This is a genomic window from Enterobacter sp. 01-M-02-SI-ECC, from assembly GCF_047530595.1.
GTDB lineage: Bacteria > Pseudomonadota > Gammaproteobacteria > Enterobacterales > Enterobacteriaceae > Enterobacter > Enterobacter cloacae_M.
The window spans coordinates 113,869-229,211 of sequence record NZ_JBLKCZ010000005.1 but is presented as its reverse complement, the minus strand read 5'-3'; the positions used below and the strand labels follow the sequence as shown (position 1 = coordinate 229,211).

Annotated in this window: 99 protein-coding genes and 1 riboswitch (2 of these 100 only partly in view); of the genes, 47 read left to right on the top strand and 52 right to left on the bottom strand. The window is 56.4% G+C overall.

Going from position 1 to position 115,343, the window contains the following annotated elements:
- Both degP and dgt read right to left on the bottom strand, forming a co-directional pair.
- Window positions 1-261, bottom strand: the start of a protein-coding gene (gene degP / locus ACMWLG_RS09990; protein WP_023310451.1) for a serine endoprotease DegP. 1,176 nt of this gene lie to the left of the window's left edge; only the first 261 of its 1,437 coding nucleotides appear in the window; it begins with the start codon at window positions 259-261; its stop codon lies off the left edge, out of view.
- Between the two features lie 131 nt (window positions 262-392).
- Entirely contained in the window at window positions 393-1,907 is a 1,515-nt protein-coding gene (gene dgt, locus ACMWLG_RS09985; RefSeq protein ID WP_045401099.1) for a dGTPase, read from the bottom strand.
- Window positions 1,908-1,989: 82 nt separating this feature from the next.
- Between dgt and mtnN the strand changes: the two genes are divergently transcribed.
- Genes mtnN through ACMWLG_RS09970 form a run of 3 tightly spaced genes read left to right on the top strand, consistent with a single transcriptional unit; the run spans window position 1,990 to window position 4,132 of the window.
- On the top strand, window positions 1,990-2,688 hold the full coding sequence (gene mtnN / locus ACMWLG_RS09980; RefSeq protein ID WP_014882620.1) for a 5'-methylthioadenosine/S-adenosylhomocysteine nucleosidase: 699 nt from the start codon (window positions 1,990-1,992) through the stop codon (window positions 2,686-2,688).
- Window positions 2,681-3,481 (top strand): vitamin B12 ABC transporter substrate-binding protein BtuF, encoded by an 801-nt coding sequence (btuF, locus tag ACMWLG_RS09975; protein WP_045355180.1) that lies wholly within the window; start codon window positions 2,681-2,683, stop codon window positions 3,479-3,481. The genes mtnN and btuF overlap by 8 nt, the downstream gene beginning before the upstream one ends.
- A gap of 27 nt (window positions 3,482-3,508) precedes the next feature.
- Entirely contained in the window at window positions 3,509-4,132 is a 624-nt protein-coding gene (locus tag ACMWLG_RS09970) for a TRIC cation channel family protein (RefSeq protein WP_023310447.1), read from the top strand.
- Window positions 4,133-4,225: 93 nt separating this feature from the next.
- On the opposite strand, the gene erpA is transcribed toward ACMWLG_RS09970, so the two are convergent.
- A complete protein-coding gene (erpA, locus tag ACMWLG_RS09965) occupies window positions 4,226-4,573 on the bottom strand; it encodes an iron-sulfur cluster insertion protein ErpA (protein ID WP_023310446.1) in 348 nt (115 codons plus the stop codon).
- 79 nt (window positions 4,574-4,652) lie between these two features.
- Window positions 4,653-6,053: a H(+)/Cl(-) exchange transporter ClcA gene (gene clcA / locus ACMWLG_RS09960; RefSeq protein ID WP_039260615.1), complete on the bottom strand. Its 1,401-nt coding sequence runs from the start codon at window positions 6,051-6,053 to the stop codon at window positions 4,653-4,655.
- Window positions 6,054-6,230: 177 nt separating this feature from the next.
- Here clcA and hemL point away from each other — a divergent pair, with 177 nt between their 5' ends.
- The gene (hemL, locus tag ACMWLG_RS09955) at window positions 6,231-7,511 is read left to right on the top strand and encodes a glutamate-1-semialdehyde 2,1-aminomutase (protein ID WP_023310444.1); all 1,281 of its coding nucleotides are present in this window, start codon (window positions 6,231-6,233) and stop codon (window positions 7,509-7,511) included.
- Between the two features lie 93 nt (window positions 7,512-7,604).
- Here the strand turns inward: hemL and fhuB are convergent, their stop codons facing one another.
- From fhuB to hrpB, 6 genes are all read right to left on the bottom strand, one after another.
- Window positions 7,605-9,587 carry a Fe(3+)-hydroxamate ABC transporter permease FhuB gene (gene fhuB, locus ACMWLG_RS09950; RefSeq protein WP_045401095.1) on the bottom strand — a complete coding sequence of 661 codons (1,983 nt, stop codon included), beginning with the start codon at window positions 9,585-9,587 and terminating at the stop codon, window positions 7,605-7,607.
- On the bottom strand, window positions 9,584-10,474 hold the full coding sequence (gene fhuD, locus ACMWLG_RS09945) for a Fe(3+)-hydroxamate ABC transporter substrate-binding protein FhuD (protein WP_033144664.1): 891 nt from the start codon (window positions 10,472-10,474) through the stop codon (window positions 9,584-9,586). Before fhuD ends, fhuB begins: the two co-directional genes overlap by 4 nt.
- A complete protein-coding gene (gene fhuC, locus ACMWLG_RS09940) occupies window positions 10,474-11,271 on the bottom strand; it encodes a Fe3+-hydroxamate ABC transporter ATP-binding protein FhuC (RefSeq protein ID WP_045401093.1) in 798 nt (265 codons plus the stop codon). Before fhuC ends, fhuD begins: the two co-directional genes overlap by 1 nt.
- A 50-nt stretch (window positions 11,272-11,321) precedes the next feature.
- On the bottom strand, window positions 11,322-13,571 hold the full coding sequence (fhuA, locus tag ACMWLG_RS09935; protein WP_045401090.1) for a ferrichrome porin FhuA: 2,250 nt from the start codon (window positions 13,569-13,571) through the stop codon (window positions 11,322-11,324).
- Window positions 13,572-13,806: 235 nt separating this feature from the next.
- Window positions 13,807-16,332, bottom strand: a complete 2,526-nt coding sequence (mrcB, locus tag ACMWLG_RS09930; RefSeq protein ID WP_045401088.1) for a bifunctional glycosyl transferase/transpeptidase — start codon at window positions 16,330-16,332, stop codon at window positions 13,807-13,809.
- Window positions 16,333-16,476: 144 nt separating this feature from the next.
- Entirely contained in the window at window positions 16,477-18,906 is a 2,430-nt protein-coding gene (gene hrpB / locus ACMWLG_RS09925; protein WP_045401085.1) for an ATP-dependent helicase HrpB, read from the bottom strand.
- 73 nt (window positions 18,907-18,979) lie between these two features.
- On the opposite strand from hrpB, the gene thpR reads away from it, so the two are divergent.
- The 9 genes from thpR to panD all read left to right on the top strand — a co-directional run bounded on the left by thpR (window position 18,980) and on the right by panD (window position 25,917).
- Window positions 18,980-19,534: an RNA 2',3'-cyclic phosphodiesterase gene (thpR, locus tag ACMWLG_RS09920; RefSeq protein WP_045401083.1), complete on the top strand. Its 555-nt coding sequence runs from the start codon at window positions 18,980-18,982 to the stop codon at window positions 19,532-19,534.
- Window positions 19,524-20,228 carry a DNA/RNA nuclease SfsA gene (sfsA, locus tag ACMWLG_RS09915; RefSeq protein WP_045401080.1) on the top strand — a complete coding sequence of 235 codons (705 nt, stop codon included), beginning with the start codon at window positions 19,524-19,526 and terminating at the stop codon, window positions 20,226-20,228. Before thpR ends, sfsA begins: the two co-directional genes overlap by 11 nt.
- A 176-nt stretch (window positions 20,229-20,404) precedes the next feature.
- Complete coding sequence (gene dksA / locus ACMWLG_RS09910) at window positions 20,405-20,860, top strand: RNA polymerase-binding protein DksA (RefSeq protein WP_001155232.1); 456 nt, start codon at window positions 20,405-20,407, stop codon at window positions 20,858-20,860.
- A gap of 59 nt (window positions 20,861-20,919) precedes the next feature.
- A complete protein-coding gene (gluQRS, locus tag ACMWLG_RS09905; protein ID WP_045401077.1) occupies window positions 20,920-21,810 on the top strand; it encodes a tRNA glutamyl-Q(34) synthetase GluQRS in 891 nt (296 codons plus the stop codon).
- A gap of 42 nt (window positions 21,811-21,852) precedes the next feature.
- Complete coding sequence (gene pcnB / locus ACMWLG_RS09900; protein WP_072254544.1) at window positions 21,853-23,250, top strand: polynucleotide adenylyltransferase PcnB; 1,398 nt, start codon at window positions 21,853-21,855, stop codon at window positions 23,248-23,250.
- Complete coding sequence (gene folK, locus ACMWLG_RS09895; RefSeq protein WP_045401073.1) at window positions 23,247-23,726, top strand: 2-amino-4-hydroxy-6-hydroxymethyldihydropteridine diphosphokinase; 480 nt, start codon at window positions 23,247-23,249, stop codon at window positions 23,724-23,726. The genes pcnB and folK overlap by 4 nt, the downstream gene beginning before the upstream one ends.
- 122 nt (window positions 23,727-23,848) lie before the next feature.
- Window positions 23,849-24,640 carry a 3-methyl-2-oxobutanoate hydroxymethyltransferase gene (panB, locus tag ACMWLG_RS09890; protein ID WP_045401071.1) on the top strand — a complete coding sequence of 264 codons (792 nt, stop codon included), beginning with the start codon at window positions 23,849-23,851 and terminating at the stop codon, window positions 24,638-24,640.
- Window positions 24,641-24,651: 11 nt separating this feature from the next.
- A complete protein-coding gene (gene panC / locus ACMWLG_RS09885; protein ID WP_045401069.1) occupies window positions 24,652-25,503 on the top strand; it encodes a pantoate--beta-alanine ligase in 852 nt (283 codons plus the stop codon).
- Window positions 25,504-25,536: 33 nt separating this feature from the next.
- Window positions 25,537-25,917, top strand: a complete 381-nt coding sequence (gene panD, locus ACMWLG_RS09880; RefSeq protein ID WP_006810068.1) for an aspartate 1-decarboxylase — start codon at window positions 25,537-25,539, stop codon at window positions 25,915-25,917.
- A gap of 3 nt (window positions 25,918-25,920) precedes the next feature.
- On the opposite strand, the gene ACMWLG_RS09875 is transcribed toward panD, so the two are convergent.
- From ACMWLG_RS09875 to ACMWLG_RS09860, 4 genes are all read right to left on the bottom strand, one after another.
- A complete protein-coding gene (locus tag ACMWLG_RS09875; RefSeq protein ID WP_045355167.1) occupies window positions 25,921-27,168 on the bottom strand; it encodes a polysaccharide deacetylase family protein in 1,248 nt (415 codons plus the stop codon).
- A gap of 62 nt (window positions 27,169-27,230) precedes the next feature.
- The gene (locus tag ACMWLG_RS09870) at window positions 27,231-27,671 is read right to left on the bottom strand and encodes a PTS sugar transporter subunit IIA (RefSeq protein ID WP_033144654.1); all 441 of its coding nucleotides are present in this window, start codon (window positions 27,669-27,671) and stop codon (window positions 27,231-27,233) included.
- A gap of 104 nt (window positions 27,672-27,775) precedes the next feature.
- Window positions 27,776-28,546 (bottom strand): ABC transporter permease, encoded by a 771-nt coding sequence (locus tag ACMWLG_RS09865; protein WP_023310428.1) that lies wholly within the window; start codon window positions 28,544-28,546, stop codon window positions 27,776-27,778.
- Window positions 28,543-29,469, bottom strand: a complete 927-nt coding sequence (locus tag ACMWLG_RS09860) for an ABC transporter ATP-binding protein (RefSeq protein WP_045401067.1) — start codon at window positions 29,467-29,469, stop codon at window positions 28,543-28,545. The genes ACMWLG_RS09865 and ACMWLG_RS09860 overlap by 4 nt, the downstream gene beginning before the upstream one ends.
- Before the next feature lie 107 nt (window positions 29,470-29,576).
- Here ACMWLG_RS09860 and can point away from each other — a divergent pair, with 107 nt between their 5' ends.
- Complete coding sequence (gene can / locus ACMWLG_RS09855; protein WP_008501947.1) at window positions 29,577-30,239, top strand: carbonate dehydratase; 663 nt, start codon at window positions 29,577-29,579, stop codon at window positions 30,237-30,239.
- Between the two features lie 91 nt (window positions 30,240-30,330).
- Here the strand turns inward: can and hpt are convergent, their stop codons facing one another.
- A complete protein-coding gene (hpt, locus tag ACMWLG_RS09850) occupies window positions 30,331-30,867 on the bottom strand; it encodes a hypoxanthine phosphoribosyltransferase (RefSeq protein ID WP_008501948.1) in 537 nt (178 codons plus the stop codon).
- Window positions 30,868-31,075: 208 nt separating this feature from the next.
- Between hpt and ACMWLG_RS09845 the strand changes: the two genes are divergently transcribed.
- Window positions 31,076-33,466 (top strand): glucose/quinate/shikimate family membrane-bound PQQ-dependent dehydrogenase, encoded by a 2,391-nt coding sequence (locus ACMWLG_RS09845; RefSeq protein WP_045401065.1) that lies wholly within the window; start codon window positions 31,076-31,078, stop codon window positions 33,464-33,466.
- Window positions 33,467-33,598: 132 nt separating this feature from the next.
- On the opposite strand, the gene cueO is transcribed toward ACMWLG_RS09845, so the two are convergent.
- On the bottom strand, window positions 33,599-35,167 hold the full coding sequence (gene cueO, locus ACMWLG_RS09840; protein ID WP_414762980.1) for a multicopper oxidase CueO: 1,569 nt from the start codon (window positions 35,165-35,167) through the stop codon (window positions 33,599-33,601).
- Window positions 35,168-35,312: 145 nt separating this feature from the next.
- Here cueO and ACMWLG_RS09835 point away from each other — a divergent pair, with 145 nt between their 5' ends.
- The 3 genes from ACMWLG_RS09835 to speD all read left to right on the top strand — a co-directional run bounded on the left by ACMWLG_RS09835 (window position 35,313) and on the right by speD (window position 37,440).
- Window positions 35,313-35,660, top strand: a complete 348-nt coding sequence (locus ACMWLG_RS09835) for a YacC family pilotin-like protein (protein ID WP_014882582.1) — start codon at window positions 35,313-35,315, stop codon at window positions 35,658-35,660.
- 115 nt (window positions 35,661-35,775) lie between these two features.
- Window positions 35,776-36,645 carry a polyamine aminopropyltransferase gene (speE, locus tag ACMWLG_RS09830; protein ID WP_023310424.1) on the top strand — a complete coding sequence of 290 codons (870 nt, stop codon included), beginning with the start codon at window positions 35,776-35,778 and terminating at the stop codon, window positions 36,643-36,645.
- Window positions 36,646-37,440, top strand: coding sequence for an adenosylmethionine decarboxylase (gene speD, locus ACMWLG_RS09825; RefSeq protein ID WP_008501953.1), 795 nt, complete (start codon window positions 36,646-36,648; stop codon window positions 37,438-37,440).
- A gap of 31 nt (window positions 37,441-37,471) precedes the next feature.
- Here speD and yacL read toward each other — a convergent pair whose 3' ends face one another.
- Both yacL and acnB read right to left on the bottom strand, forming a co-directional pair.
- The gene (gene yacL, locus ACMWLG_RS09820; RefSeq protein WP_023310423.1) at window positions 37,472-37,834 is read right to left on the bottom strand and encodes a protein YacL; all 363 of its coding nucleotides are present in this window, start codon (window positions 37,832-37,834) and stop codon (window positions 37,472-37,474) included.
- Between the two features lie 207 nt (window positions 37,835-38,041).
- Complete coding sequence (gene acnB / locus ACMWLG_RS09815; protein ID WP_045355163.1) at window positions 38,042-40,639, bottom strand: bifunctional aconitate hydratase 2/2-methylisocitrate dehydratase; 2,598 nt, start codon at window positions 40,637-40,639, stop codon at window positions 38,042-38,044.
- Window positions 40,640-41,038: 399 nt separating this feature from the next.
- On the opposite strand from acnB, the gene ACMWLG_RS09810 reads away from it, so the two are divergent.
- Both ACMWLG_RS09810 and ACMWLG_RS09805 read left to right on the top strand, forming a co-directional pair.
- Entirely contained in the window at window positions 41,039-42,592 is a 1,554-nt protein-coding gene (locus ACMWLG_RS09810) for a DUF3300 domain-containing protein (RefSeq protein WP_045401063.1), read from the top strand.
- A 10-nt stretch (window positions 42,593-42,602) separates the two neighbouring features.
- Window positions 42,603-43,394, top strand: a complete 792-nt coding sequence (locus ACMWLG_RS09805) for a DUF2950 family protein (protein ID WP_045401139.1) — start codon at window positions 42,603-42,605, stop codon at window positions 43,392-43,394.
- A 52-nt stretch (window positions 43,395-43,446) separates the two neighbouring features.
- Here ACMWLG_RS09805 and lpdA read toward each other — a convergent pair whose 3' ends face one another.
- The 4 genes from lpdA to pdhR form a co-directional block, all read right to left on the bottom strand.
- Window positions 43,447-44,871: a dihydrolipoyl dehydrogenase gene (gene lpdA / locus ACMWLG_RS09800; RefSeq protein WP_003856313.1), complete on the bottom strand. Its 1,425-nt coding sequence runs from the start codon at window positions 44,869-44,871 to the stop codon at window positions 43,447-43,449.
- Window positions 44,872-45,046: 175 nt separating this feature from the next.
- On the bottom strand, window positions 45,047-46,942 hold the full coding sequence (aceF, locus tag ACMWLG_RS09795; protein ID WP_023310419.1) for a pyruvate dehydrogenase complex dihydrolipoyllysine-residue acetyltransferase: 1,896 nt from the start codon (window positions 46,940-46,942) through the stop codon (window positions 45,047-45,049).
- Between the two features lie 14 nt (window positions 46,943-46,956).
- Window positions 46,957-49,620 carry a pyruvate dehydrogenase (acetyl-transferring), homodimeric type gene (aceE, locus tag ACMWLG_RS09790; protein ID WP_023310418.1) on the bottom strand — a complete coding sequence of 888 codons (2,664 nt, stop codon included), beginning with the start codon at window positions 49,618-49,620 and terminating at the stop codon, window positions 46,957-46,959.
- A 123-nt stretch (window positions 49,621-49,743) separates the two neighbouring features.
- Complete coding sequence (pdhR, locus tag ACMWLG_RS09785) at window positions 49,744-50,508, bottom strand: pyruvate dehydrogenase complex transcriptional repressor PdhR (protein WP_008501960.1); 765 nt, start codon at window positions 50,506-50,508, stop codon at window positions 49,744-49,746.
- 263 nt (window positions 50,509-50,771) lie between these two features.
- Between pdhR and ACMWLG_RS09780 the strand changes: the two genes are divergently transcribed.
- The 4 genes from ACMWLG_RS09780 to ACMWLG_RS09765 all read left to right on the top strand — a co-directional run bounded on the left by ACMWLG_RS09780 (window position 50,772) and on the right by ACMWLG_RS09765 (window position 54,939).
- Complete coding sequence (locus tag ACMWLG_RS09780) at window positions 50,772-50,999, top strand: hypothetical protein (RefSeq protein ID WP_080298637.1); 228 nt, start codon at window positions 50,772-50,774, stop codon at window positions 50,997-50,999.
- A 46-nt stretch (window positions 51,000-51,045) separates the two neighbouring features.
- On the top strand, window positions 51,046-52,416 hold the full coding sequence (gene aroP / locus ACMWLG_RS09775; RefSeq protein WP_045355157.1) for an aromatic amino acid transporter AroP: 1,371 nt from the start codon (window positions 51,046-51,048) through the stop codon (window positions 52,414-52,416).
- A 164-nt stretch (window positions 52,417-52,580) separates the two neighbouring features.
- Window positions 52,581-53,978 carry a glycoside-pentoside-hexuronide (GPH):cation symporter gene (locus ACMWLG_RS09770; protein ID WP_045401059.1) on the top strand — a complete coding sequence of 466 codons (1,398 nt, stop codon included), beginning with the start codon at window positions 52,581-52,583 and terminating at the stop codon, window positions 53,976-53,978.
- A 10-nt stretch (window positions 53,979-53,988) separates the two neighbouring features.
- Complete coding sequence (locus ACMWLG_RS09765) at window positions 53,989-54,939, top strand: family 43 glycosylhydrolase (protein ID WP_045401057.1); 951 nt, start codon at window positions 53,989-53,991, stop codon at window positions 54,937-54,939.
- Window positions 54,940-54,957: 18 nt separating this feature from the next.
- Here the strand turns inward: ACMWLG_RS09765 and ampE are convergent, their stop codons facing one another.
- Window positions 54,958-55,812 (bottom strand): beta-lactamase regulator AmpE, encoded by an 855-nt coding sequence (ampE, locus tag ACMWLG_RS09760; RefSeq protein WP_023310413.1) that lies wholly within the window; start codon window positions 55,810-55,812, stop codon window positions 54,958-54,960.
- Window positions 55,813-55,821: 9 nt separating this feature from the next.
- Window positions 55,822-56,373, bottom strand: coding sequence for a 1,6-anhydro-N-acetylmuramyl-L-alanine amidase AmpD (gene ampD, locus ACMWLG_RS09755; protein WP_047063877.1), 552 nt, complete (start codon window positions 56,371-56,373; stop codon window positions 55,822-55,824).
- Between the two features lie 87 nt (window positions 56,374-56,460).
- Between ampD and nadC the strand changes: the two genes are divergently transcribed.
- The 4 genes from nadC (at window position 56,461) to hofC (ending at window position 60,533) form a co-directional block, all read left to right on the top strand.
- The gene (nadC, locus tag ACMWLG_RS09750; protein WP_045401051.1) at window positions 56,461-57,354 is read left to right on the top strand and encodes a carboxylating nicotinate-nucleotide diphosphorylase; all 894 of its coding nucleotides are present in this window, start codon (window positions 56,461-56,463) and stop codon (window positions 57,352-57,354) included.
- A gap of 174 nt (window positions 57,355-57,528) precedes the next feature.
- Window positions 57,529-57,966 carry a prepilin peptidase-dependent pilin gene (ppdD, locus tag ACMWLG_RS09745; protein ID WP_045401049.1) on the top strand — a complete coding sequence of 146 codons (438 nt, stop codon included), beginning with the start codon at window positions 57,529-57,531 and terminating at the stop codon, window positions 57,964-57,966.
- Window positions 57,967-57,976: 10 nt separating this feature from the next.
- Window positions 57,977-59,359 carry a type II secretion system protein GspE gene (gene gspE / locus ACMWLG_RS09740; protein ID WP_023310409.1) on the top strand — a complete coding sequence of 461 codons (1,383 nt, stop codon included), beginning with the start codon at window positions 57,977-57,979 and terminating at the stop codon, window positions 59,357-59,359.
- The gene (hofC, locus tag ACMWLG_RS09735) at window positions 59,349-60,533 is read left to right on the top strand and encodes a protein transport protein HofC (RefSeq protein ID WP_045401045.1); all 1,185 of its coding nucleotides are present in this window, start codon (window positions 59,349-59,351) and stop codon (window positions 60,531-60,533) included. Before gspE ends, hofC begins: the two co-directional genes overlap by 11 nt.
- A 43-nt stretch (window positions 60,534-60,576) precedes the next feature.
- Here hofC and ACMWLG_RS09730 read toward each other — a convergent pair whose 3' ends face one another.
- On the bottom strand, window positions 60,577-61,620 hold the full coding sequence (locus ACMWLG_RS09730; RefSeq protein ID WP_023310407.1) for a GMP reductase: 1,044 nt from the start codon (window positions 61,618-61,620) through the stop codon (window positions 60,577-60,579).
- Window positions 61,621-61,848: 228 nt separating this feature from the next.
- On the opposite strand from ACMWLG_RS09730, the gene coaE reads away from it, so the two are divergent.
- From coaE to yacG, 3 genes are read left to right on the top strand one after another with little or no spacing between them, the layout of a single operon-like run.
- On the top strand, window positions 61,849-62,469 hold the full coding sequence (coaE, locus tag ACMWLG_RS09725; protein ID WP_045401040.1) for a dephospho-CoA kinase: 621 nt from the start codon (window positions 61,849-61,851) through the stop codon (window positions 62,467-62,469).
- Window positions 62,469-63,212, top strand: coding sequence for a cell division protein ZapD (gene zapD, locus ACMWLG_RS09720; protein WP_045401037.1), 744 nt, complete (start codon window positions 62,469-62,471; stop codon window positions 63,210-63,212). The genes coaE and zapD overlap by 1 nt, the downstream gene beginning before the upstream one ends.
- Window positions 63,213-63,221: 9 nt before the next feature.
- The gene (gene yacG / locus ACMWLG_RS09715; RefSeq protein ID WP_045401034.1) at window positions 63,222-63,416 is read left to right on the top strand and encodes a DNA gyrase inhibitor YacG; all 195 of its coding nucleotides are present in this window, start codon (window positions 63,222-63,224) and stop codon (window positions 63,414-63,416) included.
- 34 nt (window positions 63,417-63,450) lie between these two features.
- Here yacG and mutT read toward each other — a convergent pair whose 3' ends face one another.
- The 23 genes from mutT to leuO form a co-directional block, all read right to left on the bottom strand.
- Entirely contained in the window at window positions 63,451-63,843 is a 393-nt protein-coding gene (gene mutT, locus ACMWLG_RS09710) for an 8-oxo-dGTP diphosphatase MutT (RefSeq protein ID WP_045401031.1), read from the bottom strand.
- 57 nt (window positions 63,844-63,900) lie between these two features.
- Complete coding sequence (secA, locus tag ACMWLG_RS09705) at window positions 63,901-66,606, bottom strand: preprotein translocase subunit SecA (RefSeq protein WP_045401028.1); 2,706 nt, start codon at window positions 66,604-66,606, stop codon at window positions 63,901-63,903.
- 58 nt (window positions 66,607-66,664) lie between these two features.
- Window positions 66,665-67,168 carry a secA translation cis-regulator SecM gene (gene secM, locus ACMWLG_RS09700; RefSeq protein WP_072254514.1) on the bottom strand — a complete coding sequence of 168 codons (504 nt, stop codon included), beginning with the start codon at window positions 67,166-67,168 and terminating at the stop codon, window positions 66,665-66,667.
- 278 nt (window positions 67,169-67,446) lie between these two features.
- Window positions 67,447-68,364, bottom strand: coding sequence for a UDP-3-O-acyl-N-acetylglucosamine deacetylase (gene lpxC / locus ACMWLG_RS09695; RefSeq protein WP_010426966.1), 918 nt, complete (start codon window positions 68,362-68,364; stop codon window positions 67,447-67,449).
- A gap of 101 nt (window positions 68,365-68,465) precedes the next feature.
- Window positions 68,466-69,617, bottom strand: a complete 1,152-nt coding sequence (ftsZ, locus tag ACMWLG_RS09690; RefSeq protein WP_008501978.1) for a cell division protein FtsZ — start codon at window positions 69,615-69,617, stop codon at window positions 68,466-68,468.
- 63 nt (window positions 69,618-69,680) lie between these two features.
- Window positions 69,681-70,937 (bottom strand): cell division protein FtsA, encoded by a 1,257-nt coding sequence (ftsA, locus tag ACMWLG_RS09685; protein ID WP_023334508.1) that lies wholly within the window; start codon window positions 70,935-70,937, stop codon window positions 69,681-69,683.
- Entirely contained in the window at window positions 70,934-71,776 is an 843-nt protein-coding gene (ftsQ, locus tag ACMWLG_RS09680; RefSeq protein ID WP_023310399.1) for a cell division protein FtsQ, read from the bottom strand. The genes ftsA and ftsQ overlap by 4 nt, the downstream gene beginning before the upstream one ends.
- Before the next feature lies 1 nt (window position 71,777).
- Window positions 71,778-72,698, bottom strand: a complete 921-nt coding sequence (locus ACMWLG_RS09675) for a D-alanine--D-alanine ligase (protein ID WP_045401022.1) — start codon at window positions 72,696-72,698, stop codon at window positions 71,778-71,780.
- Window positions 72,691-74,166, bottom strand: a complete 1,476-nt coding sequence (gene murC / locus ACMWLG_RS09670; RefSeq protein WP_023310397.1) for a UDP-N-acetylmuramate--L-alanine ligase — start codon at window positions 74,164-74,166, stop codon at window positions 72,691-72,693. Before murC ends, ACMWLG_RS09675 begins: the two co-directional genes overlap by 8 nt.
- A gap of 56 nt (window positions 74,167-74,222) precedes the next feature.
- Window positions 74,223-75,287, bottom strand: coding sequence for an undecaprenyldiphospho-muramoylpentapeptide beta-N-acetylglucosaminyltransferase (murG, locus tag ACMWLG_RS09665; protein ID WP_039260813.1), 1,065 nt, complete (start codon window positions 75,285-75,287; stop codon window positions 74,223-74,225).
- On the bottom strand, window positions 75,284-76,528 hold the full coding sequence (ftsW, locus tag ACMWLG_RS09660; RefSeq protein ID WP_023310395.1) for a cell division protein FtsW: 1,245 nt from the start codon (window positions 76,526-76,528) through the stop codon (window positions 75,284-75,286). The genes murG and ftsW overlap by 4 nt, the downstream gene beginning before the upstream one ends.
- Window positions 76,528-77,844 (bottom strand): UDP-N-acetylmuramoyl-L-alanine--D-glutamate ligase, encoded by a 1,317-nt coding sequence (gene murD, locus ACMWLG_RS09655; protein WP_045355138.1) that lies wholly within the window; start codon window positions 77,842-77,844, stop codon window positions 76,528-76,530. Before murD ends, ftsW begins: the two co-directional genes overlap by 1 nt.
- A gap of 2 nt (window positions 77,845-77,846) precedes the next feature.
- A complete protein-coding gene (gene mraY / locus ACMWLG_RS09650; protein ID WP_008501985.1) occupies window positions 77,847-78,929 on the bottom strand; it encodes a phospho-N-acetylmuramoyl-pentapeptide-transferase in 1,083 nt (360 codons plus the stop codon).
- Window positions 78,923-80,281, bottom strand: coding sequence for a UDP-N-acetylmuramoyl-tripeptide--D-alanyl-D-alanine ligase (gene murF / locus ACMWLG_RS09645; RefSeq protein ID WP_045401018.1), 1,359 nt, complete (start codon window positions 80,279-80,281; stop codon window positions 78,923-78,925). The genes mraY and murF overlap by 7 nt, the downstream gene beginning before the upstream one ends.
- Entirely contained in the window at window positions 80,278-81,765 is a 1,488-nt protein-coding gene (gene murE / locus ACMWLG_RS09640) for a UDP-N-acetylmuramoyl-L-alanyl-D-glutamate--2,6-diaminopimelate ligase (protein ID WP_045401014.1), read from the bottom strand. The genes murF and murE overlap by 4 nt, the downstream gene beginning before the upstream one ends.
- The gene (locus ACMWLG_RS09635; RefSeq protein WP_045401011.1) at window positions 81,752-83,518 is read right to left on the bottom strand and encodes a peptidoglycan glycosyltransferase FtsI; all 1,767 of its coding nucleotides are present in this window, start codon (window positions 83,516-83,518) and stop codon (window positions 81,752-81,754) included. The genes murE and ACMWLG_RS09635 overlap by 14 nt, the downstream gene beginning before the upstream one ends.
- Window positions 83,519-83,533: 15 nt before the next feature.
- Window positions 83,534-83,899 carry a cell division protein FtsL gene (gene ftsL / locus ACMWLG_RS09630; protein ID WP_008501989.1) on the bottom strand — a complete coding sequence of 122 codons (366 nt, stop codon included), beginning with the start codon at window positions 83,897-83,899 and terminating at the stop codon, window positions 83,534-83,536.
- Window positions 83,896-84,837 carry a 16S rRNA (cytosine(1402)-N(4))-methyltransferase RsmH gene (gene rsmH, locus ACMWLG_RS09625; protein ID WP_021240527.1) on the bottom strand — a complete coding sequence of 314 codons (942 nt, stop codon included), beginning with the start codon at window positions 84,835-84,837 and terminating at the stop codon, window positions 83,896-83,898. The genes ftsL and rsmH overlap by 4 nt, the downstream gene beginning before the upstream one ends.
- Before the next feature lie 2 nt (window positions 84,838-84,839).
- Window positions 84,840-85,298 (bottom strand): division/cell wall cluster transcriptional repressor MraZ, encoded by a 459-nt coding sequence (gene mraZ, locus ACMWLG_RS09620; protein WP_021240528.1) that lies wholly within the window; start codon window positions 85,296-85,298, stop codon window positions 84,840-84,842.
- Window positions 85,299-85,897: 599 nt separating this feature from the next.
- A complete protein-coding gene (gene cra / locus ACMWLG_RS09615) occupies window positions 85,898-86,905 on the bottom strand; it encodes a catabolite repressor/activator (RefSeq protein WP_008501993.1) in 1,008 nt (335 codons plus the stop codon).
- Between the two features lie 179 nt (window positions 86,906-87,084).
- Window positions 87,085-87,576, bottom strand: a complete 492-nt coding sequence (gene ilvN, locus ACMWLG_RS09610) for an acetolactate synthase small subunit (protein WP_023310389.1) — start codon at window positions 87,574-87,576, stop codon at window positions 87,085-87,087.
- 1 nt (window position 87,577) lies between these two features.
- Window positions 87,578-89,302 (bottom strand): acetolactate synthase 3 large subunit, encoded by a 1,725-nt coding sequence (ilvI, locus tag ACMWLG_RS09605; RefSeq protein ID WP_045401005.1) that lies wholly within the window; start codon window positions 89,300-89,302, stop codon window positions 87,578-87,580.
- A 380-nt stretch (window positions 89,303-89,682) separates the two neighbouring features.
- Complete coding sequence (gene leuO, locus ACMWLG_RS09600; protein WP_045401136.1) at window positions 89,683-90,627, bottom strand: transcriptional regulator LeuO; 945 nt, start codon at window positions 90,625-90,627, stop codon at window positions 89,683-89,685.
- 606 nt (window positions 90,628-91,233) lie between these two features.
- On the opposite strand from leuO, the gene leuL reads away from it, so the two are divergent.
- The 7 genes from leuL to ACMWLG_RS09565 all read left to right on the top strand — a co-directional run bounded on the left by leuL (window position 91,234) and on the right by ACMWLG_RS09565 (window position 97,834).
- Entirely contained in the window at window positions 91,234-91,320 is an 87-nt protein-coding gene (gene leuL / locus ACMWLG_RS09595) for a leu operon leader peptide (protein ID WP_071786497.1), read from the top strand.
- Window positions 91,321-91,411: 91 nt separating this feature from the next.
- Window positions 91,412-92,983 carry a 2-isopropylmalate synthase gene (gene leuA / locus ACMWLG_RS09590; RefSeq protein ID WP_029741222.1) on the top strand — a complete coding sequence of 524 codons (1,572 nt, stop codon included), beginning with the start codon at window positions 91,412-91,414 and terminating at the stop codon, window positions 92,981-92,983.
- Entirely contained in the window at window positions 92,983-94,074 is a 1,092-nt protein-coding gene (leuB, locus tag ACMWLG_RS09585) for a 3-isopropylmalate dehydrogenase (RefSeq protein ID WP_023310385.1), read from the top strand. Before leuA ends, leuB begins: the two co-directional genes overlap by 1 nt.
- A gap of 2 nt (window positions 94,075-94,076) precedes the next feature.
- A complete protein-coding gene (gene leuC / locus ACMWLG_RS09580; RefSeq protein WP_045401003.1) occupies window positions 94,077-95,477 on the top strand; it encodes a 3-isopropylmalate dehydratase large subunit in 1,401 nt (466 codons plus the stop codon).
- Window positions 95,478-95,487: 10 nt separating this feature from the next.
- Window positions 95,488-96,093: a 3-isopropylmalate dehydratase small subunit gene (leuD, locus tag ACMWLG_RS09575; protein ID WP_039260825.1), complete on the top strand. Its 606-nt coding sequence runs from the start codon at window positions 95,488-95,490 to the stop codon at window positions 96,091-96,093.
- A 162-nt stretch (window positions 96,094-96,255) separates the two neighbouring features.
- Complete coding sequence (locus tag ACMWLG_RS09570; RefSeq protein WP_045401000.1) at window positions 96,256-97,146, top strand: cation diffusion facilitator family transporter; 891 nt, start codon at window positions 96,256-96,258, stop codon at window positions 97,144-97,146.
- Between the two features lie 106 nt (window positions 97,147-97,252).
- Window positions 97,253-97,834, top strand: coding sequence for a cytochrome b/b6 domain-containing protein (locus tag ACMWLG_RS09565; protein ID WP_045400998.1), 582 nt, complete (start codon window positions 97,253-97,255; stop codon window positions 97,832-97,834).
- A gap of 48 nt (window positions 97,835-97,882) precedes the next feature.
- Here the strand turns inward: ACMWLG_RS09565 and ACMWLG_RS09560 are convergent, their stop codons facing one another.
- Together ACMWLG_RS09560 and sgrT are read right to left on the bottom strand one after the other, a co-directional pair.
- A complete protein-coding gene (locus ACMWLG_RS09560; RefSeq protein WP_045400996.1) occupies window positions 97,883-99,061 on the bottom strand; it encodes a sugar efflux transporter in 1,179 nt (392 codons plus the stop codon).
- Window positions 99,062-99,180: 119 nt separating this feature from the next.
- Window positions 99,181-99,333 (bottom strand): glucose uptake inhibitor SgrT, encoded by a 153-nt coding sequence (sgrT, locus tag ACMWLG_RS09555; protein WP_032665133.1) that lies wholly within the window; start codon window positions 99,331-99,333, stop codon window positions 99,181-99,183.
- An 88-nt stretch (window positions 99,334-99,421) separates the two neighbouring features.
- On the opposite strand from sgrT, the gene sgrR reads away from it, so the two are divergent.
- The 4 genes from sgrR to thiQ all read left to right on the top strand — a co-directional run bounded on the left by sgrR (window position 99,422) and on the right by thiQ (window position 104,500).
- Window positions 99,422-101,077, top strand: a complete 1,656-nt coding sequence (gene sgrR, locus ACMWLG_RS09550; protein ID WP_045619416.1) for an HTH-type transcriptional regulator SgrR — start codon at window positions 99,422-99,424, stop codon at window positions 101,075-101,077.
- A gap of 36 nt (window positions 101,078-101,113) precedes the next feature.
- Window positions 101,114-101,214: riboswitch (TPP riboswitch) on the top strand.
- A 31-nt stretch (window positions 101,215-101,245) separates the two neighbouring features.
- The gene (gene thiB, locus ACMWLG_RS09545) at window positions 101,246-102,229 is read left to right on the top strand and encodes a thiamine ABC transporter substrate binding subunit (RefSeq protein ID WP_045400991.1); all 984 of its coding nucleotides are present in this window, start codon (window positions 101,246-101,248) and stop codon (window positions 102,227-102,229) included.
- Window positions 102,205-103,815 (top strand): thiamine/thiamine pyrophosphate ABC transporter permease ThiP, encoded by a 1,611-nt coding sequence (gene thiP / locus ACMWLG_RS09540; protein WP_045400990.1) that lies wholly within the window; start codon window positions 102,205-102,207, stop codon window positions 103,813-103,815. Before thiB ends, thiP begins: the two co-directional genes overlap by 25 nt.
- Window positions 103,799-104,500, top strand: coding sequence for a thiamine ABC transporter ATP-binding protein ThiQ (thiQ, locus tag ACMWLG_RS09535; protein WP_033144617.1), 702 nt, complete (start codon window positions 103,799-103,801; stop codon window positions 104,498-104,500). Before thiP ends, thiQ begins: the two co-directional genes overlap by 17 nt.
- 32 nt (window positions 104,501-104,532) lie before the next feature.
- Here thiQ and ACMWLG_RS09530 read toward each other — a convergent pair whose 3' ends face one another.
- On the bottom strand, window positions 104,533-105,300 hold the full coding sequence (locus ACMWLG_RS09530) for a DedA family protein (protein ID WP_023310374.1): 768 nt from the start codon (window positions 105,298-105,300) through the stop codon (window positions 104,533-104,535).
- A gap of 128 nt (window positions 105,301-105,428) precedes the next feature.
- On the bottom strand, window positions 105,429-106,274 hold the full coding sequence (gene araC, locus ACMWLG_RS09525) for an arabinose operon transcriptional regulator AraC (RefSeq protein WP_023293301.1): 846 nt from the start codon (window positions 106,272-106,274) through the stop codon (window positions 105,429-105,431).
- Window positions 106,275-106,611: 337 nt separating this feature from the next.
- On the opposite strand from araC, the gene araB reads away from it, so the two are divergent.
- From araB to rapA, 5 genes are all read left to right on the top strand, one after another.
- Window positions 106,612-108,321 (top strand): ribulokinase, encoded by a 1,710-nt coding sequence (gene araB, locus ACMWLG_RS09520; RefSeq protein ID WP_045400987.1) that lies wholly within the window; start codon window positions 106,612-106,614, stop codon window positions 108,319-108,321.
- A gap of 10 nt (window positions 108,322-108,331) precedes the next feature.
- A complete protein-coding gene (araA, locus tag ACMWLG_RS09515) occupies window positions 108,332-109,834 on the top strand; it encodes an L-arabinose isomerase (protein WP_023310371.1) in 1,503 nt (500 codons plus the stop codon).
- Window positions 109,835-109,881: 47 nt separating this feature from the next.
- Window positions 109,882-110,577, top strand: a complete 696-nt coding sequence (araD, locus tag ACMWLG_RS09510; protein WP_045400984.1) for an L-ribulose-5-phosphate 4-epimerase — start codon at window positions 109,882-109,884, stop codon at window positions 110,575-110,577.
- Between the two features lie 116 nt (window positions 110,578-110,693).
- Window positions 110,694-113,051, top strand: a complete 2,358-nt coding sequence (gene polB, locus ACMWLG_RS09505) for a DNA polymerase II (RefSeq protein ID WP_045400981.1) — start codon at window positions 110,694-110,696, stop codon at window positions 113,049-113,051.
- A gap of 128 nt (window positions 113,052-113,179) precedes the next feature.
- Window positions 113,180-115,343, top strand: the 5' portion of a protein-coding gene (gene rapA, locus ACMWLG_RS09500) for an RNA polymerase-associated protein RapA (RefSeq protein WP_045400978.1). Its footprint extends 743 nt past the window's final position; the window shows 2,164 of its 2,907 coding nt (coding positions 1-2,164); its start codon is at window positions 113,180-113,182; its stop codon lies off the right edge, out of view.

Here is a 115,343-nt window from a genome sequence, read left to right as displayed (position 1 = left end):
ACCGTCCTGGCAGAACGGCGAGTTGTCGCCGAAGAACTGCTGGAAGTTACGCGGCATACGCGGCGTATTGACGGTCGTGCTGCCCTCAACGTTAATACTCACCACCGATGGCATCACTTTTTCGAGCATCGGTGCCAGGCTTGGCATCTGCTGCGCGGTTGCTGCCGACGACGCGGTCTCGGCTGCAGTAGCAGTCAGAGGAGACAGCGCTAAACCTAAACTCAGAGCCAGTGCACTCATTGCTAATGTGGTTTTTTTCATGTTTCTCAATCTCGATTTACAGGTAACGCAAAATTGCTGTGTAACTCAGATTCGTTTTATACCGCTTAGTTCCGGCGATAAGTTTATGGAAAAGGTAAAAATTTATTGGCCGTCTTTACAAAACTCCGGAATTATTCCACCGCCATCAGCTTGCGGTATTCATCCCAGGCATACAAATCCGTCATGCCGCTGATATAGTCCTGGATAAGACGGCAGCGATAATAATATTCCATCACCGGCCATTCGGGAGAGTTGCGTTCCAGCTTACCAATCGCTTCGACATACGCCAGACGATGCCGGGTAGAGAGTTTTTGATAAAGCCGCGATTCGATGGGTATTCTGCGCACGCGCTCGTGTTCCACCAGTTCGCTGAATTCATTGACCGACAGCTGAAGCAACGGGGAATAAATTTCCAGTAACCCACTGATTACCCGATAGCCCTGCAGCTCCAGCTGCTCGACATCCGGATGGCTGAATACATGCCGCATCGCCACATGTTTATAAAGCTCAAGGAGTTGACTGAAACTGCTGTCATCTTCCAGCAGCGCGTGGTTGAATTCCCCGCTGAAAATGAGCGGCAAATTATCAATAAAACGCGACGCCGCATACGGCACCAGTTTATTTAATGTATTGACCCGCAAATACATAAAGAACTGGTCTTCCGTACTGCGGCTTAATGTATTTGAGCGCGATTTTTCCCAGGCATTTTCGACAACCTGCGCAAACAGCGAACCTTTTTCATGGGTGCCCCAGGCCGCATAAAGATGCTGATAAAGCTCCTCGACGCTGAAGATTCTTTTCTCCACGGCATCTTCCAGATCGGCCACGCAATAGGAAATATCATCCGCGGCTTCCATAATCCAGGTCAATGGAAAGCGGCCGTTTGGCGTCAATGAAAGTTCTTTACGTAACCGTTCAATATAGGCCTCTTCGGAAAGGTAATAGCCCGGTTTTTTCATTAAATAGCTGTGGGACGCGGGCGTATCCCCCATCCACCACGCGGGGCGCGTATATTTCAGAATGCAGCCGACCTGTGCCCAAGTCAGGTTCATGCGCATCAGGGAATGGACCAGCCGGATCCCCTGCGCGTTGCCCTCGAAGTGACACAAATCCTGGCGCACTTTGCGGCGCAGGTCGTTCAGCCGCTCTTCACCTTCACGCAGGCGTAAATCGCGTACGATGCAGCGGTCATCGCTGAGGGGCTGGCTTACCGCATCCGAAGGATAAAGCCGCTGCTTAAACCAGTCATTGATCGCCGCCTCACCAAAGTGGCCGAAAGGCGGGTTGCCGATGTCATGCATCAGGCAGGCCATCTCAACGATGCTCTCGAAGGGCCCCGTCAGCTCGTCCAGACCATAGGCTTCCAGTAAACGCTGCTCTTTGAGACGGCTCAAAATCTCTTTGGCAATGTAGCGCCCGACCTGCTGCACTTCCATCGAGTGGGTTAAGCGCGTGCGCACCGCGGCGTTACGCTCCAGCGGGAACACCTGAGTTTTTTGCTGCAGACGGCGGATGGCAGGCGAGTTAACGATCCGCCCGCGATCGCTCTCGAAGATACGCAGGATCTCATGTTCGCTCTTGTCGCCCTGCGGCGAACGGAAACGTCGGTGCCAGTTAATTTTGGTTCGAAAATCGATTGGTGACATGTGCTCCCCCGCGTGAGAATGCGTTTCCCCTTAACCGCATGATAGACTATGCATCTTAACAAGGCACATCGCGAGTAAATCTATGAAAATCGGCATTATTGGTGCAATGGAAGAAGAAGTTACGCTGCTGCGTGACAAAATTGAGAACCGTCAGACCCTCTCTCTGGGAGGTTGTGAGATCTACACCGGCCAGCTGAACGGTGTTGACGTGGCTCTGCTGAAATCAGGCATCGGTAAAGTGGCTGCTGCGCTGGGTGCAACCCTGCTGCTTGAGCGCTGCAAGCCGGACGTGATCGTGAATACCGGCTCTGCGGGCGGCCTGGCGCCGACGCTGAAGGTGGGCGATATCGTTGTCTCCGACGAAGCGCGTTACCACGATGCCGACGTCACCGCGTTCGGTTACGAGTACGGCCAGCTCCCGGGCTGCCCTGCTGGTTTTAAAGCTGACGACAAGCTGATTGCGGCGGCAGAGACCTGCATCGCAGAACTCAACCTCAACGCGGTACGCGGTCTGATTGTCAGCGGTGATGCCTTCATCAACGGCTCCGTTGGGCTGGCGAAAATTCGTCATAACTTCCCTCAGGCGGTTGCCGTTGAGATGGAAGCGACCGCGATCGCTCATGTCTGCCATAACTTCAGCGTACCCTTCGTGGTGGTTCGCGCCATCTCTGACGTGGCAGACCAGCAGTCCCACATCAGCTTCGACGAGTTCCTGACCGTTGCGGCAAAACAGTCCACCGTGATGGTGGAGCGCCTGGTGCAGAATCTGGCACGTGGCTAAACATACCGTCAGGGCGCTGGCCGCCCTGCTTCTTCTCGCACCGCTGTGGCTCTATGCGTTACCGCGCGTGATTACCCTCTCTCCCGCAAATACTGAACTGGCATTTGCCGCCGGGATCACGCCCGTTGGCGTGAGTAGCTTTTCGGATTACCCACCGCAGGCCGCGGGTATTGAACAGGTGGCAACCTGGCAGGGGATGAACCTTGAGCGCATCGTGGCGCTTAAACCGGATCTCGTGCTGGCCTGGCGCGGCGGCAACGCCGAGCGGCAGGTCAACCAGCTCACCTCGCTTGGCATAAAGGTCATGTGGATTGATGCCGTCAGCATTGAGCAGGTCGCTCAGGCGCTACGCGCCCTGGCCCCCTATAGCCCTACGCCCAAAAAAGCCGAGGCTGCGGCGAAACAGATGCTGAGCGATTATGCCGCGCTGAAATCCCGATACGATACCCCTGTTAAAAAGCGCATCTTCCTGCAGTTTGGCAGCCAGCCGCTGTTTACCACCGGAAAAGGGTCGATTCAGAACCAGGTGCTGGAAGTCTGCGGCGGTGAAAACATCTTTGCTGCCAGCCGGGTACCCTGGCCGCAGGTGAGCCGCGAGCAGGTTCTGGCGCGCCAGCCGCAGGCCATCGTCGTGGTCGGAAATGCGAGCGAGATTCCTAAAATTGAACAATTCTGGCAAAGGCAGCTAAAAATTCCGGTGATCCCGCTCAACAGCGACTGGTTTGAACGCGCCAGCCCGCGTATTATCCTCGCCGCAAAACAGCTCTGTGCCGCGCTGGCAGAGAGTCACTAACATAAGACCCTTTTCGAGGATTTAACGATGCTCGTTTATTGGCTGGATATTCTTGGCACAGCCGTTTTTGCTATCTCCGGCGTCCTGCTAGCCGGAAAACTACGCATGGATCCGTTTGGCGTGCTGGTGCTCGGCGTGGTGACCGCAGTGGGAGGCGGGACAATCCGCGATATGGCGCTGGCGAATGGGCCGGTGTTTTGGGTGAAAGATCCTACCGATCTGGTGGTCGCGATGGTCACCTGTCTGTTAACCATTGTGCTGGTTCGCCAGCCCCGCCGCTTACCCAAGTGGATATTGCCGGTACTGGATGCCGTGGGTCTGGCCGTGTTTGTCGGTATTGGCGTCAACAAGGCGTTTAATGCGGGAACCGGTCCGATGGTGGCAATCTGCATGGGCGTATTAACCGGCGTGGGCGGTGGGATCATTCGCGACATTCTGGCGCGTGAAGTGCCGATGATCCTGCGTACTGAAATTTACGCAACGGCCTGCATCGTGGGCGGGATTGTTCACGCTACCGCGTACTACACCTTTGCCCTCCCGCTGGAAAATGCCGCGATGCTGGGGATGGTCGTGACGCTGGTGATACGCTTAGCGGCGATACGCTGGCACCTGAAGCTGCCGACGTTTGCGCTGGATGATAATGGCAGGTAAAAGCAAAACGGTAACCGCAAGGTTACCGTTTTGAGTATTTACGCCCTATCCCTGTGAGAAAGGGACGGAGTAACGGCATCAGCCCGCACTCTCTTAGATGCTGAACGAAGATCCACACCCGCAGGTGCTTGTCGCATTCGGGTTAGTGACCACAAAGCGCGAACCTTCCAGACCCTCGGTGTAATCCACCGAACCACCCACCAGATATTGCAGACTCATCGGGTCAACCACCAGCGCGACGCCCTGTTTCTCGATAGTCATATCGCCATCGTTAACCTGATCGTCAAAGGTAAAACCATACTGGAAGCCGCTGCAGCCGCCACCGGTAATATAGACACGCAGTTTCAGATCCGGATTGTCTTCGTCGGCAATCAGGACTTTCACTTTGTTGGCTGCTGCTTCGGTAAATTCGAGCGGTACAGCTACTACGTCATCACTCATCTTATGCTCCCATGAATACTGCTATTGGGTAAAATTCACCCAATTCTTTGTCTCATTATCTAATACCCTGGTAATTCATTCAAGTATTCTGCGTGGCGGCCCGTTCAGCCTCTTGTTTCGCCAGGGTACGCGCGAGGATGGTGGAGTATAACGGTTTTCCACCCAGGAACTGGGCTAATAGTGTCGCGCCGAGGCAGGTAATGATCATTGGCAAAATGAGCTGGTAATTGTCCGTCATCTCCAGCACCAGCACGATCCCGGTCAAGGGCGCACGCAGGGACGCGGCCAGCAGCGCCCCCATTCCGGCCACCGCAAAGGTCCCGGCTTCAAGGTGATAGGCGGGAAAACCCACTTCAGCCGCCATACCAAATGCGGTCCCGAGCAGCGTACCCAGCGCCAGCATCGGGGCAAAAATCCCGCCGGGCGCGCCGGAAGAGAAGCACAGTACCGTCGTGATAACCCGGGAAATAAACATAAACAGCAGCAGACCCACGCTGAAATTCCCCGCCGCCGCAATGGGAATCAGCCCGAACCCGCCGCCTGCGGCATTCGGCTCGATAAACCCGAGTACGCCGCACATTCCGCCCAGCAGACCGCCCATCAGCACCCATTTCGTGGTGTTCCCGCCGTGAATGCGCTGGAACATATCCTGAGCGCGCAGGATAAAGGTGTTAAACAGCGGCCCCACCACGCCAAAAATCATGCCGAGGATCAGGTAAAGCCACAGGGTATTGACCGGCGCGTTGGTGAGTTTACCCACCTCAATGACCGCGCCCTCGCCATTAAAGATGCGAAACACGATGCTCGACATAATGACGCCGGTAAACACCGCTTTAATCGAGATCAGGTTGTAGCGGAACTGCGCGCGCATCTCTTCAATAATAAACAAAATGCCCGCCAGCGGCGCGTTAAACGCGGCGGAAAGCCCCGCCGCCGCGCCGGTTGCCAGCAGCGTATGGCGCGCTTCGGCGCTTCGCATCCGAAACAGATCGCCCACCATGCGGCCGACGTTCCCCCCCAGCTGTACCGTGGGTCCTTCCCGTCCAAGCACCATTCCCGCGCCCAGAGTCCCCATGCCGCCGATGAACTTAACCGGAATCACCCGCCACCAGCGCACCGGACGCAGCTCCTCGAGCGCGCCCTCAATTTCCGGGATGCCCGATCCCCCCGCCTCCGGCGCGAATTTACGCACCAGAAAATACCCCACCATGGCAAACAGCGCGGACAGCCCGAATGCCCACACCCAGACCAGCCATTCGCTGTCGGCGAAACCGGCCACGGTGCCCACTCGCCAGTTGAGTACGGCATTAACCGCTTTTTCAAACGCCACGCCAACCAGGCCCGCGAGAGTACCCACCACGGCAGCGGCCAGCAGGATCGCCAGCGGCGTTTTATCGCGATTGAGCAGCCGCCGAATGCTGATTCGGTGCTGGGCGCGCGTAAACTGTTGTTCTTCAAAAGACGGAGAATCTGATTTCATGTCCTGTTCTTATTTGTCACACAAAAAGCCGCGAGGATTTTACCAGAGACGGCCCCACCGTCTCCTGAAAATTACTTAACAAATCTTAAAGCATTGCCCGGCTAAAAATTTCATAACCTTCCCCGAATCACATAGAATAGTGGGCTTAACCATTTTATTCGAACCAGGAACGACGCCATGAGCAAGTCTGAAAACCTCTACAGTGCAGCCCGCGAGCTTATTCCGGGTGGCGTGAACTCACCTGTGCGCGCCTTCACCGGCGTGGGCGGTACGCCGCTGTTTATCGAACGTGCTGACGGCGCGTATCTGTATGATGTCGATGGCAAAGCCTATATCGATTATGTAGGTTCCTGGGGACCGATGGTGCTGGGTCACAACCACCCTGCCATTCGTAACGCGGTGATTGAAGCCGCCCAGCGCGGCCTGAGCTTCGGTGCGCCAACCGAAATGGAAGTGAAAATGGCGGAGCTGGTGACCGAGCTGGTGCCTACCATGGACATGGTGCGTATGGTGAACTCCGGTACCGAAGCCACCATGAGCGCCATCCGCCTGGCGCGCGGTTTTACCGGTCGCGATAAAATCATCAAGTTCGAAGGCTGCTACCACGGTCATGCGGACTGCCTGCTGGTGAAAGCCGGTTCCGGCGCGCTGACGCTCGGCCAGCCGAACTCGCCTGGCGTACCGGCAGATTTCGCGAAGCACACCCTGACCTGCACCTACAACGATCTTGCTACCGTTCGCGCGGCGTTCGAGCAGTATCCGCAGGAGATCGCCTGCATCATCGTTGAGCCGGTTGCCGGCAACATGAACTGCATCCCACCGCAGCCTGACTTCCTGCCGGGCCTGCGCGCCCTGTGCGATGAGTTCGGCGCGTTGCTGATCATCGATGAAGTCATGACCGGCTTCCGCGTCGCGCTGGCGGGTGCCCAGTCTTACTACGACGTCGTGCCGGACCTGACCTGCCTCGGCAAAATCATCGGCGGCGGCATGCCGGTCGGCGCTTTCGGTGGTCGTAAGGACGTGATGGAAGCCCTGGCGCCAACCGGTCCGGTTTACCAGGCGGGCACGCTCTCCGGTAACCCCATCGCCATGGCGGCGGGCTTTGCCTGCCTGACCGAAGTGGCACAGCCGGGTATTCACGAAACCCTGACCGACCTGACCACGCAGCTGGCAAACGGTCTGCTGGAAGCCGCAGAAGAGGCCGGTATCCCTCTGGTGGTCAACCATGTGGGCGGCATGTTCGGGATTTTCTTCACCGATGCGAAAACCGTGACCTGCTATCAGGACGTGGTGAAGTGCGACGTTGAACGCTTCAAGCGCTTCTTCCACCTGATGCTGGAAGAAGGCGTGTACCTGGCGCCGTCCGCGTTCGAAGCGGGCTTTATGTCCGTGGCGCACAGCGAAGAAGATATCAATAACACCATCGACGCGGCGCGCAAGGTGTTTGCGAAGCTGTAAGATGTGCGGCTTGATGCCCTCACCCCACCCCTCTCCCACGGGGAGAGGGAGCAAACACAAAAACGGCAATCTAAGGATTGCCGTTTACTTTTATTACCGGCTCTGCTTTCTCAACAGATAAATAAAGTACGGCGCACCGATAAAGGTCGACAGCAGACCCGCCGGGATCTGATACGGGAACAGCACCATTCTTCCGCACCAGTCCGCAAACACCAGCATCATCCCGCCCGTCAGTGCCGACATCACAATATGCGGCATCGTCCGGCGGAACCCCATCATTCTGGCAATGTGCGGCGCCATTAATCCGACAAAACTCAGCGGTCCAATCGTCAGGGTTGCCACAGCCGTCAGGCACGCCGCCAGCAGCAGCAGGGCCACGCGCGCTGGCGTCAGCGCCATTCCCACCGCGCGCGCGGTTTCGCCGCCGAGCGGCAGAATGGTCATCCAGCGGCGGCACAGCGGCACCATCGCCAGCAGCACGAGCATCGCGATCCCGGACCAGACCACCTGGCTGCCGGTGGCGTTGTAGGTTGAGCCGGAAATCCAGGTCAGGATCTTCGCCATACGCGGATCGCCGCTGGCCTGCAGCATCATCAGCAGCATGGTAAACGCGGTGCTGAGCGCCATCCCGGCCAGCAGCATGCGGTGCGGTGAAAATCCGCCGCGACCGGCGGCAATAAGGATAATCATCAGCGTGACTGCCGCACCGATACTGCCGGCAGGCATCAGCCAGCCAAACGCATTCCCCGGCACAAAGAACAGCATCAGCACCACGCCAAAGGCGGCGCCAGAGCTGATCCCGAGCACTTCCGGGCTTGCCATCGGGTTGCCGGTCAGACGCTGAATAATGCACCCCGCCACCGCCAGCATTACCCCTGCGATCAGCGCAGCGAAGATACGCGGCCAGCGCCACTGCACCAGTTCATTGAGTAAATCCCCCGTCGCCCAGTGCCAGCCCACGGCATCGCGTCCAAATGAGAGCGCCGCAAACGAAGCGATAATCAGCACAGCCAGACCGGCAAGGCTAAACGACAGCACCGACCGACGTTCAGCGTAAACTTTATCGCCGGCGTCCATCGCCGGTGCGCTCATGCTGCGCAGGCGCGGGAGCAGCCACAGCAGCAGCGGCGCCCCGATAAGCGCGGTCACCGAGCCGGTGGACACTTCCCTCCAGACCTGCGCCAGCCAGAGAACAAGCTGATCGGAAAGCCAGAGGATCAGGGCCCCAATCAGCGGCGCCAGCATCAGACGCGCCAGCAGGCGACGCGCCCCGAGCATTTTCGCCAGCAGCGGCGCAAACAGGCCGATAAACCCGATGATGCCAACCGCGTTGACCAGCAGGGCGCTTAATACAATCGCCAGCGTCAGCGCCGCCAGACGAGCCAGCGACAGCGCCAGCCCCAGGTTACGCGCCACGCCATCATCCAGCCCCATGAGCGTCAGAGGGCGCAGGAGCAGCAGCGTCAGCACGACGCCGCCAGCCAGCTGCGGCCACAGGTGCAGGACAACGCTCCAGTCGGTTTGGGTGAGCGTGCCGGTACTCCACAGGAACATGCTTTGCAGCCGATCGTGATGGAACAGCACCAGCAGCTGGTTAATCGCCCCGCAGTACAGGCTCACCACCAGCCCGGCCAGAATAAGCGTTACAGGAGAAAGGCGCTTGCCCCAGGCCACGCCAAAGACCAGCGCGCCCACCACGCACGCCCCCGCGAGTGCCGCAAACTGCGAGGTTAACGCTCCCGGCAGCGCCCACAGCGTGGTGATGGTGATCCCAAGCTGCGCGCCGGTCGCGACGCCGAGCGTGGTTGGCTCTGCCAGCGGGTTACGTAAAACCTGCTGGAACAGCACGCCCACCAGCCCTAAGCCGGCCCCGACCAAAAGGGAGATCGCCAGACGCGGCAGCAGGCTGTAGTGGAACAGCATCTGCTGAATATTGTCGATATCCGGCGAGGCCAGAGCGGCCCCCCACTGCGCGCGTGGTAAGGCCGCGGAGAGGTTGAATCCGGTTAATACCAGCGCAACCAGAAAAAGCAGGGATAACAGCAGCGCCGGGAAGCGGGCGATACGCGTACTCATGCTTTACCTCCCAGGGCGTTATCCAGCACGCGGGCAAAATGCATGGCCGACAGCGTCGCACCGTAGAACCAGACCGCCGGGGCGCGCTGGAAGCGCTTCTCGCGTACAAACGGCATCGCCTGCCAGAGCGGGGTCGCCATCAGGGTTTGCATGTCGCGTTCGTTACCATGGTCGAAACAGAGCACGTCCACATCGCGAAACGCCGCCAGACGATCGATACCCACGGCGGTACTGCCCCAGAAGGTCATCTCCCCTTCCCAGGCATTGCGAATGCCGAAGCTGTCCAGCACCTCCTGGAACAGACAGTTTTTACCGAAAACCAGCATATGGCGGGCATCCAGCAGCGTCACCATCAGCAGCGGACGATCGCCCCGGTGAGCAAAGCGCGGCTTCAGCGAGTCTATCAGGGCATCAAATTCGTCGAGATGCTTTTTGGCCTCCGCTTCGCGGTTGAGGAAATGCGCCATCTCGTTAATCGAGTTTTTCGCCACGGCCAGCGGTTTTTTACCGTCGCTGAAAGCAAATCCACGTCCTGGCGCAATGCGCGCCATAGTCTCCTCTGACGGGCCGTAGCCCGCTGACCAGAACAGGAACGAGGGTTTCATCTGGGTGAGCAGCTCAAGGTTTGGCTCCGTTCGCAGACCGACGTCGATTACCGAGTCCGGCAGCTTTGGCTCGTTCACCCAGAGGTTATAGTTAGGAATGTCCGCCACGCCATAGGGCGTGACGCCGAGCGCCATCATCAGTTCGACCGGCAGCCACTCCAGGGCCACAATACGGTGCGGATCGACGGCGGCGGCACGCGCCGTATTCATTTTTAACAGCAGCGGCGAGAGCGCCATCGCCGTCAGCAGGCGACGGCGGCTAATGCGTGTGTTATTCAGCATCAGTAGACAAAGCTCACCGGTGCAGCCCCGGCCGGGTGAGGCAGAATACCCATCGGAATACCGTAAATATGTTCCAGCGTTTCGCTGCGCATCAGCTCGGCCGGTGTCCCCTGGGCAATCATCTCGCCCCCGCGCAGCGCGACGAGGTAGTCACAATAGCGCGCGGCCATGTTGATATCGTGCAGGACCGCAATGACCGTCAGGCCACGCTGCTGGCTCAGGCGATGCACCAGCGCCAGGACGTCGACCTGATGGGCGATATCCAGCGCAGAGGTCGGTTCATCCAACAGCAGACAGCGGCTGTCCTGCGCCACCAGCATCGCGATCCACGCGCGCTGACGTTCGCCGCCGGACAGGCTATCCACCAGACGGTGCGCCAGCGGTTTTAGCCCGACCAGCGCAATCGCCTCTTCCACCTTCTCTCTGTCGGCGACGCCGAAGCGCCCAAGCACACCGTGCCACGGATAACGCCCAATCGCCACCAGCTCACGCACCGTCATCCCTTCCGCCTGCGGCAGCTGCTGCGGCAGATAGGCCACTTTGCGGGCAAAGGCTTTACTGCTCCAGCTCTCCAGCGGTTGGTCATCCAGCAGAATATCGCCTTCTGAAGGCGGCTGATGGCGCCCCAGCATCTTGAGCAGCGTGGATTTACCGGAACCGTTGTGACCAATCAGTCCCGTCACTTTACCGGCCGGAAACGTCAGAGAGAGCGGATGCAGCAGCGTGCGCCCGGGTACGCGAAAGGAGAGATGGTTGAGCGTAAAGGTGGTGTCGGGTTGCGTTTGAATGTCCTGCATATCAGCCAACTTAAATAAAAAGGGCACGGCGAACCGTGCCCGAAGAGAGATTAGAAGCGGAAGGTCGCGGTGGCAACAACCTGACGTTCAGCACCCCAGAAGCAGCCGTAGGTATTGAAGCAGCTGGCAACGTACTCACGATCGAACAGGTTGTTCACGTGCAGCGCCACGTTTGAGCCAGCCAGTCCAACGCGTGCCAGATCGTATCTGACCAGCGCATCGACAACGGTGTAGCTGCCCACCTTGAAGGAGTTCGCCGGATCGCCATAGCTTGAGCCCGTGTAACGCACGCCGGAACCCAGCGTCAGACCAGACAGCGCACCGTCAAACAGGGTGTAATCGCCCCACAACGATGCCATGTGTTTTGGCACCTGAGCAGGCGTGTTGCCTTTGTAGGTGGTGTCCGTGGTGTATTCCGCATCGGTGTAGGTATAAGACCCCACCAGGTTGACGCTCGCAGACAGGGCCGCTTTCGCTTCCAGTTCTACGCCACGCGCGCGGATTTCACCGCCCTGAACCGAGAAGAAGGAGCCCGCCGGGTCCGCCATCAGGTTGTTGGTTTTGGTCAGCTGGTACAACGCGCCGGTGACGACGATCGGACGATCGTTCGGCACGTATTTCACGCCCGCTTCGTACTGTTTGCCTTTAGACGGCGAGAACAGCTTGCCCTGGGCATCGGTCTGCGAAGCCGGTTCAAACGATTCGCTGTAGCTAAAGTACGGAGTTACGCCGTTATCAAACAGATAGTTAACGCCACCGCGCCAGGTGAACTGGGTATCATCACGTTTGGAGGTGGTGTTCGTCACGCGGTTGTAGGATTCCTGATCGGCCCAGTCATAACGGCCGCCCAGGGTTACCAGCACTTTATCCCACTGCGCCTGATCCTGAACGTACAGCCCCGTCTGTTTCTGACGGTTGAGGATCTGATATGGACCGGAGGTCGCGGGATCTTTTGAGCCGAAATCAAAATCGCTGTTCACCGGATTGTAGAGATCCAGCAGCGGAACAGAGTCGTCGTAACCGAACCAGGAGTTGATGTCATTTCGCATGCGCATAAAGTCAACGCCGGTCAGCAGGACGTGGTCCACCTCGCCGGTTGAGAATTTGCTCTGCAGCTGGGTATCAACGGTAAAGTTCTGCAGCTTTTCGTTATCGACAACGTATTTACGCGCAAGATAATGGCCTTTGTCCGATGGCGCTAGCGCGGCACACTGTTTGTTGCCGCTGTTTGCCGGGTCGGTACAGACGCCATAACCGTATACGCTGTTTTGCGAGGTTTTGTTCTCGGCAAAGCGCAGGTTCTGACGCACGGTAAAGGTATCGTTGAACTCGTGGTCGAAGCTGTATCCCACCATTTTCTGGTTACGGGAATAGGTATTGTTCTTCGCGCCTTCGTTGAAGTTCGTCGGCAGACGATCGCCGTTCGGCAGCGGCTCAACCGTTCCCTCTTTTGGCAGCCAGCCGTAGTAGCCCGTTTCAGGCTCGTTCTGGAAGTAGGAGAGGAACGTGAAGGTGGTTTTATCATCCGGACGCCAGGAGAACGATGGCGCGATGGCGTAACGCTGCTCTTCCGCACGCTCCTGCTGGGCGTTATTAGAACGCGCAACGCCCGTTAAGCGATAAGAGTAAACGCCGTCGTCGTCGATCGCATCGCTAAAGTCAAACCCGGTCTGGAACAGGCTATCCGTGCCGACTTTGAACTGGATCTCTTTCAGCGGCTCGGTTGTTGGGCGCTTACTGACCATGTTCAGCAAGCCGCCCGGGCTGCTTTTGCCGTACAGAACGGAAACCGGACCGCGCATGATCTCGGCGCGCTCCAGCATATAAGGATCAATCACCGCGTCGTTATAGAAGTTCCCCTGCATTTTCATGCCGTCGAGGTAGTTATTCTGCGTCTGACCATCGGCCGCGAAGCCGCGAATGATCAAATAGTCATAGGTGTTAGACGCGCCGCGCGTGCCTACCGCAACGCCCGGCGTATAGCTCAGGGCTTCTTTCACCGAGCGCGGCTGATGCAGCGCCATCTCTTCGGCCGTGACCACAGAAATAGACTGCGGAACCTTTTGAATAGGGGTATCCGTTTTGGTTCCGGTCGCGGATTGCCGTGCGGCGATGGTCGCAGCAGGCCCCCAGGCACTTTCCTGTGCCGCAGGTGCTGCGGTTACCGTAATGGTTTCTTCTTTTTTCGGGGTTTCGGCCGCGTGAGCATAAGCAGACATGCCGGCAACCGCTGTGGCGACGACGACCGCGAGCTTACGCAGCGACGTATTCATTGGCTGAGCAGTATTGGAAAGCGCCATGTTGAATCTCTGATGTGAAAGTGAATGATAACGTAAACGAGAATTATTATTATGAGCGCCAGAATAATATGCGAAACGCTGGTTGCATAGCAAGCAGTAAGCGGCCCTATGAGAATTAAGGGTTTAAGAAATCATCAAGAGAAAACGAAGGGTTAATCAGAATTAAAGCGAGGGTTAACGAAATGAGGTTTACGGGTAAAAAAAGCCCCCTTCCAGGGAAGAGGGCTTTGAAAGCTTAGTTACCGCCGAACATGTCTTTAATCCAGCCCGCGACACCGTCGCTGTCTTTCTTCTCATTCTGCTGCTGCGGCTGTTGCTGCTGCGGCTGCTGTGGTTGAGAAGAATGGTCGAACGGGTTACCCGTTGGCTGTTCTGGCTGGCTTTGCTGGCACAGCGAGTCCGGGTTTGCGGTCCAGACAGGCAGCGTACGCATTCCACCGCCGCAGACGAAGTTACCGGAGCTGTCCACGCCCATATCAACGATATCTTCCGGCGCGACCAGATTCAGCGGCACAGGAGACTGATTCGCCAGATAGCGCTGGTAAATCGACATCGCCCCGCTCGCGCCGTACAGCTTGGTCGGCTGGTTGTTGTCGCGGCCTACCCAGGTGATCACCACTTCGCGGCCATCAATACCGGCAAACCAGGTATCGACGTTGTTGTTGGTGGTTCCGGTTTTACCCGCCAGATGCAGACCCGGATACTTCGCGCCAAGCTGACGCCCGGTACCGCGCTGCACGACCTGCTGCATCGTCCACAGCGTCATATAGGCGGCCTGAGCAGGAACGGCACGCTCCGCCTGCGGGAAGCTCTGATACAGCACGGAACCATCTTCGGCAATCACCGAACGTAGGGCAGACAGCGGCGCGCGGTTGCCCCCGCTGGCAATGGTCTGGAACGCCTGCGCCACTTCGATCGGCGTCAGGTTAAGCGCGCCGAGGATCATCGCCGGCACCGGGTGCAGCTGATCTTTCGACACGCCCAGTTTTTGCCAGGTATCGACAATCGCCGGCAGTCCCAGCGACATGCCCAGGTTCACCGTTGGCACGTTCATGGAACGGGTCAACGCATCCACCAGCATGACCTGGCCGCTGAACTGTTTATCATCGTTCTGCGGTGACCAGACCTGGCCGTTAGGCTGGCGCAGGGAGATCGGCGCATCCGCAATCCAGGTATTCAGGCGATACTGATTTGGCTGGCTCAGGGCTGTGAGGTAGGTTGCCGGTTTTGCCAGAGAGCCGATTGAGCGACGCGCCTGCATGGCGCGGTTGTAGCCTGCAAACTGCGGCTCGGCACCGCCCACCATGGCGCGAACTTCACCGGAGTTACGGTCAACCACCACCATCGCGGTTTCCAGATCGCTCAGCTTGCGCTGTTTCTTCAGCGCCGGAATGCCCTCAACGGCCGCTTTTTCGGCCGCATCCTGTGCCACGGAGTCAAAGGTGGTGAAGATCTTCACGCCGGAGAGATCTTTGACCTTATCACCGAGCTTGCTTTGCAGCTCCTGACGCACCAGCTGCATAAACGCAGGCTGAGGCGAAATCACGCCACCGCGCGGCTGAACGCCTAGCGGACGCGCGCTCAGCATGTCGTACAGCTCCTGGTCAATCACCTGCTGCTGTTGCAGCAGACGCAGAACGAGGTTACGACGCTCCAGCGCCAGTTTCGGGTTACGCCACGGGTTATAGATGGACGCCCCTTTCACCATGCCCACCAGCAGCGCCTGCTGGTCCAGGCTCAGCTCTTCCACCGGACGGCCAAAGTAGTACAGGCTCGCCAGCGGGAAGCCGCGGATTTCGTTATCGCCGCTCTGACCGAGGTACACCTCGTTCATGTACAGCTCAAGGATACGATCCTTGCTATAGCGCGCATCCATCAGCACGGCCATGTAGGCTTCGTTCGCTTTACGCCAGTAAGAGCGTTCGCTGGAGAGGAACAGGTTTTTCACCAGCTGCTGGGTCAGCGTACTCGCTCCCTGCACGGTACGACCGGCAGTCAGGTTAGCCAGCACCGCACGACCAATCGAGTAGAGGCTAATGCCATCGTGCTCGTAGAAGTGACGGTCTTCGGTTGCCAGCAGGGTATCAACCAGCAGATCCGGGAAGCCGTTACGCGCCACGAACAGGCGCTGCTCGCCGTTTGCTGACGAAAGCATGGTGATCAGACGCGGATCGAGGCGGAAGAAACCGAACTGACGGTTGTTATCCATGTTCTCGATGGTGTCCAGACGATCGCCGTCAAAGGTCAGACGCGCGCGCACCTGCCCCTCTTTGCTGTCCGGGAAATCAAACGGACGACGGATCATCTCAATGCTGTTGGACTGCACGGTAAATTCGCCAGGACGGGTCATTTTAGACACCTGACGATACTGGGTGGCTTCCAGCAGTTTGACCATCTCGTTCTTCGTGATGGACATATCTGGCTCAAGGTTCACCATACGGCCATACACTGCCGCAGGTAGCTGCCAGACTTTACCGTCGATACGGCTGCGGATCTTCTGATCCAGATACACGCCGTAAATCGCCATCAGCACGACAAAAACAATAAACAGCTTCAGCAGCAGCCAGAACCAGCCGCGTTTGCCCCGAGGCTTACGCCCTTTGCCTTTTCCATTACGCGGCATCGGTTCTTCATCCTCATAATCGTCTTCATAGTCATCGTCATAGTCCTCATCTCTGAGGCGACGACGGCTTACCTTTTCTTTCGCCGGACGCGTTGGTTTTCCCTTACGTCCTATTGGCTCGCGGTCATTCCCCGCCATGCTTTTTCTCCGCAACTTTCAGGCGCAAAGGCCAGATTTTCTTTTCTTTCACAGGCCTGTGAAAGAAGAAATCTCTCAAAATTTGTTTTCTCCCTCTCCCCGTGGGAGAGGGCCGGGGTGAGGGCATCAGGCCGCACTCCCCTTTTACGAATATTTCTTCGTTCGCCGCGTCGGCGCCGTATTCGCCGGATCGTCCGGCCAGACATGTTTGGGATATCGCCCCTTCATCTCTTTCTGCACTTCACGGTAGCTTCCCGCCCAGAACGCCCCCAGATCTCGGGTGATTTGTAATGGACGATGCGCAGGCGACAGCAGCTCAAGCACTAACGGCACACGCCCTTCCGCAATGGACGGCGTGGTGGCTTCACCAAACATCTCCTGCATCCGAACCGCCAGCGCCGGCGGATTATCCTCATGATAACGGATGGCAATCCTGCTTCCGGTCGGCACAGTGTAATGCCCTGGCAGTTCACTATCCAGACGTTGACGTAATGACCAGTCCAGTAAATTCTGTAACGCGGTCTTAACATCAAGCGCCTTAAGGGCTCGCAGAGTGTGTACGCCGCTCATTTGCGGCAGTAGCCAGCGCTCAAGCGTAGCGAGCAGCGTCTCGTCATCCACCGCAGGCCAACCGTATTCCGGTAGCCACTTCGCGGCACAGTGCAGACGAATGCGGTACTGCTCCGCTTCCGGCGTCCAGTTCAGGGCGCTCAGCCCTTTTTCCCGAATTCCGTTCAGCATCGCCTGGTGAAGCTCGTCTTCCGACGGCTTCGCCAGCGGCTTCGTTCCTAACGTCAGCTTGCCAATCTGGCTGCGACGAAAGGCCTTCAGCGTGCCCTGGGCGTCATCCCATTCCACGGTATCAGATTGCTGAAGCAGCTGCGGACAGGCACGCGTCAGGGCGTCAATCTCTACGGCAATCGCCTGCAGGATACGCGCATCCGGAGAATGGCTGCCCTGCAGCAGCAGCGGGGCGATCAGCCATTCGTGACGCGTCAGCGCATCATCGCTGTCCAGCATCGCCCCCATGCCGTTTGCCAGCTGGTAGCGACCGTCCAGCCCGCGCCGACGCGCGATCCTGTCCGGGAAGGCTTGGGCCAGCAGGAAGGCAATTTTATCGCTGTCAGGCGCACCTCCCCGGCTATTCAGGCGTTTACACAGCTGCTGCGCACGCTGCTGCCAGTTCCCCTGGCTGCGCGAAAACGCCTGCCCCAGATCGCTGCTGCCACCGCGAGGCGGCTCCTCAAGAATAGCCGCCAGTTTTGCCGCCGTGGCAATTTCATCATCCCCTTGCGCGGCCACCAGCATCGCGGCCAGACGCGGATCGTTGCCCAGCGCCGCCATTTTCTGACCGCGCGCCGTCAGACGCTCGCCTTCCAGCGCGCCGAGCTGAGTCAGCAGGGTGCGCGCAGCGGTGAGGTTTACGACAGGAGGAGGATTAAGCCAGGTGAGCAGCTCAGGGTTCGGGCAGCCCCACTGGAGCAGATCCATCACCAGACCAGACAAATCGCTTTGTAAAATTTCCGGCGTGCTTTGCTGTGCGGCGCGTTCAGCCTGTTCCGCGCTGGTCAAATGCAGGCATATGCCCGGCTCAAGACGCCCCGCGCGGCCCGCGCGCTGCACCATCGACGCCTGGCTGATGCGCTGCGTCAGGAGTTTAGTCAGCCCGGTACGCGGATCAAAGCTTGCCACCCTCTCCTGCGCGCTATCCACCACCAGGCGAATCCCTTCAATGGTCAAACTGGTCTCAGCAATGTTGGTTGCCAGCACCACCTTGCGCTGCCCCGCCGGGGCCGGAAGGATGGCTTTACGCTGATCCTGTAGCGACAACGCGCCGTAGAGCGGGCAAAGCAGCACGTCGCCGCCTACGCGGGTAGAAAGCTGCTCCTGCACGCGCTGGATTTCGCCCACGCCGGGCAAAAACAGCAGCAGGGAACCCGCTTCCTGGCGCAGCAGCTCAGCGGTGGCAATGGCGACGGCCTCGTCTAAACGCTGATGGGAGGGAAGCGGCTGATAGCGGCGTTCAACCGGAAACGCCCGCCCTTCCGAGCTGATGACCGGCGCATCGGGTAATGCCTGTCGTAGCCGCTCGTTATCCAGCGTGGCCGACATAATAAGCAGCCGGAGATCGTCGCGCAGCCCCTGCTGCACGTCCAGCAACAGCGCGAGGGCCAGATCCGCCTGCAGGCTGCGCTCGTGGAATTCATCGAGGATCACCAGCCCGACGCCGGTCAGCTCAGGATCGTTTTGCAGCATGCGGGTGAGAATACCCTCGGTGACCACTTCAAGACGCGTGGTCGGGCCAACGCAGGTCTCGGCACGCATCCTGTAACCTACCGTTTCGCCCGGTTTTTCATTCAGCAGTTCCGCCAGACGCTGCGCCACGTTGCGCGCGGCCAGCCTACGCGGCTCCAGCAGGATAATTTTCCCGCTGATGTTTCCGTCTTTCAGAATCTGCAGCGGCAGCCAGGTGGACTTGCCCGCGCCCGTAGGAGCATTCAGCAAAACCTGCGGGGCATGGTGTAAGGCAGCGAGAAGCTCAGGAAGAATGACGGCGACCGGCAATGAGGACACTAACAGCTCCAGAGGGTTAACATTAGTCGGCGTACATTGTAGCATCGGCGCATATCATTACCGAGTCCTCCGTATGCCTGAGTCGAAACGGCTGTTTTTTGCCATTGAATTGCCCACCTCCATACAGCGTCAAATTGTTCGCTGGCGTGCCGATTGCTTTCCGCCGGAAGCAGGCCGCCCTGTCGCTGCGGCCAACCTGCACCTGACGCTGGCCTTTTTGGGCGACGTCAGTGCCGAAAAACAGCGGGCGTTAGCCGCAATGGCCGGGCGTATTGCCCAGCCGGAATTTACGCTGCACCTCGACGACGCGGGCCAGTGGCCGCGTTCGCGCGTGGTGTGGCTGGGAACGCGCCAGCCGCCGCGCGGATTATTGCAGCTGGCGAGTATGCTGCGCGCCCAGGCGGCGCGCAGCGGCTGTTATCAGAGCCCACAGCCGTTTCATCCACATATCACGCTGCTGCGCGATGCCGGTCAGGCCGTTGCCATCCCGCCGCCGGGTTTTCACTGGGCCTTTCCGGTCAACGCATTCGCGCTTTACGAATCCGTCTTTGCACAGGGACGCACCCGCTATACGCCGCTACAGCGCTGGACGCTGGGCAACACCGAAAGGAATTCCGATGAAGTTTAGTCCTCCCCTGCAGCACGCCACGCTTATCCAACGCTACAAACGCTTCCTCGCCGACGTGATTACCCCCGAAGGGGTTCAGCTCACCCTGCACTGCCCCAATACCGGCGCCATGACGGGGTGCGCGACGCCGGGTGACAGAGTCTGGTATTCCACATCAGAAAATAGTAAACGCAAATATGCCCATACCTGGGAAGTGACCGAAACGCAAAACGGGGCATTTATTTGCGTCAATACCCAGCGCGCAAATCAGCTGGTTAAGGAAGCGCTGACCCTTGGCACCATTCCCGAACTGGTAGGATATGGCACCCATAAAAGTGAAGTGAAATATGGCGATGAAGGCAGCAGAATTGACTTCATGTTACAGGCGGAAGACAGGCCCGAGTGCTATATTGAAGTAAAATCAGTGACGTTAGCGGAACAGGAAAATGGCTACTTCCCGGATGCGGTAACGCTACGTGGCCAGAAGCATCTGCGAGAGCTAATGAGTGTTGCGGCGGCGGGCAAACGCGCCGTATTGCTGTTTGCGGTGTTGCATTCAGCCATTGAACGTTTCTCCCCTGCCCGCCATATTGATCCTAAATACGCGCAATTGTTGAATGAGGCACAAAAGCAGGGGGTAGAGGTTTTCGCTTATAAAGCGGAACTTTCTGCCGATAATATGACTCTGAGATCCTCTCTTCCCATTGTCTTATAAGGGATTAGACGATTGTCGAATAAGTGTTCTGGCCGCGTGCGCAAATACGCTTTTCCTCACAGGCTTGTCAAGTGTTACGTTTAGATAATTGCCATACGGAAAAGCATCTGCTATTTATAGCGACCTGATTTTTCCCCCAACACGGGGATCGATAGTGCGTGTTAAGGAGAAGCAACATGCAAGAAGGGCAAAACCGTAAAACATCGTCCCTGAGTATTCTCGCCATCGCTGGGGTGGAGCCGTATCAAGAGAAGCCGGGCGAAGAGTATATGAACGAAGCCCAGCTGTCGCACTTCAAGCGTATTCTTGAAGCATGGCGTAATCAACTCAGGGATGAAGTCGATCGCACCGTTACTCATATGCAGGATGAAGCTGCTAACTTCCCGGATCCGGTAGACCGTGCCGCTCAGGAAGAAGAGTTCAGCCTCGAACTGCGTAACCGTGACCGCGAACGCAAACTGATCAAAAAGATCGAGAAAACGCTGAAAAAAGTCGAAGACGAAGATTTTGGCTACTGCGAATCCTGCGGTGTTGAAATCGGTATTCGTCGCCTGGAAGCGCGTCCAACCGCCGATCTGTGCATCGACTGTAAAACGCTGGCCGAAATCCGCGAAAAACAGATGGCCGGTTAATACCAGCGCTGTTTACACACTCTAAAGGCGGGAGTCTCTCCCGCCTTGTTACTGTTGATATGTCTGAATCACACTATATTGGGCGCTTCGCGCCATCTCCTTCCGGTGAATTACACTTCGGCTCATTAATTGCCGCGCTCGGCAGCTACCTGCAGGCTCGCGCCCGCCTGGGAAAATGGCTTGTCCGCATTGAAGATATTGACCCCCCGCGTGAAGTTCCCGGTGCTGCAGAGACGATTCTGCGTCAGCTGGAACATTACGGTCTTCACTGGGATGACGAGGTGCTCTGGCAGTCAAAACGTCACGATGCCTATCGGGAACGTCTGGCCTGGCTTCGCGATCGGGGACTTTCCTATAACTGCACCTGCACCCGCGCGCGTATCCAGAGCGTGGGTGGCGTCTATGACGGCCACTGCCGCACGCTTAATCTTCCCCCGGAAAATGCCGCCGTACGTATAAAGCAGCGCTCCCCGGTGACGCGCTTTACCGATCTCCTCTCCGGTGAGATTCATGCCGATGAACGCCTGGCGCGTGAGGATTTTATTATTCACCGCCGTGACGGCCTGTTTGCCTATAACCTGGCGGTGGTCGTCGACGATCGTTTTCAGGGCGTGACGGAAATTGTGCGCGGGGCGGATCTGGTCGAACCGACGGTGCGACAAATATCGCTGTATCACCAGTTTGGCTGGACGGCACCGGACTACATTCATCTGCCGCTGGCGGTCAATGCGCAGGGCTTTAAATTGTCAAAGCAGAACCACGCCCCGGCCCTGCCAGACGGCGATCCGCGTCCTGTTTTGATCGACGCGCTGCGATTTCTCAACCAGAATGTAACCAACGAATGGCAGGATCTGCGTATTGACGAACTGCTGAAAATGGCCGTTGCCAACTGGACGCTCGCGGCAGTGCCAAAAATCCAGCATTCTCAAATGCGTTGCGCTGAGCTATGATTAGCCGCTTTTTTCATAACAAAACACACTACGAGGTGTACCATTTTTACCCGAGTCGCTAATTTTTGCCGTAAAGTGCTAAGCCGCGAAGAGAGCATGGCGAACGATGCTATTGCACAGCCACACATGTCGGTTATTCCGCGTGAGCAGCACACTATTTCCCGCAAAGATATCAGTGAAAATGCCCTCAAGGTGCTCTATCGTCTGAATAAAGCGGGCTACGAGGCCTATCTCGTGGGCGGTGGAGTACGTGATTTACTGCTGGGCAAAAAACCAAAAGATTTCGACGTGACGACCAGCGCCACGCCTGAGCAGGTGCGCAAATTATTCCGCAACTGCCGTCTCGTTGGCCGCCGTTTCCGTCTGGCTCACGTGATGTTTGGCCCGGAAATTATCGAAGTGGCGACCTTCCGCGGCCACCACGAAGCCGGCGCATCCGATCGCACCACGTCACAGCGCGGCCAGAACGGCATGCTGCTGCGTGACAATATCTTCGGCTCTATCGAAGAAGATGCCCAGCGTCGCGACTTCACCATCAACAGCCTTTATTACAGCGTGGCGGATTTCACCGTGCGCGATTACGTCGGCGGCATGCAGGACCTGAAAGAAGGTCTGATCCGTCTGATCGGCACGCCGGAAACGCGCTATCGCGAAGATCCCGTGCGTATGCTGCGCGCCGTGCGTTTCGCCGCCAAGCTTAATATGCGCATCAGCCCGGAAACGGCAGAGCCGATTCCGCGCCTGGCGACGTTGATTAACGACGTGCCGCCTGCCCGCCTGTTTGAAGAGGCGTTGAAGCTGCTGCAGGCCGGCCACGGCTTTGAAACCTACAATCTGCTGCGTGAATACAACCTGTTCCAGCCGCTGTTCCCGACCATTACCCGCTACTTCACCGAAAACGGTGACAGCCCAATGGAGCGGATGATTGCGCAGGTGCTGAAAAATACCGATACCCGCATTCGCAACGACATGCGCGTGAACCCGGCATTCCTGTTTGCCGCGATGTTCTGGTATCCCCTGCTGGAAACGGCCCAGCGCATTACCCAGGAGAGCGGACTCGCCTATTACGATGCGTTCGCGCTGGCCGCCAACGACGTGCTCGACGAAGGCTGCCGCACGCTCGCCATTCCGAAACGTATTACCACTCTGGTGCGCGACATCTGGCAGCTTCAGCTGCGCATGTCCCGTCGTCAGGGCAAACGCGCCTGGAAGCTGATGGAGCATCCTAAATTCCGCGCAGCCTTCGATCTCCTGTCGCTGCGCGCGGAAATTGAACGCAACCAGGAGCTGCAGCGTCTGGCGCAGTGGTGGGCTGAATTCCAGGTCTCCGCCCCGCCAGAGCAGAAAGATATGTTGACCGGGCTGGATGAAGAGCCGGAACCGCGTCGCCGTCATCGTCGCCCGCGCAAACGCGCGCCGCGTCGTGAAGGGACAGCATGACCCTTGCGTATATCGCCATCGGCAGCAATTTAGCCTCTCCGCTGGAGCAGGTGAATGCTGCCGTACAGGCGCTGGGTGAGATCCCGCAAAGCAAGATTGTGGCTGTCTCCTCGTTCTACCGCACTCCGCCGTTGGGTCCGCAGGATCAGCCTGATTATCTGAACGCCGCCGTGATCCTTGAGACTGAACTGGGCCCAGAAGAGCTGCTGGACAATACCCAGCGCATCGAACTGCAGCAGGGCCGCGTTCGCAAAGCCGAGCGCTGGGGACCGCGCACGCTGGACCTCGACATTATGCTGTTTGGTCACGAGACCATTAACACTGAACGTCTCACCGTTCCGCATTACGACATGAAAAATCGCGGGTTTATGCTCTGGCCGCTGTTTGAAGTCGCCCCCGATCTTATCTTCCCGGATGGCACCCCACTTAAGTCCATTCTGGACAACCTCAACGCGGAAAGACCCGCTCGCTGGTGATCGGATTCCCCTGCTGATTAGCCTCAAAATAATTGTGGCTAATCGGTTACCTAAAATCATTGTTCCCTCGAATGTTACTGTTAGAATGCGCAAAGATTCGCTTTGGGCTATCAGGAAACAGTATGAAACCAACCACCATCTCCTTACTGCAGAAATGCAAACAGGAAAAAAAACGCTTCGCCACCATCACCGCGTATGACTACAGCTTCGCCAAACTGTTTGCCGAAGAGGGGATCAACGTCATGCTGGTCGGAGATTCGTTAGGGATGACGGTACAAGGACATGATTCCACCCTGCCGGTGACGGTTGAGGATATCGCTTACCATACCCGCGCCGTGCGCCGTGGCGCCCCAGCCTGCCTGCTGCTTTCCGATCTGCCGTTTATGGCCTACGCCACGCCGGAGCAGGCATTTGAAAACGCGGCAGCGGTGATGCGTGCGGGCGCTAATATGGTCAAAGTTGAAGGCGGCGCCTGGCTGGTGGATACGGTGAAGATGCTCACCGAGCGTGCCGTGCCGGTGTGCGGCCATTTGGGTTTGACGCCGCAGTCCGTCAACATCTTTGGTGGATATAAAGTGCAGGGCCGCGGTGACGCCGCCCAGACGCTGCTGGATGATGCCCTGGCGCTGGAAGCCGCAGGTGCCCAACTGCTGGTGCTGGAGTGCGTGCCGGTTGAGCTGGCGAAGCGCATTACTGAAGCTCTGTCGATTCCGGTGATTGGTATTGGTGCGGGCAACGTGACCGACGGTCAGATTCTGGTGATGCACGACGCCTTTGGCATCACCGGCGGGCATATTCCGAAGTTTGCCAAAAATTTCCTCACCGAAGCGGGCGACATGCGCGCTGCGGTCAGGCAGTATATTGCCGACGTTGAATCCGGTGTTTACCCGGGTGAAGAACACAGTTTCCATTAAGGAGTCTCGTTGTGCTAATCATTGAAACCCTGCCGCTGCTTCGCCAGCATATCCGCCGCGCGCGTCAGGAAGGTAAACGTATCGCACTGGTCCCGACCATGGGCAACCTGCATGACGGCCATATGAAGCTGGTTGACGAAGCAAGAGCCCGTGCAGATATCGTGGTGGTCAGTATCTTCGTTAACCCAATGCAGTTTGACCGCGCCGACGATCTGGCACGCTATCCGCGCACCCTGCAGGAAGATTGCGAGAAGCTCAAAAAACGCCATGCGGATATTGTCTTCTCTCCGGCACCGGCGGATGTCTATCCTCAGGGTACCGATGAGGCCACTTACGTTGACGTACCGGGCATTTCCACCATGCTGGAAGGCGCAAGCCGCCCGGGTCATTTCCGCGGCGTATCGACCATCGTCAGCAAGCTGTTCAACCTTGTGCAGCCGGACGTTGCCTGCTTCGGTGAGAAAGATTTCCAACAGCTGGCGCTGATCCGCAAGATGGTTGCGGATATGGGTTACGATATCGAGATTGTCGGCGTACCGATTGTACGCGCCAAAGACGGTCTGGCGCTCAGCTCGCGAAATGGCTACCTGACCGCCGACCAGCGTAAAATCGCGCCGGGCTTAAGCAAGGCCATGAACACCATGGCAGAACAGCTTCTGGCGAAAGAGTTAACGGCCGAAGAGATTATTGCTCTGGCTGAACAGGCGCTGAACGATAAAGGCTTCCGCGCTGATGATATTCAAATTCGCGATGCCGACACGCTTCTGGAGCTTACACAGACCAGCAAACGTGCGGTCATTCTGGTGGCGGCATGGCTTGGTCAGGCCCGCCTAATCGACAACAAAGTGGTTGAACTGGCGTAGGTTTCTCTACCCGGAAGATGAAAGGTAAACGTAATGATTCGCAAAATGCTGCAAGGTAAGCTTCACCGTGTGAAAGTCACCCAGGCCGACCTGCACTATGAAGGCTCCTGCGCCATCGACCAGGATTTCCTTGATGCTGCGGGCATCCTTGAAAACGAAGCGATTGATATCTGGAACGTTAACAACGGCAAACGTTTCTCAACCTACGCCATCGCCGCCGAGCGCGGGTCTAAAATCATCTCCGTTAACGGCGCGGCAGCGCACTGCGCGGACGTGGGCGATATTGTGATTATCGCCAGCTTCGTGATGATGTCTGATGAAGAAGCACGCCGCTGGCAGCCGAAAGTTGCCTACTTTGAAGGCGACAACGACATGAAACGTACCGCGAAGGCGATTCCGGTTCAGGTTGCTTAAGCACTATCCCTGCGGCTGATTGCTGATCAGCCGCGACATTGTCTCCAGCGAATCCGTTCTTAAGATGTACAGGCGTTTCAGTAAGAACGGATTATCCCCCGGCTTCACCTTCCCTTTCACCGTCGTCACCGCCAGATGAAAACCGGCATCATTCGCCGCCTTTATCGCTTTATTGTCGTAGCCGCCAAACGGATAGGAAAGATAGAGCACGCGTGGATTAAACTGCGCCAGCGCGCGACGCGAGCGTTCAAAATCAAACAAAATCACGTGATAGCTGCGGCTCAGTAAAATCGGGTGTTTATACCCATCCACGCGGTGCAGGAAGTGGGTGTGAGACTGAATATCGAACACATCCTGAATCCCCTTAATCTCCTGCACGCTCATAAACTGCAGCGATTTTGGATCCCACTTCTGCGGATGGCCTTTTATGCGGGAAGAGATAATAAACGCGGTAGCCTTGAAGCCGTACTCTTTCAACACTGGATAGGCATAGCGGCTGACGGATTTCAGGCCATCGTCAAAGGTAATCACCACCGATTTTGCAGGCAGGTTCATTTTGTTACGCACGTACCCTTCAAGCTGGTACATCGTCAGGGTGGTATAACCCTGATCGCGTAGCCAGGCCATCTGGTTGTTGAACGCGCGTACGCTGGTGGTCGTGGACGTATGTCGAAAACGGGTGTTCTCTTCATCACGCAGAATATGATGGTAGGTCAGAACCGGAAGTCCGTTATCTTCCTGCGCGTCCAGGCTGCTGATCCACGCCAGACGATTGCCAATGCGGATCTGGAACCAGGTCTGATTCAGACGGTCCTTCAGTTTATTCAGTATCGGATAGCGCAGATTGGCGCTTAACGTGCCGAAAGGCGCGCTGCCGCTCGACGGCGCGTTATACACCGGCGTGTCTTTCCAGGTAATCAGGTTCTGATTGCTGAGGGGTTTATTGAGATCCCCGAGGCTGTCCTCGACGCGCTGTTTCCCCTGAACCGGCTCCAGGTGTCCCTTGTCGATAAACCCCGTGCCAAAACCAAAGCGAAATTCGTAGTAGTCCGCCGCCGCGGGCACAACGGCCAGGATCTGCCCGGCGCGGACGTTACCGACGTTGATCACGCTGTTCCCCACCTGCGCCCAGATCGCCGCGTCTTCGGTGGTTTGCATGTACTGGGCAGGCAGCGTGTGCTGACTGAGTAAACTGGCTGAGCTGACGCCGGAAATGAGCATCAATAGCAAGAAAAGAATGCGCGGTAGCATGGTGTCTTAATCGGTGCGGAAAACTGCCGCTATTGTAACAAATGAGACATCAATACCAACGTTTAATTCTTATACAAATCGTGGAGCAGGACGAAGGGAGGATTTTTTTGCTGCTGATGCCACAAGCTGCTGACGCCCGGAACGCCCTGCGCCACGATGGCCTGGCGAAACTCTGCGCTGCTTAAGGATCCACGCTGCGGATACATTAACGCCAGCAGGGAGAAGTTAATACCCGAGATCACTTCACAGCACGCGTGCTTATGGCTCAGCAACGCGGCTGCGCGGTAAGGCGCCGCGCCCGATTTATCGGTAAGAAAAATCACGCCATCGCCGGTGTCCGTTTCATGCAGGGCATCGCACATCATGCGGCTCAGCATGTTGGTGCTCAACCCGCGCCAGTAGTTTACCGCCCGGCACTGCACCAGCGGGCCAAATCTGGCTTCAAGCTTATCCAGCATTTCCTGCGCCTGTTCATCGTGGCAGGTGATAACCCATCCCAGCATAACTCCCTCCTTAGCAGGCAAGTAGTTTAGCGGAGTGAAGGTTAGCTTACGGTGATAACTGTCAAAGAAAGTGCCCGGCAAACAGAACGTCGCCGGGCAAAAGATTAGCTGCGCAGCCCGCGTCCGCGCTGGATCAGCGACCAGCAGAGCAGGTAGAAGGCGATGATAAACACCACCAGCACCGCCACCGTGGTAAACAGCGGCACATCGGTGATACCGAGGAAGCCAAAGCGGAACCCGCTGATCATGTAGACAATCGGGTTCAGGTGCGACAGCGCCTGCCAGAACGGTGGCAGCAGCGTCAGGGAGTAGAACACCCCGCCGAGATAGGTCAGCGGCGTCAGCACGAAGGTCGGGATCAGGCTGATGTCGTCAAACGTTTTGGCGAACACGGCGTTCAGCAGACCGGCCAGCGAGAACAGGATCGCCGTCAGGAGCAGCGTGAGCGCGACAAACAGCCACGAGTGTACCTGGAACGGGACAAAGAACAGAGAAATCGCCGTGACCAGGATCCCCACGCACAGCCCGCGCGCTACGCCGCCGCCAACATAGCCCGCGATAATGACGTGCGTCGGCACAGGCGCAACCAGCAGCTCTTCAATATTGCGCTGGAACTTAGCGCTGAAGAATGACGACGCTACGTTGGCGTAGGCGTTAGTAATCACTGCCATCATAATCAGGCCCGGCACGATAAACTGCATATAGGTAAAGCCGTGCATTTCACCAATCCGGGAACCAATCAGGTTACCGAAGATGATGAAATAGAGCGTCATCGTGATGACCGGTGGCACCAGGGTTTGCACCCAGATACGCATAAAGCGGTTAATCTCTTTCGCCCAGATGCTTTTCAGCGCGACCCAGTAAAGATGCGTCATGCCTTGTCTCCTTGTTTCTCATGAACCAGAGAGACAAACAGCTCTTCCAGTCGGTTCGCTTTGTTACGCATACTTAAGACCTGAATCCCCTGCGCGCTCAGCTGCGAGAACACGCTGTTAATCCCCTGCTCGCGCAGCACTTCCACTTCCAGCGTCGAGGTATCCACCAGACGATAGTTGTAACCTTCAAGTTTTGGCAGCGCGCTTTTCGCCGCCAGATCGAGGATGAAGGTTTCTGATTTCAGCTTGGAAAGCAGATTCTTCATCGAGGTGTTCTCCACCAGCTCACCGTGCTGGATGATGCCGATGTTGCGGCAGAGCATTTCAGCCTCTTCAAGGTAGTGGGTCGTCAGAATAATGGTGGTGCCTTTGTCGTTGAGATCCTTCAGGAAGCCCCACATGGAACGACGAAGTTCGATATCGACACCCGCAGTCGGCTCATCGAGGATCAGCAGCTTTGGCTCGTGCATCAGCGCGCGGGCAATCATCAGACGGCGCTTCATCCCGCCGGATAACATCCGTGCGCGTTCGTTTCGCTTTTCCCACAGGTCGAGCTGCTTGAGGTATTTTTCGCTCCGTTCCAGGGCCTCTTTACGCTCGACGCCGTAATAGCCCGCCTGATTAACGACGATCTGCTGCACCGTCTCGAACGGGTTGAAGTTGAACTCCTGTGGTACCAGACCCAGCTGGCGCTTGGCGTTCACCACATCTTTTTGCAGGTCGTAACCAAAGACGCTCACCCGGCCGGACGTTTTGTTGACCAGCGAGCTGATAATCCCAATGGTGGTCGATTTACCCGCGCCGTTCGGCCCCAGAAGCGCGTAAAAATCACCGGCCTCTACTTTAAGATCTATTCCGCGAAGCGCCTGAACGCCGCCCGGATAGGTTTTTTTAAGCTGCTCAAGCTCCAGTGCAATTGCCATGAAATTAACTTACCTTCAGTTCTGACACACGTTGTGTGGTTTCATTAAAAGTCGGGTTACCCTATAGTAGCGCAACGCAATTACTCGGTTACAGGTCGCTAACCTCCATGAACAACATAGATACACTCATCAGCAACAATGCACTATGGTCAAAAATGCTGGTGGAGGAAGACCCCGGATTTTTTGGAAAACTCGCGCAGGCGCAAAACCCACGCTTTCTCTGGATTGGATGCTCCGACAGCCGCGTACCGGCGGAGCGCCTGACCGGCCTTGAGCCCGGAGAACTGTTCGTTCACCGCAACGTTGCCAACCTGGTGATTCACACCGATCTCAACTGTCTTTCTGTTGTTCAGTATGCCGTTGACGTTCTGCAAGTCGAGCACATCATCATTTGCGGCCATTACGGCTGCGGCGGCGTGCAGGCGGCGGTTGAAAACACGGAACTGGGACTCATTGATAACTGGCTACTGCACATCCGCGATATCTGGTTCAAACATAGCTCACTGCTGGGTGAAATGCCGCAGGAGCGTCGCATGGATACCCTCTGCGAACTCAACGTGATGGAGCAGGTGTATAACCTGGGCCACTCAACGATCATGCAATCAGCGTGGAAACGCGGGCAGAAGGTCTCTATCCACGGCTGGGCGTACGGTATTCACGACGGTCTGCTGCGCAATCTGGAAGTGACCGCCACCAACCGCGAAACGCTGGAGCAGCGTTACCGTTCGGGGATTGCCAACCTTCAGCTTAAGCACGTAAACCATAAATAAACAAAGCCGGGTGGCGGCTGCGCCTTACCCGGCCTACATGTGCCCATTCGTAGGCCCGGTAAGCGCAGCGCCACCGGGCAACAAAGCGCAATTACTCGTCCAGCAACACCACTTTTCCTACATACGGCAGATGACGATAACGCTGTGCGTAGTCAATGCCGTAACCGACGACGAACTCGTCAGGAATTGAGAAACCCACAAACTCTACCGGCACCTGCACTTCACGGCGGTCAGGCTTATCCAGCAGGGTGCAAATCGCCAGCGATTTTGGCTCACGCAGGCTCAGGATCTCGCGCACTTTTGACAGCGTATTGCCGGAGTCGATAATGTCCTCAACGATCAGCACATCTTTGCCACGAATATCTTCATCCAGGTCTTTCAGGATTTTCACATCACGGGTGGTGGACATGCCGCTGCCGTAGCTGGAGGCGGTCATAAAATCGACTTCGTGGGGCACATGCACTTCACGGCACAGGTCTGCCATGAACATGAAAGAGCCACGCAACAGACCGACCAGCACCATTTCGCTGCCGCTGTCCTTGTAATGTTCGGTGATTTGACGACCCAGTTCGGCGATACGCGCTTTGATCTCGGCTTCCGGGATCATCACTTCAACAGTATGTTTCATATTACTAACCAAATGATTTTAATGAAAATCTCTCAATACGGATGAGTTAATATCCAGCACTGATACGCAAGCCCCTCATTATATCAGCAAATGGATAAGCCTGGCGTATGAGTTATAAAAAGCAAATATTGTGATTCCGATCACACTTGTTAATACCTATAATTAGTTGCTAGCAAATTATTAACAAAAACTGACGAGTACACTTTCTATGGCTGAAACAAACTCTAAACAGCCGCGTCTACTGGTGACATTAACAGCAGCGTTCGCAGCCTTCTGCGCGCTGTATCTGTTAATCGGTGGCGTCTGGCTGGTCGCTTTAGGCGGCTCCTGGTACTACCCGATTGCGGGCCTGGTGATGGTTGCCGTAACCGTCCTGCTGTTGCGTAGAAAACAATCCGCACTGTGGCTGTATGCCGCATTCCTTCTTGCCACCATGATCTGGGGCGTCTGGGAAGTCGGCTTTGACTTCTGGGCGCTGACGCCGCGCAGCGACATCCTGGTCTTCTTCGGCATCTGGCTGATCCTGCCGTTTGTCTGGCGTCGCCTGATCGTGCCGTCCAGCGGTGCGGTTGCGGCGCTGGTAGTAGCCCTGCTGATCAGCGGCGGTATCCTGACCTGGGCCGGCTTTAACGACCCGCAGGAGATCAACGGTACGCTGAACGCAGAATCGACGCCTGCGGCGGCGATCTCTCAGGTCGCTGACGGCGACTGGCCTGCCTATGGTCGTAACCAGGAAGGCCAGCGTTACTCCCCGCTGAAGCAGATCAACGCGGACAACGTTAAAAACCTGAAAGAAGCCTGGGTATTCCGTACCGGCGACCTGAAGATGCCGAACGATCCGGGTGAACTGACCAACGAAGTGACGCCAATTAAAGTCGGCGATATGCTTTATCTGTGTACGGCGCACCAGCGTCTGTTCGCGCTCGACGCGGCTACCGGTAAAGAGAAATGGCACTTCGATCCGCAGCTGAACTCGAACCCGTCCTTCCAGCACGTGACCTGCCGTGGCGTCTCTTACCACGAAGCGCGCCCGGATAATGCGAGCCCGGAAGTCATTGCCGACTGTCCTCGCCGCATCATGCTGCCGGTCAACGATGGTCGCCTGTTCGCCATCAATGCCGAAACGGGCAAGCTGTGCGAAACCTTTGCCAACAAAGGTATCCTGAATCTGCAGACCAACATGCCTGACACCACGCCGGGTCTGTATGAGCCAACCTCACCGCCAATCATCACCGATAAAACCATCGTGATTGCCGGTTCGGTAACGGATAACTTCTCCACGCGTGAAACCTCCGGCGTTATCCGCGGTTTCGACGTGAATACCGGTAAGCTGCTGTGGGCCTTCGACCCGGGCGCGAAAGATCCAAACGCGATCCCGTCGGACGAGCACACCTTTACCTTTAACTCGCCAAACTCCTGGGCGCCAGCGGCGTATGACGCGAAGCTGGACCTGGTCTACCTGCCGATGGGTGTTACTACGCCAGATATCTGGGGCGGTAACCGCACGCCGGAGCAGGAACGTTATGCCAGCGCTATCGTGGCGTTGAACGCAACCACCGGTAAGCTGGCCTGGAGCTATCAGACCGTACACCACGATCTGTGGGATATGGATATGCCGTCCCAGCCGACGCTGGCGGACATTACCGTTGATGGTAAAACCGTACCGGTGATTTACGCTCCGGCGAAAACCGGCAACATCTTCGTACTGGATCGCAGCAACGGCAAGCTGGTTGTGCCTGCCCCGGAAAAACCGGTTCCGCAGGGTGCGGCGAAAGGCGACTACGTCAGCAAAACCCAGCCGTTCTCCGACCTGAGCTTCCGTCCGAAGAAAGACCTCAGCGGGGCAGACATGTGGGGTGCCACGATGTTTGACCAGCTGGTGTGCCGCGTGATGTTCCATCAGCTGCGCTATGAAGGCATCTTCACGCCGCCTTCTGAGCAGGGCACGCTGGTCTTCCCGGGTAACCTGGGGATGTTCGAGTGGGGCGGGATCTCCGTTGACCCTAACCGTCAGGTGGCAATTGCCAACCCGATGGCGCTGCCGTTCGTTTCCCGTCTGATCCCACGCGGTCCGGGCAACCCAATGGAACAGCCGAAAGACGCGAAAGGCAGCGGTACCGAAGCCGGCATTCAGCCGCAGTACGGCGTACCGTTCGGCGTAACGCTGAACCCGTTCCTGTCGCCGTTTGGTCTGCCGTGTAAACAGCCAGCCTGGGGTTACATCTCCGGTCTGGATCTGAAAACTAACCAGATCGTGTGGAAAAAACGTATTGGTACCCCGCAGGACAGCATGCCGTTCCCGATGCCGGTTCCTGTGCCGTTTAATATGGGTATGCCAATGCTGGGTGGCCCAATTTCCACCGCCGGTAACGTGCTGTTCATCGCAGCAACCGCAGATAACTACCTGCGCGCGTACAACATGACCAACGGTGAGAAACTGTGGCAAGGCCGTCTGCCGGCTGGCGGGCAGGCTACGCCGATGACCTATGAAGTGAATGGCAAGCAGTACGTTGTCATCTCTGCCGGCGGTCACGGTTCGTTTGGCACCAAGATGGGCGACTACATCGTCGCATATGCGTTGCCTGACGAAGGCAAATAAAAGCAAAACGGCAACTTCGGTTGCCGTTTTTGTGTTTGTTCCCTCTCCCTGTGGGAGAGGGTCAGGGTGAGGGCATCAGGCCGCACCTGCGAAATCCAGTCCGGGTAAGGTGAAGCCGCCACCCGGCTTTTTTTATACGGTAAAGCCGAGCATCATCCCCGTATCTTCATGCTCCAGCAGGTGGCAGTGCGCCATATAGGCAAACTCCTTCGGCGCCTCGTGGTCAAACTTCACCAGCACCTCGCTGACGCCGCCCTCCACTCTCACCGTATCTTTCCAGCCCGCGCGATGCGCATCCGGCGCTTTGCCGTTCTCTGTAAGAATACGGAACTGGGTGCCGTGGATATGGAACGGATGTAGCATCATGTCCCCTTCGCCTGAAATCACCCAGCGCTCAAGCTGACCCTTTGTCGCAGTAAAAATCGGCGTATTCATGTCGAACGCTTTGCCGTTGATCATGTTGGCGTTGTGGAAATCAAAGCCATGGTCGCCGTGATTCATATTCCCCATGCCGCCCATTTTGCCGTGGTCCATATTCATGTGGCCCATCATCTGGCCGTGATGCATCCCCGCCATCGCCTTATCGCCATATTTCGCCATCAGCGCCTGCATGCCCATCATATCGAGCATCGGGTTCATGGAGAGCTGCAGCTTGCGCTGCGTAAGTCCCTCCAGCGATGGGAGGGCTGGCAGGGTGGTTAACGTATCAGGCAGCGTGCCGGAAGCGGCCACCAGCAGCGGCTGAATACGCAGCACCGGATGCGGCTTATCAAACGGTGCGACCGCCATCCCCATCTGGCTCACCGGCAGCGTCACGAGGTCAAACGGCTTGCCGTCGCTGATATCCACCAGCACCTCAAAGCGTTCGCCCATGAGCATCGGCAGCTCGCTCACCTTCACCGGCTCCGGCAGCAGGCCGCCGTCGCTGGCTACCACATACAGCGGGCGTTTATCGCTGGCGGCGAAATTCAGCGAGCGCGCGTTACAGCCGTTGAGCAGGCGCAGGCGCAGCCAGCCTTTCGGCGCGGCGTGCTGAGGGTAAATGGCGCCGTTGGTCAGCAGCGTGTCGCCAAACCAGCCTACCGCCGCGCTCATCACGTCCAGCTGATAGTCAATTTGCCCGTCAGCGTTGAATTTCTTGTCCTGCACAATCACCGGTACGTCGTCGATGCCCCACTGTTTCGGCAGGCGCAGCAGGCGGCTTTCGTCGTCTTCAATCAGCACCAGTCCCGCCAACCCCATCGCCACCTGATGGCCCGTTTTGCCATGCTGATGCGGATGGAACCAGCAGGTCGCCGCGCGCTGATCGGGCGTAAAGGTGACGCTGCGCGTACCACCCGCTTTGATGATGCCCTGCGGCCCGCCGTCCACCTCGCCCGGCACTTCCAGCCCGTGCCAGTGCAGCGTCGTCTCTTCGGCGAGCGTGTTGTGGATATCCACCGTCACCGTTTTCCCTTTACGTAGCTGAAGCGCCGGACCGAGCAAATTGCCGTTATAGCCCCACGTCGTGGCGTGGTGCTCGCCGAACGTCGTTTTACCGGCCTGAACCACAAGCTGGATACGGCTGCGGGCGTCAGCGGTCAGTAAGTCAGGAATGGGTAAGGCAGGCCTGTCGGCCGCGAAAACCGCGCGGCTCCAGAGTGGTAATGCGCTGGCAGCCCCCAGCACAGCGGAATATTTTAAAAAATCACGACGTTGCATGTTCATTTCCTTATTTCCAGCAGGCGATCTTTTGAGCATAAACCCTCCCCTTACCGGAAGGTCAAGTAAAGCGGCAATAATAAAGATCGTCGCACCGGCATCAAGTATGCTAACGTTAATTTTCCGTGAAGAAGTGGTAGAAGCAATGAAGACGTTTTTCAGGACAATTTTGTTCGGAAGCCTGATGGCAATGTGTGCGAACAGCTATGCGCTAAGTGAAAATGAAGCGGAAGATATGGCCGATTTAACGGCGGTTTTTGTATTCCTGAAAAATGATTGTGGCTACCAGAATTTACCCAACGGGCAGATTCGCCGCGCGCTGGTCTTTTTTGCCCAGCAAAACCAGTGGGATCTCAGCAACTACGACAGCTTCGACATGAAGGCGCTCGGCGAAGACAGCTACCGTGACTTGAGCGGTATTGGTATTCCCACTGCCAAAAAATGCAAAGCGCTGGCTCGCGACTCACTCAGCCTGCTCGCCTACGTCAAATAACCTTCCCGACGCCCCCTGTTGAACCTATAGCCGTGCAACCACGGTTATAGTTAGCTATCATGTTTCGCTCATTTTTTATGAGCGTAACGGATGTTAACAAAGGAGGAGTCCGCGTATGGCCGACCACACGTTGTGGCATGAAACACTGCATGACCAGTTTGGTCAGTACTTTGCCGTTGATAACGTGCTCTATCATGAGAAAACCGATCACCAGGATCTCATCATCTTCGAAAACGCCGCCTTTGGCCGCGTGATGGCGCTGGACGGCGTGGTGCAAACCACCGAGCGCGACGAGTTTATCTATCACGAAATGATGACCCACGTTCCGCTGCTGGCGCACGGTCACGCGAAGCATGTCCTGATTATCGGCGGCGGCGACGGCGCAATGCTGCGTGAAGTGTCCCGCCATCGTTCCATTGAAACCATCACCATGGTGGAAATCGATGCGGGCGTCGTCTCTTTCTGCCGCCAGTACCTGCCCAACCACAATGCCGGCAGCTATGACGATCCGCGCTTTAGCCTGGTGATTGACGACGGCGTTAACTTTGTTAACCAGACCTCGCAGACCTTTGACGTTATTATCTCCGACTGCACCGACCCAATCGGCCCCGGCGCGTCGCTGTTTACATCCTCCTTCTACGAAGGCTGCAAGCGCTGCCTGAACCCGGGCGGGATCTTCGTCGCACAAAATGGCGTCTGCTTCCTGCAGCAGGATGAAGCGCTCGACAGCCATCGTAAGCTAAGCACCTATTTCGATGACGTCAGCTTCTATCAGGCGGCCATTCCGACGTACTACGGCGGGATCATGACCTTTGCCTGGGCGACAGATAACGACGTATTACGCCATCTCTCCACCGAAATTATTCAGGCCCGCTTCCATCAGGCCGGTCTTCAGTGCCGATACTACAATCCGGCAATTCATACCGCAGCGTTTGCTCTGCCGCAGTACCTGCAAGACGCATTATCCACTAAGGGGGTGAGCTAATTGAAAAAGCTTAAACTGCATGGCTTTAACAACCTGACGAAAAGCCTGAGTTTTTGTATTTACGATATCTGCTATGCCAAAACAGCGGAAGAACGCGATGGTTACATCGCCTATATCGACGAACTCTACAACGCCAACCGTCTGACCGAGATCCTGTCAGAAACCTGTTCCATTATCGGCGCAAACATCCTGAACATCGCCCGACAGGATTATGAACCTCAGGGCGCCAGCGTGACCATTCTGGTCAGCGAAGAGCCGGTCGACCCGAAGCTTATCGACAAAACTGAACATCCGGGCCCGCTGCCGGAAGTGGTCGTGGCCCACCTGGATAAAAGCCATATCTGCGTGCACACCTACCCGGAGAGTCACCCTGAAGGCGGGCTGTGCACGTTCCGCGCCGATATTGAAGTGTCGACCTGCGGCGTGATTTCCCCGCTGAACGCGCTGAACTATTTAATCCACCAGCTGGAATCGGACATCGTCACCATTGATTACCGCGTGCGCGGTTTTACCCGTGACGTCAACGGCATGAAGCACTTCATCGACCACGAGATCAACTCTATTCAGAACTTCATGTCCGAGGACATGAAATCGCTGTATGACATGATGGACGTGAACGTGTATCAGGAAAACATCTTCCATACCAAGATGTTACTTAAGGAATTTGACCTTAAGCACTATATGTTCCACACGAAGCCGGAAGATTTGAGCGAAGAAGAGCGTAAGGCGATTACTGACCTGCTCTGGAAAGAGATGCGCGAGATTTACTACGGCCGTAATATTCCGGCCGTGTAAGAGCAAGCCGGAGCAGGGATGCTCCGGTCTTTTATTTCTGTTTCATAAAGTCGCGGTAGGCATTTACCACCTGAAGGAAATCCTCTACGCCGCACATCGACAGGCTCTCTTCGTCGTAGTAGCTCATCCCCTCTTCCATCTCGTCACCTGAAAACTCGAGCTGGTTGGCACGCACCATGACCTCTTCACCATCCATCCACAGCGTATATTCATGCCCGGCGCGCTGCCAGGATCGTTCACTGCCTTTCACCGTATTTGCCGCCTGTTCAACTTCATCAAGAAGTGCGAGATTTTCTTTCACCTCTTCGTTAAACCAGTGTCCAACGGCTTCGTGGCCCATCGACATACGCACTTTCACCACTCCGGTGATGTCGCGCAGAAATTCGTAATCCATAGTGTTTTCCTCTGCAAAGCCATTACGGTAATTATCGCAGCAGCGAGGAAGAAAAAAAGCGGGAGAGGTGGGAGGAATGAAAATAAAAAACCCACCGTAGTTGCGACGGGTTTTGTAGGCCCGGTTAGCGTAGCGCCACCGGGCAATGGGTCAGGTGCGGTCTGGTGCCCTCACCCCCAGCCCCTCTCCCACGGGAGAGGGTAGCATTTATACTGCCGTCTGGAAGATAACCCCGTCGGCCTTCTCGGTGTACTGAGAAAGCTGGTCGAAGTTCAGATAGCGATAGGTATCCACCGCCGTCTTATCCACCTGAGCCACAAAGGTCTGGTACTCTTCCGGCGTTGGCAGTTTGCCAATCAGCGCCGCAACCGCCGCCAGCTCCGCAGAGGCCAGGAAGACGTTAGCTCCGGTACCTAAACGGTTAGGGAAGTTACGGGTAGAGGTGGAAACCACCGTCGCACCGTCGGCTACGCGCGCCTGGTTGCCCATACACAGGGAACAGCCAGGGATTTCGATACGCGCACCGCTCTTACCAAACACGCTGTAATAGCCCTCTTCGGTCAGCTGAGCCGCGTCCATACGGGTTGGCGGCGCCACCCACAGACGGGTTGGCAGCTGGCCTTTGTGGGTATCCAGCAGCTTACCGGCAGCACGGAAGTGACCGATGTTGGTCATACAGGATCCAATGAACACTTCGTCGATCTTCTCGCCCTGAACCTCAGACAGCGGACGCGCGTCGTCAGGATCGTTCGGTGCACACAGGATTGGCTCTTTGATATCCGCCAGATCGATGTCGATCACCGCCGCGTACTCTGCGTCAGCATCGGCTTCCAGCAGCTGCGGATCGGCCAGCCATTTTTCCATGCCCTGGATACGACGCTCCAGCGTACGACGGTCGCCGTAGCCTTCTGCAATCATCCACTTCAGCAGCACGATGTTAGAGTTCAGATACTCAATAATCGGCTCTTTGTTCAGCTTGATGGTACAGCCCGCCGCAGAACGCTCGGCGGAAGCATCGGTCAGCTCGAACGCCTGCTCCACTTTCAGATCCGGCAGACCTTCAATTTCCAGAATGCGGCCAGAGAAGATGTTTTTCTTCCCTTTCTTCTCAACGGTCAGCAGGCCCTGTTTAATCGCATACAGCGGGATCGCGTGAACCAGGTCGCGCAGGGTGATACCCGGCTGCATTTTACCTTTGAAGCGCACCAGCACCGATTCCGGCATATCCAGCGGCATCACGCCCGTCGCAGCAGCAAACGCCACCAGACCGGAGCCCGCCGGGAAGGAGATACCGATTGGGAAACGGGTATGGGAGTCACCGCCGGTACCGACGGTATCCGGCAGCAGCATGCGGTTCAGCCAGGAGTGGATGACGCCGTCACCCGGACGCAGGGAAACGCCGCCGCGGTTCATGATGAAGTCTGGCAGCGTGTGGTGCGTGGTCACGTCAACCGGCTTCGGATAGGCCGCCGTGTGGCAGAAGGACTGCATCACCAGGTCAGAAGAGAAGCCCAGGCACGCCAGGTCTTTCAGTTCGTCACGGGTCATTGGACCGGTGGTGTCCTGAGAGCCCACGGAGGTCATCTTAGGCTCGCAGTACGCGCCAGGACGAATACCGGCTACGCCGCACGCGCGGCCCACCATTTTCTGTGCCAGAGAATAACCGCGGTTGCTTTCAGCAACGTCTTTCGCCTGACGGAAAACGTCAGAGTGCGGCAGACCCAGCGCTTCGCGCGCTTTGGTAGTCAGGCCACGACCAATGATCAGCGGGATACGGCCACCGGCGCGCACTTCGTCGATCAGCACGTCGGTTTTCAGCTCGAAGCTTGCCAGCAGCTCGTTGGTTTCGTGGTTACGCACTTCGCCTTTGTACGGGTAAACGTCAATCACGTCACCCATGTTCAGGTTAGAAACATCCACTTCGATCGGCAGTGCGCCCGCATCTTCCATGGTGTTGAAGAAGATTGGCGCAATTTTGCCGCCGAGGCACAGGCCGCCGCCGCGCTTGTTTGGCACGTGCGGAATGTCGTCGCCCATGAACCACAGCACGGAGTTGGTTGCGGACTTACGGGAAGAACCGGTACCCACAACGTCACCCACATAGGCCAGCGGGAATCCTTTTTTCTGCAGGGCTTCGATCTGTTTGATCGGGCCAACGCTGCCCGGCTGATCCGGCTCAATACCTTCACGGGCGTTTTTCAGCATCGCCAGGGCGTGCAGAGGGATATCCGGGCGAGACCACGCGTCCGGTGCCGGAGAGAGGTCATCGGTGTTGGTTTCACCGGTCACTTTAAAGACGGTAACGGTGATTTTTTCAGCCAGCGCTGGGCGGTTCAGGAACCATTCGGCATCAGCCCAGGACTGCATCACCTGCTTCGCATAGACGTTGCCCGCTTTGGCTTTTTCTTCTACGTCGTAGAAGTTATCGAACATCAGCAGCGTGGAAGAGAGCGCTTTAGCGGCAATCGGTGCCAGCTTGTCGTTATCCAGCGCGTCAATCAGCGGATGAATGTTGTAACCACCCTGCATGGTGCCGAGCAGTTCAATGGCTTTTTCAGGAGTAACCAGTGGGGAGGTGGCTTCGCCTTTGGCGATAGCAGCAAGGAATCCGGCTTTTACGTAGGCAGCTTCATCTACGCCAGGCGGTACGCGGTTGATCAGCAGATCTAACAGGAATTCTTCTTCGCCCTTAGGCGGGTTCTTCAGCAGCTCGACGAGCGCGGCCATTTGGGTTGCATCTAAAGGTTTGGGTACAATTCCCTCGGCGGCACGTTCTGCTACGTGCTTACGGTATTCTTCTAGCACGACGGTTCTCCTCGCTCTCATTGTCATATGCGGCGGGCGTTCTCTTCACGCTCCTGTGAGACAGCAGTTTGTAGGGTAAATGCCCGATACCGCGTCGGGCAGCATAGCAGGATTTCTGCACAGTGTTAATCCGTTTACAAAAAAGCAACATTAAAAAATTTGCTGAATCGTTAAGCATGGTGTAGCGGGGATTCAGGGCATCTTTTTGCGGTATCTTCTGCACCGTGACGCTTCAGTTTTTTCTTCATCAGATATAATTGTGTAATAAATACTCACACTCTTTATCCGGACGTCCCGGACGCTTCCCAATAAAAGTCAAAACAGTAAAAGACGGGTGAATAATACTCACGCCAACCGTAACGCCTCACGGCACAACGCTTGTCTCGTTGGAGTCATTTTATGAAGTTGCCCTTTAAGCCACATCTGCTCGTCCTTGTGTGCAGTGCCGGGCTGTTTGCCGCCTCGGGCGTCATGTTTGTCAAAGGCCGCGCCACGGAGCCCGCTGCGCCAGCCGCCGTCAAACAACAACCGGCTCCACCGGCAGCGCCTGCCGCAGCCCAGTCCGCCCCTGCTGTCGCGCCAGCCTACACTGCCGCGCAAATCGATCAGTGGGTCGCCCCTGTTGCGCTCTACCCCGATGCCCTGCTCTCACAAATCCTGATGGCCTCGACCTATCCGGCCAACGTGATCCAGGCGGCGCAGTGGTCGAAAGACAATCCTAAAATGGAAGGGGACGCGGCGATTCAGGCCGTTGCCAGCCAGCCCTGGGATCCCAGCGTAAAATCGCTGGTCGCGTTTCCTCAGCTTATGTCCCTGATGGGTGAAAACCCGCCGTGGGTACAAAATCTGGGTGATGCGTTTCTCGCGCAGCCGAAGGACGTGATGGATTCCGTTCAGCGCCTGCGCGCGCTGGCGCAGAAGACCGGCGCGTTACAATCCACGCCTCAGCAGACGGTCACCACCGTGACAAAACCGGCGCCAGCGAAAACCAGCACCGCCGAAACCACGACCACGACGACGTCCGCGCCTACGGTAATCAAAATTGAATCTGCCGACCCGCAGGTTGTTTACGTCCCGACCTATAACCCCAATACGGTTTACGGGACCTGGCCAAACGCCGCCTATCCGCCCACCTATCTCCCGCCCACGCCCGGGGAGCAGTTTGGCAACAGCTTCGTAAACGGTTTAGGCTTCAGCCTGGGCGTCGCCACAACCTATGCCATCTTCAGCAGCATCGACTGGGATGATGACGATGACTGGGATCATCACCATGACGACTGGGATAATCACGGCGGCTATAACCGCAACGGTGATAACAATATCAATATCAACGTTGAGAACTTCAATAAAATCAGCGGACAGCGCCTGACGGACGCCAACCGCACCTGGCAGCACAACCCGGCCTATCGGGAAGGCGTGCCCTATCCGACTAACCAGCTCAACACTCGCTTCCACGCCACCAACACAGCCACAGGGCTCAGTTCAACGCAGCAAAAACCGGTAAATCGCGACAGCCAGCGTCAGGCCGCGCTGAGCCAGATGGAGAAATCCACGGGCAAAACCTTCCCGCAAACGGCGCGCACCGGAACGAAAGACGTGCAGCGTCAGGCCTCAGGTGAACAGCTGAAGCAGATTTCGCAGCGCAACAACTACCGCGGCTACGACACCAAACCGCAGACGGCGAAGCGGAGTACCGCGCAGCAGCGAGAAAACCGCCAGACCACCGCCCAGAGACATGAGAAGCGGGTTTCGCAGCCCGCGCAGCAACGCTCTCTCCAGCAGCGAAACAGTCAGCCCCGGGCCAATGCGCTGAGCGGCAACGACAGCCGCTCCGCGAGCTGGCAGGCGCAGCAGCAGCGCGGTGCGCAAAGCAGACAGTTCGCTGCGCGCCAGCAGCAGCAGCGTCAGGCGTCTGGTGGACGCGCTGAACGCCGTGAAATTCGACATCGCTAAGGGAACCGACATGAAAAGTAAACTACTCAGCGGAATGGTGTTGTTCATGCTTTCGGCCCCGGTAATGGCGCAGCAGTCCTTCAGCACGCCCGATCGGGCGACCGATGCGCTGGCCAACGCCATCAGTGAGCAAAATGAGAGCGCGATGAGCAATCTGCTTGGAGAGAACTGGCGCGATTTTCTGCCCCCTGAAGGCGTTGATCCTGATGCCGTCGATCGCTTCCTGCGCGACTGGAAAGTCCGTCATAAGACCGTTATCGAAGGGGATACGGCGCATCTGGTTGTCGGAGACAGCGGCTGGCAGCTTCCCATCCCGGTGATCAAAACCACTGCAGGCTGGCAGTTCGATATTAAAGAAGGGGCTGAAGAAATCCTGACCCGCGAAATTGGGCGTAACGAACTCGCCGCCATTGAAGCCTTACATGCCTATGTTGATGCGCAGCAAAGCTACTTTGCAATGAACCAGAAATACGCGCAGAAGATTGTCAGCTCGAAGGGGAAAAAAGACGGTTTGTACTGGCCCGCCTCCCCCGGCGAAGCGCCCAGTCCGCTCGGACCGGCATTTAGCCCAAAAGAGCCAGGTACCGGCTATCACGGCTATCGCTTCCGCATCCTGCCGGATAATAACGGTTTCGCGATGGTGGCCTGGCCAGTCAGCTACGGCCAGACGGGCGTCATGAGCTTTTTGATAAACCAGGACGACAAGGTGTACCAGTCCGATCTCGGCAGCGATTCAGAGCAGAAAGCCCGTGCGCTAGCCGCCTATAGCCCTGATAAAACCTGGCAGCCTGTAGCACCCTGAACGCAGCGCATAAAAAAAGCGGCCATTGGCCGCTTTTTTCATCTGAAGAAACTTATTTCTTCTTCGCTTTCGCGTTTGGCAGGTCGGTGATGCTGCCTTCAAACACTTCTGCCGCCAGGCCCACGGACTCGTGCAGAGTCGGGTGAGCGTGGATGGTCAGCGCGATGTCTTCAGCGTCACAGCCCATTTCGATAGCCAGACCGATTTCACCCAGCAGCTCGCCGCCGTTGGTACCGACAATCGCACCACCGATCACACGGTGAGTCTCTTTGTCGAAGATCAGTTTGGTCATACCGTCTGCGCAGTCGGATGCGATAGCACGGCCAGAAGCAGCCCACGGGAAGGTGGCGGTTTCGTAGCTGATGCCTTTCTCTTTCGCTTCTTTCTCAGTCAGACCGACCCATGCAACTTCTGGCTCGGTGTACGCGATAGATGGAATGACTTTCGGATCGAAGTAGTGCTTCATGCCGGCGATAACTTCAGCGGCAACGTGACCTTCGTGAACACCTTTGTGTGCCAGCATTGGCTGACCGACGATATCGCCGATAGCAAAGATGTGCGGCACGTTAGTGCGCAGCTGCTTGTCAACGCGGATAAAGCCACGGTCGTCCACTTCCACGCCAGCTTTGCCCGCGTCGAGGTTTTTACCGTTCGGCACACGGCCGATAGCCACCAGCACGGCGTCGTAACGCTGCGGTTCGGATGGGGCTTTTTTGCCTTCCATGGAAACGTAAATACCGTCTTCTTTCGCTTCAACGGCAGTCACTTTGGTTTCCAGCATCAGATTGAATTTCTTGCTGATGCGTTTGGTGAAGACTTTAACGATGTCTTTGTCGGCAGCCGGGATAACCTGGTCGAACATTTCAACCACGTCGATCTCTGAACCCAGCGCATGGTACACGGTACCCATTTCCAGACCGATGATACCGCCGCCCATGACCAGCAGACGCTTAGGAACGGTTTTCAGCTCCAGCGCATCGGTGGAATCCCACACGCGTGGATCTTCATGCGGAATGAATGGCAGTTCGATTGGGCGAGAGCCTGCCGCGATGATCGCGTTGTCGAAGTTGATCACGGTTTTGCCGTTTTCGCCTTCCACTTCCAGGGTGTTCGCACCGGTGAATTTACCCAGACCGTTTACCACTTTCACTTTACGGCCTTTGGCCATACCCGCCAGACCGCCGGTCAGCTGAGTGATAACTTTCTCTTTCCAGGTACGAATTTTGTCGATATCGGTTTTCGGCTCGCCGAAGACGATACCGTGTTCAGCCAGCGCTTTGGCTTCTTCGATAACTTTCGCTACGTGCAGCAGCGCTTTAGAAGGGATACAGCCGACGTTCAGACAAACACCGCCGAGGGTGCTGTAACGTTCTACGATGACGGTTTCCAGACCTAAATCCGCTGCACGGAATGCTGCGGAGTAACCTGCCGGGCCTGCCCCAAGTACTACGACCTGAGTTTTGATTTCTGTGCTCATCATGACCTCTTAATTTATACCCGTCGTCCACCGGGTCGTTCTATCCGCCCGCAGTTTACAAAATTGTTAACAATTTTGAAACAACAAACGGCTCACGAATTGTCGCTTTCGCCAATAACCTCACAAACACCATGAGATTATCAGAAAAAAGCCGGCCGACTGGCCGGCTTTTCGATTACATCACCAGGCGGCGAATGTCGCTCAGCATGTTGTTGATGATGGTGATGAAGCGCGCACCATCAGCACCGTCGATCACGCGGTGGTCGAAGGACAGAGAGATTGGCATCATCAGACGCGGCACGAACTCTTTGCCGTTCCACACCGGCTCCATCGCGGACTTGGACACACCGAGGATAGCCACTTCCGGCGCGTTAACAATCGGTGCGAAGTGGGTGGTACCCAGGCCGCCGATGCTGGAGATAGTGAAGCAGCCGCCCTGCATTTCGCCGGCAGTCAGCTTACCATCACGCGCTTTCTTGGAGATAACGGTCAGTTCACGGGACAGCTCAGTGATGCTCTTCTTGTTCACGTCTTTGAAGACCGGAACAACCAGACCATTTGGCGTATCAACCGCAACACCGATGTTGATGTATTTCTTCAGCGTCAGCTTCTGGCCGTCTTCGGACAGGGAGCTGTTGAAGCGTGGCATCTGCTCAAGGGCAGCGGCAACGGCTTTCATGATGAAGACTACTGGGGTGAATTTCACGTCCAGTTTGCGCTTCTCAGCTTCAGCGTTCTGCTGTTTACGGAACGCTTCCAGATCGGTGATATCGGTTTTGTCGAAGTGCGTAACGTGCGGGATCATCACCCAGTTACGGCTCAGGTTAGCACCAGAGATTTTCTGGATGCGGCCCAGCTCCACTTCTTCGATTTCGCCGAACTTGCTGAAGTCCACTTTCGGCCATGGCAGCATGCCCGGGATACCGCCACCGGCGGCTGCAGCAGGTGCAGCTTCGGCGCGTTTCACCGCGTCTTTCACGTAGGTCTGAACGTCTTCGCGCAGGATACGACCCTTACGGCCGGTTCCTTTCACTTTCGCCAGGTTCACACCGAACTCGCGCGCCAGGCGACGAATCAGCGGGGTAGCGTGGACGTAAGCGTCGTTTTCAGCGAACTCAGATTTTTCTGCTTTAGCAGCAGGGGCAGCGGCTGGTTTAGCAGCCTGAGCCGGTGCAGCAGCAGGGGCTGGAGCAGCCGCGGCAGCCGGAGCTGCGGCAGGCGCAGCGCCTTCCACTTCGAAGACCATGATCAGAGAGCCGGTAGACACTTTGTCGCCGGTGCTGATCTTGATCTCTTTGACGGTACCCGCGAACGGTGCCGGCACTTCCATAGAAGCTTTGTCGCCTTCGACGGTGATCAGTGACTGTTCAGCGGCAACTTTGTCGCCCACTTTAACCATCACTTCGGTCACTTCAACTTCGTCACCGCCGATGTCCGGTACGTTAACGTCTTTCGCGCCGCCAGCAGCTGCTGGTGCAGCAGCCGGAGCCGGAGCAGCGGCCTGCGCAGGCGCGGCAGCGCCTTCTGCACCCGCCACTTCGAAGATCATGATAAGCGACCCGGTAGACACTTTGTCGCCGGTGTTGATCTTGATCTCTTTAACGGTACCCGCGAACGGAGCCGGCACTTCCATAGAGGCTTTGTCGCCTTCTACGGTGATCAGTGACTGCTCAGCCGCAACGGTGTCGCCCACTTTCACCAGAATTTCAGTGACTTCAACTTCGTCACCGCCGATGTCAGGCACGTTCACTTCTTTTGCTGCTGCGGCAGCTGCTGGAGCAGCGGCGGCCGGAGCGGCTTTCTTCTCTTCCTGCGCAGGTGCAGCAGCTGCTGCACCGTCGGCGGAATCGAAAATCATGATCAGTTTGCCAGTCTCGGTTTTATCGCCAACAGAGACTTTGATCTCTTTAACGATGCCAGCCTGAGGAGACGGGACTTCCATAGAGGCTTTGTCGCCTTCTACGGTGATCAGCGACTGTTCAGCTTCAACCTTGTCGCCTACTTTGACCAGGATCTCGGTGATTTCAACTTCATCAGCCCCGATGTCCGGTACATTGATTTCGATAGCCATTATTCTTTTACCTCTTACGCCAGACGCGGGTTAACTTTTTCTGCATCGATGTTGAATTTGGTGATTGCGTCCGCAACCACTTTCTTATCGATTTCGCCACGTTTAGCCAGTTCGCCCAGTGCTGCTACAACCACGTAAGAAGCATCAACTTCGAAGTGGTGACGCAGGTTTTCGCGGCTGTCAGAACGACCGAAGCCGTCAGTACCCAGTACGCGATAATCATCAGCTGGAACGTAAGTACGAACCTGCTCGGCGAACAGTTTCATATAGTCAGTAGACGCCACCGCTGGCGCGTCGTTCATCACCTGAGCGATGTACGGAACGCGTGGAGTTTCCAGTGGGTGCAGCATGTTCCAGCGCTCACAATCCTGGCCATCACGCGCCAGTTCAGTGAAGGAGGTCACAGAGTACACGTCGGAACCCACGCCGTAGTCTTTCGCCAGGATCTGCGCTGCTTCACGTACGTGACGCAGGATAGAGCCGGAGCCCAGCAGCTGAACCTTACCTTTGCTACCTTCGATGGTTTCGAGTTTGTAGATACCTTTACGGATACCTTCCTCGGCACCTGCTGGCATTGCCGGCATGTGGTAGTTTTCGTTCAGGGTGGTGATGTAGTAGTAAATGTTCTCTTGCGCTTCACCGTACATGCGCTGCAGACCGTCATGCATGATGACTGCCACTTCGTACGCGTAAGACGGGTCGTAAGAGATACAGTTAGGGATAGTCAGAGACTGAATGTGGCTGTGGCCATCTTCGTGCTGCAGACCTTCACCGTTCAGAGTCGTACGACCGGAGGTACCGCCTACCAGGAAGCCGCGAGCCTGCTGGTCGCCTGCCTGCCAGCACAGGTCACCGATACGCTGGAACCCGAACATGGAGTAGTAGATGTAGAACGGGATCATCGGCAGGTTGTTGGTGCTGTAAGAGGTCGCAGCAGCCAGCCAGGATGCGCCTGCGCCCAGCTCGTTGATACCTTCCTGCAGGATCTGACCTTTCTCGTCTTCTTTGTAGTATGCAACCTGTTCACGGTCCTGCGGGGTGTACTGCTGGCCGTTCGGGCTGTAGATACCGATCTGACGGAACAGACCTTCCATACCGAAAGTACGCGCTTCGTCGGCGATGATTGGAACCAGACGATCTTTGATCGACTTGTTCTTCAGCATCACGTTCAGGGCACGAACGAAAGCGATAGTGGTGGAGATCTCTTTGTTCTGCTCTTCCAGCAGCTGGGAGAAGTCTTCCAGCGCTGGCAGTTCCAGCTTCTCGGTGAAGTTTGGCTGACGAGCTGGCAGGTAGCCTTTCAGCGCCTGACGACGTTCGTGCAGGTACTTGTGCTCTTCAGACCCTTCCGGGAAGGTGATGTAAGACAGGTTTTCTACCTGCTCATCGGTCACTGGAACGTTGAAACGGTCGCGGATATAACGCACGCCGTCCATGTTCATTTTCTTAACCTGGTGAGCGATGTTTTTACCTTCTGCGGTATCACCCATGCCGTAACCTTTGATGGTATGGGCCAGGATTACAGTCGCTTTACCTTTGGTTTCACGCGCTTTTTTCAGTGCAGCGTAGACTTTCTTCGGATCGTGACCACCGCGGTTCAGAGCCCAGATCTGCTCATCAGTCCAGTCTGCAACCAGTGCTGCGGTTTCAGGATATTTGCCGAAGAAGTGCTCACGAACGTAGGCACCGTCTTTGGATTTGAAGGTCTGGTAGTCACCGTCAACGGTTTCGTTCATCAGCTGGATCAGTTTACCGCTGGTGTCTTTACGCAGCAGCTCATCCCAACGACCGCCCCACATGACTTTGATCACGTTCCAGCCAGCACCAGCGAAGATGCCTTCCAGTTCGTTGATGATCTTGCCGTTACCGGTTACCGGACCATCCAGACGCTGCAGGTTACAGTTGATGATGAAGCACAGGTTGTCCAGCTTCTCACGGGTAGCGATGGTGATCGCACCTTTGGATTCTGGCTCATCCATTTCACCGTCGCCCAGGAAGGCGTAAACGGTCTGCTCAGAGGTGTCTTTCAGACCACGGTGTTCCAGGTATTTCAGGAATTTAGCCTGATAGATCGCACCGATTGGGCCCAGACCCATAGATACGGTCGGGAACTGCCAGAATTCAGGCATCAGTTTAGGGTGCGGGTAAGAAGACAGACCTTTACCGTGTACTTCCTGGCGGAAGTTGTTCATCTGCTCTTCAGTCAGACGACCTTCCAGGAATGCACGTGCATAGATGCCCGGAGAGATGTGGCCCTGGAAGTACACCAGATCGCCGCCGTCTTTCTCGTTCGCTGCACGGAAGAAGTGGTTGAAGCACACTTCGTAAACGGTCGCAGAAGACTGGAAGGACGCCATGTGGCCACCCAGTTCCAGGTCTTTCTTGGATGCGCGCAGAACGGTCATGATGGCGTTCCAGCGGATTGCAGAACGGATACGACGTTCCAGATCCAGATTGCCCGGGTATTCCGGTTCGTCTTCGACGGCAATCGTGTTTACGTAGTTGCTAGCCCCTGCACCTGAAGCAACCTTCACACCACCTTTGCGGGCTTCAGAAAGCAGCTGATCAATCAGATACTGAGCGCGCTCAACACCTTCTTCACGGATGACCGATTCGATCGCCTGTAGCCAGTCGCGAGTTTCGATCGGATCCACGTCATTTTGGAGACGTTCTGACATGGGGGTATTCCTTATCTATCTAATACGTTGATTTGTCTGGAACCTGTCCCATTGTATTTTCGCCAGAAAACACAATAAGACAGGTTCTGCGTTTAGTTGCCGCGCTCTAAAAGTACCTGGCGCTTAATCCTTTCGTTGCTGTATGCGGCGTAATGAACGTTCGCGACGCGATTGTTCACGGCTGCGGTCCAGCAAGATTTCCTCAATGAAAGCCAGATGGCGGTGCGACGCTTCGCGCGCCTGCTCCGGTTCCCCGGCCATTATCGCCTCGAATACTCGGGTGCGATGGTTGCTTACCAGTGGGAGCATGTCCCGACGGGCATACAACAATTCAAAATTCTGACGAACGTTCTGGGCCAGCATCGGCTCCATGCAGCGTAGCAGATGGAGGAGCACCACGTTGTGGGCCGCTTCGGTGACGGCAATTTGATACTGGACGACGGCGCTGGACTCGGCGTCTAAATCGCCGGACTGCTGTGCCCGTTCAATGGCCTGATGCAGTTCGCGGATACGCACGCGATCTTCATCAGTGCTGCGAAGGGCGGCGTAATAGGCCGCAATACCTTCAAGCGCGTGACGGGTCTCAAGCAGGTCAAACTGGGATTCTGGGTGGTCAGAGAGAAGTTCTACCAGCGGATCGCTGAAGCTCTGCCACAGGCTGTTTTGCACAAAGGTTCCGCCGCCCTGGCGACGAAGCAGCAAGCCCTTTGCTTCGAGACGTTGAATCGCCTCACGCAGAGAGGGACGTGAAACGTCGAACTGTTTTGCCAGCTCGCGTTCTGGCGGAAGTTTCTCACCCGGGCGCAGAGTCCCTTCGAGGATTAAAAACTCCAGCTGCTGCTCAATCACATCAGATAGTTTTGGTTGGCGAATTTTGCTGTAGGCCATATTCCCTGTCTTACGCCTTTTTGCCCGGAGTCAATTGGTCTTACCAATTTCTATTTCGTATCGCTAAAGTAACAAAGTATTCACCTTCTGTCCATATTGGTTTTGATTGAAATCAGTAAACCCTGCACATTTTAACAACCTTACAGAAATAACGTTTCAGAAATGTAACTTTGCACAAATGAGTTGATTACTCCCAAAGAGGGAGTTTTAACCATAATGAAACGAGGGTTTTCGCAATCTGAAGCGATTCAACAAGGCAAATAATGAAAATTCGCCCACTTAAGGCGCATTTCTATTCTATAGGTTGGGTCAGGAAGAATAAGCGGGCCGATTTACAAATGCTTTCTTTTTATTCAAGTCGTCATCATCCCTTCATAAAGCAGGTGCATTCGCAGGCGCTTACCACTATTCTTGCGCTTACGGAAGTCATGTCCGCTTTTTTCGGTCTCGTTAACCGTAAAGAAATAAATACAGAATATGGATTTTCATAATTACACACGCACAGCGTGAACATAACAACCACACACGAGGTTTCAAATGGAAGCTCAACAGCACGGCGATCAGCTAAAGCGCGGGCTTAAAAACCGCCATATACAGCTCATCGCACTGGGCGGTGCGATTGGTACCGGCCTGTTTCTGGGCAGCGCATCCGTTATCCAGTCTGCCGGTCCGGGCATTATTTTGGGTTACGCGATTGCGGGTTTCATTGCTTTTCTGATCATGCGCCAGCTGGGTGAAATGGTCGTTGAAGAGCCGGTCGCAGGCTCCTTCAGCCACTTTGCCTATAAATACTGGGGCAGCTTTGCCGGTTTCGCCTCGGGCTGGAACTACTGGGTCCTGTACGTTCTGGTTGCCATGGCTGAGCTTACCGCCGTCGGGAAATACATTCAGTTCTGGTATCCCGAGATCCCAACCTGGGCTTCCGCAGCCGCTTTCTTCGTCATTATTAACGCCATTAACCTGACCAACGTAAAAGTGTTCGGTGAAATGGAGTTCTGGTTTGCCATCATCAAGGTCATTGCCGTAGTGGCGATGATTATCTTCGGCGGCTGGCTGCTGTTCAGCGGCAACGGCGGCCCGCAGGCAACCGTGCGCAACCTCTGGGAACAGGGCGGATTCCTGCCTCACGGTATGACCGGTCTGGTAATGATGATGGCCATCATTATGTTCTCCTTCGGCGGTCTGGAGCTGGTGGGCATCACCGCCGCTGAAGCCGACAACCCGGAGCAAAGCATTCCGAAAGCCACTAACCAGGTTATCTACCGCATTCTGATCTTCTATGTGGGCTCGCTGGCCGTGCTGCTCTCCCTGCTGCCGTGGACGCGCGTGACCGCCGACACCAGCCCGTTTGTGCTGATCTTCCACGAGCTGGGCGACACCTTTGTCGCTAACGCCCTGAACATCGTGGTGCTGACCGCAGCGCTCTCCGTTTACAACAGCTGCGTATACTGCAATAGCCGCATGCTGTTCGGCCTGGCCCAGCAGGGCAACGCGCCAAAAGCGCTGCTCAACGTCGATAAGCGCGGCGTGCCGGTAAACACGATTCTTGTTTCGGCGGTTGTGACCGCGCTGTGCGTGCTCATTAACTACATGGCTCCGGAATCGGCGTTTGGCCTGCTGATGGCGCTGGTGGTCTCTGCCCTGGTCATCAACTGGGCCATGATCAGCCTGGCGCACATGAAGTTCCGCCGCGCCAAGCAGCAGCAGGGCGTCACCACGCGCTTCCCTGCCCTGCTCTATCCGCTGGGTAACTGGATCTGCCTGCTGTTTATGGCAGCCGTGCTGGTGATTATGCTGATCACCCCGGGTATGGCGATTTCCGTCTACCTGATCCCGGTCTGGATTGCGATCCTGGGCGTGGGCTATCTGTTCAGTCAGAAAAGCCGTAATGCCATGAAGGCACACTAAGCCTCTCTTCGCGGCACCTGCTTTTGCGGGTGCCGCGCGTTGTTACCTCCCTCACACTTTCATGCCCACAGCGCATTTATCCATATCACCGCCCTGATACTGCAACGCATATATTCCTCTGCCAGCAAATAATTCTCTCCATACCGTAAACCGGAGAGCTGTCGATGGATAACAACACACTGTCAGTAAAAGAAAAGATCGGCTATGGGATGGGCGACGCGGGATGCAATATCATCTTCGGCGCCATCATGCTGTTTGTTAACTATTTTTATACGGATATTTTTGGCCTCGCCCCTGCGCTGGTCGGCGTGCTGTTGCTTTCCGTGCGCGTGATTGACGCCGTAACCGACCCGATCATGGGGGCGATTGCCGACCGTACCCGCAGTAAATATGGCCGGTTTCGTCCATGGCTGCTGTGGATCGCCTTCCCCTACGCGCTGTTCAGCATTCTGATGTTCACCACGCCGGAGTGGAGCTATAACAGCAAAGTTATCTATGCGTTTGTCACCTACTTCCTGCTCTCTTTGACCTATACGGCCATCAACATTCCCTACTGCTCGCTGGGCGGGGTGATCACCAACGATCCAAAAGAGCGCGTGGCCTGCCAGTCGTATCGCTTCGTGCTGGTCGGCATCGCCACGCTGCTGCTCTCATTAACGCTGCTGCCGATGGCCGACTGGTTTGGCGGGGATAACAAAGCCAAAGGCTACCAGATGGCGATGACCGTTCTGGCGCTGATTGGGACCTGCATGTTCCTGTTCTGCTTCGCCACCGTGCGCGAGCGCGTGCGTCCGGCGGTACAGACCAACGACGAGCTGAAAAACGATCTGAAAGACGTGTGGAAAAACGACCAGTGGGTACGCATTCTGCTCCTGACCCTGTGCAACGTCTGCCCGGGCTTTATCCGCATGGCGGCCACCATGTATTACGTCACCTGGGTGATGGGCCAAAGCACCCATTTCGCCACGCTGTTTATCAGCCTGGGCGTGGTCGGCATGATGCTCGGCAGCGTGCTGGCAAAAGTGCTGACCGACCGCTGGTGTAAGCTCAAGGTCTTCTTCTGGACCAATATCGTTCTGGCGATTTTCTCAACCGCCTTTTATTTCTTCGACCCGAAAGCCACCGTCACCATCGTGGTGCTCTACTTCCTGCTGAACATCCTGCACCAGATCCCGTCTCCGCTGCACTGGTCGCTGATGGCCGACGTGGACGACTACGGCGAGTGGAAGACCGGTAAGCGCATCACGGGGATCAGCTTCTCCGGCAACATCTTCTTCCTGAAGCTGGGGCTGGCGATTGCCGGGGCGATGGTCGGCTTCCTGCTCTCCTGGTACGGTTATGACGCGGGCGCAAAAGCGCAGAGCGCGAACGCCATTAATGGGATAGTGCTGCTCTTTACCGTCATTCCCGGCATTGGATACTTAATTACCGCGGGCGTGGTGCGTCTGCTGAAAGTGGACCGCGAAACCATGAAGCAGATCCAGTCCGATCTGGAGAAGCGTCGCACCAACTACCGCGAGCTAAACGATTATCAGGAACTCAAAGTCGCTGAGACAAAATAAGGAAAGCCGAATGCAAACCTGGCCAAACCCGTTTATTGAACAACGCGCCGATCCGTACATTTTACGCCACGAGGGGCAGTACTATTTTATCGCCTCCGTGCCGGAGTACGACAGGCTGGCAATCCGCCGCGCAGAGTCTCTTGAAGGCTTACGTAATGCCGAAGAAGTGGTGGTCTGGCGCAAGCCCGACACCGGCCCGATGAGCCAGCTGATCTGGGCGCCGGAACTGCATCACATTGACGGGAAGTGGTACATCTATTTTGCTGCGACGCACACCCAGGCGCTCGACGCGCTCGGAATGTTCCAGCACCGTATGTTCGCCATTGAATGTGCCGACGGCGATCCGCTAGCCGGCACGTGGGTGGAGAAAGGGCAAATCAAAACGCCTTTCGATACCTTTGCTCTGGACGCTACCACCTTTGTTCATCAGGGGAAACGCTGGTATCTGTGGGCGCAAAAAGCGCCGGACATCACCGGAAACTCCAATCTTTATCTCTGTGAAATGGAGAACCCCTGGACGCTGAAAGGCGAGCCTGTGATGCTCAGCAAGCCGGAGTATGACTGGGAGCGTCGCGGTTTTTGGGTCAACGAAGGCCCGGCGGTGCTGGTTCACGGCGATAAGCTGTTTATCAGCTACTCCGCCAGCGCGACCGACGAGAACTACTGCATGGGTCTACTGTGGATAGACCTGAATGCCGATCCGCAAAATCCGGCAAACTGGCACAAATCCCCGCGTCCGGTGTTCGTTACCAGCTATGAAAATCGCCAGTTCGGCCCGGGGCACAACAGCTTTACGCAAACGCCGGAAGGAGAAGATGTGCTGGTGTATCACGCGCGGAATTACACCGAAATTGAGGGCGACCCGCTGTACGATCCGAATCGCCATACTCGACTGAAGCTCGTCCGCTGGAATGAAAACGGGATGCCTGATTTCGGCATCCCGCCCGCGGATACGCTTTAGCCTTTGCGGCGCGCTGGCCTACACCAGCGTGCCGTAAATCGTCAGCAGCGCCACGATAACCACCACCACAAACGACGTTTTCTTCGCCATGGAGACAGCGGCCTTCGGCGTTTCAATCTTGTCGGTATGCGGCTCACGCGCCAGCGAGAACTGCGCCAGACGCGTTAGCACCTGGTACTGCGACGTATGGCGATCGGCAAGAGAAGCGAACCATGCGGGCAGCGCTTTTTCACCGTGACCAATTAACGCGTACACCACGCCGACCAGACGCACCGGGAGCCAGTCGAGCACGTGCAGGATGGCGTCAATGCCGGACTGCAGGCGTTCATGCGGCGTCAGATAACGGGCAAGCCAGGTCTGCCAGGCGCGCAGGAACGCATATCCCATCAGCAGCACCGGCCCCAGCGGGCCACCCACTACAAACCAGAACAGCGGCGCAAGATAGTAACGGAAGTTAATCCACAGCAGCGCGTTTTGCAGCTCGCGCAGGAATTCGCGCTCGTCGCAGTCCGGCGGCACGCCGTGGATCATCGTCAGCTCGCTCGCCATGGCACCGCGCGCATGGGCATCGTCACGGGAGGCGGCTTTCAGGTATGCGTGATAGTGTAAACGCACCTTGCCTGCACCAATGCACAGCACGCCAAGCAGGATCCACACCACCAGCAGCGGCACGTTGAAAAAGAGTCCGTACAGCGAGCGCAGGAGCAGGAACGTAATGACCATCACCCCTGCCATCATCAGCAGCGTGCGCAGCATGGAAAAATGCTTAATCCGGCGGAAAAGCACCTCCAGCCGGTGATCCAGATGCCAGTGCTCGCCGAGCTTGAACAGGCGTTCAGCGATGATAACCAGCAGCATCGTAAACAACGTCATGGTATCTCCTTATTCTGACGACGCGGTGAGCATGGCGCGAAACCGGGGCCAGTCAAAGGCCGGGCCGGGATCGGTTTTTCTCTCCGGGGCAATATCGCAGTGCCCGGTAATATTGTCGGCGATAGCCGGGTAGAGTCCGATAAGCGTGCGGGTCACTGCCGCTAGCCGTTGATACTGTGAATCGGTGTAGGGCGTAGTATCCGTGCCTTCCATTTCGATCCCGATAGAAAAATCGTTGCACCGTTCGCGCCCGTGATACATCGACACGCCGGCATGCCAGGCGCGCTTATCAAAGGGAACATACTGAACCACTTCACCATCGCGACGAATCAGGCAGTGAGCCGATACGCGCAGATGTGCAATTTCAGCAAAGAAGGGATGAGCATCGGGATCAATAGTTCCCGTGAATAACGCATCGATCCACGGGCCGCCAAATTCCCCCGGCGGGAGACTAATATTATGAACCACCAGCAGTGTGGGCTTTTCATCCTCCGGGCGGCAATCGTGGTGCGGCGAGGGCACGTGCCGCGCATCCACCAGCCATCCGTTTTCTAACAACATGCTGGAACTCCTTCTGTATGGTGCAATGACTCGGTTCAGAGTAGCATGTTTCAATATTATGATTCGTTACCAATTTGGAGTTTTATCATGCCGCCTCGCCGCTACAACCCCGACCACCGACGTGAAGCGCTTCTGGAACGTATTAATATGGATATTCCGGCAAGCGTCTCCCATGCTTTAAAAGAAGATCTGGGCGGTGACGTTAACGCTGATAAGGATATTACCGCACAATTGTTGCCAAAAGAGACGCGCTCGCACGCGGTCATTATCACCCGTGAAGACGGCGTTTTTTGCGGCAAGCGTTGGGTTGAAGAGGTCTTTACCCAGCTGGCGGGTGATGATGTGCAGATTATCTGGCACGTTGAAGACGGCGATGCAATTACGGCAAACCAGGCGCTGTTTGAACTGGACGGTCCTTCCCGCGTCTTGCTGACCGGCGAACGTACTGCGCTCAATTTTGTACAAACGCTCTCTGGCGTGGCCAGTGAAGTGCGTCGCTACGTTGACCTGCTGGCCGGTACCCGCACCCAGCTGCTGGATACCCGCAAAACGCTGCCGGGCCTGCGTACCGCGCTGAAGTATGCGGTGCTCTGCGGCGGCGGCGCTAACCATCGCCTGGGCTTATCCGACGCCTTCCTCATTAAAGAGAACCACATTATTGCCTCTGGCTCCGTGCGTCAGGCGGTGGAGAAAGCCTTCTGGCTGCACCCGGATGTGCCTGTCGAGGTAGAAGTCGAAAGCCTGGAAGAGCTGGAGCAGGCGATTAAGGCCGGGGCCGATATCATCATGCTCGATAACTTCGAAACAGAGCAGATGCGCGAGGCGGTAAAACTGACTAACGGCCGGGCCCAGCTTGAAGTGTCCGGGAACGTCACTTTCGAAACGATCCGTGAATTCGCCGAAACCGGCGTGGATTACATTTCCGTCGGCGCGCTGACCAAACACGTTCGCGCCCTCGACCTCTCAATGCGCTTCAAATAACGCATTCTCCCCTCTCCACCCAGAGAGGGGAATTTCAGCCCCGCTCGCAGATCCACTGTTCTGCCCTGCAACACTGAAAAAATTCTCTGAAGCCTCCTTCCCGTTCCCTTTTTTGCCTCTCGTTTCTGCTCTTTCCCACTGACAAAGTAGCGCCACTTTGCATAAGGAGCAGATATGGACAGACAACAAGGATTCACACTCATTGAGCTGATGGTGGTCATTGGCATCATTGCGATTCTGAGCGCCATCGGCGTTCCCGCCTATCAGAACTACCTGCGCAAGGCGGCGCTGACCGATATGCTGCAAACCTTCGTTCCTTACCGCACGGCCATTGAGCTTTGCGCGCTGGATCACGGTGGCGTGGAGAGCTGCGATGCGGGCAGTAACGGTATCCCCTCTCCCACCACGACACGCTACGTTTCAGGAATGAGCGTGGCGAAAGGGACCGTGACCTTAACAGGACAGGAGAGTCTTAACGGGCTGGAAGTGGTCATGACGCCGCAGTGGAACGACGGTAACGGTATGACGGGCTGGACGCGCGACTGCAACATCAGTGCTGACAGCGCCCTGAAACGGGCCTGCGAAGACGTTTTCCGCTTCGACAATAACTGAGGAGCGGATAATGAATACCGATCAACTCGTGGCGCTTTGTCAGCGCCATCACGCTCTGCTGCTCACCAGCGACAGTGACATGGTCAGCATCGCCGTCGTGGGCAGCCCCGCGGCTGAACTCATGGAGGCGCTGCGCTTCGCGACCCAGAAACGGATTGATATTGAGTGCTGGAGCGCTGAGCGTATGGAAAAACACCGGCAGCTAACGTCACAATCGCATCTGCCCGTCGTTTCGCAAACACACTCGACGGTGGATATCCTCAACCACACGCTGCAGCAGGCAATCAGCCAGCGCGCCTCCGACATTCATATCGAACCGATGGAGCACGCATGCCAGATCCGTTTACGCATCGACGGGGTTCTTTGTCCCCAGCCTCCGCTTTCCGCCTCGCAGGCAAGCCTGTTCAGCGCTCGTTTAAAGGTGCTGGGTAATCTGGATATTGCTGAACGTCGTTTACCTCAGGACGGTCAGTTTACGATTGAGCTGGCAAACGCGCCGGTCTCGTTTCGGATCGCAACGCTTCCCTGCAACGGTGGTGAGAAAATTGTGCTGCGTCTGCTGCATCAGGTTCAGCAGGCTCTTGAGCCGAAAGCGCTTGGTATGAGCGCAGAACAACTGGCCTGTTTTAATGAGGTCCTCCACCAGCCGCAGGGGCTGATTCTGGTCACCGGCCCTACCGGCAGCGGCAAAACCGTGACGCTGTACAGCGCGCTGCAGGCGCGTAACACCCCCGACGTCAACATCTGTAGCGTAGAGGATCCCATTGAGATCCCCCTTGCGGGATTAAACCAGACGCAGATTAATCCCCGGGCGGGTTTAACATTCCAGAGCGTACTGAGGGCGCTGCTGCGTCAAGATCCAGACATCATTATGGTCGGCGAAATCCGTGACGGCGAAACGGCAGAAATTGCCATTAATGCCGCTCAGACCGGTCATCTGGTGCTGTCAACGCTGCACACCAACTCAACGACGGAAACCCTGATTCGCCTGGAGCAGATGGGCGTTGCGCGCTGGATGATATCTTCCGCGCTGTCGATGGTGATTGCCCAGAGACTGGTCCGGCGTTTGTGTCCGCACTGTCGCCGGGAAGCCAGCGAGCATGCTGAATTACCGCGCGCCGTATGGTCCAGACCGCTTCCACGCTGGCAGCCCACCGGCTGCGATCGCTGTTATCACGGTTTTTATGGCCGCGTGGCCATTTTTGAAGTGCTGGCGATCGACAATGCCCTGCGTCAGGCCATTGCCAGCGGGGCGGGAATCGAAGTGATAGAGGCGAGTGCCCGGCAGGCGGGAATGATATCTCTTTTTGAGCACGGCTGCATGGCCGTAGAACAAGGGCTGACCACGATCGAAGAGCTGGTGCGCGTGCTGGGAATGCCGGATGGCTGCTAGTCAGCTCTGGCGCTGGCGAGCGCTCACCAAAGAAGGAGAACCCCGAAGCGGAACACTCTGGGCCACAGACCGCACTGCCGCCTTCACCAGGCTGATGCGTAGCGATCTCCATCCTCTGGCGCTGACCCGATGCGCTCAGCGACACCGCTGGCAGCCGCAACACTGCTGCGAGATGTTTCGCCAGCTCGCAACGCTTCTGCAGGCGGGGCTGACGTTGTCCCACAGCCTGCAGATGCTGGCAGAGCAACATCCGTTAAAACCGTGGCAGGCGCTGCTGCAAAGCATTGCCGATGAGCTCAGTGAGGGATCCCCCTTTTCTGAGTCGCTAAAAAAGTGGCCGGCGGTGTTTAGCCCACTGCATGTCTCTATGGTGAAAACCGGTGAGCTCACAGGGAAACTGGAGGAGTGCTGCCGTCAGCTCGCGCAGCAGCAAAAAGCGCAGCAGCAGCTCAGAGAGAAGGTGAAAAAGGCCCTACGCTACCCGGCGATCGTCCTGACGCTGGCAGTACTCGTGGTGCTGGCGATGGTCATTCTGGTCTTGCCCGAGTTTGCCGCGATCTACAAAACGTTTAACACGCCGCTCCCGATGCTGACGCAAATGGTCATGGGGATGGCCGCATTTATCCAGTCCTATGCCCTCGCGTTGTTCGCCGCGTTATTAACGCCCTTAGCCGCCGCCTGGGCACTGCGACACAACCCTCGCTGGCAGCGCATGCTGATGCACATACCCGTGATGGGCGCGCTGGCAAAAGGCCAAAAACTGGGACACATCTTTACCGTGCTGTCACTCACGCAGCAGGCAGGTATCCCCTTTTTACAGGGTCTGGAGAGCGCAGAGGAAACCGTTGAAAGTTGTTACTGGCGGGGGATACTCCACAGCGTTCGGGAGGACATTGAAAAAGGTCTCCCCGTCTGGTCATCCTTTCAGAAAGCGGCCATCTTTACCCCGCTGTGTATTCAGCTTTTACGAACCGGTGAAATGTCAGGTGCGCTGGACATCATGCTGGCAAATCTCGCCCGGCACCACACGGAACAGACCTTTCAACGGGCAGATAATCTGGCGGCACTTCTCGAGCCAGTGCTTCTGATTGTGACAGGGGTCATCATCGGCACGCTGGTAGTGGCAATGTATCTGCCGATTTTCCATCTGGGGGATGCGATGAGCGCGGGGTAGTGCTGAACAGCGCTGGCGCACGGGCATGCGCCAGCAGAAGCCATTACAGGCTGTTGAATACGCGGTTTTCCTGTTCCTGAACGCGAATAAACGTCGTACGTTTAGTCAGTTCTTTCAGGCGAGATGCCCCAACGTAGGTGCAGGCCGAGCGCAGGCCGCCGAGGATATCGCGCGCGGTGTATTCAACCGGGCCACGCAGAGGCAGCTTCACGGTTTTACCTTCCGCCGCACGGTATTTTGCCACGCCACCGACGTGACGGGTCATCGCGGATTCAGAGCTCATGCCGTAGAACAGCATAAATTTCTCGCCGTTCTCTTCAACAACGGTACCACCGCTCTCTTCGTGGCCTGCCAGCATACCGCCGAGCATCACGAAGTCGGCGCCGCCGCCGAAGGCTTTCGCAACGTCGCCCGGCATGGTACAGCCGCCATCGCTGATGATCTGACCGCCCAGACCGTGCGCCGCATCGGCGCATTCAATGACGGCGGAAAGCTGCGGATAACCGACGCCGGTTTTGACGCGGGTCGTGCACACGGAGCCCGGGCCAATACCCACTTTCACGATATCTGCACCGGAAAGGATCAGCTCTTCACACATTTCACCGGTCACCACGTTGCCCGCGATGATGGTTTTCGTCGGCCAGGCCTCACGTGCCTTGCTGACGAACTGCACGAAGTGCTCGGAGTAACCGTTCGCCACGTCAATACAAACGAAGTTGAGCGCCGGGTTAGCGTTCAGGATCTGTTTGGTCTTCTCGAAATCCGCATCGGAGGTCCCGGTAGAAACCATCACATGCTTCACCACGTCAGCAGACGCGGACGCAACAAACGCATTCCACTCTTCAGGACTGTAATGTTTGTGCACGGCGGTGAGAATGTCGAACTGTGCCAGGGCAGTTGCCATCTCAAAGGTTCCCACAGTATCCATGTTGGCGGCGATGATCGGCACGCCAGACCAGGTCTGACCGGAATGCTTAAAGGTGAATTGACGTTCGAGTTCAACGTCTGAGCGACTTTTCAGTGTAGAGCGTTTAGGGCGGATAAGAACGTCTTTGAAACCTAACTTCAGATCTTCTTCGATACGCATGTGCGGATTCCTGGGGTTAGAGGCAAATATGTTAAAAGCACAACTCCAGTGACGTTATCATACGCACTAATACCTGCTCCGCAAGACTGCGAAATTCTCTTTTTTTACGCTACAATCCTATAAATTTACCTGGTAAAAAGCCGGTAAACAGGACCAAACAGTTGCTGGCGCACCTAAGAGTTTTAATCAACTGATTTTAATAATGAATAATTCCCAGGATTTGAATTAATGGGGTATATCGTCGCATTAACCGGCGGCATCGGTAGTGGCAAAAGTACCGTTGCGGACGCGTTCTCTCGTTTGGGTATCACGATTATTGATGCCGATATCATTGCCCGCCAGGTGGTAGAGCCCAATACACCCGCGCTAAAGGTCATCGCAGAACATTTTGGTCAGACAGTCATCAATGCCGATGGCACACTGAATCGCCGTCAGCTTCGCGAATGCATTTTTTCTGATTCTGCGGAAAAAGCCTGGCTTAATGCCCTGCTCCACCCCATCATCCACCAGGAAACTCAGCGTCAGATAGCCGCAGCCCGCTCGCCCTATGTCCTGTGGGTGGTTCCGCTACTGGTTGAAAATCAGCTGCATAAGAAAGCCGATCGTGTGCTGGTGATTGATGTCGCACCCGAAACGCAAATCCAGAGAACCATGGCGCGCGATCGCGTCTCCCGGGAGCATGCTGAACAAATTCTTGCCGCTCAGGCTACGCGCGCTCAGCGTCTTGCCGTGGCGGATGATGTTATTGATAATAACGGCGCACCAGATGCCATTGCATCGGATGTTGCCCGTCTGCACGCGCAGTATCTGACGTTCGCCGCGCAGGCCGTTGCACAGGAAAAACCATAATGTCGACACACATTCTTTTTGAGCATCCGCTCAACGAAAAAATGCGCACCTGGCTGCGTATTGAATTTCTTATTCAACAACTTTCACAACATCTGCCGGTTAACGATCATGCCACCGCATTGCACTTCTTCCGCAACGTAGGCGATCTGCTGGATGTGATTGAACGCGGTGATGTCCGCACAGAATTACTCAAAGAGCTGGAGCGCCAGCAGCGTAAATTGCAGGCATGGACAGAAGTCCCCGGCGTAGATAAGAGCCGTATCGACGCGCTCCGCCAGCAGTTGAAAAGCAGTAGCGCCATCCTGATGGCCGCGCCACGCGTCGGGCAGTTTTTGCGCGAAGACCGCCTGATTGGTCTGGTGCGCCAGCGTCTGAGCATCCCTGGCGGCTGCTGTAGCTTCGACCTGCCGACGCTGCATATGTGGCTACATATGCCACAGGCTCAGCGTGACGCGCAGGTGAACAGCTGGCTGGCAAGCCTGGAGCCAATGCACCAGACGCTGTCGCTGATCCTCGACCTGATACGTAACTCTGCGCCGTTCCGCAAGCAAACCAGCCTGAATGGTTTCTACCAGGACAACGGTGATGATGCCGATCTTCTGCGTCTCAATCTGTCTCTCGGCGAACAGCTTTACCCACAGATTTCCGGGCATAAGAGCCGTTTTGCGATTCGCTTTATGCCGCTGGACAGTGAAAATGGCACCGTGCCGGAACGTCTCGATTTTGAACTGGCCTGTTGTTAAGGAGTGCCGATGTCTGATGTCACCACCGTAAGCTGCCCAACCTGTGGTAAAACCGTTGTCTGGGGCGAAGTCAGTCCGTTCCGCCCATTCTGCTGCAAGCGCTGTCAGCTCATTGACCTGGGCGAATGGGCGGCGGAAGAGAAACGCATTCCAAGCAAAGGCGATCTCTCGGACAGCGATGACTGGAGTGAAACCCAGCAGTAATCTGTAAAGCCTGCTGGCGCTTCGCTCAGCAGGCCTACGGTTGTGCGACTAACCGCAGGATCACGGGCTCATTAGCTGGCGGGAATTTTTCGGCATCACATGCCTGAAGTTCCACCCAGTTACCCGGCTGTCCCTCTTTTCCCCAGGGTTCACCTTCCCAGTTTTCCACCAGCCAGAACCACAGCGTGATGTGCCTGTCAGGAAACTGGTACTCAAGCTTATCAAACAGCGTTGCGCCAAGCGGAGTGATCCCCACCTCTTCCTGAAGCTCCCGAACCAGCGCCTCTTCCGGCGTTTCACCTGACTCGATTTTACCGCCCGGAAACTCCCACTTGTTCGCCATATGGGCGTCGGCAGCGCGCTGGGTGATGAAGATTTGGTTTTGCGGGTTGCGAATAATCCCGACGGCAATTTGCAGTATTTTCATATTGTCACTTCCATAAAAAAGGCGCAGATTTCTGCGCCTTTTTGTTTTTTTATGAACTTAGCTCAGGCGGCCGTGGCACGCCTTGTACTTTTTACCGGAACCACACGGGCACGGATCGTTACGACCCACTTTACGATCGCCGGTCTGCGCGGCGATCGCCGCTGCGGCTTCGCTGTCGTCGGTCTGGTGGCTCAGCTGTTGCATTTGTGCCAGACGCTCGGCTTCTTCACGACGCTGCTGCTCCATCGCTTCTACCTCTTCCGGCATACGCACCTGAACCTTGCTCAGGGTGCTGATCACTTCATACTTCAGCGACTCCAGCATAGACGCAAACATGGAGAAGGATTCACGCTTGTATTCCTGCTTCGGATCTTTCTGCGCATAGCCACGCAGGTGGATACCCTGACGCAGGTAGTCCATAGCCGCCAGGTGCTCTTTCCACAGGGAATCCAGGGTCTGCAGCATCACGCCTTTTTCGAAGTGACGCATCATCTCAGCGCCAACAACCTCTTCCTTACGCTTGTATACGTCCAGCGCGGTTTCAAAGATACGTTCACGCAGGGTCTCTTCGTGCAGCTCAGGCTCTTTATCCAGCCACTCTTTGATTGGCAGATCGAGGTCAAAGTCATTTTTCAGACGTTCCTGCAGGCCTTCGATATCCCACATCTCTTCCAGAGACTGCGGTGGAATATGCGCGTCGATGGTGGCTTTAAACACATCTTCACGAATGCTGTTGATGGTTTCGCTCACGTCGGACACGTCCAACAGTTCGTTACGCTGGGTGTAGATCGCACGACGCTGATCGTTAGCCACATCATCATATTCCAGCAGCTGCTTACGAATATCAAAGTTGCGGCTTTCCACTTTACGCTGTGCGTTAGCGATCGCTTTGGTCACCCACGGGTGCTCAATGGCTTCGCCTGGTTTCATCCCCAGCTTACGCATCATGCCGGACACGCGGTCAGAGGCGAAAATACGCATCAGCGCATCTTCCATAGACAGGTAGAAGCGGGATGAACCGGCATCACCCTGACGACCCGCACGGCCACGCAGCTGGTTATCGATACGACGAGACTCGTGACGCTCTGTACCGATGATGTGCAGACCGCCGGAAGCCAGAACGGCGTCATGACGAACCTGCCAGTCGGCTTTGATCTGCGCAATCTGTTCTGGCGTTGGGTTTTCCAGCTCCGCCACTTCAGCCTGCCAGCTACCACCCAGCATAATATCGGTACCACGACCCGCCATGTTGGTGGCGATGGTTACGGCAGCCGGATAACCCGCCTGCGCAACAATGTCCGCTTCTTTGGCGTGGAATTTGGCGTTCAGAACGTTGTGTTTGATACCCGCTTTAGTCAGCTCGTGAGAAACCACTTCGGATTTCTCGATGGAGATGGTCCCCACCAGAACCGGCTGACCATTCGCAGTACGGTCGCGAATATCTTCGATGATCGCCTGAATTTTTTCCGCTTCGGTCATGTACACCAGGTCCGGCATATCCTTACGGATCATTGGACGGTTGGTTGGAACGACCACGGTATCCAGCTTGTAGATGGAGCTGAATTCAAACGCTTCGGTATCAGCAGTACCGGTCATCCCCGCCAGCTTCTCATACAGACGGAAGTAGTTCTGGAAGGTGATAGACGCCAGCGTCTGGTTTTCATTCTGAATATCCACACCTTCTTTGGCTTCCACAGCCTGGTGCAGACCGTCAGACCAGCGACGTCCCTGCATGGTACGGCCGGTGTGTTCATCGACGATGATCACTTCGCCGTCTTTAACGATGTAATCGACGTCGCGGGTGAACAGCGCGTGGGCGCGCAGTGCAGCGGTCACGTGGTGCATCAGCATGATATTGCTCGGAGAGTACAGGGACTCGCCCTCTTCCATGATGCCTTCAGCGACCAGCAGCTCTTCAATTTGCACCAGACCACGCTCGGTCAGGTTCACCTGGCGCGCTTTTTCATCTACGGAGAAGTGGCCTTCACCCTGGAAGGTATCCGAGTCCTCTTTCTCCTGACGCAGCAGGTGTGGAATGATTTTGTCGACTTTACGGTACATCTCGGAGCTGTCTTCAGCCGGGCCGGAGATGATCAGCGGAGTACGCGCTTCATCGATCAGGATGGAGTCAACCTCATCCACCAGCGCATAGTGCAGCTTACGCTGTACGCGCTCTTCCGGGCTGAACGCCATGTTGTCACGCAGGTAGTCGAAGCCGTATTCGTTGTTGGTGCCGTAAGTGATGTCCGCGTTATACGCTTCGCGCTTGGCTGGCGCAGGCAGGCCGGACATGTTGATACCGACGGTCATACCGAGGAATTCGAACAGTGGGCGGTTGTTTTCGGCGTCACGCTGCGCCAGATAGTCGTTGACGGTAACGACGTGAACGCCTTTACCGGTCAGCGCGTTCAGGTAAGCCGGCAGCGTTGCGGTCAGGGTTTTACCTTCACCGGTACGCATTTCCGCGATGCAGCGCTCGTTGAGCACCATACCACCCAGCAGCTGAACGTCGAAGTGACGCATGCCGAATACGCGCTTACTCGCTTCGCGCACGACAGCAAACGCTTCCGGGATCAGGCTTTCTAAGGTTTCGCCTTTTTCCAGACGCGCACGGAATTCCGCCGTTTTCGCTTTCAGCTCGTCATCAGAGAGCTTCTCCATCGCCGGTTCCATACCGTTGATGACGGCAACAGCTTTGCGCATACGGCGCAGGGTACGATCGTTACGACTACCAAAAACTTTAGTTAACAATTTGATTAGCATAATAAATTCTCAAACGCCCCAGTATGGGCAGATAAATTAAGGTATTGAAAAAGTTAATTTAGCTGAGGCGCTGCGGCCCGGCGCGAATGCCGTGGACCTGGCTAATCCAGGTTGAAACAGAGAATGAAACAGGTGAAACAAACGCACGCTGCGTTGTCTGACGAACCATGACCGGCGGCTGGCTGTCCTGCGTAAGCAGCGCGTTGAGCGTGTCCAGCAGGGCAAGATGCTGAGCCTGCACCGGCAGCGCCTCTTCCGCAACAGGCATGGCCTGCGGTGCCATCGCGAAGGACAGATGGCGGATAACCGTGCGGATAGCGTGCTGGTGCCAGTAATCGACGGAGAAGTTTGGGCGGCGGTTGGCTTCAAGCCACGCGAGGTTAGTGAAGTTAACCCGCGAGTTGAGATCGTGTTTGGTGGTGGAGGTTTTTGCGGGCGTCGCCGCTTCAGCACTGTTGCTGAGCGCAGGCAAGCCGAAACTCGCCGCGACCATCCCTAATAAGAGATGCGGCCAGAAGTAACGTCTGCCAAATTGTCGCCAGCGCGTCAGTATTCCGCTCACCTGCTCCACCCAATAAGCCAGCCTTGCAGAGGCTGAGTTCAGTTATTCTTTTTAGCGCCCAGATAGTACCACTAAAGCCAATATACATCAGCAGGAATGAGGTGCCGCCGCGGGGAAAAACGGTCAAGAATGCAGCTAACGCACACATTTTCTGCGTAAGACAAACGAGAGATAACGCTGGGGCAAACTAAGAAGGGTAAAAATAAAAACGACTGGTCTCCCTGATCGGAGAGAGTACCAGGTTAACCAGTCGATTTTTTACGAAACGGCGTGAACCGTTACGCCAGAACCATGTTTGGCGCTTTGAAAGCCAGCGGCAGTTCTGCTTCGTCTTCGAAGGTCACATATTCCCAGGCTTCCTGTTTTGCCAGGACTGCCTGCAACAGTTTGTTGTTCAGCGCATGACCGGATTTGAACGCGGTAAATGCACCAATGATGTTGTGACCACACATGAACAGGTCGCCGATAGCATCCAGCATTTTGTGACGAACGAATTCATCTTCGAAACGCAGGCCGTCTTCGTTCAGTACGCGATAATCGTCAACAACGATGGCACAATCGAAGCTGCCGCCCAGGCACAGGCCGCGGGACTGCAGATATTCGATATCACGCATGAAGCCAAATGTACGGGCTCGGCTGATCTGGCGCATAAACGCATCAGCAGAGAAGTTCATCGCATAGCGTTGGGTGCTGGAATCAATCGCCGGATGGTTAAAGTCGATGGTAAAATCCAACGAGAAACCATTGTACGGTTTGAATTCAGCCCACTTGTCGCCATCTTCGACGCGAACGGTCTCTTTGATGCGTACAAATTTCTTCGCGCAGTTCAGTTCTTCGATGCCAGCATCCAGCAACAGATAGACGAACGGTGCAGCACTGCCATCCATAATCGGGATTTCTGGCGCATCGACTTCAACAATAATGTTGTCGATACCCAGACCCGCCAGGGCGGCGTTCAGGTGCTCTACGGTAGAAATCCGCACGTCATGCTCGTTCACCAGACAAGTACAGAGCATAGTATCACGCACAGATTTGGCATCGGCCGGAAAATCTACCGGTGGATTCAAGTCGGTGCGACGATAGATGACCCCGGTATTGGCCGGCGCAGGGCGTAACGTCAGCGTGACTTTCTTGCCGGTATGTAAACCGACACCAGTCGCCTGAACGATACGTTTAAGTGTCCTTTGTTTGATCATCGTATAATCTCGCCAAATTAACTATCCAACCGAGAGTGTATATCACTAACGGTGGGCCAGTTTAGCACAAAGAGCGCAAATCCCCAAATTCCAGCCAATTCTTAGTCAGCTTGCTTACGCAGGAACGCCGGGATATCCAGATAATCTGGCTCTTTCGCCGTTTGAGGCGTTGGGTCGTTCACCACTTTCGCGGCCGGTTTCTGCTCCTGAGTCAGAGGAGACATACCGTGCTGCTGGTAACGATCCATTACCGGTTGCTGAGTCTGCTTGTTAGTCACCAGAGTGATTTCTGGGCGCTTGTCCATACCGATACCGGTCGCAACAACGGTAACACGCAGCTCGTCGTTCATTTCAGGGTCAAGAGAAGTACCGATTACCACGGTAGCGTTGTCAGAGGCAAACGCACGGATAGTGTTACCCACGGTTTCGAACTCATCCAGACGCAGGTCAAAGCCAGCGGTAATGTTGACCAGCACGCCGCGCGCACCAGACAGATCGATATCTTCCAGCAGTGGAGAAGAGATAGCCATTTCAGCCGCTTCTTCTGCACGGTCTTCACCGCTGGCCACGCCAGAGCCCATCATCGCGTAGCCCATTTCGGACATCACGGTGCGAACGTCTGCAAAGTCAACGTTCATCAGGCCAGGACGGGTAATCAGTTCAGCGATACCCTGAACCGCGCCTTTCAGCACGTCGTTTGCTGCACCGAATGCGTCCAGCAGGGAGATACCGCGACCCAGAACTTTCAACAGTTTGTCGTTAGGGATGGTGATCAGCGAGTCCACATGCTTGGACAGCTCGGTGATACCCTGCTCCGCGAAGGCCATACGCTTCTTGCCTTCAAAGTTGAAAGGCTTGGTCACGACAGCAACGGTCAGGATACCTAAATCTTTTGCCACTTCAGCCACAACAGGTGCTGCGCCGGTACCGGTACCGCCACCCATGCCTGCTGCGATGAAGACCATGTCCGCACCTTCCAGTGCAGCGCGCAGCGCTTCACGATCTTCTTCAGCCGCATTGCGACCGACTTCCGGGTTAGCCCCTGCTCCCAGCCCTTTGGTGATACCACCGCCGATCTGGATAGTCTGGCCTACAGCCGTCTTACGCAGTGCCTGCGCATCGGTGTTAACTGCGAAGAATTCAACACCTTCAATGCGTTCACGCACCATATGCTCTACGGCGTTACCGCCGCCGCCACCGACGCCGATGACTTTAATCACCGCGTCGTTGGTCAGTTCCATAGGTTCAAACATAATTTCTCTCTCCGTTGTGCCTGTCGCCCGAGACCGCTAATTCTCTCCGGTCTCTTAAAAAAATTAAAACTCTTTTCGCAACCAGTTGTTCAGTCGTTTGACCCACGACCCCACTGAGACGCGTTTTTCCACTTCTGCTTCACCACTGAGATGAGATTCCTTCCCGTAGTGGAGCAGGCCCACAGCCGTTGAATAATACGGCTCCTGAGCATAATCCGTTAAACCGGTGATATTCAGCGGCGCACCAATACGCACCTGCGTATGGAACACCCGCTGAGCACAGGCCGCAAGACCTTCAATTTGCGCTGCACCGCCGGTTAATACAATCCCCGCGGCAAGATGATGTTTAACACCCTGCTGACGAAGCTGTTCCTGTAACTGTAAAATCTCTTCGTTGACCAGGTTGAGCAGCTCGGTATAGCGCGGCTCAATCACCTCTGCCAACGTCTGGCGCTGCAGGCTACGCGGTGGACGACCACCGACGCTCGGCACTTCAACGCTCTCATCTTTGCCAACGATAGATCCCAGCGCACAGCCGTGGCGCACTTTAATCGCTTCTGCATCGCTCGGCGGCGTACCAAAAGCGTAAGCAATATCGCTGGTTACAACGTTCCCGGCATAAGGGATCACTTTCGTGTGGCGCAACGCACCGCCGGTATACACGGCGATATCCATTGTACCACCACCAATATCGACCACACAGACACCCAGTTCACGTTCATCTTCGGTCAGTACGGAATAACTTGCCGCCAGACCCGCGAAAATAAGTTGGTCAACTTTCAGGCCACAACGTTCAACGGCTTTTACAATGTTCTTCGCCATATCGTTGTGACATGTGATCAGGTGCACTTTTGCCTGCATACGTACGCCAGAAAGACCGACCGGGTTCTTGATCCCTTCCTGGTAGTCAATCGCATATTCCTGCGGAATGACATGTAGCACACGATGCTCGTCACGGACACGCACGGATTTCGCCGTGTGCACGACGTTTTCAACGTCTTCCTGCGTCACTTCTTCTTCGGAAATCGGCACCATACCGATTTCGTTCTGGCAGCTAATGTGCTTGCCAGAAAGGGCCAGATAGACAGAAGAAATCTGGCAATCTGCCATCAGTTCAGCCTGATCGATGGCGCGCTGAACGCATTTCACCACCGATTCAAGATCGTTTACCCCACCTTTATCCATACCACGGGACGGGCAACTGCCTACGCCAATGATATTGACCATACCGTCGGGCAGAACTTCCCCTACTAAAGCGGCAACCTTCGCGGTGCCAATCTCCAGTCCAACTACCAGTTTTCTGTCCGTCGCCTTGATCATTGTTGTTCTGCCTGTACCTGTGCCTGATTCTGTTGCTGATTAGGTTCCTCGACCGGAGCCGGTACCCAACCGACTGCTGCGCCTGAGTCATAGCGCAAATCAACGTAGCTTATCCGTTTGCCGTCAGTCTGTGCCTGCTGCTGTAAAACCGGGTAAAGTTCGACAAAACGCGCCAGACGCTTCATTGTGTCGCCGCGTCCCAGGTTGAGCTTAATGCCGTTTGTTAACGTCAACTGCCAGGAACGGCGCGCCGTCATGGCTGCATCTTTTAACGTAAACCTGTCCTTCGCCAGCACCTGACCCATTTCGCGAAAACCCTGTAATACTTCGTTTTCGCTACCTTCCGGGCCATACAACATCGGTAAATTTTGCTTGTTGACACGATCGGCCGGGACGCTGAAGGAATTTCCGTCTGCGTCAACCATGTGCTGATCATTCCAACGCGCAATGGGCACATATTCAACCAGATGAATCTTCAATTCATCAGGCCATTGCTTTCTTACGCTCGCCTGTTTTATCCATGGCAGACGTTCTATCTGGCTCTGGATAATATTGACGTCCTGCGTCATAAAGGTGCCAGGTGAGCCCAGCGCCAGTATTGACTGGCGAATATCGTCGTTACGCGTGTAGTGACGCTCACCGGTGACCACCAGCTTAGAAAGCGGCAACCGCTGTGCATCTTCCATCCAGCCCAGGACCATCCAGCCGCTGATAAACACGGTGCACAGCACCCCGAGCAGGAAAATGATGCCTGCAAGACGCGTTCCATTACTGCGGCGTGAAGAGGCGTATTCGTCCTCGTCATCGCGGTTGCGCGTGTTCAATGCAGCCTGAGACATATCAGCCCGCCTGGTCCAGAATGCGTACGACTAACTGCGAGAAGCTCATCCCCGCCTGACGCGCAGCCATCGGCACAAGGCTGTGGCTGGTCATTCCCGGAGAGGTATTCGCTTCCAGCAGATAAAATTGTCCATCGCTGTCCTGCATCACGTCGATGCGTCCCCAGCCACGGCAACCCAGAACATGCCAGGCTTTAAGCACCAGGGACTGTAAATCGGCTTCACGCTCAGCTTCAAGACCACAAGGGCAGAAATATTGCGTCTCATCAGAGAGATACTTCGCCTCATAATCATAGAAGGTTCCGGCCGGTTGGATACGGATTGACGGTAAAATTTCTTCGCCAAGCATCGCGACGGTAAATTCCGGCCCGCTGAGCCATTTTTCAATCAGAACTTCTTCATCATGTTGAAATGCCAGCGCTAAAGCGGACGAAAGATCTTCAGCTTTGTCGACTTTGGACATTCCCACGCTGGAGCCTTCCCGGCTGGGCTTTACAATAACCGGTAAGCCTAGCTCAGCAATGCGTGCATTAACGCTATCCGACAGGCCCAATTCAAATTCGCGACGCGTCAGCGCTACCCATGACGCAACAGGTAACCCTGCCCCCTGCCACAGCAGCTTGCTGCGCAGTTTATCCATAGAGATAGCGGAAGCCATCACGCCGCTGCCGGTGTACGGCAGGCCGATCAGATCCAGAAGTCCCTGCAGGGTGCCGTCTTCACCGCCGCGGCCATGCAAAGCGATAAAGACTTTATCAAAGCCCATGGCTTTTAATTGCGTCACGTCGACCTCTTTTGGATCAACCAGGTGCGCATTGACGCCACCTTCGCGCAGGCCCGCCAGTACAGCCGCGCCGGAATTCAGGGAAACCTCGCGCTCGGCGGAGATGCCGCCAGACAGGACAGCAATCTTATCAGCCATGATGCTCATCCTCCTGGGTTTGCGGCTTCAGTTTGATTTCAGCTAAGGTACGGGCGATTTTGCCGATATTTCCCGCACCCTGAATCAGAATCAAATCGTTACCCGTCAGGACCGGTGCCAGAATTTCCGCCACCTGTGCAGGGTCAGAAACCAGAATAGGGTCAACTTTACCGCGTCCACGGATGGTACGACACAGGGAACGGCTGTCAGCACCCGGAATCGGCGTCTCGCCTGCGGCGTACACGTCCAGCATTAACAGGGTGTCTACCTGTGACAGGACGCTGGCGAAATCGTCGTACAGATCGCGCGTACGCGTGAAGCGGTGCGGCTGGAAGATCATCACCAGATTTTTGTCAGGCCAGCCTGCACGCGCGGCTTTAATGGTGGCGTCCACTTCGGTCGGATGGTGGCCGTAGTCGTCCACCAGCATCGCTGTGCCGGCTTTACCGTTAACGGCGTCCAGCGGGAATTCACCGAGAAAGTCGAAACGACGGCCGGTGCCCTGGAAGCTTTCCAGCGCGCGCAGAATGGCATCATCATCAATGCCTTCTTCCGTCGCGACGGCCACTGCCGCTGCGGCATTGAGGGCGTTATGGCGCCCTGGCGCATTCAGCGTGACGTGCAGCAGTTCTTTGTCCTGACGCGCCAGAGTGAAATGCCCCTGCGCACCAATCTGTTTGTACTCTTCCACGCGGACGTCAGCGTCTTCGCTGAAGCCGTAAGTGGTGATTTGACGACCCACACGCGGCAGCAGCTCGCGGATCACCGGATCGTCAACGCACATGACTGCGCGTCCATAGAACGGCAGGTTGTGCAGGAAGTTGATGAAGGTCTGCTTTAAGTTCTCGAAGTCGCCCTGGTAGGTATCCATATGGTCAGCTTCGATGTTAGTGACAATCGCCACCATCGGCTGCAGGTGCAGGAACGACGCGTCGCTCTCATCCGCTTCAGCAATCAGGTAACGGCTGTGTCCCAGACGCGCATGTACGCCCGCTGCTTTGACCAGACCGCCGTTGACGAACGTCGGGTCGAGACCCGCTTCCGCATAAATACTGGAGACCATCGCCGTGGTCGTGGTTTTACCGTGGGTCCCGGCAATGGCGATGCCGTGACGGAAACGCATCAGTTCCGCCAGCATTTCTGCACGGCGGATCACCGGAATGCGCGCTTCGTGCGCGGCAACGATTTCCGGGTTGTCAGAGGAGATAGCGCTTGAGACCACCACCACGCTCGCATCGCGCACGTTTTCCGGGCGATGGTTGAAATAGATAGTCGCCCCAAGCGACGCCAGCTGCTGCGTTACAGGGTTTGGCGCCAGGTCAGACCCGCTGATCTGATAGCCTTCGTTAGCTAACACTTCGGCAATACCGCCCATGCCAGCACCACCGATGCCAACAAAGTGAATGTGCCGGACGCGACGCATCTCGGGCACGATTGAACGCAGTTTTGCCAGTTGTTGTGTATTCATTCTCTAAACGCCATCGACTACTTAAAATTCGTGCAGCGCAACACGCGCTGCGAGGGTTAAGCCTGGGCTGCCAGGCTCACTTCTTTTGCCACCCGTTCCGTCGCATCAGGGATAGCGGCCGCGCGCGCGCGTTGTGCCATCTCCAGCAGTGCGTCTCTGTTCCAGCCCGCCAGGGTGGTGGCGACCGCGTCGGCGGTAAATTGTGGCTGCTCAAAAATTTTCGCGGCACCGGCTTTCTCAAGCGGCAGCGCATTCCAGTACTGCTGTCTGTCTTTGTGCTGGAACGGCACAAACAGGGCCGGCAGACCCGCGGCGGCGATCTCACTCACCGTCAGCGCGCCTGAGCGACAGACCACGACATCGGCCCAGGCATACGCTGCCGCCATGTCGTCGATAAACTCAGTGACTTTATGCTGCGGCTGACCTTCGTCTGCATAAGCTTGCTCAACGGTCTGCTGAGCGCCTTTCCCGCTCTGGTGCCAGATGGTCACGGTATCGCCCAGCTTTGCGGCAACCTGCGGCATCGTCTGGTTTAAAATGCGTGCGCCCTGAGAGCCCCCGACGACCAGTACACGAACCGGCCCTTCACGGCCCGTCAGGCGAGCATCCGGCAGCGGCAGCGCCAGCACGTCGACACGCACCGGATTACCCACCACGTCCGCTTTCGGGAACGCGCCGGGAAACGCCTGCATAACTTTGGTAGCGATTTTCGCCAGCCACTTGTTGGTCAGACCGGCAATACCGTTCTGCTCATGCAGCACGACGGGAATACCTAACGACCACGCCGCCAGCCCGCCAGGGCCCGAGACATAGCCGCCCATGCCCAGCACCACATCGGGCTTAAAGCGCTTCATGATGGTGCGCGCCTGACGCCAGGCGTTAAAAATACGCACCGGAGCCAGCAGCATTGCCTTGAGGCCTTTGCCCCGAAGGCCGGAAATACGAATAAAGTCGATCTCGATACCGTGCTTCGGTACCAGATCGGCTTCCATGCGGTCTGCGGTTCCCAGCCAGCGTACCTGCCAGCCCTGATCCATTAAATGGTGCGCAACCGCAAGTCCCGGGAACACGTGTCCGCCGGTACCGCCTGCCATCACCATTAACCGCTTCGGTTGATTCATCGTGAACCTCGTGTAAACGCCTGGGCTTTTTCCAGACGCGTTTCATAATCTATGCGCAACAAAAACATGATGGCCGTCGACATAATCAACAGACTGGAACCACCATAACTGATCAACGGCAACGTCAGACCTTTGGTCGGCAGCATACCCGCTGCGGCCCCGACGTTAACCAATGCCTGGAAGCTAAACCAGATACCAATTGAGCAGGCTAAGAATCCTGAGAAGCGGTGATCGATCTCCAGCGCTTTCCGCCCGATGGACATGGCGCGGAAAGCGACGAAGAATACCATTAATAGCGCTAATACCACACCGATATAACCCAGTTCTTCCGCAATAATGGAGAAGATGAAGTCAGTATGCGCTTCCGGTAAATACTCCAGTTTCTGTACCGAGTTACCCAGCCCCTGTCCCCAGACTTCACCACGACCAAAGGCCATCAGCGACTGCGTCAGCTGATAACCGCTGCCGAACGGATCTTCCCACGGGTTCCAGAACGAGGTTACACGGCGAATACGGTAAGGCTCGGCGAGGATCAGCAGCACAACCGCTGAAATCCCCATCCCGATGATAGCGATGAACTGCCACAGCTTCGCGCCCGCCAGGAACAGCATCGCCAGGGTGGTAACGAACAGCACGACAACGGTACCGAGGTCAGGCTGCGCCAGCAGTAATACCGCCAGCACCAGAATCACGCCCATCGGTTTTAAGAAGCCGCGCAGGTTGTTACGCACTTCATCTACCTTACGCACCAGGTAGTTAGCGAGGTAGCAGAACAGGGAGAGCTTGGTAAATTCCGCAGGCTGAATGCGCAGCGGGCCAAAGGCGATCCAGCGTGATGCGCCGTTAACAGAGCTCCCCACCACCAGTACGATCAGCAGCATAATAATCGAGGCGATCAGCATCGCCGTACTGTGCCGCTGCCAGAACTCCATCGGCAGACGCAAGGTCACCAGCGCCAGGCAGAACGCCAGGATGATGTAAAGACCATCACGCTTGGCAAACAGGAAAGGATCGTTCGCCAGACGCTGCCCGACGGGCATTGAAGCTGACGTGACCATAATGAAGCCGACCGCCGCCAGCCCCATCGTGAGCCAGAACAGCGTGCGATCGTACATGACCAGGCTGTCGTTATCTTTTTGACGAGAGCCCATCACCCAGCCTTTGAGCGCCGCAAACACCCATGCCAGGATCCCAAATCCTGGCAGGCGCGGCATTTTCAGGCGAGGGAGAGATAAACGCATTAGCCTAACTCCTTCGCCAGGCGGGTAAAGACATCACCACGCTGTTCGAAATTCTTGAATTGATCGAGACTGGCGCAGGCCGGAGAGAGCAGCACCATATCGCCTGGCTTCACGCGAGGGGCAATCAGCCGCATCGCCTGTTCCATGGTTTCGGTTTGCTCGGCAACCTCAGGGCGCAGTTCAGCCAGCTCGCTGCCGTCACGGCCGAAGCAGTACAGGCGGATGTTATCTCCGGCGAGATACGGCTTCAGGGAGGAGAAATCCGCTGATTTACCGTCGCCGCCCAGCAGTAAATGCAGGGTGCCGTCAACGTGCAGACCGTTGAGCGCGGCCTCGGTGCTGCCCACGTTGGTGGCTTTGGAGTCGTTGATCCAGCGCACGCCGTTGTGCTCCAGCGCCAGCTGGAAACGGTGCGCCAGACCAGAAAACGTGGTTAACGCTTTCAGGCTGGAGGAGCGCGGAAGTCCTACTGCATCCGCCAGCGCCAGCGCCGCCAGGGCATTGGTATAGTTGTGCTGACCTGAGAGCTTCATCTCTTTCACGTTCAGCACTTTCTCACCCTTCACGCGCAGCCAGGTTTCGCCCAGCTGACGGTTCAGGTGGTAATCGCCCATCGTGATACCGAAGCTAATACAGCGATCGTCTGCGCCACGCACCGGCATGGTTAGCGCGTCATCGGCGTTAACAACGCAGACTTTGGCATTTTCATAAACGCGGAGCTTGGCGGCACGGTACTGCTGAAGACCAAATGGATACCTGTCCATATGATCTTCAGTCACGTTGAGGATCGTCGCAGCCGCAGCGTGCAGGCTGGAGGTGGTTTCCAGCTGGAAGCTGGAAAGCTCGAGAACATAGAGCTCGCAGCCTTTGTCCAGCAGCATCAGAGCGGGTAAACCAATGTTACCGCCAACGCCGACGTTCATTCCCGCCGCTTTCGCCATTTCACCCACCAGGGTGGTGACGGTGCTTTTACCGTTAGAACCGGTAATGGCGATAACGGGCGCCTGCGCTTCGCGGCAGAAGAGTTCGATATCGCCGACAATCTCAACGCCCGCATCCGCGGCAGCGCTCAGCGAAGGATGCGCCAGCGCCATACCAGGGCTTGCGACAATCAGATCGGCTGCCAGCAGCCAGTCATCATTCAGACCACCAAGGTGGCGTTCAACCTGTTCCGGCAGTTTGTCCAAACCCGGCGGAGAGACACGCGTATCCATCACGCGTGGCGTCACGCCGCGTGCGAGGAAAAAGTCCACGCAGGAGAGCCCCGTGAGGCCCAACCCGATGATAACGACTTTTTTGCCCTGGTAATCTGCCATGATTAACGTACCTTCAGCGTTGCCAGGCCAATCAGCACCAGCATCAGCGAAATAATCCAGAAGCGCACAATCACGCGCGGCTCCGGCCAGCCTTTCAGTTCATAGTGGTGGTGAATCGGCGCCATACGGAAGATGCGCTGACCGCGCAGCTTGAAGGAACCGACCTGCAAAATCACCGACAGGGTTTCAACCACAAACACGCCGCCCATGATCACCAGCAGGAACTCCTGACGCAGCAGTACGGCGATAATGCCGAGCGCACCGCCCAAAGCCAGAGAACCGACGTCCCCCATAAAGACCTGCGCCGGATAGGTGTTGAACCACAGGAAGCCCAGCCCCGCGCCGACAATCGCCGTACAGACGATCACCAGCTCACCCGCGTGGCGCAGATAAGGGATGTGCAGATAATTTGCAAAGTTCATGTTACCGGTCGCCCACGCCACCAGCGCAAAACCGGCGGCCACAAAGACGGTTGGCATAATCGCCAGACCATCCAGGCCGTCGGTCAGGTTAACGGCGTTGCCGGTACCAACAATCACAAAGTAGGCCAGCAGGATGTAGAACAGCCCCAGCTGCGGCATCACGTCCTTAAAGAACGGCACGACCAGCTCGGTGGCTGGCGTGTCTTTGCCTGCCAGATACAGTGCGAAGGCCACGCCCAGCGCGATCACTGACATCCAGAAATACTTCCAGCGCGCGATCAGGCCCTTAGTATCTTTGCGGACGACTTTGCGGTAATCATCAACAAAACCGATGATCCCGTAACCCACCAGTACCGTCAGAACGCACCAGACGTACGGGTTGGAGGGATACGCCCACAGCAGCACGGAAACGACGATGGCGGTCAGGATCATGATCCCGCCCATCGTCGGCGTGCCGCGCTTGCTGAAGTGCGATTCCGGACCGTCGTTACGCACAACCTGGCCGAAAGAGAGTTTTTGCAGACGGGCAATCATGCGCGGGCCCATCCACAACGAGATGAACAGCGCAGTCAGCAGGCTGACGATGGCGCGAAACGTCAGATACGAAAAGACGTTAAAGCCTGAATAATATTTGACCAAATGTTCGGCCAGCCAAACTAACATGTCCCGTTCTCCTGTAATGCGTGCACAACCTCTTCCATGGCGGCACTACGTGAACCTTTCACTAACACAGTCACAATTTGTTTTTCTGTAATCAACGCCTTAAGGCGCGCTATCAACGCGGTTTTATCAGCAAAATGCTCGCCAACGCCGCTGGCATGGCTAATCGACTGGCTCAGTTTTCCTGCGCTCAGCACGCAGTCCAGCCCCGCCGCTTTCGCCGCTTCACCGACCTGGGTATGGCAGGCTTCGCTTTCGTCGCCCAGCTCTGCCATATCGCCCACCACCATGATGCGATAGCCCGGCATTTCAGATAACACCTGCACCGCCGCCGTCATTGAGCCAACGTTCGCGTTGTAGGAGTCATCCAGCAGCAGCTTGTTTTCCGAAAGCTGAATCGGGAACAGACGCCCCGGCACGGCTTTCAGGTTCGCCAGCCCGGTTTTAATCGCTTCATGCGACGCGCCCACCGCCGTCGACAACGCCGCCGCCGCAAGCGCATTGGCGATGTTATGGCGACCCGGCAGCGGCAGCAGCACATCAATGCCACCCGTTGGGGTGGTGAGGGTGAACTCCGTACCGTGCGACGTCACGTGGATATTGGTCGCGGTAAAATCACTGTTGGCCGCATTCGGCGAGAAGCGCCAGGTTTTACGCGAACCAATGATGCTTTGCCAGTTCAGCCAGTCGTTGTTGTCGGCGTTCAGGATGGCGATACCGTCATCCGGCAGGCCGGTGTAAATCTCACCTTTGGCTTTCGCTACGCCTTCCAGCGAGCCAAAACCTTCCAGATGCGCCGCCGCGAGGTTATTCACCAGCGCGGCTTCCGGGCGAGTCAGGCTCACGGTCCAGGCGATTTCGCCCTGGTGGTTCGCCCCTAACTCGATCACCGCAAATTCGTGTTCTTTAGTCAGACGGAGTAATGTCATCGGCACGCCGATGTCATTATTGAGGTTGCCCGCGGTATAAAGCGTATTCCCGCACTGGCTGAGGATCGCCGCCGTCATCTCTTTCACCGACGTCTTGCCTGATGAACCGGTCAAGGCGACAACGCGAGTAGGGACCTGCTGACGAACCCAGGCGGCCAGCTCACCGAACGCGAGACGCGTATCTTTCACCACAATTTGTGGCAGATCGATATCGAGCCTGCGGCTGACGAGCAGCGCACCAGCGCCGTTCTCTTTGGCCTGTTCCGCAAAATCATGTGCGTCAAAACGCTCGCCTTTCAGCGCCACAAACAGACAGCCTGCGGTGATTTTACGGGTGTCCGTCGTTACGGCATCAATGGTCAGGTCTTGCCCGTAGAGGTCGCCCTGCAGAATAGCAGCGGCCTGGCTTAACGTGATGCTAATCATGCCACGACTCCCAGCAGGCGTGCTGCCGTTACGCGGTCCGAGTAGTCCAGACGGCGATTGCCAACGATCTGATAATCTTCATGGCCTTTGCCCGCCAGCAGAACAACATCATTCTCCTGCGCCTGCATGATGGTGTTGGTCACGGCTTCCGCACGCCCTTCCACCACGCGAGCGCGGCCCGCGTCCAGCATGCCCGCCAGAATGTCATTAATGATGGCGCGCGGCTCTTCGGTACGCGGGTTGTCATCGGTCACAACCGGAATATCTGCAAACTGCTCGGCAATAGCCCCCATCAGCGGGCGTTTGCCTTTATCGCGATCGCCGCCGCAGCCAAACACGCACCAGAGCTTACCGGCGCAGTGCAGGCGCGCCGCCTCCAGCGCTTTTTCCAGCGCATCCGGCGTGTGGGCATAATCCACCACGACGGTCGGTTTGCCCGGCGCGCTGAACACTTCCATACGGCCGCAAACAGGCTGCAGACGCGCTGAGGTTTTCAGCAGTTCAGCCATCGGATAACCCAGCGCCAGCAGCGTTGCCAGCGCCAGCAGCAGGTTACTGACGTTAAACGCCCCCATCAGGCGGCTTTCAATTTCACCTTCCCCCCAGGAAGAGGCAAAGCGGATTGTCGCCCCGCTGTCGTGATAATTCACCTCAACCGCCTTCAGCCAGCGGCCGTGGCAGTTCGGATTGATATGGTCTTCCATCGACACCGCAACCGCATCCGGCAGCTTCGTCAGCCAGCGGCGGCCCACTTCGTCGTCGGCGTTGATGATGGCTTGTCCGTAATGGTGAGTAGAGAACAGCAGCCATTTCGCGGCTTCGTAATGCTCCATATCACCGTGATAATCAAGATGATCGCGGCTCAGGTTGGTAAACACGGACGCGGCAAATTTCAGCGCCGCGACGCGGTGCTGTACCAGACCGTGCGAAGAGACTTCCATCGCAGCAAAGGTTGCCCCCTGCCCTGCCAGACCGGCAAGCACGTGCTGTACGTCTACCGCCGAGCCGGTGGTGTTTTCCGTCGGGCTCACTTTGCCCAGCAGGCCGTTACCCACGGTACCCATCACGGCACCGGTTTCACCCAGCAGCTGGGCCCACTGCGCCATCAGCTGCGTGGTAGTGGTTTTACCGTTGGTACCCGTCACGCCAACCAGGCGCAGCTGGTCGGAAGGTTCGTGATAAAAACGCCCCGCCAGCGCGGAAAGACGCTCGTTTAACTGGCTGAGATAGATGACCGGCACCCCGTGCATTTCACGGATCTCACCGTCGGTTGCCTCATCTTTGGCCTCAGCAATAATGGCAGCCACACCTTGCGCAATCGCCTGCGGGATATAACGACGCCCGTCCGCCTGATGACCGACCACCGCCACAAAAAGATCGCCAGAAGCAGCCACGCGGCTGTCCAGTACCATCTCTCGCAGTGCTCGCTCCGGTGCATTTGGCACCCACGGAGCGAGAAGGTCGCGCAAATTACGATCTGCCACCTGTACCCTCGCCTTGATTAATTACAAATTCACTTTTTTCGCCCGTCGCCAGCGCATCCGGCTCGATGTTCATGGTGCGTAACACGCCGCCCATGATAGCCCCGAACACAGGCGCGGAGACGGCGCCGCCGTAGTATTTACCCGCCTGTGGATCGTTTATCACGACCACCAGCGCAAAACGCGGATTGCTTGCAGGCGCAACGCCTGCGGTATAGGCAATGTATTTATTGATATAGCGGCCGTCCGGCCCTACTTTTTTCGCCGTACCGGTCTTGATGGCGATGCGATAACCTTTGATTGCCGCCTTCACGCCGCCCCCGCCGGGCAGCGCTACGCTTTCCATCATATGAACAACAGTACGGACGGTTGATTCCGGAAAGATACGCTCGCCGGGAACCGGTGGATCAACTTTGGTAATCGACAGCGGACGATAAACGCCATAGCTGCCGATCGTTGCGTAGACTCGCGCTAACTGTAACGGTGTCACCATTAGCCCGTAGCCGAAAGAGAAGGTGGCCCTCTCTATGTCAGACCACCGTTGTTTTTGAGGATATAAGCCACTGCGTTCTCCGACCAACCCCAAATTGGTCGCCTTTCCAAGCCCAAAACGTGAGTAAGTCTCTACTAACGCTGAGGACGGCATCGCTAACGCCAGCTTTGAAACACCGACGTTACTCGACTTCTGTAACACCCCGGTCAGGGTCAATTCGCTGTAGCGCGCCACGTCTTTGATTTCGTGGCCGTTAATTCGGTATGGAATGGTATTCAGTACGGTGTTTTCATTGACGATACCGCGCTGAAGTGCAGTCATGACTACCATCGGCTTAACGGTCGAACCCGGTTCGAATACGTCTGTAATGGTACGGTTACGCATAACATCCTTCTGCGTACCGGTGAGATTGTTAGGGTTGTAGGAAGGGCTATTGGCCATCGCCAGCACTTCACCCGTGTTGACATCGACTAACACGGCACTGCCCGATTCCGCTTTGTTGAAGGCCACGGCATTGTTCAGCTCGCGGTAAACCAGCGCCTGTAGCCGCTCATCGATACTCAGCGCAAGGTTGTGTGCGGCCTGGCTGTCCGTAGAGGAAATATCCTCAATCACGCGACCGTAGCGGTCTTTACGCACAATGCGTTCGCCCGGCTGGCCGGTCAGCCATTTATCAAAGCTTTTTTCGACGCCTTCAATCCCCTGGCTATCCACGTTAGTAAAGCCAATGAGGTGAGCGGTCACTTCGCCGGAGGGATAGTAACGACGAGATTCTTCACGCAGATGGATCCCCGGCAGCTTCAATTTTTTGATGTAGTCCGCCATGTCAGGGTTCACCTGACGTGCCAGATAGATAAACCGCCCTCTCGGGTTGGTATTCACGCGTGAAGCTAACTGGTCAAGCGGCATCTTCAGCGCGTCCGCAAGCGCCTTCCAGCGGTTATCAAGCGTGATCCCGCCTGCATCATGCAGTTCTTTAGGATCGGCCCAGATCGCCTTCACCGGCACGCTCACCGCCAGCGGGCGACCCGAGCGGTCGGTGATCATCCCGCGGGATGTCGACACTTCCTGGACGCGCAGGGAGCGCATGTCGCCCTGGCGCACCAGCATGTCAGGGGCGATGATTTGCAGCCAGGCCACGCGTCCCAGCAGAAAACCCAGAGCGAGTAAAATGCAGCCGCAAAGCAACGCAAAACGCCAACTGACAAAGTTGGCCTGTTCTTCCTGACGTTTTGGTTTTAGCGTTTTTGCCGCTACTTTCATGCGTCGCGTTTTCCCTTATTTTTGTACTACGATATTTTCCTGCGAAGGATCAACATGCTGCAGTTGCAGCTTTTCCGTTGCGATCCGTTCAACCCGGCTGTGATCGCCGAGCGCGTTTTCTTCAAGGATCAGATTTCGCCATTCAATATCCAGCGCATCGCGTTCCAGTACCATCTGCTCGCGTTGCGCAGTCAATAAACGTGTATGGTGGGCGGTAGTCACCACCGTAACTGCCGTGACAATGATGCAAATGAACAGACAGAGTGGCAGTTTCCCAAACCGCAAAAGATCGTCGCCGATCACGCCAGGCAAGGCATGGCGCTCGTTGCTTCCTAACGAATCCTTAACTTTGCTTAGGGTCTCTGTCACTCTGCCGATCATGCGTTCGTCCTCTCTGCAACACGCAGCACTGAACTACGGGCGCGTGGATTCTCTGCCACTTCTTCTTCGCCCGGCATCAACTTGCCTAATGCTCGCAACTGACGGCCACCCAGCTTCCTGAGTTGTTCTTCCGTCATCGGCAGCCCCGCTGGCACCTGTGGACCGCGGCTTTGTTCACGCATAAAGCGTTTCACAATACGGTCTTCCAGCGAATGGAAGCTGATGATGGATAACCGCCCACCCGGGGCCAGCACGTCGAGCGAGCTTTTTAGCGCCAGCTCTATTTCCTCCAGTTCACTGTTTACCCAGATGCGAACCGCCTGGAAGGTACGGGTCGCGGGATGTTTGTGCTTATCCTTCACCGGTGTCGCCGCCGCGATCACCTCAGCCAACTCTTTGGTGCGGGTCATTGGCTCAATGCGATTGCGCTCAACGATGGCGCGCGCAATACGTTTGCCAAAGCGCTCTTCGCCAAACGTTTTGATGACCCATGCAATGTCTGCTTCGTCAGCGGTCTGTAACCACTCAGCGGCAGACTGACCGCGCGTCGGGTCCATCCGCATGTCCAGCGGACCATCACGCATAAAGGAGAAACCACGTTCAGCATCATCAAGTTGAGGTGAAGAGACGCCAAGATCGAGAAGAATCCCGTCGATCTTGCCCGTCAGGCCGCGCTCGGCAACATAATCCGCGAGCGCAGAGAAAGGTCCATGCACGATGGAAAAGCGTGGATCATTGATGGTCTGTGCAACGGCAATTGCCTGCGGATCGCGATCGATTGCCAGCAGACGTCCTTCCTCTCCAAGCTGGGAGAGAATCAAACGCGAGTGACCACCGCGACCAAACGTGCCATCAATGTAGATGCCATCCGGACGAATATTCAGACCGTTAACGGCCTCGTCCAGTAACACCGTTTTATGTTTATAATTTTCCATCATATTTATAGAGACAAGTCCTGCAGCCGTTCCGATAATGTCGCGGAATCAGACTGCTCAGCGTCGATATCTTCCTTGACCTGTTGATACCAGGTCGTTTCATCCCACAGTTCAAACTTGTTGAACTGCCCGACCAGCATCACTTCTTTGGTCAGACCGGCATGTTGCCGCAACACAGGCGCAATCAGTAATCGCCCTGCGTTATCCATCTGACATTCACTGGCATGTCCCAATAACAGCCGCTGCACGCGGCGTTCCTGCGGGTTCATGCTCGACAGTCGCGACAGCTTTTGCTCAATAATTTCCCATTCAGGCAAGGGGTAAAGCAGCAGGCAGGGGGAGTTAATGTCAATGGTGCAAACCATTTGACCCGCAGCGTTTTCAATCAGCTGGTCGCGGTATCGGGTTGGTACCGATAATCGCCCTTTGCTGTCGAGATTGACTAACGTTGCTCCACGGAACATGCCAGTCTCACCCCTCCTCTCCACTTTAACCCACAAATTCCCACCTAAAGGAGTTTACGGAGCGAGGGAAAAGCTTGTCAAGCCAGGACTCTCCCTATAAGGACTCGGAAGCCCTCTATTTACAGAGATAAACAGTCCTGGTTAATAACTGCACAACTGGCGAGGCAAAATTAACGTTATGAATATTTGTAAGAAAAAAACCGAATATGCACACTAGCGTTAAAGCTCACTCAATATCATCGCAGATAAATATAAAGTGTCAGTTTGCGACGCGGGCAGCATTTTATGACAGATTCTCAGGGGATAACAGCGCCAGATTCACTCTGGCACCCGGTAAGCGCGGCGGTTGCCACATAAGCTGGCACAGGAGGAGGAAAAACGTCTGATTATTCATCGGCCGAATAGGGTTTGTAACAATACAATACAAAGATAGCTGTTTAAAATCGCTGAGATGTTCTTTAAAGGACAATTTAAAAGCCAAGATGAATTAAGAAAAATAGGCGATTATGATCTCACAAGAATTATCCTAATTTCTCTCCGGGAATTATCCACACGATTTATCGCAGCAAAATGGGGCAGACTTCTCCGCCCCGGTCATTTCATTTTTGGCGGCTTAAAATTCCGCGATGATAGAGATTACGTTTGATACGCGTCAGGCCCGGCTTCGGTTTGCGCGGCTCATCCAGGCTTGCCAGCACAATCTCCAGCACGCGTTCAGCCACATCGCGGTGACGCTGTGCTACCGCCAGCACCGGACACTGGAGGAAGTCGAGCAGCTCGTTATCCCCGAACGTGGCAATCGCCAGATCGGAGGGCAGTTTACCTTCACGACGTAATGTTACATCCATGACACCCTGCAACAGCGCAAATGACGTGGTGAACAGCGCCTGAGGCATCGGGTGCGTTTCCAGCCATTTCTCAAACAGCTGCGCTGCGGCTTCACGTTCGTAGCTGTTGGCATAGAGGTAGTGAACCTCGCGCGGATCGTCTTTCCAGGCAGTTCTGAATCCCTGCTCACGCAGGAAGCTCACGGAAAGCTCGGGCAACGCGCCAAGATACAGCACTGTTTCAGCGGGGAACGTTCTCAGCTCCGCGGCCAGCATTTCTGCATCATCCTGATCCGCACCCACGACGCTGGTGAAATGCTCGCGATCGAGCGCGCGATCCAGCGCAACGATTGGGAACGGGTCGTTCGCCCAGCGCTGGTAGAACGGATGCTCTGGCGGCAAGGAGGTCGATACGATGATGGCATCCACCTGGCGCTGGAGCAGATGCTCAATGCAGCGCATCTCGTTGTCGGGCTGGTCTTCCGAGCAGGCAATCAGCAACTGATAGCCGCGCTGGCGCGCCTGACGTTCAAGATAGTTGGCGATACGGGTATAGCTGGTGTTTTCCAGGTCAGGGATCACCAGACCAATAGAGCGGGTACGCCCGGCACGCAGACCGGCTGCGACAGCATTCGGATGGTAGTTATGCTCACGAACCACCGCCATAACTTTTTCAACGGTCTTGTCGCTGACACGGTACTGCTTTGCTTTACCGTTAATCACATAGCTGGCCGTTGTTCGTGACACGCCGGCTAGCCGGGCGATTTCATCCAGTTTCACAATTGCCCCTTAAAAAAAGAAAAGAGTCCATGGCCCTGTCAAGGTTATGGTTAAATCTTTTAACATCTAAACGCAGAAAAGCCTTCGCGGCAACCGCTTTTATCTGCGTTGTCGGCTGATTACGCAAAAAAAAGCCCGGCTTTGGTGACCGGGCAGAAAGAGGCGAACCTTTTTGACAACTAACGCATGATTTTCTCGCCGCGTGACAGACCCACAACCCCCGATCTCGCGACCTCGACAATTTTTGCGACATCCCGCACGGACGCCAGGAAAGCATCCAGCTTGTCGCTTGTACCGACCAGCTGAACGGTATAAAGAGAAGGCGTGACGTCGATAATCTGTCCGCGGAAAATATCCGCATTGCGTTTGACTTCATCACGCCCGTAGCCGCTGGCCTGGATTTTCACTAGCATGACCTCACGTTCAACGTAGGCCCCCTGCCCCAACTCGCTCACGCGCAGTACGTCGACCAGCTTATGCAGCTGTTTTTCAATTTGCTCAAGTACTTTGGCATCGCCGACGGTTTGGATCGTCATGCGCGACAGCGTCGGATCTTCCGTCGGGGCAACGGTCAGGCTTTCAATGTTATAGCCGCGCTGCGCAAAAAGGCCAATGACGCGCGACAGTGCGCCAGACTCGTTTTCCAGTAAAACAGATAATATCCGGCGCATATCAGGTTCTCTCCGTTTTGCTTAACCACATTTCATCCATACCACCACCACGAATATGCATCGGATAAACGTGCTCGGTTCCATCAACAATCACATCCATAAAGACGAGGCGGTTGTTTTTAACGTGCTCAAGCGCCTGTGCGAGCTTCGTTTCCAGCTCGGCCGGATCGGTCACCCGCATGCCTACGTGGCCATAAGCTTCAGCAAGACGAACAAAATCCGGCAGCGATTTCATGTAGGACTGGGAGTGGCGGCCAGAGTAGATCATATCCTGCCACTGCTTGACCATACCGAGATACCCGTTATTCAGGTTCAGCACCAGTACCGGCAGTTCATACTGCAGCGCGGTAGACAGCTCCTGAATATTCATCTGAATACTGCCGTCCCCCGTCACGCAGACGACGGTTTCATTCGGCAGCGCCAGCTTCACGCCCAGCGCGGCAGGCAGACCAAAGCCCATGGTTCCTAAACCACCGGAGTTGATCCAGTGTCGCGGTTTATCAAACGGGTAATACAGGGCGGCAAACATCTGATGCTGCCCCACGTCTGAGGTCACGTACGCCTCACCTTTCGTCAGTCGCCACACCGCTTCGATGACCGCCTGCGGCTTAATGTTTTCACTTTGCGTGTCATATTTCAGGCACTGACGCGCGCGCCACTGTTCAATCTGCTGCCACCAGTCGCGGATCTCATCCAGCGGCTGGGTTACACTCTCCTGGGTCAGCAGGTCCAGCATTTGCTCCAGAACCTGACGGGCATCGCCGACGATCGGCACATCAGCCGACACCGTTTTTGAAATTGACGTTGGATCGATATCAATGTGCAGCACGGTGGCGTTCGGACAATACTTCGCCAGGTTGTTGGTGGTGCGATCGTCAAAGCGCACGCCGACGGCAAAGATCACATCGGAATGATGCATTGTCATGTTGGCTTCATAGGTACCGTGCATACCCAGCATCCCCAGCGCCTGACGATGGGTGGCAGGGAACGCCCCCAGCCCCATCAGCGACGACGCAACGGGAAGGTTAAGCTTTTCAATCAGTTCACAAAGCTGGGCTTCACAGGCAGAGTTGATCGCCCCGCCACCGACATAGACCACCGGTTTTTTGGCGGCCAGAAGCGTTTGCAACGCTCGCTTTATCTGACCTTTATGCCCCTGCGTTGTGGGGTTATAAGAGCGCATGCTGACCGATTCCGGCCAGACATAAGTCAGCTTGTTTGCCGGGTTGAGAATATCTTTAGGCAGATCGACCACCACCGGTCCCGGGCGTCCGCTCGCCGCCAGCCAGAAGGCTTTTTTCAGTATGCCGGGAATGTCTTCTGTTTGCTTGACCAGGAAGCTGTGCTTCACAACGGGACGCGAAATCCCGACCATGTCGCACTCCTGAAACGCATCGTAGCCAATCAGTGAGGTTGCCACCTGCCCGGAGAGGATCACCAGCGGAATGGAGTCCATATAGGCCGTCGCAATGCCGGTAATGGCGTTTGTCGCGCCGGGGCCGGACGTGACTAATACCACGCCCACTTCACCCGTCGCACGTGCCAGGCCGTCAGCCATGTGTACCGCCGCCTGCTCGTGACGTACCAGAACATGGTCAATGCCCCCAACCGTATGCAGCGCATCATAAATATCGAGGACCGCACCGCCAGGGTAGCCGAACACTTGCTTTACGCCCTGATCGATCAGCGACCGAACGACCATTTCCGCGCCAGACAACATCTCCATGCTTTGCCTCCAGGCATTTTGTTATAGACGGACTGCCGAATTCATTTCCGCACCGTCTTACGACTGGGATAAACCAATCTTATATTTTGCAGAGTGTTCTTTACCTTAACCGCTCGTTATGAGGCAGGCAATTAGCAAACCCGGTGAGATAAACGCTGCTTAAAGCAGAAAAAGCAGCCGTTATCAGAAGATATGGTTAATTCCTCTGGGAATAGAGGATGGGGTGATAAATCATCGCTGAAAACCGCGACAATGCAGGAAATCATCTATTTTTGCGCGCCGGAGAGCAGTCAGAAAAAAATATTCACAGAACAAAATAGCAAGCATCCAAAAAAACTCAGGATAAATCACATAAACCAATGCGATTTATCCTGATGCGTTTACCGGCGGCAGATGCCAACCAGCAACTCTTCCATCCACTGATGTCCTTTATCCCGGCCCGCCGCTTCATGCCAGGAAAGATAACAGGTACGGCTATTTAGCTTGAGCGGCAGAGGCAAAATTTGCAGATTTAAAGGGTCAGAAAACTCTTCTGCCAGCCAGCGCGGCGCAATTGCCACCAGCTGTGTCTGGGAAACCACGTTTAATACGCTGACCATGGCCATGCCCTGATAAGCCACGCTCGCCTGTTTATCCGCAGTGTCATACCACGGCAGGCTAAAGGAAGCATATCTGTCGAGCGCAACAACGGCGTGCTGCTCGTTATAAACATCGTTTTCTCGCAGCGGAGAATTCAGGCGCGGGTGTTTTTTACTGGCGACCAGAACCATTTCATCTTTAAACAGCGGCACGCAGGAAAATTCCGGACGACGGAACTCTTCATATCCCAGAACGAATTCGATCTCCTGATAGCGTAACTGATGTTCCGTGTTTTGATTCAGAGATGATTTAAAAACAAGATGGATATTTGGTGCGATCTCTTCAACTTTATTATAGATAATTGACGTTAAATAATTATCTAATGGGCTGCAGACACAAAGATGAAATACGCGCTCGCTGCTTAAAGGTTCAAAGCCCGATCCCGGCAGCTCATTTTGGACCAGTTGCAACGCCTGGCGGATGGAGCCGAACAGCTGGAATGCGCGTGCCGTAGGCTGGATCCCCCTCCCGTAGCGAACAAATAATTCGTCGTTAAACATGAGCTTAAGTCTGGCAACGGCATTACTCACCGCAGGTTGTGACATCCCCAACGCTTGAGCCGCGCGGGTGATATTCTGTTCCTGCATGACCGCATCAAACACCGTCAGAAGATTCAGATCCACCTTGCGTAACTGCGGTTTAATCCCATCAGTAGCTTGAGACTGTTTAATATTATTTTCTGGCACTTCTGACTCCACTGTCACGCTACACTCCTTTGCCAACGTACTGTAATAATCTCGAAAAATATGATTTATCATGCAAATACGATCAGCGAAAGAGAATTATTTAAAATTCGGAATATATAAAGACTCTATACTAACGAAAATTAATGAGCAAAAAAGATATGTTTGACTTTAGGATCTGAATGAAACCATAAACCAAACAAATATACAATTGCCATCAGGTTAATGATGACTTAAGTATTATTAAACTATTATTGCTATCTCCCTACAATTAGTTAACAGCCTGTTATCCCTGTTCGTTTTTTAGCACTCCGAAATAGATTCACTGCATTTATAACTTAATGATATCCAAACTCTTTAAGCACAAAGCATCCCCTTCAAGACATTTCACTCATTTTTAAATAATTATATTCATTTGTTTCTGCAACTCTTTTTTTAAGTCCAAAATTAGACAAATAGTCGGGCAGGGAAAGCTAAAACCAGCACAATTAGCTAAAGTGAATATCCTGTTGATTCCGTCTGTCGGGCCCGTTTTCATCCTCAGGGGTTGACATGAACAGCCGTATCCAGTACCACTAAAAGCATATTGAATTTAACGGAGCACGATTCATGACACGCACCATTCGTTTCACCGGTCTACTACTACTAAACGCATCCACTGTGCGCGGTAGACTGGCGGGCGAAATTCAGCGTTGAATCGTCACCAGTAAGACTAAAAACCCGCGCCACTGCGCGGGTTTTTTTATGCTCGTAGCAAGGCGCCCTAAGACTGACAAGGACCTAACCCATGAGCCAGCAAGTCATTATTTTCGATACTACTTTACGTGACGGTGAACAGGCATTACAGGCAAGCCTGAGTGTAAAAGAGAAACTGCAGATCGCGCTGGCTCTCGAACGAATGGGTGTCGACGTGATGGAGGTCGGTTTCCCTGTCTCTTCCCCGGGTGATTTCGAATCCGTACAGACCATCGCGCGCACCATTAAAAACAGCCGCGTCTGTGCCCTGGCGCGCTGCGTAGAGAAAGACATCGACGTCGCCGCCGAGTCGCTGAAGGTCGCCGAAGCGTTCCGTATCCACACCTTTATTGCTACCTCGCCTATGCACATCGCAACCAAATTGCGCAGCACGCTGGATGAGGTGATTGAGCGTGCGGTTTACATGGTTAAGCGCGCACGCAACTATACCGATGACGTTGAATTCTCCTGTGAAGATGCGGGCCGTACGCCAATCGAAGACCTGGCACGCGTTGTGGAAGCCGCCATCAACGCGGGTGCGAAAACCATCAACATCCCGGACACCGTCGGCTACACCATGCCGTTTGAGTTCTCCAACATCATCACCGGCCTGTATGACCGCGTGCCGAATATTGATAAAGCAATTATCTCCGTCCACACCCACGATGATTTGGGTCTGGCCGTGGGTAATGCTATCGCCGCCGTCCACGCTGGCGCACGTCAGGTAGAAGGCGCGATGAACGGTATAGGTGAACGCGCGGGCAACTGTTCGCTGGAAGAAGTGATCATGGCGATCAAAGTGCGCAAAGACATTATGGACGTGCACACCCGCATCAATCACAACGAAATCTGGCGCACCAGCCAGACCGTCAGCCAGATATGCAACATGCCGATTCCGGCTAACAAAGCGATTGTCGGTACTGGCGCCTTCGCGCACTCCTCCGGTATTCACCAGGATGGCGTCCTGAAGAACCGTGAAAACTACGAAATCATGACTCCGGAATCCATTGGCCTGAATCAGGTACAGCTGAACCTGACCTCCCGTTCCGGTCGCGCCGCGGTTAAACACCGTATGGAAGAGATGGGTTATAAGGACAGCGATTACAACATGGATCAGCTGTACGACGCGTTCCTGAAGCTGGCCGACAAAAAAGGCCAGGTGTTCGACTATGACCTGGAAGCGCTGGCCTTTATTAACAAGCAGCAGGAAGAGCCGGAGCACTTCCGTCTGGATTACTTCAACGTGCAGTCCGGCTCCAGCGACATCGCCACCGCCTCGGTCAAACTGGCCTGCGGGGATGAAATTAAAGCAGAGGCCGCTAACGGTAACGGCCCTGTCGATGCCATCTACCAGGCGATTAATCGCGTCACCGAGTATGACGTTGAGCTGGTGAAATATGACCTGACGGCCAAGGGCCACGGCAAAGATGCGCTGGGTCAAGTCGACATTGTTGTTACCCACAATGGCCGCCGCTTTCATGGCGTGGGCCTGGCGACCGATATCGTTGAATCCTCCGCGAAAGCGATGGTGCATGTTCTGAACAACATCTGGCGCGCCGCCGAAGTCGAAAAAGAGTTGCAACGCAAAGCTCAGAATAAAGAGAACAACAAGGAAACCGTGTAATGTCGAAGAATTACCATATTGCTGTGTTGCCGGGCGACGGTATTGGTCCGGAAGTGATGGCACAGGCGCTGAAAGTACTGGAAGCCGTTCGCGCGCGTTTTGCGATGAAAATCACCACCAGCCACTATGACGTGGGCGGTATTGCGATTGATAACCACGGCACGCCGCTGCCAAAAGCGACCGTGGAAGGCTGCGAAAATGCCGATGCCGTGCTGTTTGGTTCCGTCGGTGGCCCGAAATGGGAACACCTGCCGCCGGCAGAGCAGCCAGAGCGCGGCGCGCTGCTGCCGCTGCGTAAACATTTCAAGCTGTTCAGCAACCTGCGTCCGGCGAAGCTGTATCAGGGTCTGGAAGAGTTCTGCCCGCTGCGCGCGGATATCGCCGCCAACGGTTTCGACATTCTGTGCGTGCGTGAACTGACCGGCGGGATCTACTTCGGTCAGCCAAAAGGCCGCGAAGGCAGCGGACAACACGAGAAAGCGTTCGACACCGAGGTGTATCACCGTTTCGAAATCGAACGTATCGCCCACATCGCGTTCGAGTCGGCGCGCAAACGCCGCCATAAAGTAACCTCCATTGATAAAGCGAACGTGCTGCAGTCCTCCATTTTGTGGCGCGAGATCGTCAGTGAAGTCGCTAAGCAGTACCCGGACGTCGCGCTGTCGCACATGTACATCGACAATGCGACCATGCAGCTGATTAAAGATCCGTCCCAGTTTGACGTGCTGCTGTGCTCCAACCTGTTCGGCGATATCCTCTCTGACGAGTGCGCGATGATCACCGGCTCGATGGGCATGCTGCCCTCCGCAAGCCTGAATGAAGAAGGCTTTGGCCTGTACGAGCCTGCGGGCGGCTCCGCGCCGGATATCGCAGGCAAAAACATTGCCAACCCTATTGCGCAGATCCTCTCCCTGGCCCTGCTGCTGCGCTACAGCCTGGATGCAGGCGATGCAGCAACCGCAATTGAAAACGCCATTAACCGGGCGTTAGAAGAAGGCGTCCGTACCGGTGATTTGGCACGCGGCACGGCGGCAGTCAGTACCGATGAAATGGGCGACATTATTGCCCGCTATGTCGCTGAAGGGGTGTAATCATGGCTAAGACGTTATATGAAAAGTTGTTTGATGCGCACGTTGTGTACGAGGCACCGAACGAAACCCCGCTGCTGTACATTGACCGTCATCTGGTGCACGAAGTGACCTCTCCTCAGGCATTTGACGGCCTGCGCGCGCACAAGCGTCCGGTACGTCAGCCGGGTAAAACCTTCGCGACGATGGATCACAACGTATCCACCCAGACCAAAGACATTAATGCCTCGGGTGAGATGGCCCGTATCCAGATGCAGGAGCTGATTAAGAACTGCAAGGAATTTGGCGTTGAGCTGTACGACCTGAACCATCCGTACCAGGGCATTGTCCACGTGATGGGGCCTGAGCAAGGGATCACCCTGCCGGGCATGACGATCGTCTGCGGGGACTCCCATACCGCGACCCACGGCGCGTTTGGCGCTCTGGCGTTCGGAATTGGCACTTCCGAGGTGGAACATGTTCTGGCAACGCAGACCCTGAAACAGGGCCGCGCCAAAACCATGAAGATTGAAGTGAAGGGTAAAGCCGCACCGGGTATTACCGCAAAAGACATCGTGCTGGCCATTATCGGTAAAACCGGCAGTGCGGGCGGCACCGGTCATGTTGTTGAATTCTGCGGTGAAGCCATCCAGGCGCTGAGCATGGAGGGGCGCATGACCCTGTGCAATATGGCCATTGAGATGGGCGCAAAAGCCGGTCTGGTCGCGCCGGACGAAACCACCTTCAACTACGTGAAGGGTCGTCTGCACGCGCCGAAAGGTCAGAATTTTGACGACGCGGTAGCGTACTGGAAAACCCTGAAAACCGACGATGGCGCAGCCTTTGACACCGTCGTCACGCTGCAGGCAGAAGAGATTGCGCCTCAGGTGACCTGGGGCACCAATCCGGGCCAGGTGATTTCCGTTAACGACAATATCCCTGACCCGGCATCCTTTACCGATCCGGTCGAGCGCGCCAGTGCCGAAAAAGCGCTGGCCTATATGGGACTGAAGCCTGGCGTGCCGTTGACCGATGTCACCATTGATAAAGTCTTTATCGGTTCCTGCACCAATTCCCGTATCGAGGATTTGCGTGCCGCCGCCGAGATTGCCAAAGGCCGTAAAGTGGCACCAGGCGTGCAGGCGCTGGTGGTACCTGGCTCCGGTCCGGTGAAAGCCCAGGCGGAAGCCGAAGGTCTGGATAAGATCTTTATCGAAGCGGGCTTCGAGTGGCGCCTGCCCGGCTGCTCCATGTGTCTGGCCATGAACAACGATCGCCTGAATCCGGGTGAGCGCTGCGCCTCCACCAGCAACCGTAACTTTGAAGGCCGTCAGGGCCGCGGTGGGCGCACCCATCTGGTCAGCCCGGCAATGGCCGCCGCTGCGGCAGTCACCGGCCATTTCGCCGATATTCGCAGCCTGAAATAAGGAGACAATCATGGCAGAGAAATTTACCCAACATACGGGCCGTGTTGTCCCGCTGGACGCCGCTAACGTCGATACTGACGCTATTATTCCAAAACAGTTTCTGCAGAAAGTGACGCGTACCGGTTTCGGCGCACATCTGTTTAACGACTGGCGTTTCCTGGACGATAAGGGAGAAGTGCCTAATCCGGAATTCGTTCTGAACTTCCCGGAATACAAAGGCGCCTCCATTTTGCTGGCACGCGAAAACTTTGGCTGCGGCTCATCCCGTGAACACGCGCCGTGGGCGCTCACCGACTACGGTTTTAAAGTGGTCATTGCCCCTAGCTTCGCGGATATCTTCTACGGCAATAGCTTCAACAACCAGCTGCTGCCCGTCACGCTGAGCGATGAACAGGTCGATGAGTTGTTCGCGCTGGTTAAGGCGAATCCGGGCATTTCGTTTGAAGTGGATCTGGAAGCCGAAGTGGTGAAAGCCGGGGATAAGACCTACAGCTTCAGCATTGATGCCTTCCGCCGTCACTGCATGCTGAACGGTCTGGACAGCATTGGTTTAACTCTCCAGCACGACGCGGCGATTGCCGCTTACGAAAACAAACAACCTGCATTTATGAAATAATCCTCCGGCCTGCAGTCCATTCTGCAGGCCGCGTTTTATCTTGATACCCGTCTCCTTCTGTAAATACTTCCCAAACCCAGCCACTAATGACGTTATATTTAATGTCAATTTAATGTTTCCTGCGCAGAATAACCGCTCAATCAGCTGGCAGCGGAAAAAATCATGGAAAAGAAAAATGGCAATGAGTCTCATATCCGTTCTCGGGAAATACATAAATGCACATTAGTAAGCGTAATAATAAATAGTTTACTCACTGCCTTTCAGATACTTGCAGGAATATTTTCCGGCTCACAAGGTTTAATTGCTGATGGGATTCATTCTCTTTCCGATTTATCCTCCGACTTTGTCGTTTTGGTTGCGAATAAAAAGAGTCAGAAAGCCTCTGATATCGATCATCATTACGGTCATCTGCGTTTCGAAAACGGTGCAAAGCTCATTATTGGCGCTATTCTGCTGCTTGTGGGGGTCGGGATGCTCTGGTCCGCAGGGAATAAACTGCTTCACCCCGATACGCATCAGCTGGTGAAAGGGGCCGCGTTGTGGGTGGCGATTCTGGCGCTGGTGGTAAAGGAAAGCTTGTTCCGATACATGTTTGCCACGGGAAAACGTATTCAGTCCTCGCTGCTGATAGCCAATGCCTGGCATGCCCGTTCTGATGCAGCGTCGTCAGTGGTTGTCGCCATCGGCATTGCCGGGAATTTAGTGGGTTTTCACGCGATGGACCTCATTGCGGCCTTGATTGTCGGAGTATTCATCGCCCACATGGGTTACAAATTTGCTGCCGATGCCCTGCACGATCTGATGGACCGCTCGCTTGAGCCCGAACTGGAGCACGACATCAAAACGTGTCTTCTTGCAACCGAGGGCGTCACCGGACTCCATGATTTAAAAACCCGCAAGATGGGTGATTTAGCCCTTGTCGATGTTCATCTGGAAGTAAACGGCGAATTAAGCGTAAAAGAAGGACATCAGATTGCCGTGAATGCCAGAAATAATGTGATGCAAAAATTCAATGTGCTGAACGTGATGACGCATATTGATCCTGCCCGCTAATCGAAACGCATAAATACAGTGTGACGCAAGCGATCGTTAAGGTTTCGTTAATTAATCTGCGTCACACTGCATCGCATCAGCTCTCTCATTATTGAGGTAAAATGCGATGAAACCAACATTACGCGATACGCTTCCCCATAAAGAAACGCCTTTTCTTCGCATACTGCACATTCTTGTGGCCGTACTGGTCCTGGCCCAGATTATCAATTCTAATTTCACCGAAAGTGAAGCCCTCCACGAATCCGGGCTGAACGGAATCGTCACCTGGATCCATGTTATCTCCGGATTTGGTTTAATTTTTTGTGGCATTGCCATGATGGCATGGATGCTAACCCAGCGCGGATTTAAGTATTACTTCGCCTGGCTGGCGCTGGATTTTCGCGGAATTGTTGACGATATTCGCACCCTCGCGCAGCGTCAGCTTCCTGACGCGCATGCTGGCGGTATGGCGGCAACGGTGCAAGGTCTGGGCGTGCTGGCGCTGCTGGGCGTTGCACTCTGCGGCGCGGCCTGGTTCGTGCTGAACGCCACGCTCGGGCCGGTTTCGTCCGTCACGGAATCCGTCCTGGATTTGCATAAATTTCTGACGGTCTTTATCGAGACATACTTCTGGGCACACGGTTTCATGGGCCTCGTTCATATGTACCTGACGCTACGCGCACAGCGTAAATATCAGTATTCAGAATAAAACGGTTCGCAGAGCCCGGCGTTCCCGGGCTCCGTTTCACTCATCCGATCACACGTCTTTTACGCGGCAGGTCAGCAGGAGCGTCACGACGGATAGCGCCGCAATCATCCAGTAGACAGACGCATGCCCATAGCTTTGCGCCAGCGCCCCCTGAATCACGCCAGCCAGAATCACTCCGGTTGAAATACTGTTGGTAAAAAGCGTGGTCGCCGAGCCGGCACGGCCGGGCATGAGATCCTGAAACCAGAGCATGCCTATCCCGGCAACAATCCCAATAAACACGGCGTTAAACAGCTGCAGAGCCAGCAACGCTTCCCGCGAATGGAAAAGGATCAGCCCCGCGTAGAACAGCACCCCGGCCGCCACGGCGACGATCATCATCCTGCGCTTTCCAAACCGCTTAACGTAGTAACCCGCCAGAATCATTGCCGGAATTTCCAGCCCGGCGGCAGTTCCCATTAAGATCCCCGCGAGCTTGTCCGGCAGGCCCAGATCGCTGCTGATCCACAGCGGCATATCGATGATGTACATGGTGTTGCAGGTCCACATCAGCGTGGAGGCAATAAACAGCATGCGGACGTTTTTGTCCTGCCAGCCGCTCACCTCGGTGACAGGTTTATCCGTCGTCTGTTCGACGCGCGCCACGGACGGCAGCGCGAAGGCAATCAGCGCCAGGCTGATGACAAAAATCCCGGCGGCGATGGAAAACATGGCGGTAAAGCCGTAGTTCAACGCCAGCATGAAGGCCAGCGGCGGGCCAATGACCCACGCCAGCGAAAGCTGGGCGCGCATCACCGAGCTGAACATCACCACTTCACGCGCCGAGTTATCCGCATATTCACGGGCCAGCGCGAACAGCTGCGGCATGGCGGTGTTCGCCAGCGACGCTAGCAGCACGCCGCAGGTAATGAGCGTCAGATAATGACGGTTGAAGGCAAAGAGCAGCGCGTTACCCACGGCCATGGCGCAGCAAAAGAGGATCAGCCTGCGGCGATCGCCCTGGCTGTCCGATCGTTTCGCCAGCGCGAGGCTGACCAGGATCCCGGCAATGGCGTTAACGGTGTAAAACAGGCCGACCCAAAACGGCTGCGCCCCTACCTCACGGCTGAGAAACAGGCTCAGCGTCGGCGCCTGCAGCGCCCCCGCCACGCCCATCATAAAGGCCACCAGCATAAAAGCGGCATACACACCGTTCAGGCGTCGCCCCATCGTCATCAACCACAGCATGCGCAAGTCCTTGTGAAAGCGAATCGAAATTGAGTGAATAGTAAACGAAAAAAGCCAGCAAAAACATTTTGCTGGCGGGTGATAAGCACCAATACTCAGTCACACATGATCGAGGCGAGTTAGCGGGAAGAGGTCGGGGCTGTAACGTCCCACTGCATCAATTCTTCTAACGTTTTCAGCCGTTGCTCAGCACACCGGCGGGCCAGCCAGGACGATCCTTTTGTCGCTGAAAAGTACTGCTGATAAAACTGACGTGCGGTAGACCTCTTCATAATTTACCTCCTCGCTTCATCGGGGAGAATTATTGGCCTAATATAGGGAAAAATAAATTGCTGTTTTTTTGTCAGGAGTTCCCCTTTTATGCCTTCCGGTCGTCTGCAACAACAGTTTATCCGCCTCTGGCAGTGCTGCGAGGGGCAATCGCAGGAGACCACGCTCAACGAGCTGGCTGACCTGCTTAGCTGCTCCCGCCGCCATATGCGCACGCTGCTCAACACCATGCAGCAGCAGGGCTGGTTAAGCTGGGAAGCGGAGGCGGGACGCGGCAAACGCTCGCGGCTGACTTTCCTCTATACCGGACTGGCGCTGCAGCAGCAGCGCGCGGAAGATCTGCTCGAGCAGGATCGCATCGATCAGCTGGTACAGCTGGTGGGCGACAAAGCCGCCGTGCGCCAGATGCTGGTTTCCCACCTCGGGCGCAGCTTTCGTCAGGGCCGACACATTCTGCGGGTGCTCTACTACCGTCCGATGAAAAATCTGTTGCCCGGCACGGCCTTACGCCGCTCTGAAACCCACATGGCCCGGCAAATCTTCAGCGGCCTGACGCGGATAAATGAGGAAAACGGGGAACTGGAGGCGGATATCGCGCACCACTGGCAGCAGGTTTCCCCGCTTCAATGGCGCTTTTTTTTACGCCCCGGCATCCACTTTCACCACGGCCGCGAGCTGGAAATGCACGACGTCATCGCCTCTCTGGAACGTGCCCGCAGGCTACCGCTCTACTCGCATATCTCCCGCGTCCACTCGCCCACGGCCTGGACGCTGGATATCGAGCTGTCGCAGCAGGATAAGTGGCTTCCCTGGCTGCTGGGCTATGTGCCGTCGATGATTTTGCCCGGCGAGTGGGAATCAATGAACAACTTTGCCAGCCTGCCGATTGGTACCGGGCCTTACTCCGTGTCCCGCAATAACAGCAACCAGCTGAAAATCCGCGCGTTCGACGACTACTTTGGCTATCGGGCGCTGATCGACGAAGTGAACGTCTGGGTATTGCCGGATCTCAATGAAGACCTGAGCTGCGGGCTGACGCTGGAAGGCCCCACCACGGGAGAAAAAGCCGTGGAGAGTCGCCTGGAGGAAGGGTGTTACTATCTCCTGTTTGACCGCCGCACCCACCGTGGGGCAAACCAGGCCGTCCGCAGGTGGGTCAGCCACGTTTTGTCCCCTTCCAATCTGATCTACCATGCGGAAGAGCAGTACCAGACATACTGGTTCCCGGCGTACGGCCTGCTTCCGCGCTGGCACCACGCCCGCCCGGTGCACTGCGACAAACCCGCCGGGCTGGAGTCCATCTCCCTGACCTACTACCGCGAACACGTGGAGCATCGTTTTATCGCCAGAATCATGACCCGGCTGCTGGCAGCCGAGGGGGTCAGGTTAGAGGTCAGGGAAGTAGACTATGACGAATGGCATCAGGGGGAGATCGCCAGTGATATCTGGCTCAACAGCGCCAACTTTACCCTGCCGCTCGATTTTTCCCTTTTCTCGCATTTGTATGAAGTCCCGCTGATCCAGCACTGCATCGACCGTGACTGGCAGCAGGATGCCGCCCTGTGGCGCGCGGGCGAAATGAATCTTGCAGCCTGGTGCCAGCAGCTTTTGGCCGAGCAGGCGATCGTCCCGTTGATCCACCACTGGCTGATGATCCAGGGCCAGCGCAGCATGCGCGGCCTGCGGATGAACACCCTGGGCTGGTTTGATTTTAAATCCGCCTGGTTTGCGCCGCCGGAGCCATAACGCTTTCGTAATATTCACCAAATCATTACAATAGCGCCGTTCTCAACGGGGTGCTGCATCAAAGATGTGCGCTGAGATAATACCCGTCGAACCTGATCCGGATAACGCCGGCGAAGGGATTTGAGGCTGTTGCTCAAAATCCTTTGCCACTCAACTTTGAGGTGCAAAGTGTTAAAAAAAGTTCTTCCCCTGCTGGCGCTGTTTGCGCTGCCTGCTTTTGCGAAGCCCGTCCTGACGGTCTACACCTATGACTCCTTCTCTGCCGACTGGGGCCCTGGCCCGGTGGTTAAAAAAGCCTTTGAAGCGGACTGTAACTGCGAGCTGAAGTTCGTGGCGCTGGAAGATGGCGTGTCGCTGCTCAACCGTCTGCGTATGGAAGGGAAAAACAGCAAGGCCGACGTGGTGCTCGGGCTGGATAACAACCTGCTGGAAGCCGCCTCGCAAACCAAACTGTTTGCCAAAAGCGGCGTAGCGGCAAATGCCGTTAACGTGCCGGGCGGCTGGAAAAACGACACCTTTGTGCCGTTCGACTATGGCTACTTTGCTTTTGTTTACGACAAAAATAAGCTGAAAAACCCGCCGAAGAGCCTGAAAGAGCTGGTGGAAAGTGACCAGAAATGGCGCGTGATTTATGAAGATCCGCGCACCAGTACGCCAGGCCTGGGCCTGCTGCTGTGGATGCAAAAGGTTTATGGGGATAAAGCGCCGGAGGCGTGGCAGAAACTGGCCGCTAAAACCGTCACCGTCACCAAAGGCTGGAGCGAAGCCTATGGCCTGTTCCTGAAAGGCGAAAGCGACCTGGTGCTGAGCTACACCACCTCTCCGGCCTACCACATTATCGCCGAGAAGAAAGATAACTACGCTGCCGCTGATTTTGCTGAAGGGCACTATCTGCAGGTGGAAGTGGCCGCGCGTACCGCTGCCAGCAAACAGCCGGAGCTGGCCGAGAAGTTCCTGAAGTTTATGGTTTCACCGGCGTTCCAGAATGCGATTCCCGCAGGCAACTGGATGTATCCGGTCACTAACGTTACCCTGCCCGTAGGTTTCGAGCAGCTGACCAAACCAAACACCTCGCTGGAGTTTACGCCGCAGCAGGTCGCCGCGCAGCGTGCAGCATGGGTAAGTGAATGGCAACGCGCCGTCAGCCGTTGATTCCCGGCTGGTTACTTCCCGGGCTGCTCGCCGCCACAGTGATGGTGGCGGTCAGCCTGGGGGCTTTTCTTGCACTGTGGTTCAACGCGCCAGAGAGCGACCTGCTCGCCCTCTGGCACGACAGCTACCTCTGGCACGTTATCCGGTTCTCCTTCTGGCAGGCGTCGCTTTCAGCCCTGCTGTCGGTGATTCCGGCCATTTTTCTGGCGCGCGCCCTGTATCGGCGGCGTTTTCCCGGCAGGCTGGCACTGCTGCGCCTGTGCGCCATGACGCTGATCCTGCCCGTGCTGGTGGCGGTATTTGGCATCCTCAGCGTTTACGGTCGCCAGGGCTGGCTGGCTTCGCTGTTCGACCAGCTTGGTCTGGAATGGTCATTCTCTCCTTACGGCCTGCAGGGCATTCTGCTGGCGCACGTGTTTTTCAATATGCCGATGGCAACCCGCCTCTTTTTGCAGGCGCTGGAGAACATTCCCGGCGAGCAGCGTCAGGTTGCCGCCCAGCTCGGCATGCGCGGCGTGTCGTTCTTCCGCTTTGTCGAATGGCCGTGGCTGCGCCGCCAGATCCCGCCCGTCGCGGCGTTAATCTTTATGCTCTGCTTTGCCAGCTTTGCCACCGTGTTGTCGCTCGGCGGTGGGCCGCAGGCCACCACCATTGAGCTGGCGATTTATCAGGCGCTGAGTTACGACTACGATCCCGGTCGCGCCGCGCTGCTGGCGATGGTGCAGATGGCGTGCTGCCTTGTGCTGGTGCTGGTGAGCCAGCGGCTGAGTAAAGCCATTCCCGCTGGCAGTAATCAAATAACCGGCTGGCGCGATCCGCAGGACAGCCTGCACAGCCGCGTTATCGATTTTATCCTGATCGCGCTGGCGCTCCTGCTTCTGCTGCCGCCGCTGATGGCCGTTATCGTTGACGGACTGAACCTCAATCTCATCTCCGTCCTGCAACAGCCCATCCTCTGGCAGGCGACATGGACCTCGCTGCGTATCGCGCTGGCGGCAGGGTTACTGTGCGTCATGCTGACCATGATGCTGCTGTGGAGCAGCCGCGAACTCTACGCGCGGCAGGCCCGTAAGGCCGGGCAAATGCTGGAGCTGACGGGCATGCTGATTCTGGCGATGCCGGGCATCGTGCTGGCGACGGGCTTCTTTTTACTGTTCAACAGCACCATCGGCCTGCCGGAAAGCGCCGATGGCATTGTGATTTTTACCAACGCCTTAATGGCCATCCCCTACGCGCTTAAGGTGCTGGAAAACCCGATGCGCGACGTCAACAGCCGTTACGGTTTGCTGTGCCAGTCGCTGGGTATGCAGGGCTGGCAGCGGCTGAGGGTGGTCGAACTCCGCGCGCTAAAACGCCCGCTGGCGCAGGCGCTGGCGTTTGCCTGCGTGTTGTCGATTGGGGATTTTGGCGTGGTGGCTCTCTTTGGCAATGACGATTTCCGCACGCTGCCATACTGGCTCTATCAGCAGATCGGCTCTTATCGCAGTCAGGACGGCGCGGTCACCGCGCTGCTGCTGCTGCTGCTGTGCTTTGCCTTATTTACCGTTATCGAAAAACTTCCGGGGCGTGATGTTAAAACTGACTGATGTAACCTGGCTTTACCAGCATCTGCCGATGCGCTTCACGCTCTCCGTGCGCCAGGGGGAGATGATCGCCGTGCTTGGCCCAAGCGGCGCGGGAAAAAGCACGCTGCTTAATCTGATTGCGGGTTTTCTGCAGCCGGCAAGCGGTGCGATCGTCATTAACAATCAAGATCATACCCACACGCCGCCCGCAAAACGTCCGGTCTCAATGCTGTTTCAGGAAAACAACCTGTTTACCCACCTGACGGTGCGGCAAAACATCGCGCTGGGAATGCATCCGGGACTCAGGCTGAACGATGCCCAGCGCCAGAAGCTGGAGATCATTGCCGCCCAGATGGGGATCAACGAGTTCATCGACAGGCTCCCGGGCGAGCTTTCCGGCGGCCAGCGTCAGCGCGTGGCGCTGGCGCGATGTCTGGTCCGCGAGCAGCCGATCCTGCTGCTGGATGAGCCGTTCTCGGCGCTCGATCCCGCGCTGCGCCAGGAGATGCTCGCCCTGGTGCAGGACGTTTGTCAGCGCCAGCAGCTGACGATGCTGATGGTTTCACACAGTATTGAGGATGCTGCCCGCATCGCCCCGCGATCGGTAGTGATTGCCGAAGGGCGTATTTTGTGGGATGGAAAAACAGAAGAACTGCTGAGCGGTAAGGCGGGGGCGTCTTCACTGTTGGGCATTCGTGCCGTCTGATGCCCTCTCCCACAGGGAGAGGGAAAAAGTCCTTAACGGCTCACCACTTTCAATAAAATCTCACCGTACACAGGCATCAGCGGGTGGCGAATCAGCGCGACCAGGGCTACCACAGCCACGCCCAGCGTCAGCGGGGCCAGCCACAAAAGACGAGTGCGCGGGAGATAGCGCGTCAGACGATCGACGCTGGCTTTCGCGCTGCGCCACAGCCGCCAGCAGAGCCATGCCGCCAGCCACAGCAGCACAGCCGTACCCAGCAGCAGCCACTTAAACTCACCGCTTTGCATACCGTCAGGAATATCGATGGCAGCGCCCGCGAGGATCCCCGGCAGGAAGTAGAACGGCGGCCAGAAGACGCAGCCGATAATGTTCGGCACCACGAATTTTGCGACGGGCAGATCCAGCATTCCCGCCACCATCGGCACCAGCGGACGCGTTGGCCCGACAAAGCGGCCGACGAGGATGGTAAACATGCTGTGCTGATGCAGCGCATGCTCGGTTTTATCCAGCAGGGCTTTGTTCTTTTTCATGAACGACCAGCGGTGCAGCGGCTTCTTAAAGCGCCAGCCCAGCCAGAAGGAGATCCAGTCGCCGAGCAGGCAGCCGATTATCCCGGCCAGCCATGCCTGCCAGAAATTAACCTCGCCGCTGCCAATCAGCGCCCCAAGCCCTGCCATCATCACGGTGCCGGGCAGGATCAGCCCAACCAGCGCCAGCGATTCCAGAAACGCCACCAGCGCCACGGCGATGAGCGAGTACATAACGGACTGGGTAATAAAGTGTTCCAGCAATGCCTGCATAACTATTCCGGTCAGAAAACGAATCAGCGATTCTGCTTAGCGCCCCGCACCACGTCAAGGCAACAATTGTCTGAATAGTTTACAGGTTGCTTTCTGCATTCACCTGTTTGTTTATCTTTTTTTACCGTTTATTCACATCCCGCGCGGAATTCGCTCGGGCTGGCACCGGTGCATTTTTTAAATACCCGGGAGAAATAGAGCTGATCCTCAAAGCCCACGTTGCGTCCCACGGTGGCAATCGGCATCCGGGTGGTGCTGAGCAGCAGCTTTGCCTGGCTAATGCGCTGATCCTCGCGCCAGCTCAGCACGCTGACGCCCAGCTGCTGGCGGAAAAGATGCGACAGCCGCGACGGCGACAGGCAGACGTGCTGAGCAACGCTGGCGATATCGAACTGGCTATCGGCCAGGTGGTCGCTGATGTACTGGCAGGCGTCGCGCACGCGGTTGTCCAGCGGGGGGTTAAGCGACGCGTTAATCGCCTCCATCCGCCGCAGCAGCAGCTGTTCAAGGAGGTTTATCGCCAGCAGTTCGGCGTAGCGACCACCGGCCTGCCCCGCCTCGATAATCTGCGCAAAAAGCTCGCGAAACTGCGCCAGATGCACCTCATCCGGGCGATAAAACCCGGTGTGTGCAAAAATAGCCGGCCAGGAAAGCCACTCCTGCCAGTAGGCGCGCGGACGGAAGTAGACCCACTGGTGATACCACTCTTTGGCATCCGGATGACGGCCATAGTGGTGGATCTCCCCCGGCGGGAACAGCAGGATATCCCCCGGGCGGCAGACGAACTGCTGGTCACCGTTCTTGATGATCCCTTCCCCCCGCACGGTCAGGTTGAGGATATACCCTTTCATTCCGAGCGGTCGGTCGACGTAAAAGTCGAGATATCCCTCAGCCTCGATAGGGGTCAGCCCCGCCACAAGGTGCGCGTTAAACGAGTATCCCGGCAGCAGGGGATCGTTCTGCGTTTCGGCCATAGATTCAGTTCTCCCAAGGGTCCTGAAGGAAACCAATTGTCCATATCACTAAATTCAGGTTAAAAATGGCCCGCGAAAAGATCCAAAAAGCATCACGCCGCTTTTACGTCCGCCATGTTTCAGCCTTTCCCCCTGATTTCTCCGCCAGAGCAGACAGATAACCAGTAACAAAAGTGTCTATAAGTGCGGCAGAAATGTCCACATTGAATATTTGCACGGCGTCACACTTTCCGTCGTAACAGCAATTTAGTCCATAAGATTAGCGGATCCTGCCTGACGACTTTTTTCCCCAGTCTCTAATGTTCTTCCATACCTGTTTTTTCGATGGAGCAACACCATGGCAATTGCGATTGGCCTCGATTTTGGCAGCGATTCAGTTCGCGCGCTGGCAGTGGACTGTACGTCCGGCCAGGAGATAGCAACCAGCGTTGAGTGGTATCCGCGCTGGCAAGAGGGGCGCTACTGCGATGCGCCTAACAACCAGTTCCGTCACCACCCGCGTGACTATATCGAGTCGATGGAAGCGGCGATCAAAACCGTCCTGGCCGAACTGACCGACGCCCAGCGGTCTGAAATTGTCGGGATTGGCGTCGACAGCACCGGCTCCACGCCGGCCCCTGTGGATGCCGAAGGCCGCGTGCTGGCGCTGCGCCCGGAGTTTGCCGACAACCCGAACGCCATGTTTGTGCTGTGGAAAGACCACACCGCCGTAGAAGAGGCTGAAGCCATTACGCGCCTGTGCCATCAGCCGGGCAAGACAGACTACTCGCGCTACATCGGCGGGATTTATTCCAGCGAATGGTTCTGGGCCAAGATCCTTCACGTCACTCGGGCCGACGCAGCCGTTGCGCAGGCTGCGGCGTCATGGGTTGAGCTGTGCGACTGGGTGCCTGCCCTGCTCTCCGGCACCACTCGCCCGCAGGATATCCGCCGCGGCCGCTGCAGCGCCGGGCATAAATCCCTGTGGCACGAAAGCTGGGGCGGTCTGCCTCCGGCCACGTTCTTCGACGAGCTCGATCCGATCATCAACAAGAGCCTGACGTACCCGCTGTTTACCGACACCTTCACCGCTGATATTCCGGTCGGCACCCTCTGCGAAGAGTGGGCGACGCGCCTCGGCCTGCCTCAGAACGTGGCCATCTCCGGCGGCGCCTTTGACTGCCATATGGGCGCCGTGGGTGCGGGCGCACAGCCAAACACGCTGGTCAAAGTCATCGGAACCTCCACCTGCGACATCCTGACGGCGGATAAAGGCACCGTCGGCGACCGCGCGGTGAAAGGCATCTGCGGCCAGGTTGACGGCAGCGTGGTGCCGGACTTTATCGGTCTGGAAGCCGGTCAGTCCGCGTTTGGCGATATCTATGCCTGGTTTGGCCGCGTGCTCGGCTGGCCGCTGGACCAGCTGGCGGCGGCGCATCCTGAACTGAAAACACAGATAGCAGAGAGCAAAAAGCAGCTTCTGCCGCAGCTTACCGACGCCTGGGCCAAAAATCCGTCTCTCGATCACCTCCCGGTGGTGCTGGACTGGTTTAACGGCCGCCGCACGCCGTTTGCCAACCAGCGCCTGAAAGGGGTGATCGCGGATCTCAACCTGGCGACCGACGCGCCCGCGCTGTTCGGCGGTCTGATTGCCGCAACGGCCTTCGGTGCCCGCGCCATTATGGAGTGCTTCACCGGGCAGGGCATCGACGTGAACAACGTGATGGCGCTGGGCGGCATCGCCCGTAAAAACCCGGTGATCATGCAGGCCTGCTGCGACGTGCTGAACCGTCCGCTGCAGATTGTGGCCTCCGATCAGTGCTGCGCGCTGGGCGCGGCGATTTTCGCCGCCGTGGCCGCGGGCGTCCATGCCGACATCCCGACCGCACAGCAGCATATGGCGAGCGCCGTCGAAAACACGCTCCAGCCGCGCACCCAACAGGCACAGCGCTTTGAACAGCTTTATCAGCGCTACCAGCAATGGGCAAAAAGCGCCGAACTTCACTATCTCCCTGTCGCCGCCCCGGCCAAAAGCACCGCGGACACTACGGCAACCCTGACCCATTAAGGACACGATGATGACCATTTTTAATAACTATGAAGTGTGGTTTGTGATTGGCAGCCAGCATCTGTACGGACCGGAAGCGCTGCAGCAGGTGACGAAACACGCGGAGCACGTCGTTAACGCGCTGAATGCGGAAGCTAAACTGCCGTGCAAACTGGTGCTGAAACCGCTGGGCACCACGCCGGATGAAATTACCCACATCTGCCGCGACGCCAACTACGACGATAAATGCGCCGGTCTGGTGGTGTGGCTGCACACCTTCTCACCCGCTAAAATGTGGATTAACGGCCTGTCTATCCTCAACAAGCCGCTGCTGCAGTTCCATACCCAGTTCAACGCCTCCCTGCCGTGGGACAGCATCGACATGGACTTTATGAACCTGAACCAGACCGCGCACGGCGGCCGCGAGTTCGGCTTCATCGGCGCGCGTATGCGCCAGCAGCACGCGGTGGTCACCGGCCACTGGCAGGATGGCAAAGCGCAACAGCGTATCGGCTCCTGGATGCGCCAGGCAGTATCCAAACAGGATACCCGCCATCTGAAAGTAGTGCGTTTCGGCGACAACATGCGTGAAGTGGCGGTCACCGACGGCGACAAAGTGGCCGCGCAGATCAAGTTCGGCTTCTCCGTAAATACCTGGGCCGTGGGCGACCTGGTGCAGGTGGTGAATGAAATCAGCGACGGCGACGTGAGCGCGCTGGTGGACGAGTACGAAAGCAGCTATCGCCTGACGCCTGCGGCACAAATCAACGGCGACAAGCGTCAGAACGTGCTGGACGCGGCGCGCATCGAGCTGGGCATGAAGCGCTTCCTGGAACAGGGCGGCTTCCACGCCTTTACCACTACCTTTGAAGACCTCCACGGCCTGAAACAGCTGCCGGGCCTGGCGGTACAACGTCTGATGCAGCAGGGCTACGGCTTTGCGGGCGAAGGCGACTGGAAAACTGCCGCTCTGCTTCGCATCATGAAGGTGATGTCGACCGGTCTGCAGGGCGGCACCTCCTTTATGGAGGACTACACCTATCACTTCGAAAACGGCAACGACCTGGTGCTCGGCTCGCACATGCTGGAAGTGTGCCCGACGATCGCCGTGGAAGAGAAACCGATCCTCGACGTGCAGTACCTCGGCATCGGCGGTAAAGCCGATCCGGCGCGCCTGATCTTCAACACCCGTACGGGCCCGGCCATCAACGCCAGCCTGATCGACCTGGGCGATCGCTTCCGCCTGCTGGTGAACTGCGTCGATGCGGTTGAAACGCCGCACTCTCTGCCGAAACTGCCGGTCGCCAACGCCCTGTGGAAAGCGCAGCCTGATCTGCCAACCGCCTCTGAGGCATGGATCCTGGCCGGCGGCGCGCACCACACGGTGTTCAGCCACGCCCTTGATCTGAACGACATGCGTCAGTTCGCCGAGCTGCACGATATCGAGCTGACCGTGATTGATAACGATACCCGCCTGCCCGCCTTTAAAGACGCGCTGCGCTGGAACGAAGTCTATTACGGTTCAAAACGCTAAGTACGGAATGCCCGGTGACGCTACGCTCACCGGGCAGGGAGACAACAATGTTAGACGATCTCAAACGTCAGGTGCTCGAAGCCAACCTGGCGCTGCCGAAACATAATCTGGTCACCCTGACCTGGGGCAACGTCAGCGCCGTTGACCGCGAAAAAGGCGTGTTGGTGATTAAGCCTTCCGGCGTGGATTACACGGTGATGACCGCAGACGATATGGTCGTTGTCAGCCTCGAGACCGGCGAAGTGGTCGAAGGTAAGAAAAAACCGTCCTCCGATACGCCGACTCACCGCCTGCTGTACCGCTCATTCCCGAGCATCGGCGGCATCGTGCATACCCATTCGCGCCACGCCACCATCTGGGCGCAGGCGGGCCAGTCCATCCCGGCGACCGGCACCACCCACGCGGACTACTTTTACGGCACCATTCCCTGCACGCGTCTGATGACCGATGCGGAGATCGGCGGTGAGTACGAGTGGGAAACGGGTAACGTGATTGTTGAAACCTTCGAAAAACAGGGTATCGACGCGGCGCAGATGCCCGGCGTGCTGGTGCACTCCCACGGCCCGTTTGCCTGGGGTAAAAACGCAGAAGACGCGGTGCATAACGCCATCGTGCTCGAAGAGGTCGCCTATATGGGGATCTTCTGTCGCCAGCTGGCGCCGCAGCTGCCGGATATGCAGCAAACCCTGCTGGAAAAGCATTACCTGCGCAAGCACGGCGCGAAGGCCTATTACGGGCAGTAGCTTGCAGGCTGGACAAGCGCAGCGCTATCTGGCAAAACAGACACTGTATAAAACCCCAGCAAAACAACCTTAACCAGGCTATAATCAGGCCTGGTTTTGTTTTCTGGGATAACGGCGTGGCGCAGGCGCAAGAAGGTTTTTTACTGACCCGACACTGGCGGGATACCCCTCAGGGCACCGAGGTCGCGTTCTGGCTGGCAACCGACAACGGTCCGCTACACGTTACGCTGCCGCCGCAGGAATCCGTTGCCTTTATTCCTGAAGCCCACGTCGAGAAGGTGAAGCAGCTGCTGCGCGGCGAAAACGGCTGGCGCATCACTCCGCTTGAGCTGAAAGATTTCCACCGTCAGCCGGTTTACGGCCTCTACTGTCGCGCCCATCGTCAGCTGATGCGCTATGAAAAGCTGCTCCGCGAGGCGGGCGTGACGCTCTACGAGGCGGATATTCGCCCACCGGAACGCTTTCTGATGGAGCGGTTTATTACCGCCCCCGTCTGGGTCGACGGCACCGATCATAGCGGCAGCCTCGTTAACGCGCGCCTGAAGCCCAATCCGCACTACCGCCCGCCGCTGAAGTGGGTCTCACTGGATATTGAAACCACCCGCCACGGCGAACTGTACTGCATCGGTCTGGAAGGCTGCGGCGATCGGGTTGTCTATATGCTCGGGCCGCCGAATGGCGATGCCTCCGCGCTGGATTTCCGGCTTGAGTACGTCAACAGCCGCCCGCAGCTGCTGGAGAAGCTTAACCAGTGGTTTGCCGACAACGACCCCGACGTCCTGATCGGCTGGAACGTGGTGCAGTTTGACCTGCGCGTGCTGCAAAAGCACGCCGAGCGCTACCGCATCCCGCTGATGCTGGGGCGCGGAAACAGCGAGCTGGAATGGCGCGAACACGGTTTTAAGAACGGCGTTTTCTTCGCGCAGGCTAACGGTCGCCTGATTATCGACGGCATCGAGGCGCTAAAATCCGCCTTCTGGAACTTCTCTTCATTCTCCCTGGAAGCCGTCGCGCAGGAGCTGCTTGGCGAAGGCAAATCCATCGACAACCCCTGGGACAGAATGGACGAAATTGACCGGCGCTTTAACGAAGACAAACCCGCGCTCGCCACCTATAACCTGAAAGACTGCGAGCTGGTCACGCAGATCTTCCACAAAACCGAGATTATGCCGTTCCTGCTGGAGCGCGCGACGGTAAACGGCCTGGCCGTCGACAGACACGGCGGCTCCGTAGCGGCCTTTAGCCACCTCTATTTTCCGCGGATGCATCGGGCAGGATACGTCGCCCCCAACCTCGGGGACGTGCCGCCGCAGGCAAGTCCCGGCGGGTATGTGATGGACTCCCGGCCAGGATTGTATGACTCCGTTCTGGTACTGGATTACAAAAGCCTCTACCCGTCGATTATCCGCACCTTCCTGATCGACCCCGTCGGGCTGGTGGAAGGCCTGGCCCAGCCTGATGATGAGCACAGCACCGAAGGCTTCCTCGGCGCACGCTTCTCGCGGGAAAAACACTGCCTGCCTGAAATCGTGGGAAACATCTGGCACGGCCGCGATGAGGCCAAGCGCCACGGCAACAAGCCCCTTTCTCAGGCGCTAAAAATCATTATGAATGCTTTTTACGGCGTGCTGGGCACCAGCGCCTGCCGCTTCTTTGATCCGCGTCTGGCCTCCTCGATCACCATGCGCGGGCACGAGATCATGCGCCAGACCAAAGCGCTGATTGAGTCCCGGGGCTATGACGTCATCTACGGCGACACGGACTCCACCTTTGTGTGGCTTAAGGGCGCGCACTCTGAAGACGACGCCGCGCAAATCGGCAAAGCGCTGGTCGCCTTCGTGAACGACTGGTGGCAGGAACATTTGCAGAAAGAGCGGTTAACCAGCGCGCTGGAGCTGGAATTTGAAACCCATTTCGCCCGCTTTTTAATGCCCACCATCCGCGGCACCGATCAGGGCAGCAAAAAGCGCTACGCCGGGCTGATTCAGGAAGGTGACGCGCAGCGGATGGTGTTTAAAGGGCTGGAGACGGTACGTACCGACTGGACGCCGCTGGCGCAGCAGTTCCAGCAGACGCTCTATCTGCGGGTGTTTCGCAATGAGCCGTATCAGGACTACGTGCGCGAGACGATAGCCAGCCTGATGGCGGGCGAACTTGACGCGCAGCTTGTATACCGCAAGCGCCTGCGCCGCCCGCTGGCGGAGTACCAGCGCAACGTTCCTCCGCACGTACGCGCCGCGCGTCTGGCGGATGAAGAAAACGTCCGCCGTGGCCGCGCGCCGCAATATCAAAACCGGGGAACCATTAAATACGTCTGGACCACTAGCGGCCCGGAACCTGTGGATTATCAGCATTCTCCTCTGGATTACGAACACTATCTGACGCGTCAGCTTCAGCCGGTTGCCGACGGAATTTTGCCCTTCATCGACGATGATTTTGCTACACTAGTGACAGGGCAACTTGGCCTATTTTGACGCGTGACGAAATGGCTGCCATCCAGTACCATAGCGCCCTTTCCATTCCCGGACCCATTTTTCGATGACCGTCTTTTTTGACGGTAGTCGAACTATTGCCTGCAATTAAAGATTAGAGCCGAACAACTATGCCTTTTACACTTGGTCAACGCTGGATCAGCGATACAGAAAGCGAACTTGGATTAGGAACCGTCGTAGCAATCGATACGCGTATGGTTACCCTCCTCTTCCCTGCCACCGGTGAAAACCGTCTGTACGCTCGCAATGACTCCCCTGTAACCCGCGTGATGTTTAATCCGGGTGACACCGTGACCAGCCATGACGGCTGGCAGCTCAAGATTGAAGACGTAAAAGAAGAGAATGGACTGCTCGCCTACATTGGTACTCGTCTTGATACGGATGAAGCCAATGTCGTCCTGCGTGAAGTGCTGCTCGACAGCAAACTGGTGTTCAGTAAGCCGCAGGACCGCCTGTTTGCCGGGCAAATCGACCGTATGGATCGCTTCTCCCTGCGCTATCGCGCGCGTAAGTTCCAGAGTGAACAGTACCGCATGCCGTGGAGCGGCCTGCGCGGCCAGCGCACCAGCCTGATCCCCCACCAGCTGAACATCGCCCACGACGTGGGCCGTCGCCACGCGCCGCGCGTGCTGCTGGCAGATGAAGTGGGCCTGGGTAAAACCATCGAAGCGGGCATGATCCTGCATCAACAGCTGCTTTCCGGCGCTGCAGAACGCGTGCTGATCGTGGTGCCAGAAACTCTGCAGCACCAGTGGCTGGTTGAAATGCTGCGCCGCTTTAACCTGCGTTTCTCCCTGTTCGACGATGAACGCTATGCCGAAGCGCAGCACGACGCCGACAACCCGTTTGAAACCGAACAGCTGGTCATTTGCTCCCTGGACTTCGTGCGCCGCAGCAAGCAGCGTCTTGAGCACCTGTGCGATGCCGAGTGGGACATTATGGTTGTTGACGAAGCGCACCATCTGGTCTGGAGCGAAGACGCGCCGAGCCGCGAATACATGGCTATCGAGCAGCTTGCGGAGCGCGTGCCTGGCGTTCTGCTGCTGACCGCAACGCCGGAGCAGCTTGGTCTGGAAAGCCACTTCGCCCGCTTGCGCCTGCTCGATCCAAACCGTTTCCACGACTTTGCGCAGTTCGTGGAAGAACAGAATAACTACCGTCCGGTCGCGGATGCCGTCGCCATGCTGCTGGCGGGCAAGCGTCTTTCTGATGACGAGCTCAACACCCTGAGCGATCTGATTGGCGAGCAGGATATCGAGCCGCTTTTGCAGGCTGCGAACAGCGACAGCGACAACGCGGAATCCGCGCGTAAAGAGCTGATCGACATGCTGATGGACCGCCACGGAACCAGCCGCGTGCTGTTCCGTAACACCCGTAACGGCGTTAAAGGCTTCCCGAAACGCGAGCTGCATACGATTAAACTGCCGCTGCCGACGCAGTATCAGACGGCGATTAAAGTCTCCGGCATTATGGGGGCGCGCAAAACCCAGGAAGAGCGCGCCCGCGACATGCTTTATCCGGAACAAATCTACCAGGAATTTGAAGGCGATACCGGCACCTGGTGGAACTTCGACCCGCGCGTGGAGTGGCTGATGGGCTACCTGACCGCGCACCGCTCCCAGAAAGTGCTGGTGATCTGCGCCAAAGCGGCCACCGCGCTGCAGCTGGAACAGGTTCTGCGCGAGCGTGAAGGCATTCGCGCCGCCGTGTTCCACGAAGGCATGTCCATCGTCGAGCGCGACCGCGCCGCGGCGTGGTTCGGGGAAGAGGACAGCGGCGCACAGGTTCTGCTGTGCTCGGAAATCGGATCTGAAGGTCGTAATTTCCAGTTCGCCAGCAACCTGGTGATGTTCGATCTGCCGTTTAACCCGGATCTGCTGGAGCAGCGTATCGGCCGTCTGGATCGTATCGGTCAGGCGCATGATATTCAGATCCACGTGCCGTATCTGGAAAAAACCGCGCAGTCCGTGCTGGTACGCTGGTTCCACGAAGGTCTGGACGCGTTTGAACATACCTGCCCGACGGGCCGCACCATTTATGATCAAGTGCATGGCGATCTGATCGGCTACCTGGCCGCGCCGGAAAACACAGAAGGGTTTGATGAGCTGATCAAGTCCTGCCGTGAGAAGCACGATGCGCTGAAAGCTCAGTTGGAGCAGGGCCGCGATCGCCTGCTGGAGATCCATTCCAACGGCGGTGAGAAAGCGCAGGCGCTGGCAGAGAGCATCGAAGAGCAGGATGACGACACCAGCCTGATCAGCTTCTCGATGAACC

Excerpts from the sequence above, each read along its gene's own strand:
- dgt (WP_045401099.1), bottom strand. The coding sequence starts at position 1,907 with ATGTCACCAATCGATTTTCGAACCAAAATTAACTGGCACCGACGTTTC.
- mtnN (WP_014882620.1), top strand. The coding sequence starts at position 1,990 with ATGAAAATCGGCATTATTGGTGCAATGGAAGAAGAAGTTACGCTGCTG.
- ACMWLG_RS09970 (WP_023310447.1), top strand. The coding sequence starts at position 3,509 with ATGCTCGTTTATTGGCTGGATATTCTTGGCACAGCCGTTTTTGCTATC.
- erpA (WP_023310446.1), bottom strand. The coding sequence starts at position 4,573 with ATGAGTGATGACGTAGTAGCTGTACCGCTCGAATTTACCGAAGCAGCA.
- clcA (WP_039260615.1), bottom strand. The coding sequence starts at position 6,053 with ATGAAATCAGATTCTCCGTCTTTTGAAGAACAACAGTTTACGCGCGCC.
- hemL (WP_023310444.1), top strand. The coding sequence starts at position 6,231 with ATGAGCAAGTCTGAAAACCTCTACAGTGCAGCCCGCGAGCTTATTCCG.
- fhuB (WP_045401095.1), bottom strand. The coding sequence starts at position 9,587 with ATGAGTACGCGTATCGCCCGCTTCCCGGCGCTGCTGTTATCCCTGCTT.
- fhuD (WP_033144664.1), bottom strand. The coding sequence starts at position 10,474 with ATGCTGAATAACACACGCATTAGCCGCCGTCGCCTGCTGACGGCGATG.
- fhuC (WP_045401093.1), bottom strand. The coding sequence starts at position 11,271 with ATGCAGGACATTCAAACGCAACCCGACACCACCTTTACGCTCAACCAT.
- fhuA (WP_045401090.1), bottom strand. The coding sequence starts at position 13,571 with ATGGCGCTTTCCAATACTGCTCAGCCAATGAATACGTCGCTGCGTAAG.
- mrcB (WP_045401088.1), bottom strand. The coding sequence starts at position 16,332 with ATGGCGGGGAATGACCGCGAGCCAATAGGACGTAAGGGAAAACCAACG.
- thpR (WP_045401083.1), top strand. The coding sequence starts at position 18,980 with ATGCCTGAGTCGAAACGGCTGTTTTTTGCCATTGAATTGCCCACCTCC.
- sfsA (WP_045401080.1), top strand. The coding sequence starts at position 19,524 with ATGAAGTTTAGTCCTCCCCTGCAGCACGCCACGCTTATCCAACGCTAC.
- dksA (WP_001155232.1), top strand. The coding sequence starts at position 20,405 with ATGCAAGAAGGGCAAAACCGTAAAACATCGTCCCTGAGTATTCTCGCC.
- gluQRS (WP_045401077.1), top strand. The coding sequence starts at position 20,920 with ATGTCTGAATCACACTATATTGGGCGCTTCGCGCCATCTCCTTCCGGT.
- folK (WP_045401073.1), top strand. The coding sequence starts at position 23,247 with ATGACCCTTGCGTATATCGCCATCGGCAGCAATTTAGCCTCTCCGCTG.
- panB (WP_045401071.1), top strand. The coding sequence starts at position 23,849 with ATGAAACCAACCACCATCTCCTTACTGCAGAAATGCAAACAGGAAAAA.
- panD (WP_006810068.1), top strand. The coding sequence starts at position 25,537 with ATGATTCGCAAAATGCTGCAAGGTAAGCTTCACCGTGTGAAAGTCACC.
- ACMWLG_RS09875 (WP_045355167.1), bottom strand. The coding sequence starts at position 27,168 with ATGCTACCGCGCATTCTTTTCTTGCTATTGATGCTCATTTCCGGCGTC.
- ACMWLG_RS09870 (WP_033144654.1), bottom strand. The coding sequence starts at position 27,671 with ATGCTGGGATGGGTTATCACCTGCCACGATGAACAGGCGCAGGAAATG.
- ACMWLG_RS09865 (WP_023310428.1), bottom strand. The coding sequence starts at position 28,546 with ATGACGCATCTTTACTGGGTCGCGCTGAAAAGCATCTGGGCGAAAGAG.
- ACMWLG_RS09860 (WP_045401067.1), bottom strand. The coding sequence starts at position 29,469 with ATGGCAATTGCACTGGAGCTTGAGCAGCTTAAAAAAACCTATCCGGGC.
- can (WP_008501947.1), top strand. The coding sequence starts at position 29,577 with ATGAACAACATAGATACACTCATCAGCAACAATGCACTATGGTCAAAA.
- hpt (WP_008501948.1), bottom strand. The coding sequence starts at position 30,867 with ATGAAACATACTGTTGAAGTGATGATCCCGGAAGCCGAGATCAAAGCG.
- ACMWLG_RS09845 (WP_045401065.1), top strand. The coding sequence starts at position 31,076 with ATGGCTGAAACAAACTCTAAACAGCCGCGTCTACTGGTGACATTAACA.
- cueO (WP_414762980.1), bottom strand. The coding sequence starts at position 35,167 with ATGCAACGTCGTGATTTTTTAAAATATTCCGCTGTGCTGGGGGCTGCC.
- ACMWLG_RS09835 (WP_014882582.1), top strand. The coding sequence starts at position 35,313 with ATGAAGACGTTTTTCAGGACAATTTTGTTCGGAAGCCTGATGGCAATG.
- speE (WP_023310424.1), top strand. The coding sequence starts at position 35,776 with ATGGCCGACCACACGTTGTGGCATGAAACACTGCATGACCAGTTTGGT.
- yacL (WP_023310423.1), bottom strand. The coding sequence starts at position 37,834 with ATGGATTACGAATTTCTGCGCGACATCACCGGAGTGGTGAAAGTGCGT.
- ACMWLG_RS09810 (WP_045401063.1), top strand. The coding sequence starts at position 41,039 with ATGAAGTTGCCCTTTAAGCCACATCTGCTCGTCCTTGTGTGCAGTGCC.
- ACMWLG_RS09805 (WP_045401139.1), top strand. The coding sequence starts at position 42,603 with ATGAAAAGTAAACTACTCAGCGGAATGGTGTTGTTCATGCTTTCGGCC.
- lpdA (WP_003856313.1), bottom strand. The coding sequence starts at position 44,871 with ATGAGCACAGAAATCAAAACTCAGGTCGTAGTACTTGGGGCAGGCCCG.
- aceF (WP_023310419.1), bottom strand. The coding sequence starts at position 46,942 with ATGGCTATCGAAATCAATGTACCGGACATCGGGGCTGATGAAGTTGAA.
- aceE (WP_023310418.1), bottom strand. The coding sequence starts at position 49,620 with ATGTCAGAACGTCTCCAAAATGACGTGGATCCGATCGAAACTCGCGAC.
- pdhR (WP_008501960.1), bottom strand. The coding sequence starts at position 50,508 with ATGGCCTACAGCAAAATTCGCCAACCAAAACTATCTGATGTGATTGAG.
- ACMWLG_RS09780 (WP_080298637.1), top strand. The coding sequence starts at position 50,772 with ATGAAAATTCGCCCACTTAAGGCGCATTTCTATTCTATAGGTTGGGTC.
- aroP (WP_045355157.1), top strand. The coding sequence starts at position 51,046 with ATGGAAGCTCAACAGCACGGCGATCAGCTAAAGCGCGGGCTTAAAAAC.
- ACMWLG_RS09770 (WP_045401059.1), top strand. The coding sequence starts at position 52,581 with ATGGATAACAACACACTGTCAGTAAAAGAAAAGATCGGCTATGGGATG.
- ACMWLG_RS09765 (WP_045401057.1), top strand. The coding sequence starts at position 53,989 with ATGCAAACCTGGCCAAACCCGTTTATTGAACAACGCGCCGATCCGTAC.
- ampE (WP_023310413.1), bottom strand. The coding sequence starts at position 55,812 with ATGACGTTGTTTACGATGCTGCTGGTTATCATCGCTGAACGCCTGTTC.
- ampD (WP_047063877.1), bottom strand. The coding sequence starts at position 56,373 with ATGTTGTTAGAAAACGGATGGCTGGTGGATGCGCGGCACGTGCCCTCG.
- nadC (WP_045401051.1), top strand. The coding sequence starts at position 56,461 with ATGCCGCCTCGCCGCTACAACCCCGACCACCGACGTGAAGCGCTTCTG.
- ppdD (WP_045401049.1), top strand. The coding sequence starts at position 57,529 with ATGGACAGACAACAAGGATTCACACTCATTGAGCTGATGGTGGTCATT.
- gspE (WP_023310409.1), top strand. The coding sequence starts at position 57,977 with ATGAATACCGATCAACTCGTGGCGCTTTGTCAGCGCCATCACGCTCTG.
- hofC (WP_045401045.1), top strand. The coding sequence starts at position 59,349 with ATGGCTGCTAGTCAGCTCTGGCGCTGGCGAGCGCTCACCAAAGAAGGA.
- ACMWLG_RS09730 (WP_023310407.1), bottom strand. The coding sequence starts at position 61,620 with ATGCGTATCGAAGAAGATCTGAAGTTAGGTTTCAAAGACGTTCTTATC.
- coaE (WP_045401040.1), top strand. The coding sequence starts at position 61,849 with ATGGGGTATATCGTCGCATTAACCGGCGGCATCGGTAGTGGCAAAAGT.
- zapD (WP_045401037.1), top strand. The coding sequence starts at position 62,469 with ATGTCGACACACATTCTTTTTGAGCATCCGCTCAACGAAAAAATGCGC.
- yacG (WP_045401034.1), top strand. The coding sequence starts at position 63,222 with ATGTCTGATGTCACCACCGTAAGCTGCCCAACCTGTGGTAAAACCGTT.
- mutT (WP_045401031.1), bottom strand. The coding sequence starts at position 63,843 with ATGAAAATACTGCAAATTGCCGTCGGGATTATTCGCAACCCGCAAAAC.
- secA (WP_045401028.1), bottom strand. The coding sequence starts at position 66,606 with ATGCTAATCAAATTGTTAACTAAAGTTTTTGGTAGTCGTAACGATCGT.
- lpxC (WP_010426966.1), bottom strand. The coding sequence starts at position 68,364 with ATGATCAAACAAAGGACACTTAAACGTATCGTTCAGGCGACTGGTGTC.
- ftsZ (WP_008501978.1), bottom strand. The coding sequence starts at position 69,617 with ATGTTTGAACCTATGGAACTGACCAACGACGCGGTGATTAAAGTCATC.
- ftsA (WP_023334508.1), bottom strand. The coding sequence starts at position 70,937 with ATGATCAAGGCGACGGACAGAAAACTGGTAGTTGGACTGGAGATTGGC.
- ftsQ (WP_023310399.1), bottom strand. The coding sequence starts at position 71,776 with ATGTCTCAGGCTGCATTGAACACGCGCAACCGCGATGACGAGGACGAA.
- ACMWLG_RS09675 (WP_045401022.1), bottom strand. The coding sequence starts at position 72,698 with ATGGCTGATAAGATTGCTGTCCTGTCTGGCGGCATCTCCGCCGAGCGC.
- murC (WP_023310397.1), bottom strand. The coding sequence starts at position 74,166 with ATGAATACACAACAACTGGCAAAACTGCGTTCAATCGTGCCCGAGATG.
- murG (WP_039260813.1), bottom strand. The coding sequence starts at position 75,287 with ATGAATCAACCGAAGCGGTTAATGGTGATGGCAGGCGGTACCGGCGGA.
- ftsW (WP_023310395.1), bottom strand. The coding sequence starts at position 76,528 with ATGCGTTTATCTCTCCCTCGCCTGAAAATGCCGCGCCTGCCAGGATTT.
- murD (WP_045355138.1), bottom strand. The coding sequence starts at position 77,844 with ATGGCAGATTACCAGGGCAAAAAAGTCGTTATCATCGGGTTGGGCCTC.
- mraY (WP_008501985.1), bottom strand. The coding sequence starts at position 78,929 with ATGTTAGTTTGGCTGGCCGAACATTTGGTCAAATATTATTCAGGCTTT.
- murF (WP_045401018.1), bottom strand. The coding sequence starts at position 80,281 with ATGATTAGCATCACGTTAAGCCAGGCCGCTGCTATTCTGCAGGGCGAC.
- ACMWLG_RS09635 (WP_045401011.1), bottom strand. The coding sequence starts at position 83,518 with ATGAAAGTAGCGGCAAAAACGCTAAAACCAAAACGTCAGGAAGAACAG.
- ftsL (WP_008501989.1), bottom strand. The coding sequence starts at position 83,899 with ATGATCGGCAGAGTGACAGAGACCCTAAGCAAAGTTAAGGATTCGTTA.
- rsmH (WP_021240527.1), bottom strand. The coding sequence starts at position 84,837 with ATGATGGAAAATTATAAACATAAAACGGTGTTACTGGACGAGGCCGTT.
- mraZ (WP_021240528.1), bottom strand. The coding sequence starts at position 85,298 with ATGTTCCGTGGAGCAACGTTAGTCAATCTCGACAGCAAAGGGCGATTA.
- ilvN (WP_023310389.1), bottom strand. The coding sequence starts at position 87,576 with ATGCGCCGGATATTATCTGTTTTACTGGAAAACGAGTCTGGCGCACTG.
- ilvI (WP_045401005.1), bottom strand. The coding sequence starts at position 89,302 with ATGGAGATGTTGTCTGGCGCGGAAATGGTCGTTCGGTCGCTGATCGAT.
- leuL (WP_071786497.1), top strand. The coding sequence starts at position 91,234 with ATGACACGCACCATTCGTTTCACCGGTCTACTACTACTAAACGCATCC.
- leuA (WP_029741222.1), top strand. The coding sequence starts at position 91,412 with ATGAGCCAGCAAGTCATTATTTTCGATACTACTTTACGTGACGGTGAA.
- leuB (WP_023310385.1), top strand. The coding sequence starts at position 92,983 with ATGTCGAAGAATTACCATATTGCTGTGTTGCCGGGCGACGGTATTGGT.
- leuC (WP_045401003.1), top strand. The coding sequence starts at position 94,077 with ATGGCTAAGACGTTATATGAAAAGTTGTTTGATGCGCACGTTGTGTAC.
- leuD (WP_039260825.1), top strand. The coding sequence starts at position 95,488 with ATGGCAGAGAAATTTACCCAACATACGGGCCGTGTTGTCCCGCTGGAC.
- ACMWLG_RS09570 (WP_045401000.1), top strand. The coding sequence starts at position 96,256 with ATGGAAAAGAAAAATGGCAATGAGTCTCATATCCGTTCTCGGGAAATA.
- ACMWLG_RS09565 (WP_045400998.1), top strand. The coding sequence starts at position 97,253 with ATGAAACCAACATTACGCGATACGCTTCCCCATAAAGAAACGCCTTTT.
- ACMWLG_RS09560 (WP_045400996.1), bottom strand. The coding sequence starts at position 99,061 with ATGCTGTGGTTGATGACGATGGGGCGACGCCTGAACGGTGTGTATGCC.
- sgrT (WP_032665133.1), bottom strand. The coding sequence starts at position 99,333 with ATGAAGAGGTCTACCGCACGTCAGTTTTATCAGCAGTACTTTTCAGCG.
- sgrR (WP_045619416.1), top strand. The coding sequence starts at position 99,422 with ATGCCTTCCGGTCGTCTGCAACAACAGTTTATCCGCCTCTGGCAGTGC.
- thiP (WP_045400990.1), top strand. The coding sequence starts at position 102,205 with ATGGCAACGCGCCGTCAGCCGTTGATTCCCGGCTGGTTACTTCCCGGG.
- thiQ (WP_033144617.1), top strand. The coding sequence starts at position 103,799 with ATGTTAAAACTGACTGATGTAACCTGGCTTTACCAGCATCTGCCGATG.
- ACMWLG_RS09530 (WP_023310374.1), bottom strand. The coding sequence starts at position 105,300 with ATGCAGGCATTGCTGGAACACTTTATTACCCAGTCCGTTATGTACTCG.
- araC (WP_023293301.1), bottom strand. The coding sequence starts at position 106,274 with ATGGCCGAAACGCAGAACGATCCCCTGCTGCCGGGATACTCGTTTAAC.
- araB (WP_045400987.1), top strand. The coding sequence starts at position 106,612 with ATGGCAATTGCGATTGGCCTCGATTTTGGCAGCGATTCAGTTCGCGCG.
- araA (WP_023310371.1), top strand. The coding sequence starts at position 108,332 with ATGACCATTTTTAATAACTATGAAGTGTGGTTTGTGATTGGCAGCCAG.
- araD (WP_045400984.1), top strand. The coding sequence starts at position 109,882 with ATGTTAGACGATCTCAAACGTCAGGTGCTCGAAGCCAACCTGGCGCTG.